The organism is bacterium (assembly GCA_016703265.1).
GTDB lineage: Bacteria > Krumholzibacteriota > Krumholzibacteriia > LZORAL124-64-63 > LZORAL124-64-63 > CAINDZ01.
Window position 1 is genome coordinate 1 of the sequence record JADJCK010000005.1, and the last position, 115,343, is coordinate 115,343.

At 68.4% G+C, this 115,343-nt stretch carries 100 protein-coding genes and 2 pseudogenes (1 of these 102 running past the window's edge); 58 read left to right on the top strand and 44 right to left on the bottom strand.

Annotation, left to right across the window (positions count from 1 at the left end; genetic code table 11):
• Positions 1–200 precede the first annotated feature (200 nt).
• The 3 genes from IPG61_09750 to IPG61_09760 form a co-directional block, all read right to left on the bottom strand.
• The gene (locus IPG61_09750; GenBank protein MBK6734356.1) at positions 201–857 is read right to left on the bottom strand and encodes a hypothetical protein; all 657 of its coding nucleotides are present in this window, start codon (positions 855–857) and stop codon (positions 201–203) included.
• An 874-nt stretch (positions 858–1,731) separates the two neighbouring features.
• Positions 1,732–3,783: a sodium:solute symporter gene (locus IPG61_09755; GenBank protein ID MBK6734357.1), complete on the bottom strand. Its 2,052-nt coding sequence runs from the start codon at positions 3,781–3,783 to the stop codon at positions 1,732–1,734.
• On the bottom strand, positions 3,780–4,343 hold the full coding sequence (locus IPG61_09760) for a methylated-DNA--[protein]-cysteine S-methyltransferase (protein MBK6734358.1): 564 nt from the start codon (positions 4,341–4,343) through the stop codon (positions 3,780–3,782). The genes IPG61_09755 and IPG61_09760 overlap by 4 nt, the downstream gene beginning before the upstream one ends.
• A 325-nt stretch (positions 4,344–4,668) precedes the next feature.
• On the opposite strand from IPG61_09760, the gene IPG61_09765 reads away from it, so the two are divergent.
• From IPG61_09765 to IPG61_09785, 5 genes are all read left to right on the top strand, one after another.
• Positions 4,669–5,136 (top strand): helix-turn-helix domain-containing protein, encoded by a 468-nt coding sequence (locus tag IPG61_09765; protein MBK6734359.1) that lies wholly within the window; start codon positions 4,669–4,671, stop codon positions 5,134–5,136.
• Entirely contained in the window at positions 5,109–5,348 is a 240-nt protein-coding gene (locus IPG61_09770; protein ID MBK6734360.1) for a hypothetical protein, read from the top strand. Before IPG61_09765 ends, IPG61_09770 begins: the two co-directional genes overlap by 28 nt.
• A 214-nt stretch (positions 5,349–5,562) precedes the next feature.
• Positions 5,563–8,313, top strand: coding sequence for an insulinase family protein (locus IPG61_09775; protein MBK6734361.1), 2,751 nt, complete (start codon positions 5,563–5,565; stop codon positions 8,311–8,313).
• A gap of 69 nt (positions 8,314–8,382) precedes the next feature.
• Positions 8,383–9,348 carry a hypothetical protein gene (locus IPG61_09780; GenBank protein ID MBK6734362.1) on the top strand — a complete coding sequence of 322 codons (966 nt, stop codon included), beginning with the start codon at positions 8,383–8,385 and terminating at the stop codon, positions 9,346–9,348.
• 11 nt (positions 9,349–9,359) lie between these two features.
• Positions 9,360–10,013: a thioredoxin family protein gene (locus IPG61_09785; protein ID MBK6734363.1), complete on the top strand. Its 654-nt coding sequence runs from the start codon at positions 9,360–9,362 to the stop codon at positions 10,011–10,013.
• A 104-nt stretch (positions 10,014–10,117) separates the two neighbouring features.
• On the opposite strand, the gene IPG61_09790 is transcribed toward IPG61_09785, so the two are convergent.
• The 4 genes and pseudogenes from IPG61_09790 to IPG61_09805 all read right to left on the bottom strand — a co-directional run bounded on the left by IPG61_09790 (position 10,118) and on the right by IPG61_09805 (position 13,958).
• Entirely contained in the window at positions 10,118–11,197 is a 1,080-nt protein-coding gene (locus tag IPG61_09790; protein MBK6734364.1) for a hypothetical protein, read from the bottom strand.
• 104 nt (positions 11,198–11,301) lie between these two features.
• Positions 11,302–12,507: pseudogene (hybB, locus tag IPG61_09795) on the bottom strand (Ni/Fe-hydrogenase cytochrome b subunit).
• Positions 12,465–13,373 carry a 4Fe-4S dicluster domain-containing protein gene (locus tag IPG61_09800; protein ID MBK6734365.1) on the bottom strand — a complete coding sequence of 303 codons (909 nt, stop codon included), beginning with the start codon at positions 13,371–13,373 and terminating at the stop codon, positions 12,465–12,467. Before IPG61_09800 ends, hybB begins: the two are co-directional and overlap by 43 nt.
• Before the next feature lie 243 nt (positions 13,374–13,616).
• Positions 13,617–13,958, bottom strand: a complete 342-nt coding sequence (locus tag IPG61_09805; GenBank protein ID MBK6734366.1) for an acyl-CoA thioesterase — start codon at positions 13,956–13,958, stop codon at positions 13,617–13,619.
• 255 nt (positions 13,959–14,213) lie between these two features.
• Between IPG61_09805 and IPG61_09810 the strand changes: the two genes are divergently transcribed.
• Together IPG61_09810 and IPG61_09815 are read left to right on the top strand one after the other, a co-directional pair.
• Entirely contained in the window at positions 14,214–14,993 is a 780-nt protein-coding gene (locus tag IPG61_09810) for a c-type cytochrome (GenBank protein MBK6734367.1), read from the top strand.
• An 11-nt stretch (positions 14,994–15,004) separates the two neighbouring features.
• Positions 15,005–15,442, top strand: coding sequence for a heme-binding domain-containing protein (locus IPG61_09815; GenBank protein ID MBK6734368.1), 438 nt, complete (start codon positions 15,005–15,007; stop codon positions 15,440–15,442).
• Positions 15,443–15,488: 46 nt separating this feature from the next.
• On the opposite strand, the gene IPG61_09820 is transcribed toward IPG61_09815, so the two are convergent.
• On the bottom strand, positions 15,489–16,094 hold the full coding sequence (locus IPG61_09820) for a hypothetical protein (GenBank protein MBK6734369.1): 606 nt from the start codon (positions 16,092–16,094) through the stop codon (positions 15,489–15,491).
• Between the two features lie 605 nt (positions 16,095–16,699).
• On the opposite strand from IPG61_09820, the gene galE reads away from it, so the two are divergent.
• Together galE and IPG61_09830 are read left to right on the top strand one after the other, a co-directional pair.
• On the top strand, positions 16,700–17,782 hold the full coding sequence (galE, locus tag IPG61_09825; GenBank protein ID MBK6734370.1) for a UDP-glucose 4-epimerase GalE: 1,083 nt from the start codon (positions 16,700–16,702) through the stop codon (positions 17,780–17,782).
• 96 nt (positions 17,783–17,878) lie between these two features.
• A complete protein-coding gene (locus tag IPG61_09830) occupies positions 17,879–19,429 on the top strand; it encodes a hypothetical protein (protein MBK6734371.1) in 1,551 nt (516 codons plus the stop codon).
• A gap of 13 nt (positions 19,430–19,442) precedes the next feature.
• Here the strand turns inward: IPG61_09830 and IPG61_09835 are convergent, their stop codons facing one another.
• Genes IPG61_09835 through IPG61_09850 form a run of 4 tightly spaced genes read right to left on the bottom strand, consistent with a single transcriptional unit; the run spans position 19,443 to position 26,869 of the window.
• Positions 19,443–21,713, bottom strand: coding sequence for a serine protein kinase PrkA (locus IPG61_09835; GenBank protein ID MBK6734372.1), 2,271 nt, complete (start codon positions 21,711–21,713; stop codon positions 19,443–19,445).
• Between the two features lie 23 nt (positions 21,714–21,736).
• The gene (locus IPG61_09840; protein MBK6734373.1) at positions 21,737–23,389 is read right to left on the bottom strand and encodes a SpoVR family protein; all 1,653 of its coding nucleotides are present in this window, start codon (positions 23,387–23,389) and stop codon (positions 21,737–21,739) included.
• A gap of 10 nt (positions 23,390–23,399) precedes the next feature.
• Entirely contained in the window at positions 23,400–24,803 is a 1,404-nt protein-coding gene (locus IPG61_09845; GenBank protein ID MBK6734374.1) for a DUF444 family protein, read from the bottom strand.
• Between the two features lie 5 nt (positions 24,804–24,808).
• The gene (locus IPG61_09850) at positions 24,809–26,869 is read right to left on the bottom strand and encodes a serine protein kinase PrkA (GenBank protein ID MBK6734375.1); all 2,061 of its coding nucleotides are present in this window, start codon (positions 26,867–26,869) and stop codon (positions 24,809–24,811) included.
• Positions 26,870–27,713: 844 nt separating this feature from the next.
• Here IPG61_09850 and IPG61_09855 point away from each other — a divergent pair.
• On the top strand, positions 27,714–28,715 hold the full coding sequence (locus IPG61_09855) for a hypothetical protein (protein ID MBK6734376.1): 1,002 nt from the start codon (positions 27,714–27,716) through the stop codon (positions 28,713–28,715).
• Positions 28,716–28,979: 264 nt separating this feature from the next.
• On the opposite strand, the gene IPG61_09860 is transcribed toward IPG61_09855, so the two are convergent.
• From IPG61_09860 to IPG61_09870, 3 genes are all read right to left on the bottom strand, one after another.
• Complete coding sequence (locus tag IPG61_09860; GenBank protein MBK6734377.1) at positions 28,980–29,702, bottom strand: hypothetical protein; 723 nt, start codon at positions 29,700–29,702, stop codon at positions 28,980–28,982.
• Positions 29,692–30,408, bottom strand: a complete 717-nt coding sequence (locus IPG61_09865; GenBank protein ID MBK6734378.1) for a sigma-70 family RNA polymerase sigma factor — start codon at positions 30,406–30,408, stop codon at positions 29,692–29,694. Before IPG61_09865 ends, IPG61_09860 begins: the two co-directional genes overlap by 11 nt.
• A gap of 201 nt (positions 30,409–30,609) precedes the next feature.
• Positions 30,610–30,957 carry a cupin domain-containing protein gene (locus tag IPG61_09870; GenBank protein ID MBK6734379.1) on the bottom strand — a complete coding sequence of 116 codons (348 nt, stop codon included), beginning with the start codon at positions 30,955–30,957 and terminating at the stop codon, positions 30,610–30,612.
• 85 nt (positions 30,958–31,042) lie between these two features.
• On the opposite strand from IPG61_09870, the gene arfB reads away from it, so the two are divergent.
• The 4 genes from arfB to IPG61_09890 all read left to right on the top strand — a co-directional run bounded on the left by arfB (position 31,043) and on the right by IPG61_09890 (position 33,645).
• Positions 31,043–31,477, top strand: a complete 435-nt coding sequence (arfB, locus tag IPG61_09875) for an aminoacyl-tRNA hydrolase (GenBank protein MBK6734380.1) — start codon at positions 31,043–31,045, stop codon at positions 31,475–31,477.
• An 82-nt stretch (positions 31,478–31,559) separates the two neighbouring features.
• Complete coding sequence (locus IPG61_09880; protein MBK6734381.1) at positions 31,560–32,072, top strand: DinB family protein; 513 nt, start codon at positions 31,560–31,562, stop codon at positions 32,070–32,072.
• Complete coding sequence (locus tag IPG61_09885; protein MBK6734382.1) at positions 32,069–32,950, top strand: class I SAM-dependent methyltransferase; 882 nt, start codon at positions 32,069–32,071, stop codon at positions 32,948–32,950. Before IPG61_09880 ends, IPG61_09885 begins: the two co-directional genes overlap by 4 nt.
• Positions 32,951–33,063: 113 nt before the next feature.
• Positions 33,064–33,645 (top strand): superoxide dismutase [Fe], encoded by a 582-nt coding sequence (locus tag IPG61_09890; protein ID MBK6734383.1) that lies wholly within the window; start codon positions 33,064–33,066, stop codon positions 33,643–33,645.
• Positions 33,646–33,730: 85 nt separating this feature from the next.
• On the opposite strand, the gene IPG61_09895 is transcribed toward IPG61_09890, so the two are convergent.
• Together IPG61_09895 and IPG61_09900 are read right to left on the bottom strand one after the other, a co-directional pair.
• Positions 33,731–34,762 (bottom strand): hypothetical protein, encoded by a 1,032-nt coding sequence (locus IPG61_09895; protein MBK6734384.1) that lies wholly within the window; start codon positions 34,760–34,762, stop codon positions 33,731–33,733.
• The gene (locus IPG61_09900) at positions 34,759–35,910 is read right to left on the bottom strand and encodes a glycosyltransferase family 2 protein (GenBank protein ID MBK6734385.1); all 1,152 of its coding nucleotides are present in this window, start codon (positions 35,908–35,910) and stop codon (positions 34,759–34,761) included. Before IPG61_09900 ends, IPG61_09895 begins: the two co-directional genes overlap by 4 nt.
• A 271-nt stretch (positions 35,911–36,181) precedes the next feature.
• Between IPG61_09900 and IPG61_09905 the strand changes: the two genes are divergently transcribed.
• Positions 36,182–36,724, top strand: coding sequence for a DinB family protein (locus IPG61_09905; GenBank protein MBK6734386.1), 543 nt, complete (start codon positions 36,182–36,184; stop codon positions 36,722–36,724).
• An 85-nt stretch (positions 36,725–36,809) separates the two neighbouring features.
• On the opposite strand, the gene IPG61_09910 is transcribed toward IPG61_09905, so the two are convergent.
• Positions 36,810–39,059 (bottom strand): NADP-dependent malic enzyme, encoded by a 2,250-nt coding sequence (locus IPG61_09910; GenBank protein MBK6734387.1) that lies wholly within the window; start codon positions 39,057–39,059, stop codon positions 36,810–36,812.
• A gap of 290 nt (positions 39,060–39,349) precedes the next feature.
• Here IPG61_09910 and IPG61_09915 point away from each other — a divergent pair, with 290 nt between their 5' ends.
• Positions 39,350–40,684: a hypothetical protein gene (locus IPG61_09915; protein MBK6734388.1), complete on the top strand. Its 1,335-nt coding sequence runs from the start codon at positions 39,350–39,352 to the stop codon at positions 40,682–40,684.
• Positions 40,685–40,752: 68 nt separating this feature from the next.
• On the opposite strand, the gene IPG61_09920 is transcribed toward IPG61_09915, so the two are convergent.
• From IPG61_09920 to IPG61_09940, 5 genes are all read right to left on the bottom strand, one after another.
• Positions 40,753–41,475: a rhodanese-like domain-containing protein gene (locus tag IPG61_09920; GenBank protein MBK6734389.1), complete on the bottom strand. Its 723-nt coding sequence runs from the start codon at positions 41,473–41,475 to the stop codon at positions 40,753–40,755.
• Between the two features lie 2 nt (positions 41,476–41,477).
• The gene (locus IPG61_09925) at positions 41,478–42,977 is read right to left on the bottom strand and encodes a peptidase M64 (GenBank protein ID MBK6734390.1); all 1,500 of its coding nucleotides are present in this window, start codon (positions 42,975–42,977) and stop codon (positions 41,478–41,480) included.
• Positions 42,978–43,002: 25 nt separating this feature from the next.
• Positions 43,003–44,112 (bottom strand): metalloregulator ArsR/SmtB family transcription factor, encoded by a 1,110-nt coding sequence (locus IPG61_09930; protein MBK6734391.1) that lies wholly within the window; start codon positions 44,110–44,112, stop codon positions 43,003–43,005.
• Between the two features lie 84 nt (positions 44,113–44,196).
• The gene (locus IPG61_09935; GenBank protein ID MBK6734392.1) at positions 44,197–44,901 is read right to left on the bottom strand and encodes an LptF/LptG family permease; all 705 of its coding nucleotides are present in this window, start codon (positions 44,899–44,901) and stop codon (positions 44,197–44,199) included.
• A gap of 89 nt (positions 44,902–44,990) precedes the next feature.
• Positions 44,991–46,217: a spore maturation protein gene (locus IPG61_09940; GenBank protein MBK6734393.1), complete on the bottom strand. Its 1,227-nt coding sequence runs from the start codon at positions 46,215–46,217 to the stop codon at positions 44,991–44,993.
• Positions 46,218–46,336: 119 nt separating this feature from the next.
• Here IPG61_09940 and IPG61_09945 point away from each other — a divergent pair, with 119 nt between their 5' ends.
• The 18 genes from IPG61_09945 (at position 46,337) to IPG61_10030 (ending at position 65,609) form a co-directional block, all read left to right on the top strand.
• The gene (locus IPG61_09945) at positions 46,337–47,236 is read left to right on the top strand and encodes a TrmB family transcriptional regulator (protein MBK6734394.1); all 900 of its coding nucleotides are present in this window, start codon (positions 46,337–46,339) and stop codon (positions 47,234–47,236) included.
• Positions 47,233–49,107: an aspartyl protease family protein gene (locus IPG61_09950; GenBank protein MBK6734395.1), complete on the top strand. Its 1,875-nt coding sequence runs from the start codon at positions 47,233–47,235 to the stop codon at positions 49,105–49,107. The genes IPG61_09945 and IPG61_09950 overlap by 4 nt, the downstream gene beginning before the upstream one ends.
• Before the next feature lie 82 nt (positions 49,108–49,189).
• Positions 49,190–50,074: a DUF2797 domain-containing protein gene (locus tag IPG61_09955; protein MBK6734396.1), complete on the top strand. Its 885-nt coding sequence runs from the start codon at positions 49,190–49,192 to the stop codon at positions 50,072–50,074.
• A 516-nt stretch (positions 50,075–50,590) separates the two neighbouring features.
• Positions 50,591–51,202: a hypothetical protein gene (locus IPG61_09960; GenBank protein MBK6734397.1), complete on the top strand. Its 612-nt coding sequence runs from the start codon at positions 50,591–50,593 to the stop codon at positions 51,200–51,202.
• Positions 51,203–51,274: 72 nt separating this feature from the next.
• A complete protein-coding gene (locus IPG61_09965; protein MBK6734398.1) occupies positions 51,275–52,441 on the top strand; it encodes a L,D-transpeptidase in 1,167 nt (388 codons plus the stop codon).
• Positions 52,438–53,070, top strand: coding sequence for a L,D-transpeptidase (locus IPG61_09970; GenBank protein MBK6734399.1), 633 nt, complete (start codon positions 52,438–52,440; stop codon positions 53,068–53,070). Before IPG61_09965 ends, IPG61_09970 begins: the two co-directional genes overlap by 4 nt.
• An 11-nt stretch (positions 53,071–53,081) precedes the next feature.
• Entirely contained in the window at positions 53,082–53,861 is a 780-nt protein-coding gene (locus IPG61_09975; protein MBK6734400.1) for a hypothetical protein, read from the top strand.
• A gap of 250 nt (positions 53,862–54,111) precedes the next feature.
• The gene (locus IPG61_09980; protein ID MBK6734401.1) at positions 54,112–54,378 is read left to right on the top strand and encodes a hypothetical protein; all 267 of its coding nucleotides are present in this window, start codon (positions 54,112–54,114) and stop codon (positions 54,376–54,378) included.
• Positions 54,375–55,574 carry a hypothetical protein gene (locus IPG61_09985; protein MBK6734402.1) on the top strand — a complete coding sequence of 400 codons (1,200 nt, stop codon included), beginning with the start codon at positions 54,375–54,377 and terminating at the stop codon, positions 55,572–55,574. The genes IPG61_09980 and IPG61_09985 overlap by 4 nt, the downstream gene beginning before the upstream one ends.
• A complete protein-coding gene (locus IPG61_09990; protein MBK6734403.1) occupies positions 55,571–56,806 on the top strand; it encodes a hypothetical protein in 1,236 nt (411 codons plus the stop codon). Before IPG61_09985 ends, IPG61_09990 begins: the two co-directional genes overlap by 4 nt.
• On the top strand, positions 56,754–57,302 hold the full coding sequence (locus tag IPG61_09995) for a Smr/MutS family protein (GenBank protein ID MBK6734404.1): 549 nt from the start codon (positions 56,754–56,756) through the stop codon (positions 57,300–57,302). Before IPG61_09990 ends, IPG61_09995 begins: the two co-directional genes overlap by 53 nt.
• Before the next feature lie 297 nt (positions 57,303–57,599).
• Positions 57,600–58,361: an SDR family oxidoreductase gene (locus IPG61_10000; protein ID MBK6734405.1), complete on the top strand. Its 762-nt coding sequence runs from the start codon at positions 57,600–57,602 to the stop codon at positions 58,359–58,361.
• A gap of 28 nt (positions 58,362–58,389) precedes the next feature.
• Positions 58,390–58,794: a co-chaperone GroES gene (locus IPG61_10005; protein ID MBK6734406.1), complete on the top strand. Its 405-nt coding sequence runs from the start codon at positions 58,390–58,392 to the stop codon at positions 58,792–58,794.
• Between the two features lie 107 nt (positions 58,795–58,901).
• Complete coding sequence (locus IPG61_10010) at positions 58,902–59,780, top strand: YihY/virulence factor BrkB family protein (GenBank protein MBK6734407.1); 879 nt, start codon at positions 58,902–58,904, stop codon at positions 59,778–59,780.
• Positions 59,781–59,829: 49 nt separating this feature from the next.
• Entirely contained in the window at positions 59,830–60,255 is a 426-nt protein-coding gene (locus IPG61_10015) for an OsmC family protein (protein ID MBK6734408.1), read from the top strand.
• A 236-nt stretch (positions 60,256–60,491) separates the two neighbouring features.
• Complete coding sequence (locus tag IPG61_10020) at positions 60,492–63,551, top strand: S8 family serine peptidase (GenBank protein MBK6734409.1); 3,060 nt, start codon at positions 60,492–60,494, stop codon at positions 63,549–63,551.
• A gap of 232 nt (positions 63,552–63,783) precedes the next feature.
• Positions 63,784–64,986: a hypothetical protein gene (locus IPG61_10025; protein MBK6734410.1), complete on the top strand. Its 1,203-nt coding sequence runs from the start codon at positions 63,784–63,786 to the stop codon at positions 64,984–64,986.
• A gap of 107 nt (positions 64,987–65,093) precedes the next feature.
• Positions 65,094–65,609, top strand: coding sequence for a hypothetical protein (locus tag IPG61_10030; protein ID MBK6734411.1), 516 nt, complete (start codon positions 65,094–65,096; stop codon positions 65,607–65,609).
• 251 nt (positions 65,610–65,860) lie between these two features.
• Here the strand turns inward: IPG61_10030 and IPG61_10035 are convergent, their stop codons facing one another.
• The 5 genes from IPG61_10035 to IPG61_10055 all read right to left on the bottom strand — a co-directional run bounded on the left by IPG61_10035 (position 65,861) and on the right by IPG61_10055 (position 70,361).
• Positions 65,861–68,173 (bottom strand): VCBS repeat-containing protein, encoded by a 2,313-nt coding sequence (locus tag IPG61_10035; GenBank protein ID MBK6734412.1) that lies wholly within the window; start codon positions 68,171–68,173, stop codon positions 65,861–65,863.
• A 156-nt stretch (positions 68,174–68,329) separates the two neighbouring features.
• Positions 68,330–68,470 (bottom strand): hypothetical protein, encoded by a 141-nt coding sequence (locus IPG61_10040; GenBank protein MBK6734413.1) that lies wholly within the window; start codon positions 68,468–68,470, stop codon positions 68,330–68,332.
• Between the two features lie 145 nt (positions 68,471–68,615).
• On the bottom strand, positions 68,616–68,894 hold the full coding sequence (locus IPG61_10045; GenBank protein ID MBK6734414.1) for a PqqD family protein: 279 nt from the start codon (positions 68,892–68,894) through the stop codon (positions 68,616–68,618).
• A gap of 9 nt (positions 68,895–68,903) precedes the next feature.
• Positions 68,904–69,866, bottom strand: coding sequence for a hypothetical protein (locus tag IPG61_10050; GenBank protein ID MBK6734415.1), 963 nt, complete (start codon positions 69,864–69,866; stop codon positions 68,904–68,906).
• A 15-nt stretch (positions 69,867–69,881) separates the two neighbouring features.
• Positions 69,882–70,361 (bottom strand): S24/S26 family peptidase, encoded by a 480-nt coding sequence (locus IPG61_10055; GenBank protein ID MBK6734416.1) that lies wholly within the window; start codon positions 70,359–70,361, stop codon positions 69,882–69,884.
• Between the two features lie 167 nt (positions 70,362–70,528).
• On the opposite strand from IPG61_10055, the gene IPG61_10060 reads away from it, so the two are divergent.
• The 11 genes from IPG61_10060 (at position 70,529) to IPG61_10110 (ending at position 78,371) form a co-directional block, all read left to right on the top strand.
• Complete coding sequence (locus IPG61_10060; protein ID MBK6734417.1) at positions 70,529–71,701, top strand: nucleotidyltransferase family protein; 1,173 nt, start codon at positions 70,529–70,531, stop codon at positions 71,699–71,701.
• Between the two features lie 108 nt (positions 71,702–71,809).
• On the top strand, positions 71,810–72,181 hold the full coding sequence (locus IPG61_10065) for a transcriptional regulator (protein MBK6734418.1): 372 nt from the start codon (positions 71,810–71,812) through the stop codon (positions 72,179–72,181).
• 44 nt (positions 72,182–72,225) lie between these two features.
• Complete coding sequence (deoC, locus tag IPG61_10070; protein ID MBK6734419.1) at positions 72,226–73,563, top strand: deoxyribose-phosphate aldolase; 1,338 nt, start codon at positions 72,226–72,228, stop codon at positions 73,561–73,563.
• A gap of 10 nt (positions 73,564–73,573) precedes the next feature.
• Positions 73,574–74,197, top strand: coding sequence for a hypothetical protein (locus tag IPG61_10075; protein ID MBK6734420.1), 624 nt, complete (start codon positions 73,574–73,576; stop codon positions 74,195–74,197).
• Between the two features lie 32 nt (positions 74,198–74,229).
• Positions 74,230–74,526: a BMC domain-containing protein gene (locus IPG61_10080; protein ID MBK6734421.1), complete on the top strand. Its 297-nt coding sequence runs from the start codon at positions 74,230–74,232 to the stop codon at positions 74,524–74,526.
• 6 nt (positions 74,527–74,532) lie between these two features.
• The gene (locus IPG61_10085) at positions 74,533–74,829 is read left to right on the top strand and encodes a EutN/CcmL family microcompartment protein (protein ID MBK6734422.1); all 297 of its coding nucleotides are present in this window, start codon (positions 74,533–74,535) and stop codon (positions 74,827–74,829) included.
• A complete protein-coding gene (locus IPG61_10090) occupies positions 74,829–76,325 on the top strand; it encodes an aldehyde dehydrogenase EutE (protein ID MBK6734423.1) in 1,497 nt (498 codons plus the stop codon). The genes IPG61_10085 and IPG61_10090 overlap by 1 nt, the downstream gene beginning before the upstream one ends.
• Before the next feature lie 13 nt (positions 76,326–76,338).
• Positions 76,339–76,956 carry a BMC domain-containing protein gene (locus IPG61_10095; GenBank protein ID MBK6734424.1) on the top strand — a complete coding sequence of 206 codons (618 nt, stop codon included), beginning with the start codon at positions 76,339–76,341 and terminating at the stop codon, positions 76,954–76,956.
• A gap of 3 nt (positions 76,957–76,959) precedes the next feature.
• Positions 76,960–77,352 (top strand): hypothetical protein, encoded by a 393-nt coding sequence (locus IPG61_10100; protein MBK6734425.1) that lies wholly within the window; start codon positions 76,960–76,962, stop codon positions 77,350–77,352.
• Entirely contained in the window at positions 77,349–77,612 is a 264-nt protein-coding gene (locus tag IPG61_10105; protein MBK6734426.1) for a EutN/CcmL family microcompartment protein, read from the top strand. The genes IPG61_10100 and IPG61_10105 overlap by 4 nt, the downstream gene beginning before the upstream one ends.
• 246 nt (positions 77,613–77,858) lie before the next feature.
• The gene (locus IPG61_10110) at positions 77,859–78,371 is read left to right on the top strand and encodes a mismatch-specific DNA-glycosylase (protein MBK6734427.1); all 513 of its coding nucleotides are present in this window, start codon (positions 77,859–77,861) and stop codon (positions 78,369–78,371) included.
• Positions 78,372–78,378: 7 nt separating this feature from the next.
• On the opposite strand, the gene IPG61_10115 is transcribed toward IPG61_10110, so the two are convergent.
• Positions 78,379–81,618: a T9SS type A sorting domain-containing protein gene (locus IPG61_10115; protein ID MBK6734428.1), complete on the bottom strand. Its 3,240-nt coding sequence runs from the start codon at positions 81,616–81,618 to the stop codon at positions 78,379–78,381.
• Positions 81,619–81,787: 169 nt separating this feature from the next.
• Positions 81,788–83,191 carry an amino acid permease gene (locus tag IPG61_10120; protein ID MBK6734429.1) on the bottom strand — a complete coding sequence of 468 codons (1,404 nt, stop codon included), beginning with the start codon at positions 83,189–83,191 and terminating at the stop codon, positions 81,788–81,790.
• Between the two features lie 154 nt (positions 83,192–83,345).
• On the opposite strand from IPG61_10120, the gene IPG61_10125 reads away from it, so the two are divergent.
• Positions 83,346–84,029, top strand: coding sequence for a hypothetical protein (locus IPG61_10125; protein ID MBK6734430.1), 684 nt, complete (start codon positions 83,346–83,348; stop codon positions 84,027–84,029).
• A gap of 155 nt (positions 84,030–84,184) precedes the next feature.
• On the opposite strand, the gene IPG61_10130 is transcribed toward IPG61_10125, so the two are convergent.
• Positions 84,185–84,973: a TIGR00266 family protein gene (locus IPG61_10130; protein MBK6734431.1), complete on the bottom strand. Its 789-nt coding sequence runs from the start codon at positions 84,971–84,973 to the stop codon at positions 84,185–84,187.
• A gap of 177 nt (positions 84,974–85,150) precedes the next feature.
• Here IPG61_10130 and IPG61_10135 point away from each other — a divergent pair, with 177 nt between their 5' ends.
• Together IPG61_10135 and IPG61_10140 are read left to right on the top strand one after the other, a co-directional pair.
• Positions 85,151–86,899: an Ig-like domain-containing protein gene (locus tag IPG61_10135; GenBank protein MBK6734432.1), complete on the top strand. Its 1,749-nt coding sequence runs from the start codon at positions 85,151–85,153 to the stop codon at positions 86,897–86,899.
• Between the two features lie 177 nt (positions 86,900–87,076).
• Positions 87,077–90,052, top strand: a complete 2,976-nt coding sequence (locus IPG61_10140; GenBank protein ID MBK6734433.1) for a response regulator — start codon at positions 87,077–87,079, stop codon at positions 90,050–90,052.
• 6 nt (positions 90,053–90,058) lie between these two features.
• On the opposite strand, the gene IPG61_10145 is transcribed toward IPG61_10140, so the two are convergent.
• The 6 genes from IPG61_10145 to IPG61_10170 are packed head-to-tail and all read right to left on the bottom strand — an operon-like array spanning position 90,059 to position 95,489.
• Positions 90,059–90,865, bottom strand: coding sequence for a TonB family protein (locus IPG61_10145; protein ID MBK6734434.1), 807 nt, complete (start codon positions 90,863–90,865; stop codon positions 90,059–90,061).
• Positions 90,862–91,356, bottom strand: coding sequence for a biopolymer transporter ExbD (locus IPG61_10150; GenBank protein MBK6734435.1), 495 nt, complete (start codon positions 91,354–91,356; stop codon positions 90,862–90,864). The genes IPG61_10145 and IPG61_10150 overlap by 4 nt, the downstream gene beginning before the upstream one ends.
• A 4-nt stretch (positions 91,357–91,360) precedes the next feature.
• A complete protein-coding gene (locus IPG61_10155; GenBank protein MBK6734436.1) occupies positions 91,361–91,819 on the bottom strand; it encodes a biopolymer transporter ExbD in 459 nt (152 codons plus the stop codon).
• Positions 91,820–91,822: 3 nt separating this feature from the next.
• Positions 91,823–92,545 (bottom strand): MotA/TolQ/ExbB proton channel family protein, encoded by a 723-nt coding sequence (locus IPG61_10160; protein MBK6734437.1) that lies wholly within the window; start codon positions 92,543–92,545, stop codon positions 91,823–91,825.
• Between the two features lie 8 nt (positions 92,546–92,553).
• Entirely contained in the window at positions 92,554–94,464 is a 1,911-nt protein-coding gene (locus IPG61_10165; protein MBK6734438.1) for a tetratricopeptide repeat protein, read from the bottom strand.
• Positions 94,464–95,489, bottom strand: a complete 1,026-nt coding sequence (locus tag IPG61_10170) for a substrate-binding domain-containing protein (GenBank protein ID MBK6734439.1) — start codon at positions 95,487–95,489, stop codon at positions 94,464–94,466. Before IPG61_10170 ends, IPG61_10165 begins: the two co-directional genes overlap by 1 nt.
• A gap of 267 nt (positions 95,490–95,756) precedes the next feature.
• On the opposite strand from IPG61_10170, the gene IPG61_10175 reads away from it, so the two are divergent.
• From IPG61_10175 to IPG61_10200, 6 genes are all read left to right on the top strand, one after another.
• The gene (locus IPG61_10175) at positions 95,757–97,100 is read left to right on the top strand and encodes a Tat pathway signal protein (GenBank protein ID MBK6734440.1); all 1,344 of its coding nucleotides are present in this window, start codon (positions 95,757–95,759) and stop codon (positions 97,098–97,100) included.
• Positions 97,101–97,201: 101 nt separating this feature from the next.
• Complete coding sequence (locus IPG61_10180) at positions 97,202–98,398, top strand: sugar ABC transporter substrate-binding protein (protein MBK6734441.1); 1,197 nt, start codon at positions 97,202–97,204, stop codon at positions 98,396–98,398.
• Complete coding sequence (locus IPG61_10185) at positions 98,395–99,297, top strand: sugar ABC transporter permease (protein MBK6734442.1); 903 nt, start codon at positions 98,395–98,397, stop codon at positions 99,295–99,297. The genes IPG61_10180 and IPG61_10185 overlap by 4 nt, the downstream gene beginning before the upstream one ends.
• Positions 99,298–99,318: 21 nt before the next feature.
• Positions 99,319–99,726, top strand: coding sequence for a hypothetical protein (locus tag IPG61_10190; protein ID MBK6734443.1), 408 nt, complete (start codon positions 99,319–99,321; stop codon positions 99,724–99,726).
• 11 nt (positions 99,727–99,737) lie between these two features.
• Complete coding sequence (locus IPG61_10195) at positions 99,738–100,595, top strand: carbohydrate ABC transporter permease (GenBank protein MBK6734444.1); 858 nt, start codon at positions 99,738–99,740, stop codon at positions 100,593–100,595.
• Between the two features lie 191 nt (positions 100,596–100,786).
• Positions 100,787–103,711: a discoidin domain-containing protein gene (locus tag IPG61_10200; protein MBK6734445.1), complete on the top strand. Its 2,925-nt coding sequence runs from the start codon at positions 100,787–100,789 to the stop codon at positions 103,709–103,711.
• 145 nt (positions 103,712–103,856) lie between these two features.
• On the opposite strand, the gene IPG61_10205 is transcribed toward IPG61_10200, so the two are convergent.
• Complete coding sequence (locus IPG61_10205; GenBank protein ID MBK6734446.1) at positions 103,857–106,250, bottom strand: hypothetical protein; 2,394 nt, start codon at positions 106,248–106,250, stop codon at positions 103,857–103,859.
• A gap of 57 nt (positions 106,251–106,307) precedes the next feature.
• Positions 106,308–106,889, bottom strand: coding sequence for a hypothetical protein (locus IPG61_10210; GenBank protein ID MBK6734447.1), 582 nt, complete (start codon positions 106,887–106,889; stop codon positions 106,308–106,310).
• A 209-nt stretch (positions 106,890–107,098) separates the two neighbouring features.
• Between IPG61_10210 and IPG61_10215 the strand changes: the two genes are divergently transcribed.
• Positions 107,099–108,166 (top strand): HNH endonuclease, encoded by a 1,068-nt coding sequence (locus tag IPG61_10215; GenBank protein ID MBK6734448.1) that lies wholly within the window; start codon positions 107,099–107,101, stop codon positions 108,164–108,166.
• Between the two features lie 192 nt (positions 108,167–108,358).
• Here the strand turns inward: IPG61_10215 and IPG61_10220 are convergent, their stop codons facing one another.
• The 4 genes from IPG61_10220 to IPG61_10235 form a co-directional block, all read right to left on the bottom strand.
• A complete protein-coding gene (locus IPG61_10220; GenBank protein MBK6734449.1) occupies positions 108,359–108,652 on the bottom strand; it encodes a type II toxin-antitoxin system RelE/ParE family toxin in 294 nt (97 codons plus the stop codon).
• A 1-nt stretch (position 108,653) separates the two neighbouring features.
• Entirely contained in the window at positions 108,654–108,911 is a 258-nt protein-coding gene (locus IPG61_10225; GenBank protein MBK6734450.1) for a type II toxin-antitoxin system ParD family antitoxin, read from the bottom strand.
• Between the two features lie 346 nt (positions 108,912–109,257).
• Entirely contained in the window at positions 109,258–109,665 is a 408-nt protein-coding gene (locus IPG61_10230; GenBank protein MBK6734451.1) for a putative toxin-antitoxin system toxin component, PIN family, read from the bottom strand.
• Positions 109,662–109,922, bottom strand: a complete 261-nt coding sequence (locus tag IPG61_10235) for an AbrB/MazE/SpoVT family DNA-binding domain-containing protein (GenBank protein MBK6734452.1) — start codon at positions 109,920–109,922, stop codon at positions 109,662–109,664. The genes IPG61_10230 and IPG61_10235 overlap by 4 nt, the downstream gene beginning before the upstream one ends.
• Before the next feature lie 374 nt (positions 109,923–110,296).
• Between IPG61_10235 and IPG61_10240 the strand changes: the two genes are divergently transcribed.
• The 3 genes from IPG61_10240 (at position 110,297) to IPG61_10250 (ending at position 114,905) form a co-directional block, all read left to right on the top strand.
• Positions 110,297–111,481, top strand: a complete 1,185-nt coding sequence (locus IPG61_10240) for a T9SS type A sorting domain-containing protein (protein ID MBK6734453.1) — start codon at positions 110,297–110,299, stop codon at positions 111,479–111,481.
• Between the two features lie 800 nt (positions 111,482–112,281).
• Positions 112,282–113,601: an ATP-binding protein gene (locus IPG61_10245; protein ID MBK6734454.1), complete on the top strand. Its 1,320-nt coding sequence runs from the start codon at positions 112,282–112,284 to the stop codon at positions 113,599–113,601.
• Positions 113,602–114,551: 950 nt separating this feature from the next.
• Positions 114,552–114,905 (top strand): hypothetical protein, encoded by a 354-nt coding sequence (locus tag IPG61_10250; GenBank protein ID MBK6734455.1) that lies wholly within the window; start codon positions 114,552–114,554, stop codon positions 114,903–114,905.
• An 88-nt stretch (positions 114,906–114,993) separates the two neighbouring features.
• On the opposite strand, the pseudogene IPG61_10255 reads toward IPG61_10250, so the two are convergent.
• Positions 114,994–115,343 (bottom strand): annotated as a pseudogene (locus tag IPG61_10255) (IS3 family transposase); it runs 770 nt beyond the window's last position.

A 115,343-nucleotide genomic window follows, 5' to 3' on the forward strand; every position in this document is an offset into this window, starting at 1 on the left:
TTCCTCGGCCTGCGTCGGCTCGGGGTGCGACTGGCGGACGTTGCCGGCTCACTGCCCGCCACCGGACCCTTCAATTGCGGCCGGTAGGCGTTGTAGGTGCCGCGGGAAAGCTGGCCCTTAGGGTCGGTCGGGGTGTCGCAAGGTCCGCGATGCGGCGCGTCTCGATCTTCTTGCCGGAAGCCCGGCGAATGGCCGCGACATCAAGGCTGCGATTGCCGAAGCGCGAGTTGACACATGGTGTAGTCGGTGACGTTGCGCGTCTCGCCGATCAGGACCACCGCCCGGTGACGCGGCGCCAACCGCCTGATGATCCCGGGCCCGGGCAGGTCGCGGTCCCGGCAGAAGCTCCACCAGTAGTGTTCCACGCCGGGCAGGCGATCCCAGTCGTTGTTGCCCTGCCAGCCCCCGTTGCCCCAGGCGAGTTCCGGAGGCAGCGGCGCCCAACCGACCCAGCCGCCGCCTTCGCGCCAGGCGACCCAGGCGGGAGCCCACTCCCGGCCGGCACCCAGCACCATCCGTCGTACGGATCGTCGTACCAGCGGCCGTATTGATAGGTGGCCCAGCCCCAGTCCTCGTTCGCAGCCCAGGCCCAGCCGTAGTCGGTCCAGACCCATTCGCCGTCGGTGTAGGGGCGCCAGTCGACCAGCTTGTCGTACGGGCTCCACCAGGCCGTAGCGATTCGAACGGATCCAGTCCCCGTAGGGCGCAAGGGCACTGTAGAAGTCGCTCTCGTCGGTTCCGTAGGCAGCCGGGGCGTAGCCGGCGGGTTGCCCCGGATCGTAGGTGCCTGCGCACCCGCCGACGGCGAGTATCGCGAGCAGCGTCGCGAATGCGATCAGCAGGTTCGGCTTCTTCATGGTTGTCTCCTGTCCCGTGTCACGGTGTCATCGCGATGGTCTGCGCCAGCCATTGGTCGCCGACGCCGAGCACGACGTAATAGGTGCCCGCCTTCAGTCTTGCACCGCCCTGGTCACGCCCGTCCCAAACCAGTGTCAACGGCAGCGTGCCGCCGTCTCCGTCGCGAGCCGGCGCACGAAGCTGGCCCGCCTGTCGTAGATGCGAAGTGATGCGCTGCCGCCGAGCGACCCCTTCGATCGTGAGGCGGACGCCTGTTGAAGGGGTTGCGGAGCATCGTCAGGGTCATCGGAACCGCAGCGGGCCCGATGAAGTGACGGACCCGGAGCCGGTCGGTGCCCGCGCTTGCCCACCACCACAGGCGCCCGGCGTGCCGTTGGGAAACATCGGCTCCGCGTAGCCGTCCAGGTCCAGTTGATGATGGCGATGTAGGGCCCGGCGTTCGCACCGGCGACAGTCAGGGCCGCGAAGCCGGGCGGCGCGACGGTGCCGGCGCGCCTGCCGCGAAATGCGCACAGGCAAAGGGAATACCGGAATGCAGATGCCGGCAGTGCTGTCCGCACGCTTTCCCCGAGCCCGGCGCATGGCGGAACCCCAGTCCTGGACGCAGCGCCAACGACAACCGCCCGCGGCTGGGCCTGGTGCGGTCGGCGAGCGTCTGCTTCCTGTCAGGGAAGAGCGCAAGCACCGGGCCGGAAGCCGCGTCAGGGACCTGGAAGAGTGGACCGGTGGCCAAAGGCGGTTGCGGGGGCGACTTTCGGTGGAGAATCACGGCCTGGTCGGGGGTGAAAGCCGCCGGTGCCACAGCGGGGAGCGTTCGCGAGGTGTGTTCGGGGCATCACAATGATCGGCCGCCCCATCAATCCGGGAGATCTTTCAGCCGTCGGTGCCGCGGTCCTCGTGCACGTACCCGTCATCCGAGTCGTCGCGCTTGCGGTCGCGCAGGTCACGCAGCATGCGGCGAACGTCGCGCACGCCGCCGATGGTGAACCAGATCATCACCAGCGACGAGACGACGATCTCGATCCAGAAGCGCGTGTGCCAGAAGCGGAGCCATTGTGTGTCGTAGCCGGACCAGCCGCCGTCCGTCAGGCGGCGGGAAAGGAAGAAGATGGTGCCGATGGCGAAGACCGCCATCCAGGCCAGGTTCCAGCTCCAGGTCATGACGTAGAGGAACTTGTCGCGCCGGCCGAACTCGTCGGTGATGCCGATGGCGCGCCAGCCCCGCGAAACCGCCTGCCCCGTGCCCTCGAACTCGCCCGCCACCGCCCACTTGCCGCGGTGCAGCAGCCGGTCGAGGTCGAACACGCGGCGCTTCACCAGCTGCTGGCCCAGCGAAACCGCCACATAGACCACGGCGCAGACCCACATCGACCAGCCCCAGACCTGCTGGCCGTTGGGCAGGTTCGCGTCGATCCAGGCGGCCCAGGACTCGGCCTGCGCACGGCCCGTGAAATCCAACAGGCCCCAGAACGGCGTGCCGGTCTCGTGCCAGGCGCGCTTGGCCTGCTCCAGCACGAAGCCGGTCATGGTCAGTGTCACGCCGGCGATGCCGGCCGCCCAGGCGCCCGCCGTGGTGCCCCAGCGCGTGTAGAGCCCGCCGATGATGACCGCGCCCGACCAGCCGGCGAAGATCGCCCCGGTCAGCGCGAAGAACAGGAGGATAGCCTGGCTCTGCTTGTAGAACAGGCTGAAGACGAAGGCGAACAGTCCCACGCCGACCACGGCCAGGCGCAGCGTGCGCATGTGGACGGTCGGCGCCAGCGGCGCCCGGCGCAGCGGAATCAGCACGTCCTGCACGAAGATGCTGCTCCACGAGTGCATGTAGGTGGCCAGCGTGCTGATCGAGGCACAGAGCATCAGCGCCGCGAAGGCGCCCAGCAGGCCGGTGGGCAGCAGGGCCGACAGCGTCAGGGGGCCGCGCATCTGCGAACGCAGCGCGTCATTGGGGATGCCGTCGAGCTTCGCCTGCACGCCCCCGGCCAGGCCGCTCCAGTCGGGGTGATGCAGCACCGTATAGATCAGGATCGGCACGAAGGTCATGAACATGCCCTGCCCGATGCCGCGCCACAGTCCCAGCACGTTGCCCATCTTGCCCTCGTGGGCGGAACGGGCCGAGGTGTTGTAGGCCTGCGTGCCCTGCCACGACATGGCCCCGTAGAACAGGCCGATGACGCCGATCAGGAAGTAGGTGACGTTGAAGTCGGCCACGTAGCCCGTATCGAACGGGTTGACCTTCGACAGCCCCGGCGGCGCCTGCCTCATCACCGTCGAGACATCGTCCCAGCCCACCTTCTGCAGCAGCCATGCCGCCAGCACCAGGAACACGACGTACGCGAACACGCCCTGGATGAAGTCGGTGACCAGCACCGAGACGTGCCCGCCCGAGAGCACGAACCACACGGCCGAACCCAGCGTGATGAACATGATCGTGGGGTACAGCGGCAGTGCCAGCGGGCCCAGGTGCCACACCTCGGGCAGGCCCAGGTAGTGGATGAAGAACCGCGCCTCGACGGCCGGGAAGATGCCGAAGTTGATGAGGCCGGCGCCGAAGGCCACGCTGCCGGCGAAGATGCGGAAGCGGCGGCTGTAGCGGCGCTCGAAGAACTCCGAAAGTGTCAGCGCGCGCGTGCGCCGGAAGCGGTAGTTGACCCAGCCCGTCACCGTCACCACGGTCATGAACAGCGACATGCTCAGGCCCCACCAGCCCATGGCGAAGCCCGCCTCGTAGCCCATCTCGAGGTTGGCGACGATGGTGATGCCGCCCACGGCGGCAATGCCGGCCGAGACCGTCAGCAGGTAGCGACCGGCGCTGCGCCCGGCGGCCAGGTAGTCGGCAACACCGCGCATGTGCCGACGCGTGAGCAGCATCGAGCCCATAATGACCGCGTACATGCCGACGATGATGAGCCAGTCGAAGGGTGTCAAAACAGCCGGGGCTCCTCGATGCGGGTTGTGTCACCCCGGGTTGAGTCGCCCAGTGTGTGGCCTTCAAGCCGCAGCAGGCGCGCCTTGGTGTCGATGCCGCCGGCAAAGCCCACCAGCGACCCGCCGCGCCCGACCACGCGGTGGCAGGGAATCAGGATGGGCAGCGGGTTGCGGCCGGCCGCCTGGCCGACTGCGCGCGTGGCGGTCGGCTTGCGCAACGCGCGAGCCACTTCGCCGTAGGTCCGCAGCTTGCCGTAGGGGATCTTCTGCAGTTGCTGCCAGACCCGCCGGTCGAAGTCGGTGCCGCAGGGATCCAGTTCGATGGTGAACTCGCGGCGCTCGCCCACGAAGTACTCGGCCAGTTCGTCCCGCAGCCGGCCGAACGCACTGTCATCTTCCCTCACCGCCACGTCGGGGCCGTACTGGTGCCGCGCCGCGGCATGCGCAAGCGTGTGGTACTCCCAGGCTCGGGGCAGGAACTCCAGCCGGGCCAGCCCGGCCGGACCCGCCACCGCCAGCAGGGGGTCTAAAGCCGTTCGCAGCAGCGTGTAGCACACCATGTGGTGACTGTACCATCGCCATAGGCCCCGCGCACCGTATTAGTTGTGCCGCCGAAATTGTGTCCGGCCCAGTTGATGCCCCGGGCCGGACATGAACACCAACACCAACACTTTCGATCCACCCCACTGTCCCAATTCCAACTGCCCATTCCACAGAGAGTTGCGCCAAGGATGGCGTTTCAAGCGCATTGGCTACCACTGGAGTCACTGCCAGAGAAAGCGTATCCCCAGGTTCCTCTGCCTGTGCTGCCGCCGCTCCTTCAGCTCCCAGACGTTCGCGACTTCCTATTGGCTCAAGCGACCCGACGTCCTTGGGCAGCTCGTCATGAAGACCGTCGGATGCATGGCCAATCGCCAGATCGCCCGTGAACTGCGGGTCGCACCCTCCACCATCGACCGCCAGCTGGCGCGGCTCGGCCGCCATTGTCTGCTGTACCACACGCAGCAGATGCAGGACGCCAAACCGGCGTCCACCGTCGCCATCGACGGCTTCGTGACATTCGAACATTCGCAGTTCTGGCCCTTCCACCACCATCCGGCTGTCGAACCCGAGTCAGATTTCATCGTCTACTTCACCGATAGCGAGGTGCGCCGATCAGGCTCCATGACCGATGCCCAGAAGCGCAAGCGCGAGCGCCTCGAGCAGCAGTACGGACGGCCTGATCCAACCTGGCGGACATGCTGCTGCGGCACAGCAGCGCGAACCACCGGCGCGAGACTATCGCCTGGTCGAAGCGACGGCAGGCGAGCGCCGAGCGGCTGGCGGTGTTCCTGGTGTGGCGCAACTACCTGAAGGGTCGCCGGGAGAAGGTCCGCGGGAGTCCGACGCCGGCCCAGGTGCGGGGGATGCGGGCGAACCGGCTGGAGATTGCGGAGTTGCTGGCAGGACGGTTGTTTGCGAGTCGAATCACCTTGCCGGGGCGTTGGCTGGAGTACTACGGGCGGCGGGTGTGGACACGGGTGCTGGAGCGGCAAAGGGCGCATGAGCTGAAGTACGCATTCTAGACTCCGGAAAGAGAGCCGGCCGCGCCATTGCCTGACGCGGCCGGACACAATCTCGGCGGCACAACCAGGGCGTTGCATCCGGGCTTTCCGGCCCTTAAGCTGAAACCGGCGCCGGGTCCCGTCCGTACCTCCCTTTCGGGCCCCATCCGCGCGCGGGTCCCCGACCCGCCGCGGCCACCCAGCAATCCTCCCGCAGCCGCGAAGGGATCCTGCCGTGAATCTCCGCCGAATCGTGTCCCTGTTCGGGTTGATGGCCGTGCTCGCCGTCGCGCCGACCGTCACCCTGGCCGCCCCGGCCGCCGGGGTCGCCGACCTGCCCGAGTTGAAGTTCGAGAAGTACACCCTGGACAACGGCTTGCAGGTCATCCTGCACGAGGACCACAGCCTGCCGACGGCGGCCGTGAACGTGTGGTACCACGTCGGCTCCAAGAACGAGAAGCCGGGACGGACCGGGTTCGCGCACCTGTTCGAGCACATGATGTTCCAGGGCTCGGAGAACCACGACAAGGACTACTTCCTGCCGCTGCAGAAGGTGGGCGGGCAGGTCAACGGGTCGACCAACAACGACCGCACGAACTACTGGGAGAATGTGCCCTCGGACCAGCTCGAGATGGCGCTGTTCCTCGAGGCCGATCGCATGGGCTGGCTGCTGCCGGCCATGACCCAGGAGAAGCTGGACAACCAGCGCGATGTCGTGAAGAACGAGAAGCGCCAGGGTGAGAACCGGCCCTACGCCAAGAGCCGCGACCTGCTGCTCGGCCTGATGTATCCCGAGGGCCACCCCTACAGCTGGCCGGTGATCGGCAGCATGGAGGACCTGTCGGCGGCCTCGAAGGAGGATGTCTCCGAGTTCTTCCGCCTCTACTACGCGCCGAACAACGCATCGCTGTGCGTGGCCGGCGACTTCGATCCCGCACAGGTGAAGGAGTGGATCGCGAAGTACTTCGGCACCATTCCGCCGGGCAGCCCGGTCGACCGCCTGGAGTCCTGGATCCCGCAGCTGGACGGCGAGCGTCGCGCCCTGGCCGAGGACGCCGTCGAACTGCCGCGCCTGTACATGCAGTGGCATTCGCCGGGCTGGTACCAGGAGGGCGATGCCGAGTTCGACCTGCTGGCCGACATCGTCGCCACCGGCAAGACGTCGCGGCTGTACAAGACGCTTGTCTACGAGAAGCAGATCGCGCAGGACATCTTCGCCACGCAGTCGTCGCGCGAGATGAGCGGCACCTTCGGCATCACCGCCACGGCGGCGCCCGGCCACGACCTGGCTGAACTCGAGGCTGCCATCGACGCCGAACTGAAGGCGCTTCTGGCCAAGGGCGTCACCGACCGCGAAGTCGGCCTGTCCCGCACCCGTTTCCAGGCCGATGCGGTGCGCGAACTGCAGCAGATCGGCGGTTTCGGCGGCAAGGCAGACCGGTTGAACCGCTACAACGTCCTGGTGGGCGATCCCGGCTACCTCAAGGCGGATCTGGCGCGCTACGACGTTGCGAACGCAGCCTCGGTCAATGCCTGGATGCGGCGATTCATCGACCTCGACCGCCGCGGCGTGCTCTGGATCGTGCCGCAGGGCAAGCTGGCCGCCGCCAAGCTGGACGTCGACCGTTCGCAGCTGCCCGCCGGCGGCCGGCCCGCAGCCTTCACGCCGCCCGCAGTGCAGGCGGCGACGCTGCCCAACGGACTGAAGTTGTACCTGGTGGAGAAGCACGAGTTGCCGCTGGTCGAGGCGCGCCTGGTGGTCAACGCCGGCTGGGCCGACGACCCCCTGGACCGCCAGGGCACCGCCGCGCTGACGGCAGACATGCTGGACGAAGGCGTGGTCGGACATGACGCGCTGGCCCTGTCCGAGGCCGTCGAGGCGATGGGCGCGGAGCTGCGCACGGAGAGCAACTTCGACGGCACCCAGGTCTCGCTGAACATGCTGCGCGGGAAGCTCGATGAGGGCCTGGCGCTGCTGGCCGACGTCGCCCTGCGGCCCACGTTCCCCGAAAAGGAATTCGAGCGCCTGCGCGGCAACTACCGCGGCCGCCAGAAGCAGGAAGCGGTGCAGCCGCAGGCGCAGGCGATGAACGAGTTCCAGCGGCGCTGCTTCGGCGCGGCGCATCCCTACGCGCAGCCGGCCTCGGGTGTCGGCACGCGCCAGTCGCTGGACGCGCTCACGCGCCAGGACCTGGTGACGTTCCACGGCTCGTGGTTTGTGCCGGCCAACGCCGCGGTCGTCGTGGTGGGCGACCTGACGCTGGCCGAGGCGACGGTCGCCGTCTCCCGCGTGCTCGGCAACTGGCGGAACGCCTCCACGCCGAAGCGCGTGCCGCTGCCGGAGACCGGTTACCAGGGCCCGCGGCTGGTCGTGATCGACCGTCCCGGCGCCCAGCAGAGCCAGATCATGGGCGGGTACGTCGGCATGCCCCGCGGCGATGCCGATTTCCCCGGCTTCGAAGTGCTGAATTCGGCGTTCGGCGGGCAGTTCGCTTCGCGCATCAACCTGAACCTGCGCGAGGACAAGGGCTACACCTACGGCGTGCGCTCGCAGCTGGCGGCGTATCGCCAGGCGGGCGTGTTCCTGATGAGCGCGCCGGTGCAGACGAACGCCACGGCGGCCTCGATCAGCGAACTGCTGGGCGAGATGCGCCAGGCGCGCGGCGACCGTCCGGTGGCCGGCGACGAGCTCGCCGACAGCAAGGGGCGCCTCGTGCAGGGCTTCCCGCAGCGCTTCGAGACCTTCGGCGGCACGGCCCGCCAGTTGGCCGACCTGCTGGTGGCCGGGCTTCCGGTCGACGACTGGCAGTCCTACGTCGGCCGCATCCAGGCGCTCGGTGAAGCGGACCTGGCCGCCGTCGTGGCGCGGCACCTGGATCCCGAGCGTGTGGTCTGGGTCATCGTCGGGGACTGGTCGGCCATCCAGGACGGCTTGCGTGGCCTGGAACTGGGCGAGATCGAGGTGGTGGGCGCGCCCCGGTCCTAGGGGCCACATCGCAGGCGGTGCAACCCGGACGGGTTGCGGGGTCCGGGGGCCACGGGTATCGTGGCCCCCATGCTTTTACCTGCGCCCAACATCCCCGGTCCCGGGCCCGACCCGCGGCGCCGGACCACGGCGGCGGAGCGCGCCGCAACGGCCGGCGCCCTGTGGTTCTGCCTTCTGCTGTGCGGTTTCGTGGCCGCCTGCGACCGCAAGCCCGTCCCGGAGCCTGTCGCGGAGGCGCAGCCCGCAGCGGCGACCGGCCCCCTGGTGACGTTGGCCGGCGCCGCCGAACCGGCGACGGCCGGCCCCGGCGGCACGGTAACGCTGGTGTGGCGCCTGCGGAGCGCCGAGGGCTGGCATCTTTACGGGAACGGGCGCAACGATTCAGGGTTCGCACCCCGCGTTCAGTTGACCCTGCCGCCGGGCTGGACCGCCGGCCCGCTGCTGTGGCCGGCCCCGGCCCGCCACGTGTCGGCCGGCGAAATCCTCGATCACATCTACGAGGGCGAACTGGTGCTGCTGCAGGACGTGGCGATTCCCGCCGATGCGGCGATCGGGAACAACATCCAGCTGCGCGCCCGCTGGGAGTGGCTGGCGTGCCGCGAGAGCTGCGTGCCGGGTCTCGATTCACTGGTCGTGAACCTTGCCGTGGATCCGGCCGCGCCGGCAACGCCGGCGTCGCCGGCGCTGGCGGCGGCCCGCGAGAAGCTGCCGCAGCCCCTGCCCGACGGCCTGGTGGACCTGAAGTGGGATGGTTCCACGCTGCGATTCGATCGCGTGTCGCCGGCTTCCGGTCGGCTGACCTTCATGCCGGACACGGACTGCGCCGAACTGGTGGACCTGCTTCATGACGGTGTGGGTGAGAGCCTGGCGCTGCGCGTGGCGACAGCCGCCGGCGGTGACCAGGGCCGCGCGGCGTCAGTGCGGGGTGTGCTTCTCGTGGAATCCGCGGGCGGCCCGGCCCGCGCCTATACCATCGATGTGCCGGTAGACAACCGCGCCGGCAGTGATGCCGGCGCACTCCCCAACGGAGGCTGATCATGAGACCCATGCGAGTCCTGACCGTCGCCCTGATTGTCCTGTCCCTGGCTGCCGGCCTGGCGTTCGCCGCCGCGCCGCCGGCGGCCAAGGAGGCTCCCGCGCTGACGCCTGCCGCCGCCGGCGTCGTTCCCGGCGATGTGGCCCCGTCCTTCTCGCTGAAGGACACCAACGGAGTCGAACACACCCTGGCGCAGTACCTGGCCGACGGCAAGATCGTGGTGCTGGAGTGGTTCAACCCCGACTGCCCGTTCATCGTCAAGCACCACCAGCTGAATCGCACCATGAACGAGACCTTCATGGTGCTCCAGCACAAGGGCATGGTCTGGCTGGCCATCAACTCGGGTGCACCGGGCAAGCAGGGCGCCGGCCTCGAGCGCAACCAGAAGGCCCACGCCGACTACGAGATGCCGTTCCCGATCCTGCTGGATGAGAGCGGCACCGTGGGCCGCGCCTACGGGGCCAAGACCACACCGCACATGTTCGTGATCGGCAAGGACGGCAAGGTCGCCTACTCGGGGGCCATCGACAACGATCCGTCGCCGACGAAGCCCGGCGAGCGCAACTACATCGTTTCGGCGCTGCGGGCGCTCATGGACGGGCGCGCGGTACCCGAGCCGGCGACCAAGCCCTACGGCTGCAGCGTCAAGTACGGCGACAAATAGCCTCGCCCGCCCGGATCACCGCGAAGAAACAAGGGCCCGGTCGTCAGACCGGGCCCTTCCCATCCTCACCACCCCACCCGAGACGGCGTCGCCGCCCGCTCAGGTCACCGCCTCGGCACCTTCGTGCCGGGCAGCTTGGCGGGCAGCATGGCCTCGTCATGGCAGTCGGTGCACGACGGCGTCACCGCGAAGTCGAGGTTCAGGTGGCAGCTCGCGCACTCCAGTTCGCGGTGCTCCTCGTTCAGCTTGAGGCCGGTGACGGCATGGTTGAACGAGCCCACTTCCCAGTGGATGTGGCATGAGGTGCAGCGCCGCTCAGGCGTGCGGAAGTCCTGCGGTTCGCCGTGGCACGTGTTGCAGGCCACGCGCTTGTGGTACGGATCCAGGCTCCAGCCCGTCGAGATCTTGTGGTCGAACTCGGGCTTCGAACCCTTGGAGTGGCAGAAGGAGCAGTTGCGCTCGGCGTGACAGGCACCGCAGGTGGTCACGTGGTCGAGCTTCTTCTTCACCTTCGTGCCGTCCTTCGAGTGGCAGCTGGCGCAGCTGTCACCGCGGTGGCAGTCCACGCACTGCAGGCCGAACTTCTCCACGTGATCCCCGTGGTGGAACGTCACGACCGGGCCCGTGGGCTCGGTGGTCTGGTACGTGTAGGTCGGCGTCGCCTTGATCATCGGGTGTCGCGTGCCCACGATGTCGGTGGGGTCATGCGCCGCGGGGGCCTGCTTGGCGCCGGCGGCGTTCTTGTCCGGCGCCTGCACATGGCAGAAGCCGCAGGCGTTCTCGTGGCTCCAGTCCAGGTGGCAGTTGATGCACTGCCGGTGGTAGGCGCCCTTGAGCGCGGGCTGCCGCAGGTCGACCGTCGCGCGCGTGGGCTCATGGCACTGGCGGCACGGCGGCACGGCGCCCGTGGCCGGCGAATAGTGATGGCAGTTCGTGCAGCCGCCGGTCATCGCCGACATGTCGGCGTGCAACTGGTGCGCGAACACGACCGGCCCGTAGAGATTGGCCAGCTGGTCGATGATGACGATCTCCGGCCCCTCGTCCGTGGCATGGGTGCCGCGGAACTGGGCGCCGTGCCGCTTGCACGACTGCAGGCAGGGATTCTCGTGCGTCGGCGTCGGGCAGCCGTGGCACGCCGCGCAATCGGCCGGATGTCGTGGTGTTGCCCGGCTTCTTGGCCGCACCGGGCTTGGCGTGGCCCGGGTCCATCATCTGGGCGGGGCCGGCCACGGCGGCGATGCTGCCCAGGGAAACCAGGCAGAGCAGGGCGACGAATGCCGTCTTGAGGTTACGCATGCGGGGCTCCTTCCTCGTCCGGCAGGATGGGGAACAGGAAGATGAACAGCCGGTAGATCAGGACGAGCAGCGCGATGAAGCCCGCCGTCAGCAGCACTTCTGTCCAGGCCGGGATGTACGGTCCTTCACTGAAGGGCGGTGTGTAGCCGATGACGAAGACGTTGATCCGGTTCAGGGCCACGCCGAACACGACCATGGCGGCGGCGCTGAACAGCCAGGCGGGCCGTGCCGACGCAGCCGGTGGCTGAGCAGGATGGCCATCGGGATGAAGATGCCGACGATGTTTTCCACGCCCCAGCTCACGGTCCGCAGCGAGAACTCCTGGAGGTAGACCCAGGACCCGCGATTGGCCATGTCCACGACCTTCGCGCCGAAGTAGATGGTCAGCAGGAACGGGATCAGGCGCGCAAGGGGACTGAGCACCGACATCTCGGGCTTCCGTTTGAGCGCTCGCGAGGCGAGCATCGATTCGAAGACCACCATCGACAGGCCCACGGCGAAGGCCGACAGCAGGAACTGCAGCGGCAGGATGGCCGTATGCCACAGCGGGTGCAGCTTGCTCGGGGCGATCGCCATCAACGTGCCCAGCGACGACTGGTGCGCGCAGGAAAGCACGACGCCCATGATGATGAAGAAGTTCATCACCCTGCCCAGCGTGTTGTCGATCACGCGCAGGAGGACTTCAAGGGCCCCGTTGAACACGCGCAGCAGGCCCGGCAGGTTCACATGGCCGCGAAAACGCTCGCAGACGATCGGCATGAACTCGCAGTACAGCACCGTCAGATAACAGCAAACGCACATACCGACTTCGAACAATGCCGAATTCCCCTGCCACATGGAGGGCATCAGCACGTGCCAGATGTTGTAGTAGCGTCCGAGATCCACGCAGACGCCAAGGGCCACGAAGGTGTACCCGAGCATGGCCGTCAGCAGTGCCGGGGCGCACCAGGACGTGGTAGCGTTCGTGGTGCAGGACGTGGGCAATGAACGCGGTCGTGAAGCCACCCGCGGCCAGGGCGACACCGGTGGCGACGTCGACGCCGATCCAGATGCCCCAGGGATACTGGTCGTTCAGGTTCGTCACCGCGCCCAGGCCGAAGACGAGCCTGGCGGCCAGCACGGCGAGTCCGGCCGCGGCGAGCGCCGTGATGCCGATCACGCCCGGGGTAAAGAACGGGACCGCCGCGCGCCCGAACAGGGGTGCGGGACGTTCGTGGTGGACTGCCGGACGCTTCGCGGCCCGGCCTGGCCATGGCGCCCCTTCGGCACGCAGCGCTGCACGCCGTCAACCTGCTGGTGGCTAGGCATGCTGGTCCTCCCCGTCCTGGTCGGTCGTTCTTGGTCCTGGTCGGATCCGGCGCCGTTGCGCCGGTCGGTCGACGACTTCATCAGCACGCTCAGCAGGCCGAAGATCATCAACGGGCCGCTGAAGCCGCGGAAGATGCCGTGCTGGATGGTCTCGGTGAGAACGGCCGGGCTCGGGTCGGAGAGCTCGGGAATGCCGCACTCGGTGAGCGGGCGGTCGGCGATCAACAGCCACGAGGTGCCGCCCACTTCGTGTTCGCCATACACCTCGGGATGGTAACGCTCGGGGTGCTGGGCAATGCGCTCGCGCGCCAGCTCCAGCAGCTGCTCACGCTTGCCGAAGAGGATGGCCTCGCGCGGACAGATCTCCGCACAGGCAGGCAGCTTGCCGACCAGCGTGCGCTCGGGGCACATCGTGCACTTCATCACGCGCGGCGTCAGGGCGTTTTCGTACTCGTAGGCGGGGATCTGGTACGGGCAGGCTACCATGCAGTACCGGCAGCCGATGCACTTCCAGGCGTCGTAGGTCACCGGTCCCAGCGGGTTCTTCTCGAGGGCACCGACGATGCAGGCCGATACGCAGGCCGGCTTCTCGCAGTGCATGCACTGCACCTTCACGTCCAACGGCTGTTCACGCCACGCCGGCGCGGGATAGCGGTTGATGACGGTGAAGTGCTCGTTGTCCGGCCGCCGCGCCTTCGGGGCCGCCGTGCCGGCTGCGGCGCCGGTCAGTTTCAGGAAATCCCGTCTGGTGACCATGCCATTCCTCCTGGAGAGATTCCCGTGCGCGGACTGGCCTGGGCGCCCGGGGCGATCACACCCTTCATCTTGGATATGGGGTTTCGGGAAGTCAAAGGAAATGTTAATTAATTGACATATGAAAGCGGTCTGAATTCTTAACGTGAAGTCAAATCATGGCTTAAACAGAAAATCCGACTCAATTTCAGGGATACTCGGGGTACCTGACCCGCCGGGAAAGCTGAGCGTGGGGTCGACGGGACGTCAGGCGTCGGGGGGCAGGGCGATGGGGCGTCCATCGGCATCGATATGGACGTAGGTGACTTCGGCCTCGGTCACGGGGATCACGCCGGCGTTGCCACGCCGCTCGGCCTCGACCATGACGCGAACCGTCACCGAAGTGCGGCCCCGCCGGATGGGCTCGGCATGGAAGGAGACGAGGTCGCCCACGTGCACCGGCTGCTTGAAGATCACCCGGTCCATGGCGACGGTCACGACCCGGATGCATCCGAGGCGCAGCGCGGCCACGGCGCCGGCCTGGTCGATGTGCGAGAGGATGACGCCACCGAAGATGGTGCCGTGGTGGTTGGTGTCGCGCGGCATCATCAGCACGCGGATCGCGGGGCTGTCGTGCGGTGACTTCAGGATGATCTCCCGGCCGGTTGGTGGAGACCCCAGCTTCGCAGGTCCGGCCCGGCCTGTCCACCGTGCGGAGGACCGGGCATGGCCGGATTCCGGATTCGGCCTATCATGTACGGTTTCCGTTCCGCGGTCCCGGAACCGGGGCGGCGCTTCCCGGCGCCTGCCACCTGCAGCAGCCCGTTCACGGAAGCCTGTTCACCTGAACCGGATGGAGAATCCATGTCTGACCGCATCCAGCTTCGCTGCGCCCCGTCCCATCGCACTTTGGGACGCCTGATCGCGGCCGGAGCCCTGTCTGCCGCCCTGTTGGCCGGCAGCGGTGCCGCTTCGGCGGCCGATGACGAACTGAAGAACCTGACCGTGTTCCCGAAGGACATCAGCAAGCGCGAACTGGTCGACACCATGAAGCAGTGGACCCAGGCCCTCGGGGTGCGCTGCGACTTCTGCCATGAGCAGAAGGTGCCCGGCGATTTCCAGAGCATCGACTTCGCCAGCGACAAGGTGGGCCACAAGGAAGTCGCCCGGCGCATGTACACGATGGTGCGCGACCTCAACGGCGGGCCGCTGCCGAAGGCGGCCGGCGAGGACGATGCCGCGGTCAACTGCTTCACCTGCCATCGCGGCCTGCCCAGCCCCACCACCCTCGAGCGCGTGGTGCTGCGGGCCACCCGGGAGAAGGGCGCCGAGGGCGGCGTGCAGAAGTACCGTGAACTACGCGAGCGCTACTACGGGAGCGGGTCGTTCGATTTCAGCCCGGGTACCCTGCAGTCGGTGACCGAGACGCTGGCCGCCGAAACGGCCACGCTCGACGCGGCGCTGGCCATGGCCCGCCTGAACCTGGAGATGAACCCGAAGTTCGCGGACGGCCACGTCGCCGTGGCGCAGATCCTCGAGATGAAGCAGGACAAGGCTGGCGCGTTGACAGCCGTCGAAGAGGCGCTCAAGCTGGACCCGAATCACCGCCATGCGCAGCGGCTGAAGCAGAAGCTGACGAAGTAGGAGGTCGGGTGATGGAGAAGCGGGGTCGTCGCATCGTGACGGGGATTGCCGTCGGGCTTGGCGTTGCCTTGGCGGGAGCGCAGCTGGTGCCCGTGGAGCGGGCCAACCCGCCGGTTCGCAACGACGTCGACGCTCCGGCAGAGGTGGCTGCCGTTCTCCGCGCGGCCTGCTACGACTGCCATTCGCACGAGACGCGCTGGCCGTGGTACAGCCGGGTGGCGCCGTTCTCGTGGTCCATCGCCCGGCATGTGGAGGAAGGCCGCGAGGAACTCAACTTCTCGGACTGGCCGGTGGTCGACTTCACGGCGCAGGACGAACTGCTGCGCGAAGTCGTGCGTGAGCTCGAAAAAGACGGGATGCCCCTGGCCAGCTACCGCTGGGGGCATCCCGAAGCTCGCCTGTCCGCGGCGCAGAGGGACCTCGTGGTCCGCTGGGCGCGCGGCGAATGATTCCTGGTCCAGGCCGGTCCCGCGTCCAGATCGGTCCCAGGTCCGCCTACCGGTACATCCCCTTCAGGTCGCCCCAGGTGGCGCCGTCGATGGCCACGCCGCCGCAGGGGGCTGCATTGTCGCTCAGTTGCACCGTGAACGAGCCGTACATCCCGGCGCCGTAGGTGCTGACCACGACCCAGTATTCGCGACCCGGCACCAGGTGGATGTCGTCCGAGGCGGTGAGGGCGCTGAGCGTACCCATGCCGTCGTCGTCATCATAGGCGACAACGTTCAGCGCGGGGGCCATCGGGTCGAACGGATCGCAGTACAGGGTCAGGACGGTGTCGGAAATGGTCGTCAGCGCCGGGTCGACGATGATCTCGACCGGGCCGCCGTCCGTCACCTCGATGCAGAAGATGTCGAACGCCATGCCGTTGTTCGCCGAATCCAGCATGGGGGCGCCACAGGCCGCATCCATCTCGGTGCCGTAGATGCGGTCGTAGGTCGGGCTTGAGGCGTCGAAGGTGCCGGGCAGCATCTGGAAGCCGGCCGGGCCGGGCTTGATGTTGACATTGTCGAGCTTCTTCTCCTGCGCCAGGGCCGGCAGGGCAAAGCCGATGGTAGTCACGCACACCGCAGTGAACAGACACATCATTTTCAAGGTACGCATGGATCGCCTCCGGCACGGACATCACGGCCCCAGGTCAGTGAGCCTAGGTCAATAGGATGATTCTAGCCCATAGCGCATAAAGTGTCAACAATAAATGCCGATAGGCAATTAATGCGGCATTCGGTGACATATGCCGCAGACAGGTCGCCGCCGGCTCCGGCAAGGTCCTGGCCGCCAACGGATTGGGCGAACCGGAGGGTCTGGAGTGGGTCCTCGGCGATTTTTGAAAAAAGCAGTGGTAACATGCGCGCAAAAGTGAGATCATCTGATCGAACTTCAAGCGTGCCGGAATCCCCCGGGGGTCCGGCGCGCGCTTGCGAGAGATGGCATGAGCCGCTAGACTGGACTGTATACCTGACGGGGGGTCGGGTATGTCTTCCGGTCGGCGAGGGGTCTTCAGCCCCGGTTTCAGCCTGTCCTCCAGACGGCGCGCGTGCGCGTCCGGCGCCCCGGATATTGTGCATGGCTGGGTTTGAGCTTTTCATTCCCGTCACGGTCCTGGTACATCACTTGACACCCATCAGGTCGTTGCCGTGCACAATCTCCGGGGCGTCGCCGCCAGCCGGCGCCGTCCCGCCCGGGGGAACCCACCGATGAGCCCTTCCATGAGCCTTTCCATTCTGGTCACCGGCGGCGCCGGCTATATCGGCAGCCACACGTGCCTGGAACTGCTGAAGGCCGGCCACCGGGTCACCGTCGTCGACAACCTCGACAATTCCAGCGAGGAGAGCCTGCGTCGCGTGCAGGCCCTGGCCGGTCGGGAACTGGCCTTCCACAAGGTCGACATCTGCGATGGCGGCGCCCTGGCCGACGTCTTTGCCGCCGACACCTTCGATGCCGTGGTGCACTTCGCCGGCCTCAAGGCCGTCGGCGAGAGCAGCCGCATCCCGTTGCGCTACTACGACAACAACATTACCGGCACGCTCGAACTGCTGAAGGCGATGGACGCGCACGGCTGCCGAAATCTCGTTTTCAGTTCGTCGGCGACGGTGTACGGCGACCCGGCAAGCGTGCCGATCACCGAGGAGTTCCCGCTCTCGGCCACCAATCCCTACGGGCGCACGAAGCTGTTCATCGAGGAGATCCTGCGCGACCTGTGTGCGGCCGATCTGCGCTGGACCTGCGTGCTGCTGCGGTACTTCAACCCGATCGGTGCGCACGAGAGCGGCCAGCTGGGCGAGGACCCGCGCGGGCTGCCCAACAACCTGATGCCGTATGTGATGCAGGTCGCCATCGGCCGCCTGCCCGAGCTGAGCGTGTACGGCGACGACTACCCGACCAGCGACGGCACCGGTGTGCGTGACTACATCCATGTCGTGGACCTGGCGCTCGGCCACTTGGCCGCGCTCGGAAAATTGGCCGCACCCGGAAAATTGGCGGCGCTCGATCGCCTGGTTCCCGGCAGCGGCACCGCGGCGCTGAAGGGTTGCGTGCCGATCAACCTCGGGACCGGTCGCGGCTATTCGGTGCTGGAGATGGTGGCGGCGGCCGAAAAGGCTTCGGGCCGTCCCGTCAGCTACCGTGTTGTCGCGCGGCGCCCGGGCGATGTGGCCGCCTGCTACGCCGACCCGGCGCGGGCGGCCGAACTGCTGGGCTGGCGCGCGGTCCGCGACATCGACCGGATGTGCGCCGACCACTGGCGCTGGCAATCCGGCAATCCCGACGGGTACCGCGACGCCGGAGCCTGACCGCCCGACCCCGTTCCTGTGCTATCATCAATGCGGGCCTGCCGGCGCCGAACCCGTCCCGGGAGCGCGTCCCGGTCCCGGAATTCGAAGGTGCCGATGCTGTCCACCTGGTTGCGCCCCGCCTGCGCCGCCGGCCTGCTGTTGCTGGCCGGCTGCCAGCGCTGGTCCCCGCTGCAGCCGGCCGAACCGGCGCCGGAGGCGGCGGCGAAGGCCGCCACATCGCCCGCGCCCGCGCCCCCGGGGGCTGTTGCCGGCGGGGCCACGTGGTGCCCGGACCTCGACCGCGACGCGTGGTCGCAGAGCACCGGCTGCACCCTGCGCGACTGCAATGAGACCCTGCATTTCGCCGACCCTGAAGGCGGCTGGTGCGCCCAGGTGCCGGACCTCATCTGCGATCCTGCCAACAATGAGATTGCCGGCGACTTCGCGTTGTGGCGCGAACCCGTTCCGCAGTACCCCGACGGACTGCTTCACGTGTACTACATCAAGGGACCGCTGTGGACCTTCTACCCGGCCACGCACGGCAAGAGCTTCGGGCACGAGGTTTCGGCCGACGGCGTCACCTGGCAGTATCTGGGGGACGCGCTGGCGGTGAACCCGGCCTCCGACTGGGATCGCGACCACGTCTGGGCGCCCTCGATCGTGCTCAACCCGGCCGACGGGCTGTACTGGATGTTCTACGCGGGCGTGATCCGCAATCCGGCCAGCGGCTGGCACGAGGAACGCATCGGCGCCGCCACCAGCAGCGACCTCGTGAACTGGACGCGCGTGGCCGCCGGCGACGGTTGCGGCGGCATCAGCGGCCCCGGCTGCCTCATGGATGCCGATTGGGCCTGGTCCGCGTGGGACGACCCGAACTACTGGGCGCGCCAGTGCCGCGATCCCTACGTGATCAAGGATCCTGATTCCGGGTTCTGGTACATGGCCTACACGGCAGCGCCGGGACCCTTCCACTGGACGCAGGTGGTCGCGCTGGCACGTTCCACCGACCTGGTCCACTGGGAGGACCTGGGCCCGCTCGCGTTCACCGAGGGCCAGAAGGCCGAATCGCCCAACCTGTTCATCCGCGGCGGCAAGCTGCACCTGGTCTGGACGCTGGGTGACGACGGCGGCATCGGCCATGCGACGGCCACCGATTTCGAAACGGGTGACTGGTCCGTGCCGACGGTCATCGCCGGCTCGGGCAGCGGCCTGCAGGTGGCCCCCGAAATGATGGACATGGGCGACTGGATGATGCTCGGCTACGTGATGGAGACGCTGCGCACCATCAACTTCCGCATGTTGAGATTCCACGCGGACGGCACGCTGGAAGAGCAGCCCATCGCCCCGATCGGCTGTCGCTGGGTGGGGGCCGAGAACGTGTTCCCCGGTGCGGCCGAAGTGGCCAACGGGGTGGACGACAACTGCAACGGCCTGGTCGACGAGCCGGCGGGCCCCTGCCCGGACCAGGACGGCGACCTCTTCGGCGCGCCCGGCGGTCCGTTCTGCGCGCGCCTGGCCACGGACTGCGACGACGCCGACCCGGCGGTGTACCCGGGCGCGATCGAGATCTGCGGCAACGGCCGCGATGACGACTGCGACGGCGTGGTGGATGACCCGGGGCAGTGCCGCCCGCGCTGGGGCGGCCCGCTGACGGCGGTCTACTGAGGCCGGGCGGCGGCTACTCGGCGAACTCCGCGGCGATGTCGTTGTCGACGACGTAGATGCACATTTCCCGCGCTCCCATCTCCGTATAGCCGAAGCGGTCGCTCAGGTTCGTGATCAGGAAGGTCACGTCGGCGCGGATGCGCTTGTCGTAGGTGCGGAAGTCCTCGGTGCCGTAGTCCTTCAGGGCGCGCCGGAAGTTGGCGTTCTTCAGGAACGGCTCGAGCACCTTCTCCTTGAGGTGGAACACATAGCGCTTGTGCAGGTCGGCGAAGAGCTGCGTGCCGGTGATGTCGCGCCCCTCGACCATGATCTCCTGCGTCAGCGTGCGCGAGGTGTACTCGCGCTGGGTGGCGTCACGGAATTCGTGGCGCCGGCCTTCGCGCACGTTCACGCCCAGCAACCGGTCCTCGATGCCGGCCAGGAACGTGCCCGTGATCTCCAGCCGCTCGCCCGTGAAGCCGCACACCGCCGTGGTGCCCGTCTCGTAGTTCAGGGCGAACATGTAGTTCATGATGTCGCGGGCGATCTGGTCCTCGTTGTAGTAGTAGAGCGACTCCTTCACTTCCTGCAGGATCTGGTAGTTGTACATGCGGCGCAGCGAATCCAGGAAGCCGCCGGGCAGCTGCTTGGCCAGGTCGGGGCGCGCCTTCACGAAGTACGCCGCCAGCGTGTCCATGGTGATCAGCTGGTCGTCGCGCGCGTGTGTCGCGTAGAGGTCGTGGAAGATGTCGATGGCGTCACGGCCGCTGAAGCCGCGATGGCCCTCGGTCTCGGCCTCGGCGATGATCTTGCGCCGCCGCTTCGCGGTGAAGTTGCGCCGGTCGTCCTCGTCCAGCCAGGAGGGGATGAGGCCCGTGTAGATCGTCATCTTGAGCAGGTGCAGGTTCTCGTCGCAGTACAGCCGGTACTTCTTCGCGTCGCCGATCCACTCCAGCATGGCCGGCGACTTCTCGTTCAGCCGGCTCGAGATGATGACGCGCGCGAAATTCTCCAGCACCCGCGGCAGGAAGCTGTCCTCGATGTGGTTGCCGAAGATGTTCTTGTAGATCTCCACCTCGGTCGCCGAGTCCAGCACGTACGAGATGTTGATGAACTCGATGCGGTCGGTCAGCGACTGGAAGCCGTGCACGTTCTTGTTGTCCTCGGGGTTCATCACGCCCAGGAACAGCGAGTTCACGCGCTCCTCGATCTCGTCGACCTTGTGCACGCCGTCGCTGATGATGTTGTGCAGCTCGAACAGGCGGTCCTTGTTGTGGCCCTTGAGGTCCATCAGCGCGTAGATGCCGTTGTTGGTGCGGGCATAACGCGAGAACAGGTAGCGGACGGCATTGCTGTCCTGGAGCAGGGCGGCGATGCGGCGCTGCAGCAGCGGGTTCGTGATCACCGGCGTGCGCGCCGTGCGGTCGCCCGGGTTGAACACGCTGATGCCTTCGCCCAGCCGCCGGTCCATCTGGTAGGGGCGGGCGTGGATCATGGAGAACACGCGGTCCGGGTCGCCGAGCTTGTGCAGCAGCGACTGGTACAGCGAACTGCAGATGGTGCACGGCACGTCGCGGAAGACCCAGTCGTATTCCTTGTTGTACGACAGGTTCCACTTGAACTCGTCGTTCTCGAACAGCAGGTCGAAGAACGCCGGGCGCTGGTCTTTCGGCACCAGCAGGATCGGGTTGTCGTGGCTGGGGCACGGCACCTCGACGAAGGCCTGCCGCGGCCCGAAACGGTGGGCGTCCGCCACGTCGCGCAGCCCGCCGCCCTCGCCCGGGTGCTCCAGGAGCGCCGCCAGGCGCTCGAGCACCGGCTGCCCTTCCACCTCGAAATGCTCGCCCAGCACCTGGCGGTCGAGTCGCCAGACCACCTCGTAACGCTGGCCGGCCTCGGTTGCCGTGTACTCCTCGAAGCGGCGCAGGAGGTTGTTCAGGAAGATCGACTTGCCGCAGCCCGGGGGGCCGTCGAACATGAAGATCTTGTTCTGCTGCGCGCCGCCCCGGAAGGCGTCGATCATGTTCATCAGCCGGTTGGCGAAGATGCGGTCGGCGAAGAACGGCTGGTCGGTGTTCTCCACGAACAGGCGCCCGAAATCGTAGGCGATGAAGTTGATCGACTCGGGGTCCTCGGGGTACTCGTCGAACCCCTGGCCCACGTAGGCGCTCACCATGTCGTGGAAGACCTGGTGGACGTTGCGGATCAGCCGCTCGGGGTGCGCCCGCAGCAGTTCCAGGAACTGGGCGAACGTGACCGTCTGGGCGTGGTCCAGGCCGCGCTGGCTGGCGTGCAGGGCCGCCATCGCCTGGCTGATGGGATCGCGGCTCACAGCAGGCCCCGGCTGAGCTTGCGGTCCTTCATGGTGTAGCGAACGCGCTGCCATTGCACCTCCGCTTCGCCAGGCGTTTCCACCGTGGGCGCCAGGCCCGGCAGTGTCGGCTGCTTCGAGTCGGGCTTCCTGATCGCCTTGACCTCGGTCGTCTCCAGCTGGACCTTGCCGCCCCACAGGTACTCCAGGCCCAGCATGGTGTTGTGGACGTAGTCCTTCACCAGGGGCTTCCCCTCGAAGGTGTGCTGCAGGCAGAGGTCGCCGTCCGCCGTGCCGGCCACGTCCACCGTCACCAGGGGCGGGTGGTACAGCTGGTCCAGGATCATCTGTTTGTAGTCCACGGCGCTGCGGCTCTTGACGTACCAGCGCCAGACCATGCGCTTCTCGTCAAGAACGCGGTCGGCCACGAACAGGTCGTTCCGGTTGGTGAAGTCCTGCTCGATGAACGTGTTGACGAACAGGAAGTCGTTCAGGTTCTCCCGCACGCGGAAGATGTACTCGCGCCCGCGGGCGGAGCCGGTGTCGAAATGCCGGCGCTGCTCGCTGTCCAGGAGCGAGAGGAAGTCGCGGCTGTAGCGGCCCTTGTCGGCGGCTTCCTCGATGAAGTAGAACAGCCGCATGCCCAGGGCATAGGGATTCAGGCCCACGCGCGGCATGGCGGTCACGGCGGAGTTGACGCGCGCGAAATCGACCTCGTGCCCGGCGATGCGGTCGTCGCGCATGAACAGCGTCTCGTGCCAGTAGCTGGCCCAGCCCTCGTTCATGATCTTGGTGCGGATCTGGGGCTGGAAATAGAGCGAAGTGTTGCGGACGATCTCGACGACCGTCTTCATCCACTTGTTTTCCTCGCGATTCAGGAACTCCGAATGCTCGAGGATGAACCGCACCACATCGCGGCTCCGGCGGTCGCGGGGGCGGTGCGCCTTCTCCAGCATGGCGCGGAACTCGGGGTGCCGGTTCTGGACGCCCTTGAAGAACTCGTCCTCGCCGGCATCGCCCAGCCGCTTGCGGGCCTCGTTGAACCGCTCGATCTCCTTCACGTAGTCGCTGATGCGGACCTTCTTCTCGTCCTGCAGGAAGACGTCGAAGTAGTAGTCCACGCGCAGCGCGAAGTCGGCCACCGGCGGGCGAAGGCGGTCGGCCAGCACGCCGTGGTAGTCGACCAGGTTGTCCAGCGAGCGGGCGAACTCGATCACGTAGTCGACCCAGCGGCCCTTTTCCGAGCGCAGCTTCGCGATGGCGCGCTTGTCGGCCAGGGCCTGGCCGGTGAAGTCGTCGTCCCAGGTGTGCTTGAAGTACAGGTTGTTCTGGAAGAAGTCGATGTGGCCGAGCACGTGATAGAAGATCATCACGTTCAGCCAGTCGGGATTGTTGTCGTTGTAGAAGCTGATCGCCGGACGCGTGTTGATCACGGTCTCGTACGGGTTGTGGGGGTACAGTTCGTAGCGCCCCTTGCCCTGCAGCACCTCGACGTCGTGCACCCAGTAGTCGTACATGGTCGGGATCATGACCTTGGGCGACAGTTCGATCAGGTCGCGGTTGGTCACGACGTACTCGAGCGACTCGTCGTCGAAGCGCAGGCCGGCATCGCGGGCGCGCTCCTTGCAGCCCTCCATGATCGCTTTGGCGTGCTGGTCGATCAGCTGCATCCGGGTCCACCTATTCGCTGATCAGGGACTTGATGCCCTCGATGATGCGTGTTTCCTCGGCGTTCTCCGACATCACGTCCAGGCGCAGTTGCTTGCGCCGGCTCTCGAGCAGGCCGGAGTGCTTCAGGTACTTCTCAACCTCGGTCTGTCCGGGCGACCCGAACGAGCCCTCGGTCACGGTGACGCCTATGCGCGAGGCGTAGGTCATCATCTTCTCCAGTTCGGGCAGGCACTCCTTGCCCTCGCTGTCCCAGTCGTCGCCGTCGGTGCCGTGGAAGACGTAGATGTTGTAGTCCTGGGCCAGGTTCTCCTTCGCCACGATCTCGTTCACCAGCTTGAAGGCCGAGGCCACCTTGGTGCCGCCGGCCACGCGGCTGTTGTAGTACGTGTAGAAGTCGCTGACTTCCTTGGCCTCGGTATCGTGCAGCACGAACCGCGAGGTGACCTGCCCCGAGTACTGGTACAGGATCCAGCTGTAGATCATCACGTGCTGGCTGACCACGACGTCGGTGGGCTTGCCGCTCATGGAGCCGGAGTAGTCGCGCAGGAAGAAGATGACGGCCTGCGACTCGAAATCCTTCTCGCGCGACAGGATCCGGTACACCTTGTCGCTCGGGGCGACCAGGAATCCGGTCGTGTCGGCTTGCTCGCCCGGCTGCAGGCGCCCGAGAGCCACGTTCGTCTCGATGATGCGCTTCAGCGTGGCCTTCTTGTCCAGGAGCTGGCCGAAGCCGCGGTGGCGGTCAGTCAGGTCGTAGCTGTAGCGGGTCAGCGAGCGGCGCTTGCCCTTGTCCTTCAGGTTCGGCAGCTTGAACTGCTCGGTCAGGATGCGCCCGAGGTCGTAGGCGTTCGCTTCCATCTCGTGGTTCGAGCCTTCGCCCTGCCCGGGCCCGGCCCCGCCGCCGTCGCCGTCCTGGGGGCGCACCGGCTGCTCGCCGATGACCTCGCCTTCCTGGCCGGGGCCGCTGCCGCCCTGGGCGCCGCCGTCGCCCTCTTCCTTGAAGCGCGGGTCGTGGACGAGCTTCTCCTCGACCGTGGTGGGAACCACGACGACCTTGTTGCGCCCGCCCTTGCCCGGCTTGACCAGCTTGCCGATGCGGATCTTGCGCGGGAAGCCGTCGGTCTCGCGCTGGTTGTCGCGGGCCATCAGGTCGTCCAGCGAGCCCAGCCTGGCGATCGGCGCCATCGCGAGCGGCGCCAGCGCCTGCAACCGGTCCAGGTCGTTGAACGCATACAGCGAGTCGGGCACCGATTCGAGCGGCGTCAGGCCTGGCGTGTAGTCGGGAACGGCCGGCGCCTCGGGCAGTGAATGGTCGCCCGCCGTTTCCAGTTCAAGGCGCAGCCGGGCCTCGCGCACGGGGGAGAGCCCCGCCGCCCGCAACTGTTCCAGCCATGCCCTGGCGCGCTCGTTCATGGCGTCTAGCTCTCGTCTTCCTGCGTGCAGAAGTACTCGATGGTCTTCTGCGCGCACGTGCGGCAGTACCCCAGCTTGTTCAGCATGGTGTTGATCATGCGGTCGTAGAGCTTCTGGTTCTCCTCGTTGGTGCGGTTGGCCAGCGCGCCGATCAGGCTGCCGGCGCCGGCGATGTCGCTCTTGAGCCGCACATCGGTCACGGCCTTGACCAGTTCGAGGTTGTCCATGAAGTCGTAGTTCGGGTCCAGCGAGATCTTCTGCCCGTAGATCTTGCGGATCGTGGTGCGGAACGTCTCGCGCTGCTCGTCGGTCTTCAGCGTCAGGCGCTCCTCGATGCTCTTGATGAAGCGCTCGTCCACCTTCAGGGCGCGCAGCTCGCCGGTCTGCGGATCCTTGTACTTCCACATCTTGTCCGGGCCCAGGTGCTCGGCGTCGATGCCGATGATCATGTTGACGTAGTTCAGCACGTCCTTGCGGATGGCCTGCGGCTCATCCATGTACGCGTTGAACATCTCGGTCATGATGCGTTCGCGGTACAGGCCGCGCGCGGTCTTCAGGTCCTCGAGGTACTTGGCGCGGTCGTTGTTGTCGTGCACGTAGTCCAGGATGATGCGCTCGATGGTCTTGAAGACGTCGTAGGCGAACATGCATTCGCCCTCGTTCGTCTCCGAGCTCTCCACCATCAGCTGGATGGCCCGGCCCAGGTTGCGCTGGCCCAGGCCCTTCTGGCCGAAGCGGTTGGTGATGTCGGTGTCCTGGCTCAGCGTGTCGATGACCTCGGCCAGGGCCTTGATGCTCTTCTCGCCGGCCACCTCGCCGGCGGCCAGCTTCATCGTCTCGATGGGGGTCAGCTTCTCGCTGCGCGGCAGGCGCGTCAGGATGGCGGCCACCGAGGCGGCGTAGTTCAGGTTCGGATCCTGGTGCAGCACCTCGCGGGTCAGCGTGGTCTTGGTGTCGCCGCCGATGGCGTACTGCGTCAACTGCCCCTGCAGGCGGTAGTTGGTGTTGTGCGAGATGTAGGACACGCGGCAGCGGTCGATGATCGGCGCCTCTTCCTTCTCGGCCAGGAAGCGGTTGAACTCGCTGTTGTTGCTGGTGGCCACGATCAGCATGTCGATCGGCCACTTGAAGCCGTCCATCTCGATGGTGCGGTTCTGGATCACGCCCAGGTACACCTGCACCAGGTCCTTCTTGTTCTTGAACATCTCGTCGGCGAAGTGGATGCCGCCGCCCGCCACGCGCGCCAGGGCGCCGCGCCGCAGGTCGAAGCGGTACGGGTTGTTCGTGTCGGTGATGTGCAGCAGGCGCTGGATGGACTCCTCGCCGAGCAGGTCCACCGCGCTGCTGGTGATCTTGTCCTTCGCCGGGTACTTGCCGGTGACGGTACCGAGGCTCTCGGTCAGCGGCACGGGGAACGTCTCGATGTGCTTGAGCATCTCGACGAGGTTGCCGTCGTGCAGGCGGCGCAGGTCGCTCCACACGTAGCCGCTGCAGGCGCCCAGGGGCCGGTAGTTGGCGTACATGTGCACGAGCTGGTCGTCACTGAAGCCGACCTTGCGCGCCAGGTAGTCGCGGCTCTCCTCGGGGGTCTCGAGGAGGTTCATCGCGAGCACGGCCGGATCCTCGTAGGTCTGGCTCTCGATGGAAGTTATCTTGCCGTATGACCCGATTTTGTCCAGGCCGGTGAACCGGAAGCTGAAGCGCTTGTTCGGCTCTTTGGCCAGGAACTCGCGGTACAGGCGGCTGACGTACTCGACGAAGAACGTCTTGCCGTTGCCCGGCTCACCGACGAGCACATAGGCCATCTCCTGCGACGACCCGCCTTCGGCCGCGTCCTTGACGTATGAGACGAAACTGTTGATTTCGTCATACATCCCGACGATGTGCTTCTTCCCGTGGCGGAAGATCTTGAAGTCGTAGGTCGTCTTGCCGTTGACCACCACCTTCTCGATCTCGCCGTCGAGAATCATGCGGCTGATCGACTGGAAGGCGTTCTCGAACACCTTCTCGCCGTTCTTCAGCGCCAGCAGGTGGTTGTGCAGCGTGTTCTTCCTGGTCTCGATCATGGTGGACCCCCGTCAGGATCCGCCGGCCCGGCGCTGCGGGCGCCGAAGCGGGCGGATGGTAAAGTCGTCCCCGCGACGCGGGTGTCCGCAAACCGCGTGCCGAATCCGTCGCGCCGGGCATGATGGTGGGAAATCGCAAGATGCCGTTCCGCCGGCGTGCCGCCGCACGAGGCCGGGAGCACGCCATGAAAGAACGTTAAACCGCGCCGATCGGCCACTGGTTCCGGCGGGTTGGCCGGGAAGTGCCGGACGGCGCCCGCGGCACCTGCCCGGAATCCGCCTCAGCTTTTCGACAGGGCATTCCGAGCCGCAGGTGTTGCCCGGAAGGCGCGGGAGGACTGCCGAAAGAGCGCCGCCCGCCCGGCGCCGTTCTGCCACACCTTTTCGGCCGACGGCCGCCACTTCGTCTACGACGTGCACACGAACGGCCTGCTCGAGGTCGAGCCGGCGTTGGCAGCCGTGCTGCCGCTCTACGGTCCGTTCACCCGCCGCGAGATCGTTGCGGAACTGGCGGCGCGATTCGACGCCGCCACGGTGCGCGCGGCGTTTGCCGCCATCGAGCAGGGTCGGCGCGAACGGGGCCTGTTCCTGGCGCACCGGCCGCGACTGGTACCGCCGCCGCAGGAGCAGGCGGCGCCCGGTGTCTGCGATCGCGGCCTGCAGCAACTGGTGCTCACGGTGACCGAGCGCTGCAACCTGCGCTGCCGCTACTGCGTGCACGGGGCGCATCTCGACTGGGTCAGGCCGCATGGCCGGGTCTCCATGTCGGTCGCAACGGCGCAGCGGGCGGTGCGCTGGTTCCTGGATCGCGCCGACCCGGGCGAGGCGCCGGTAATCTCCTTCTATGGCGGCGAGGCGTTGCTGGAGCCCGGAACTCATCGCCGCCGTGGTGGCGACGGCGCGCGCGCACCCGCGCGGAGCGGCCGTGCGCTTCGCCATCGACACGAACGGCGTCCTGCTGGACGAACGCGCCATCGACCTGGCCGTTCGCGAACGCATGTACGTGCAGGTCAGCCTGGACGGCCCGGCCCCGGAGCACGATCGCCATCGCGTCGATGTCGGGGGCGCCCCGACCCACGCCCGCATCGAGGCGGGGCTGGATCGCCTGCTGGCGCGTGATCCGACCGTCGCCCAACGTCTGTCGTTCATGGTGACGCTGGCCCCGCCGGTCGACGTGGTGGCAGTCGCCCGCTATTTCGCCGATTTCCCGCCGTTCCGTCGGCACGGCATCCAACGCGCGCCGAGGCTGCGCGTGGGCATGGCCGACCTGCGTGGACACGAGTGGCCCGATGCGGTCCCCGGCCGGAAGGAACTGGCCCAGGCACTGGAGGCGCTGGAATCAAGCTACTTTGCCATGCTCGCGGACGGACGGCGCTCGGAAGCGGGTCCTGTGGCCGCTGCGCTCTGCGAACCCGCGCTCATCCGCTGGCATCACCGCAGCCGCCGGCCGCTCGGACGCACCTGGACGCCCGGCGGCAACTGTCGGCCGGGAAGGCGCAAACTGCACGTCATGCCGGACGGCTCGTTCCATCCGTGCGAGCGTACCGGGCAGGTCATGTCCATTGGTGATGTGGATCGCGGCATCGAGCCGTCCCGGGTGCGCGCGCTCCAGGGTGGGTTCCACCGGGCTGTTGCTGCCGGCTGTGGCGACTGCTGGGCGCTGCGCCGCTGCAGCGTCTGTTTTGCCGTCCAGGCCGCCGAGACGGGCGGCTGCGCCGGGGCATTGCCCGACGGATTCTGCGCGAAGCAGCGTCAGGTGCAGGAACAGCTGCTCATGCAGGTCGCGCGGTCGCTGCTGTTGCCGGCGTCGGCGCGGTCCTGGCTGCACGACACCGTGGTGACGTGATCGCGTCGTTTGCATCCCCGCCGGCATGTCGCCGGTGGCGGCACCGAGGAGGATGTCCATGTTCAAGGAACTCGAAGCCCAAGCGGAAAAGCCGGCACCCGGGGAACCGGGGCCCGAGGGGATCTGCGATTGCCAGTGCAGCGAGCCCGAACCCGCGGACGGGGGAGGCCGCGCCGGCTGGAAATCGGACGCTGGCCTACTCGCAGAAATACTGGGATATCAACGGCTGAGCATGCCGTGCCCCGGGGGTGTGCGCGGCGGCGTTCAGTTGTCCAGCTGCGACCGCACGCCGTCGGCGCGCACCCCGGAGTAGACGACGATCTCCTGGCGTCCGGGCAATCGTATGCGCCAGCCGTTCACGACCCAATGCAGTCCGTTCACGTACATGGGAATGGTCAGGTCCGGCGCCCGGCCCTGGGTGATCCCGACGATTACCGGGATGAGCTCACGATTCTGCCCGCCGAACCACGCCTTTACTGCAGCAGCTGACCTTTCGCCCGAGCCGTCAGCGAGAGCGCCGCTGGTGACGATGCTGCCATCCGAAAGCCGGTATTCGCAACCGAGTGACAGGTGACGCGTCTGTCCCACCTGCCAGCCCTCCAGGATGACCGGGACGGCGTTGGTGGCGCTCTTGGTGATCAGCAGGTCCTCGGCGGTTTCCCGGGACAATCCGGGGTCGGACTCCCGTTCGGTGGTCGTGACTTCAGCCCCGCGCAGACCTTGACGATATGTCGTGAACTTCGTGTCGCCCTTCATGAATGTGCGCACCGAGGTGTCGAAGTCGTCGCTGCCCAGAGGCCCGCTCAGCGCCACGAGCAGCGCGGCCGCGACAAACGCCGTGCGCACGACGCGCACCCGTGCCTGGCGCCGCTCCTGCTGCGCCAGCTTCAGGCCGAGCACGGCGCGTATGGCGCGCCTCGACGGCGCCGGGTCCGTTCGCTCCCCCGCCGCTTCGCGCAGCAGCCTGTCCAGTGGCTCAGTCTTCATCATCATCCCGATCTTGGCGATGGTCCGTATCCCGACCCTGACGATCCGACCGCGGCACCGGGCGCCGCTCCCGCCACGTGGGCACCGCAGTCAATCCGTGTCCCTCTGCCAGCAGCGCCTTCACGCTGCGCCGTTCGGCTTCGGTCAGCGCATGTTCGTGGTGCAACCACTCGGCCAGCTGCCTTCGCCCGCGAGTCAGGTGCGAGCGAACCGTTTCCTCCGGCATCCCCAGGGCCAGCGCGGTGTCGCGCAGCGAGTACTCCATGTAGATGTGCAGCACGATCGCATCACGCCGGTCTGCCGGGAGCCGCTCCACCAGGCCGCGCACGCGCAGTGACAGTTCGTTCCGTTCCAGCTGGTCCGACGGCGACTCGGGAGCCGAGCCATCGACCTGGCTGCCGACGAACTCCTCCTGCGCCCGCCTCCGGTTCGACCGCCAGTAGCGCGGCAGCACCCGGCGTCGCGCGATGTGGAACAGCCAGACCCCGAACGAGCGGCCCTGCCAGCTGAATTTCTCCAGGTGCTCGAGCGCGTAGACGAACACTTCCTGCGTCAGGTCCTGGGCGGTCTCCGGGTCGCCGGTGCACCATTCCAGGTAGGCCAGCAGGTGGTCGTGGTAACGATCGAAGAACACCCAGAACGCGTCGTTGTCGACCCGGACCAGCTGGAGCCATTTCTTCTCCAGTTCGAGGCCCTCGGACGACAACGCCGGCGCGCCACCCTCCTGCCAGGAGGCCGGCTCCGGGCCCCTGTGTCGCCCGGACAACCACTTATAAAGGCCACTCAGAGCCATTTCGGGTGCACCTGTTGCGCATTTTTGTGCGAAAATCTTCTCGCGGTTACCTGCAACCCATTGTAACACATCCAGTGGCCGGTGTGCAGTCGGCGTGCGGACAACGGGTTGCGCCTATTCGTAGGATTTCGGCACGGCGCAGATGAAGACGAACGGTTCGGCGCCCGTATTGCGGAACTGGTGGACGTCGCCCGGCGCCACGAAGGCGAAATCGCCGGCGACAAGGGGATTGAGCCGGCCCTCGACGTCGACCAGGGCGCCCTGGCCGCTGATGACATAGTTGACGTGTTCGACGTCATGCTGGTGGTGCGGCGAGTGCCCGCCGGGCGCCACGGTGAACACGCGGAACGAGAAGGTGGGGGCCCCGTCGGCGCTGCCCACGACCAGTTGTTTGGTGATGTCGCGCACCCCGTCCATGTTGACGGCGGTCTGGGGGACATCGGCCAGCTTGCGGATGATCATGACGGTACCTCCGGATGGCGCGCACGGGGCGCGGGCTTTCCAAGATACTAGGCGCCGCGGCGCCGCGCACGGATGAGGCGGGGAAATGTCGGACGACCTGATCGTCAACCCGCGGGTGACCATTCCCGCGGCCGAACTGGAGTTCACCGCCAGCAGGGCCTCGGGGCCCGGCGGCCAGCATGTGAATACCTCCGACACGCGGGTGCAGCTGCGCTGGAACGTACTTTCGTCCGTGGCCCTTGGCGAGGTGCAGCGGCAGCGCGTGCTGGCGGCGCTCGCCTCGCGGCTGACCACCGGCGGTGACCTGATCCTCGCCTGCGCCACCCATCGCAGCCAGCGCCGCAACCGCGACGAGGTGGCCGACCGGCTGGCCGAACTGGTGCGGCGCGCGCTGGTGCCGCCGCGCCCGCGCAAGCCGACCCGGCCCACGGCCGCCTCGCGCCAGCGGCGCCTGGAGGGCAAGAAGCACCGCAGCGACATCAAGCGCGGGCGGGGCCGCGGCGGCAGCAGCGACGACTAGGCCGCTGCTGGCGTCGCGCGGGGCGCCGACCTATCCGTGGGGGCGTACCCGCACCCCGAGTCTCTTGTAGCCGGAGGCGACGATGGATCCCTTCTCCCTGATCGAGCGGCTGGAAGCCGGCGCCGCCGCGCTGTCCGGCGTCACCGCCGGCATGTCGTCCTCGCAGGCCGCCTGGAGGCCGGCGCCCGACCAGTGGTCGCTGCTGGAGATCGCCTGCCACCTGCTCGACGAGGAGCGCGAGGATTTCCGCGTGCGCCTCGACTTCACGCTGCACCGCCCGGGCGAGGCGTGGCCGACCATCGACCCGACCGGCTGGGTGCGGTCGCACGACTACGCCGGCCGGGAGTTTGCCGCAACCATGGCTGCGTTCGCCGAAGAGCGCGGCCGTTCGCTGGACTGGCTGCGCGCCCTGCGCGATCCCGATTGGGACGCGGCCTACCAGCATCCCAGGCTGGGGGTGATCCGCGCCGGCGACCTGCTGGCGTCGTGGTGCGCGCACGACGTGCTGCACCTGCGGCAGATGGCGCGCTGGCACTGGCGGCGCTTGCAGGACGAGGCCGGTCCGTTCGGCACCGGCTATGCGGGGCAGTGGTGAACGACCTGCGGCCCGACCTGCAGGCCCACTACGGGCGCCAGGGCCTGCTCGAAGAGATCGAGGGGCTGCTGGCGGCCTGCGGCCCGGCCGCCGACGGCGAAGCTGTCCTGGCGCGGGCCGACGAATTCCACCCCGGCGGCAGCGCCGCCACCGGGCAGCTGGCCCGGCTGGCGGCGCCCGCGCCCGGCGAACGGGTGCTGGACCTGGGCTGCGGCATTGGTGGGCCCGCGCGTCGGCTGCGGCGGCTGGTGGGCCCGGCGGGCTCTGTGACCGGCGTCGACGTGGTGGCCGAGTACTGCCGCGCCGCCCGCGCGCTCAACTCCCGTGCGTCCTGTGCCCGCGAAGAGACTGCGGCCGACATCGTCATCCTGCAGGCCGACGCCCTGGCGCTGGACCTGCCCGGGCCGCGCTTCGACCTGGCCTGGTCGCAGCAGGCGCAGATGAACGTGGCCGACAAGGCCGGCTGGCTGGCCTGCGTGCATCGGCACCTGGCGCCGCGCGGACGCTATGCGTTCCACGAAGTGTTCGCCGGTGCGGGTTCGGGAGCGGGCGCCGGCCACGAGCCGCTCTATCCCGTGCCCTGGGCGGTGACGGCTGCCGACAGTCACCTGGTGACGGCCCCGCAGTGGTGCGCCGCGCTGGCGGCCGGCGGGTTCGTCCTGCGGCACTGGGAAGACGTCACCGAACTGACGGTGCGCTGGCTGGACGAGGCGCTCGCGACGCAGAAGGCCCTCGCCGCAGCCGGGGATCCGGCGGCCGCGCTGAGCGTGCGCCTGCTGCTGGGGCCGGAGGCCGGGCGCATGTCGCGCAACCTGCGCGGGAACCTCGCCGAAGGTCGCCTGCAGGCGTTCATGGGCGTGGGTGAACGCGCCGGCTGAGGCGCCGCGCCGTTGCGAGCCACCGGATGCTTCGTTATCCTGCCCGGGTTGAGCCGACAACGGGCCGCGGCTCCGTCCGGAGCGCGCCCGCCACCAGAGCAGGGAGAGGAACCATGGAGCACAAGCTTCCCGAGTTGCCCTACGCGCGCAACGGCCTGGAGCCGCATATCTCGGCCGAGACGCTGGATTTCCACTACGGCAAGCATCACCAGGCCTACGTCACGAACCTGAACAACCTGATCAAGGGCACGGAGTTCGCGGAGGCCTCGCTGGAGGACATCGTGAAGAAGGCCCCGGCCGGCGGCGTCTTCAACAACGCGGCCCAGGTCTGGAACCACACCTTCTACTTCACGGGCATGGGCCCCAAGGGCGGCGGCGAGCCCACCGGCGCGCTCGCGGCGGCCATCAACGCGGCGTTCGGTTCGTTCGCCGAGTTCAAGGTGAAGTTCACGGCCAGCGCGGTCGGCAACTTCGGCTCGGGCTGGACCTGGCTGGTGAAGAACGCGGCCGGCGGCGTCGAGATCGTGAACACGAGCAATGCCGATACGCCGCTGCGCACGGGCATCAAGCCGGTGCTGACGGTCGACGTCTGGGAGCACGCCTACTACGTGGACAAGCGCAATGCGCGTCCCGCGTACGTCGAGGCGTGGTGGAACGTCATCGACTGGAACGTGGCTTCGCAGCGCTTCGCCTAGATCGTACGGGAAGAGCGCCCGGGAAGTGACAGGAAGACGGCGGCCCATCCGGCCGCCGTTTTCGTTGCCGCCGTCCCAATGCGGATCAGTTCCGCAGGCGGAAGTTGTCCAGTTCGTACACGACCGGCGCCGTGGGGCGCGGCAGGTAGACCAGGATCAACTCCATATCCGATGTGTCGAGGGGCCGGCTCTTGTCGCTGAGGTAGGCCTGGGTCAGGTCGAAGCGGATGGTGCGCCAGCGGCGGTCCGCGAAGAAGCCCAGGCGGGCACCCTGGTTGTCGCGCGTGCCCAGGTAGTCGTCCAGGCGCAACGACATCGGCACGCTGTCCGTGGAGGCGATCACCACGCGCACGTCGAACTCCAGCGTCCGGAACTTCGACCAGTCGTGGGAGAAGCGCCGCACCTTGACGCCCGGCCAGTGGTCGGGCGGCCCGCTCGTGGCGCGCAACACGCCCGTGGGTCCGTTGGGGCCGTCGGGCACGTTCACGAACTTCAGCAGCGAGTGGAAGTTCTCGTCCCAGATCCAGTGATCCAGGCCCGATTCGAAGTCGGCGATCATCGGGAACGTGCGCCGCGACTGGTAGCTCGCCGCGACCACGCCCGGCAGGTAGTACAGCTGCGCCGGGACGCTCAACAGGAGCACCGACATGAGCACGAGTCCGCTCCGACGACGGTGTCCCTTCCACAGGATCAGGCCGACGATGATGCCGATGCCGACGATATCGAGCAGGAAGTCCTTCAGGAGCGCCGCGCGCCCGAACAGGGGCTGCACGAACTCGACGAGCGCCCCCGCTGTGATGGCGGCCAAGGTCGCGAACCACAGCCGGCCGCGCAGCGGTCCGCGCCAGTAGAGGAGCAGGGCCACGATCGCCATCAGCACGACATGGAACTGGTCGCCGAGCGGGGAGATGGCCGGGTGCCGGCGCAGCACGACGGGGATCTTCACGAAGAACGGCACCGTCACCAGGGCCATCATCGCCAGCCACACCCATCGGTGCTGCAGGAAGCGCGGCATGGCCAGCGCGGGCACGTGTCGTTCCCAGCGCAGGAGCGCCCTCCAGCCGGTCCCCGCGGGGCCGCGTGGCCGCTGCGCGGGATCTCCGTCCGAAGGATTCATGTGCGCGGCTTCCAGATGACCTGCTTGCGGCCGCGCAGGAACTGCCAGAACGCCTGGGCGCTGGCCAGGTTCAGCACGCACAGGTAGGTGGCCAGGCCGATCACCCGCGGCGCGCTGCGGGCCGCCACGTGCCCGTAGGCCGCCGCGGCGTAGAAGGCGACCTGCGCCACCATGGCCAGGCGCCAGAACGTGGTGCCGGCGCGGTCGGCCAGCAGCCAGGCCGAAACCAGGCAGCCGATCATGAAGAGGAACGCCAGGTAGCGCAGCACCTTGTGCGACCAGAGCTGCCAGGCGAACAGGCCGTAGCGCGAGAAATCGAGCAGGGCGGCCATGTCCTTCAGGGCGTGGAAGGCGCGCAACGCCACGCGCACCCGCATGCGGTACTCGTCGCCGGTGGCGGCCAGCGCGTCCTCGTACAGCAGCGCCTCGGGCTGGTAGACGACACGGTAGCCCTGTTCGCGCACGCGCAGGGGCTGCACGAAGTCGGGCAGCTGGTCGGCGCGCATCGGCTTGTAGAGCGCGCGCCGGATGGCGTCGACGCCCCCGTCCACGCCGACGATGGACCCGAGCTGCGTCTCCCAGGCCCGCAGCTGGTTCTCGTAGCGCATGTAGGCCGAGCAGCCCTCGCCGCTCAGTGAACCGTCGGCCGCCTTGTAGACCATGCGCCCGGTCACGTAGCCCACGTCGCCGTCGGCGAAACTGTCGACCAGGCGCGCGATGGTGTCCGGCGCGTACAGCGAATTGGCGTCCGAGAAGACGATGATCTCGCCCGTGGCGTGGGGCATGGCCAGGTTCAGGCCGCTGGTCTTGCCCGCCCGCGGTTCCTGGCGCACCAGGCGCACGCGCGCATCGCCGATGGCGCGCACGAGTTCGTCGGTGCCGTCGTCCGAGGCGTCCGAGACGACGATCACATCCAGGCGGTCGGCAGGGTAGTCCTGGGCCAGCTTGTTGCGGACCGTGGCCGTGATGTGGCGCGCCTCGTTGAAGGCGGCGATGAGGACCGTCACGCGCGGCTGGTGGGCACCCGGTGGCCCGAACTGGACACGCCGGTTCAGGGCGGAGCCCAGCAGCCACGCCAGCAGGGGATACCCGGCGTACACGTAGACCAGGCCAAGCAGGCTGAGCCAGAAGACGGCGGTCCAGAACAACAGTGCGTTCCCCCAGGATTCGCGGCGCGGCGCCCGGCGCGGGCCCGCCTCCGGGTATCGGCCGACAGGCTTGCCGTCATAATAGCGGTTTTTCCCGAAGTCGTTATCTCCGGGGGGTTAGGATCACCGCGGACCCGTCGCGGCGCAAGCAAATTGCGCGTCAATTTTCGCTTTATTTTCGCCGTCGACTGTGGTATTGTCTCGGCGAATCCCCAGAATGACCACGGTGGCAGCGCCGCCCGCGCCGCCGCCGTTCCAAGGAGAAGACGCCATGAACTGGACCCTGTTGCTGAATGCCTCGGTCGAATCGACGTACAAGGCCACGGACGGCCTGATGGCCATGGTCGGCGACGCCGACCTGGGCTGGAAGCCGGCCTCGGGCCGCAACTGGATGACCACCGGCCAGTTGCTCATGCACCTGACCAACGCCTGCGGCTTCTGCTGCCGCGGCTTCCTGACCGGCGACTGGGGCATGCCCGAGGCCGGCTGCGAAGGCGCGCCGGAAGGCGGCGAGATCCCGATGGAGGCCATGCTGCCGCCCGCCGAGGCCCTGCCGACGGTCGCCAGCGTGGCGGAGGCGCGTCGCCTGCTGGCCGAGGACCGCCTGCTGGCCCTGGCGATGATCAAGGAAGCGGGCGAGGGCAAGCTCGACACCATGCTCGTGGCCGCGCCCTGGTGCCCGAACGACGCGCAGCCGCTGGGCCGCCAGTTCCTGGGCATGATCGGCCACCTCGAGTGCCACAAGAGCCAGCTGTTCTACTACCTCAAGCTGATGGGCCGCGACGTGAACACCATGCATATGTGGGGGATGTAGGTCCGCGGGTTCCTGCCGCAGAAAAAAGGGGCGCCGGTCGTGTGACCGGCGCCCTTTTCCATGCAGGCGGTGCTGAGAGTCGTCGCTATCGGCCGGCCTCGAAGCTGGCCACCGCCGCCATATTGACGATCTCATCCACGGTCGAGCCCAGCGACACCATGTGGATCGGCTGCTTCAAGCCCACCAGCAGCGGCCCGATGACCTCGCGGTTGCCCATGTGGCCGACCAGCTTGTAGGCGATGTTCGCGCTCTGCAGATCCGGGAACACGAACACGTTTGCCGCCTCGGTCAGTGCGCAGTCCGGAATCAGTTTGCCCAACTGGCCCGGCAGCACGGCCGCGTCGGCGCGCATCTCGCCTTCGACCTTCATCTTCGGATGTTCCTTGCGGAGGATGGAGACGGCATCCCGCACGACGCGGGCTTCGGGCCGGTCGTTGTCACCAAACGTCGAGAATGAGAGCATCGCCACGTTGGGATCCAGGTTGAAGTGGCGGGCCACATCGCAGGCCTGCACGGCGATGTCGGCCAATTGACGGGAGTCGGGCTTGAAATTCACCGTGGTGTCGGCGAAAACGTAGGCCCGGCCCTCGATCAGCAGGACGTGAACGCCGACGACGCGTGAGACATCCGGCTTCAATTCGGCCAGCGACAGCACGATCTTCAGCGTCTCGACGTACGAGCGTTGGGCGCCACAGACCATGCCGTCGGCCTCGCCGGCCCTCAACAGCATCACTCCATGGTGAATCGGCAACTGGACCATGCGGCGGGCCCGCTCCAGGTCGTAGCCGTGGCGCGACTTCTCCTTGAACAGCATCTGCGCCATCGCCTCGTGCTGGTCGCCGCAGGACGAGTCGACAATCTTGACGGCCGAGAGGTCGATATTCAACGCAGCGGCGCGGGCCTTGATGATCTCGGGCTGTCCCAGCAGCGTCGGTTTGGCCAGGCCTTCCGACGACACCACGCGGCACGCCTCGAGCACGCGGTCGCTCTCGCCGTCGGCGAAGATGATCCGCTGCGGCGCGCGCTTGGCCGCCGCGCGGATGTTGTGCATCACCAGCAGCGAGCGGTTGGTCATGCTCTCGAGGCGCTCGCGGTAGGCGGCCCAGTCGGTGATGGGCAAGCCGGCCACGCCCTCGTCGCAGGCTGCCTTGGCCACGGCGAACGCCACGCGCGACAGCACGCGGGAGTCGAACGGCTTGGGGATGATGTAGTCGGTGCCGAACTCGAACGTCTGGCCGCCGTAGGCTGCCGAGACGTACGAGGGCACCGGCTCGCGCGCCAGTTCGGCCAGCGCGTGCGACGCGGCCAGCTTCATGCCTTCGGTGATGGCGCTGGCCCGCACGTCCAGCGCGCCGCGGAAGATGAACGGGAAGCCCAGCACGTTGTTGACCTGGTTCGGGTAGTCCGAACGGCCGGTGGCCATGATCAGGTCCTTGCGGGCGGCCATCGCATCGGGGTAGGAGATTTCCGGATCGGGGTTGGCCATGGCGAAGACGATGGGCTTGTCGGCCATCGAACGCACCATGTCCTGGCTGACCAGGCCCTTGACCGAGCAGCCGTAGAACACGTCCGCGCCCTTCATGGCGTCGGCCAGCGTGCGGTTCTTCGTCTCGTGGGCGAAGTACTCCTTGTACTTGTTCATGCCCTCGGTGCGGCCCTTGTAGCAGACACCCTTGCTGTCGACGAGCGAGATGTTCGCCAGGGGCACGCCCAGCAATTCGGCGAACTTCGCGCAGGCGATGGCCGAGGCGCCGGCGCCCGACACGACGACCTTCAGGTCCTTCAGCTTCTTGCCCTGGATGTGCGCGGCATTGATCAGGCCGGCGCCCGAGATGATCGCCGTGCCGTGCTGGTCGTCATGGAAGACGGGGATCTTCATCTCGGCGCGCAGGCGCTCCTCGATGTAGAAGCACTCGGGCGCCTTGATGTCTTCCAGGTTGATGCCGCCGAACGTCGGCTCGAGCATCTTGCAGCACTTGATGATCTCTTCGGGGTCGTGCGAATCGACTTCGATGTCGAAGACGTCGACATGGCCGAAGCGCTTGAACAGGACGCCCTTGCCTTCCATCACCGGCTTGCCGCCCAGGGCACCGATGTCGCCGAGGCCCAGCACCGCGGTGCCGTTCGAGAACACGGCCACCAGGTTGCCCTTGTTCGTGTACTTGTAGGCGTCGGCGGGGTTCTTTTCGATCTCCAGGCAGGGGATCGCGACGCCCGGCGAGTACGCCAGCGACAGGTCGCGAGCCGTCAGGCACGGCTTGGTCGGAACGACCTCGGTCTTGCCGGGACGACCTTGGCTGTGATAGTCGAGTGCATCCTGATCGCGGAACGCCATGACAGGCGACCTCCATGCTGGAAACCGGGCGGCGCCAGGCCGGTGGAATGCCGACGGCGCACAGGTACTTGTCAAACCAGTAACGGGAGCGCGAGAATAGCAAGAATGGCGCGGAGGTCAACGAAGGTCGCACGTTGCCGCTTTCTGATATTGATAATCTCATTCGCAGGACCATGCTGAAATGATGTGGTTTTTGGGACCGGGTGCTTTATGCTCAGCCCAGTACCACTCCCCGGGCCCACACCTTCCGAACGCGTTTCCCGACCGCTTTCAACCGGAGGACCGGCTCGATGCGACGTTCCCAGGCTTTCCCCCGTGTCCTCCGTTTCGCGAGCCGCCCGTGGATCCTGGCGCTTCCCGCGGCCATCCTGCTGCTCGGCGGCTGCGACGACGAGGCACCGCCGCGCCAGGCGCCTGTTGCCGCGGTGCATGACGAAGCCTGGACGGAACCGGCCAGCGGCGCCTTCCACGGCCGCTTCGTCACGCGCGACGGCGCCGACGACTGCCGCACCTGCCATGCCGACGATCTCCAGGGCGACGGCGACGCGCCCGCCTGCTCCTCGTGCCACACCGGCGCCGGCGGCCACCCGGAAGGCTGGGTCGATGCGGCGGCGCACGGCCCGGTCGCGCTGGCCAACGGCAGCGGACTGTGCACGGCCTGCCATGGGCTGGACCTGCGTGGCGGCTGGGCCCGCGTCTCCTGTGCGGGTTGCCACGAGAACCTGGCTTCCAACCACCCGGCCGGCTGGGGTGCGCCCGACGTCCACGGTTCGGCTGTCATCGCTGACGGCGGCAGCGCCTGCGCCTCGTGCCACGGCTTCGATTTCCGCGGCGGCGTTGCCGGCGTTTCCTGCTACGTGTGCCACGATGGCCCGGGCGGTCACCCGCTCGGCTGGGAGGAACAGCTGGCGCACGGTACGGCGGCCCAGGGCGCGGCCGTGGCCGGCTGCGCTGTCTGCCACGGCGCGGATTTCCGCGGCGGCTGGACGAGCGTCTCCTGCTACCAGTGCCACGGCGGCCCGACCGGCCGCCATGGCGACGGCTACGCCGAACCCGGGCAGCACGGCGCTGATGTGCGCGCCAACGGGACTTCCGGGTGCGTGAACTGCCACGGCGCCGACCTGACCGGTGGCCGCAGCGGCGTCTCGTGCAGTCAGTGCCACAACGGCCCCGGCGGCCATCCCGCGAACTGGGCCAACGAGTCGCAGCACGGGAGTGCGGTCGAGGACGGCGGCGCCGCTGCCTGCGCAGCCTGCCACGGTGCCGACTACCGCGGCGGCTGGTCTGCAACTTCCTGCTACGAGTGCCATGACGGCCCGGGTGGTCATCCGGCGGGCTGGTCCCACTACACGGGCCACGGTCGAACGGCGAGCCTCTACGGGCCGGCGGCCTGCGGCACCTGCCACGGCGTCGACTACCAGGGCGGCTGGACGAGCATCACGTGCTACCAGTGCCACGTGGGGCCGTACGCCGTGCATCCATTGGGCTGGGCCGATCCCGACGCCCACGGCAGTGTTGCCGAGGACGGCGGCGCCGCGGCCTGCACCGAATGTCACGGCGCCGATTTCCGCGGCGGCGGCAGCGGTGTTTCGTGCTGGCGCTGCCACGAAGGGCCGAACCCCTAGGGCGGGCCTGACCATGGGAAAGGCCCGGCCTCAGGCCGGGCCCCATCGACGGGACGGGCGCATCCGCGCTATTTCACGACCGGAAGGCCGGCGCCCTTCCATTCGATGATGCCGCGCCGCAGGTTCATCACGTTGGTGAAGCCGGCGTCGATGAGCAGCTTCGCCGCCACCGTGCTGCGGTTGCCGGACTGGCAGTAGATGAACACCGGGTCGTCGCGGTGCGCGGACAGCTCACCGAGCCGAGCCTGCATCTGCTGCACCGGCAACAGCACCGCGCCTTCCAGGTGGCCTCCCGCGAACTCGCCCGCGGTGCGCACGTCGAGCACGAACGGCTTGAGGTTGGCGATCGTCGTGGCCGCCTCGGCCGCTCCCATTTCGCGGTAGGCCGCGGCCTGGTATTCGAGCACCTCGAAGGTGCCGCTGACCGGGCCCGCGTTGAACGCGAAACGGCCCGGGTCCGACATCTTCAGGTAGGGCTTGCCGCCCTCGGGGATCGGCCACGTCCACGACTGTTTCAGCGAGTCGACGGTCACGGTGAAGGGCCCGCCGCCGGCCAGCGCCAGCTGCACGTAGTCGCCGCGGTACACGCGTACCACCGGCGACGGCTCGGCCGCGTCGATGGTCACCAGCCGAAGGCCGCCCTCGAGCCGGCCCGAGACCTCGGGTGCGGCGGCAGCGCCGGCCGCACCGTTGCCCTGCGCCTGCTGTCCGGCCGGCTGGCCCTGGCAGCCGGCGGCCGCCAGGAGGGTGGCAAGCGTCATGGCAATGAGTCGAAAATGGCGCAGGTTCATCGTCACTTCTCCGTCGTCGCAGGGTGGTCGGTCGAAGCCTCGATCACTTCGCGGATACCCGCCCCGCAGGCGGCGCAGAAGTCCTTCAGGCCCTTGCTGAACATGATACAGTCGAGTTGCGAGCGGTAGACGCCGCTCGTGCAGTAGCCCGCGCCTTCGAAGGCGCCCACCTGACCGAACCGGGGCTGCTTCGCGAACCAGGCGTCCAGGCGCTGCTGGTGCTCGCGCGAAAGGTCCTCGCTCTCGAGGATGGCCGCATCGGACTCGGCCTGCGGCGCCCCGCTGGTCATGAGCTTCGCGATGAGGGCGTCGAGTTCGCCGCGCTGCTTCTGGTAGTCCGCGTCCATCGCGTCGTGTTCGGCCTTGGCCCAGGGTGTCGGTACCGGAACACCGGCGCCGACCAGGCCGGCCCACTTCGGCTTGCCGCCCGGAAGGCGCGTGATGTTGCGCTCGACGGGCTCGACGCCGGCGGGATAGAAGTCGGTATAGGCCGTGCTCGACGAATAGTACTCGTCGGCCAGGCCGGCGAAGCCGTGGCCGAACTCGTGCACGAAGACGTATCCGCTCCACTGGTTGTCGCTGGTGAAGGTGTTGAACAGGTTGTAGATGCCGCCGCCGCCGTAGCGCGTGTGGTTGACCATGATCGAAAGCACGTCGTACGGCACGGCGCGGGCGACCTCGCGGATGGCGCGGTTGTCCTCGGTCAGCAGGTAGCGCTCGGAGCCCAGCGAATTGAAGGTGCAGCCGAGGGCCGTCTGCCGGTGCACGCCGCGCGTCGGCTCGTCGCAGCCGCGATCCTGCGACGGCTTGAGCACGCCGCGCACGCTGACGCGGCGCTTCAGCGAGGCGAACGGCTCGCGGCCCAGCAGGGCATCGGCAAACCGGCGCACGTCGGCCTCGAACTTCGCGGTGTCGTCCTTCGTGTAGCCCTCGCCGAGGATCACCACGTCCACGCATGCGGCCGTCCCGCCGCCCACATGGGCCTCGACCGTGACCAGGTCGTCGGCGAGCGGCTCGCGCCGCAGTTCCGGGCTCTGCGGGTCGATGGTCGTCCGGAACACCTCGCGCAGCGTGTTGTCGGCGCCGCGGTGGTCGAGCGCCAGCACCGCTTCGCGCAGCGGCAGCGGGCACCGCACCGATTCGTGGTAGGTGCGGCGCACGCCCTCGCCGGCCGGGCCTGTCGTCTTCCACTCGCCGAAGTAGGAGTCGAAGCCGCGCGACCACAGCAGTTCGCCCGTGGCCGCATCCAGCAGTCGCGCCCGGTACCGGCCCAGTTCCAGCGTGTCGACCAGCTTCACGCGGGGCCCGGCCCACGGGCCGTCCAGGTGCAGCCGGTCGAGCGCGACGATCTCCTCGTCGGCATTGCCGGTGTGGTTCAGGTCGACGCGCAGGGTGGCGTCGGCAAAGTGATCGGCAAACGACGGACCGGCGGCGGCGGTTGCCGGCGGCAACGCCGACAACAGCGCCAGCAGCGCCAGGCTCAGGATGCGACGAAACGACATGCGGACCTCCGGAATCGATGGGTCGTCAGAACTGCCGGACGCGGATCTTCCCGCTCGTATTGTAGCAGCGCTCGCTCGAAGGCGGGTACTCGGCAAGCCATTTCAGTTCCAGCTGCCGCAGGGCCCCGTCGCGTTCCAGCCCGGCCAGGTCGTCGGGCAGCTTGTCGAGGATCTCGAACACGAAGGCGTCCTGGCCAAGCCGGTTCCAGTCGGCCTGCAGTTCGGTGCAGCGGTGGCTGCCCAGCTTCAGTTCGGTGCGATGGCGGTTCAGGGGGCCGTGCAGGTTCACGCTGCTGCCCAGCAGCACGCGGCCCGTGGCCGTGTTGCGCACAGCGTAGATGCCGGCCGCCTTGCGCGCCTGCTTGTAGAGATCCATCCACTCCTTGCGCCGACGCAGGTCCAGGCGCTGGTCCGGACGGGTGTCGCCCATGCCTGCCGCCGCGGTGTCCTGGTTGTCCCCGTCCGTCATGCGATCGGTTCCCTTCATCCGGGTGATGCCCGCTCCTTCATCTGCACTGCGCGAGTCGCCGGCGGCAATCGGCCATGGCAGCGCCGCCACGGGCACCTCGCCCGTGCGGCGGTACTGCAGCAGCTGCCCGGACGTCTTGGCGCGGCTCAGCAGGCGGTCGTCGACCAGTTCACGCCGGATGGTGCAGTAGTCGGCGAACCGCCGCGCGATGATCTCGTTCACCTCGGGTTCGGCGTAGTCGCGGTCGACGGCGAAATCGGCGGCGAACGCCGCGAGCACCACCCGCCGCTTCTTGCGCTGCGCCGGCAGCTGCCGCAGGCGCCCGTTGTCGAAGAACGTCGCGAGCAGCCGTTGCCGGAGCAGGTGCTGCCGCGCCTCTTCGGCCCCCGGCTGGTCGGCCGCCGTGGCCACCAGCTCGCGCAGCGTGCGGGCCAGCGGGCCCGGCCGCGCCTCGCAGACGGTGTAGTACTGCTCGCGCCGCCGGTTCAGCAGCCCGGCCTGGTCCAGCTTGCCCAGGTGGTGCGAGATGGTGGGCGCCGAGAGACCGAGCCGCTCGGCCAGTTCCTCGACGCAGGCCGGCTGTTCCAGCAGGGCCGCCACCAGGCGCAGGCGCGTGGGGTCGGCCAGGGCCTGCAGCAGGCGGGTGGCGTGTTCCTGTTCAGACATCGCGATTCCATTTCGACGAAGGTCGAAACAAAATAGGTCAGATGGGGAGAACGTCAAATCTGATTTGATGATGATCGAAAGAAACTAGGGCGCCCCTCTCCGAGGGATGGGTTCGCGGTCCAATCGCCGCCAGAGAAGGGCGATCACAACCACCAGCACTGACGTACCGCCCCAGCCCGCCGCCAGGGGCGGCAGCTTGCCGTGGCGTCCGAAGGCGAAGGCCGCTGCGGAGGCGACCTGGTGAAGCACGTGGATCCCCAGTGCTGCGCCGAATCCGACGAACGGGTCGCGCCGTTTCATCGTCGCTGCCAGTGGAACGGCCGTCAGGACTGCGAGAAGGCAGCCCAGGATGGCGGCGTGGGCGCCGTACAAGGCCGTCAAGGCTGCCTGGCTGGATTGCCCGGAGTGGGGAGTCATATCGCCTGTGCCGATCAACTTCAGGATTGCCATCGCCCCTGATCCCACCAGCCCGAGTGATATCAGCGGCCGGAAGATCCGCACTGGTGACCAGCCTGCAGCCTGGAGCGCCGTGATCTCGCCATATCGCGCCAGGTCGCCGACCGTGACCAGGGTCGCGATCAGGAACACCAGTGGCAGGACCGTTGGGGCCGCGGCCAGGAGCAGTGTGGCCAAAGCCATCGGCAGGCTGCCCGAGGGAGAACCGGACAGTGACGAGACCTCGCCCGGTCTTGCCACGCCGATACCCAGTGCGACCGGCGCCAGCACAAGGAACACGATCGCGAAGTTGCGCGTGAACGTGACCAGGAGCTGTCGATGGAACGGATTCATGAAGGACGGACACCGACCTTGGCGAAAGCGCCTGACTGCACACCGACCTGCCGCTGCCACTTGCGCCGGCGCAAGCGTGCCGCGTCACGCTAACCCCAGAACAGGTACACCATCCCGATCGCCGCCACGAACCCGGCCACGTCGGCGATCAGGCCGCACGCGATCGCGTGGCGCGACTTGCGGATGCCCACCGAGCCGAAGTACACGGCCAGCACGTAGAACGTGGTTTCACTGCTGCCCTGGATCGTGGAGGCCAGCCGGCCGGCGAACGAGTCGGCGCCGCTGTTCTTCATCGTCTCGATCATCATGCCGCGTGCGCCGCTGCCGCTGAGCGGCTTCATCAGCATGGTGGGCAGGCCCTCGACCCAGCGGGTGTCGCCGCCGACCGCCTCGACCAGCGAGCGCACGCCGCCGAGGATCAGCTCGAGGGCGCCGCTGGCGCGGAACACGCCGATGCCCACGAGCATCGCCACCAGGTAGGGCACGATGCCGATGGCCACCTGGAAGCCCTCCTTGCCGCCCTCGACGAAGCTGCTGAAGAGGTCGACGCGCCGCCGCATGCCGGCCGCGAGGAAGGCGAGGATCAGCCCGAAGACCAGCACGTTGGCCAGGAGCGACGATTGGGATTCGAGGGCCGCCTTGTCCAGCTGCGCGAAATAGGCGACCAGGCCGCCGACGATCGCCGTGAGGCCGCCGAGGTAGGCCAGCACGACCTTGTCCCACAGACGCAGGCGCTGGATGAGGCCCGTGGCCAGCAGGCCAGCCATCGTCGAGCAGAAGGTGGCGACGAGGATCGGCAGGAAGACGTCGGTCGGGTCGGCGGCGCCCATCTGCGCGCGGAAGGTCATGATGGTCGTCGGCACGATCGTCACGGAAGAGGCGTTGATCACCAGGAACAGGATCTGGTCGTTGCTGGCGGTGTCCTTCTGCGGGTTCAGCTCCTGCAGCTGGCCCATCGCCTTGAGGCCCAGCGGCGTGGCCGCGTTGTCGAGGCCCAGCATGTTGGCGGCCATGTTCATGACGATGCTGCCGTGCGCGGGGTGCCCGGCCGGGATGCCCGGGAACAGGCGCCGGCCGAGGGGGCCGAAGACGCGGGCCAGGAACTCGACGGCCCCGCCGCGCTCGCCGATGCGCATGATGCCCAGCCACAGGCACATGACGCCGGTCAGGCCCAGGGCGATCTCGAAGCCGGTCTTGGCCATGTCGAAGGTGGCGCCGACCATTTCGCGCCAGACCTCGCTGTGGCCGGCCAGCGTGCGGCCGACGGCGGCTACGAAGCCGCCGATGAAGAAGAAGGTCCAGATCCGGTTGAGCATCCGTTCTCCTGGCCGGGTGTGCGGGTGGCGGGCCGCAGCATACCGGCCGCCGGGCCGCCTGTCACCCGTGCGCGGGGGCGGGCTTGACGTCCCGGGCGGATTCGAGTAAAGTAGTAGTTATGACTACTACTGAAAACGCGACCCGCGCCCTGCAGGACCTGGGCTTCACCGCCCTGGAGGCGCAGGTCTACGCCTACCTGCTGCGCCATGCTGCGGCCACCGGCTACCGGATCAGCCACGCCATCGGCAAACCCACGGCCAACACCTACAAGGCGCTGGCCGCGCTGGCCGACCAGGGCGCGGTGCTGGTGGACGAAGGCGGCGGCGGCGCCGTGCGCGCGGTGCCGCCGGCGGAACTGCTCGCCGGGCTGGAACGAAGGTCTCGCGAACGCCGGGCCGCCGCCTCGGCCGCCCTCGCGGAACTGGCGCCCGAGTGCGGGGACGACCGGGTCTACGCCCTGCGCGACCGCGACCAGGTGTTCGAGCGCGCGCGGGCGATGCTCGGACGCACCCGGCAAATCGTGCTGGCCGACCTGTTCCCGGCCGTCCTGGACGAACTGCAGGCCGACCTGGCGGCCTGCGCCGCGCGTGGGGTCGGCGTGACGATACGTGCCTATGCGCAAGCGACGGCGGGCGCCGCGCGGGTCGTGAACTGCGGGGGCAAGGGAGCGCCGGGACGCTGGCCCGGCCAGCAACTCTCGCTCGTCGTCGACGGCGATGAGCACCTGCTGGCCCTGCTTTCGCCGGACCTGCAGCAGGTGCACCAGGCGGTGTGGAGCGGGAGCGCGTTCCTGTCGTGCCTGCATCACAATCACCTGGCGATGGAACTGCTCGTGGCGGCCACCGGCAGCGCCAACGATCGCGAAGAAGTCCGCCTCGACGGCGAGGCGGCCGTGCAACTGGACGGCATCACCGTCCTGGCGGCCGATCCGCCGGGCCTGCGTCGCCTGCGCGCGCAGGTGGCCGGCAATGCGCCGCCCTCCGAGGACCCCGACAATGACCGGAAAGGCGAGTCATGAACCGATACCCGTTTCCCGGCGCGCACACCTCGCGCGCGTTGCTGTCCGTAGCCGCGGTGTTGTGGGTGGGCCTCGCGATGCCTGCGCGCGGCGCGATCGCTCCGGAGGCGGCACCTCTCGTCGAGCGCCACATCAGCTGGCTCGGTGGTCGCCAGGCGCTGGAGGCGCTGCACGATCTGACGCTCGAAGGCACCGTCGAGGTGGCCGGGCTCAGCGGGCCGCTCTCGGTGCACGTGCGTCGTGACGGCCGGCAGTTGATGAGTGTCGACCTGAAGGTGTTCCGCACCACCGAAGCGATCGACGGCGACGACGCCTGGGAGCGCAACGCCAGCGGCCAGGTGGAGCCCATGGGAGCGGCCAAGGCTGCGGGCCTGCGCCGCGCCCTGGAGCGCACGTTCAGCCGCCATCTCGACGGACACGGCGTCGAGGTCACGCGCCTGCCCGACGAGACGAAGGACGATCGCACCTGGGCCGTGCTCCGCTTCGCCTATCCGGACGGCGATGCCTACGACCTGCTGCTCGATGCGGACAGCGGGGAGTCCCTGTGGTCGCGCGAGATCCGCGACGGCCGCGCGCAGTGGATCCACACGCTGGACCTGCGCGAGGAGGCTGGCCTGCGCCTGCCGTACCGCCAGGAGACGCTGGACGAAAATCCGCTGCAGAACCAGACCGTGACCTGGACGACGCTGGCGGCGAACCGCGGCCTGGCGGACGATTTGTTTGCGCGCCCGGGGGCGCAGGCTTCGCCACGGCTGTTCCGCCTGGCCGGCGGGGCGGCCGCCACCGACTGGATTCCGGTCGAACTCTACATGGAACGCTGGATCTTCCTGGAGGGGCGCGTCAACGGCGTCACGACCTCCATCGTGCTTGATTCCGGAGCCGGCATCACCGTGCTGGACAGCGCCGTGAGCGACCGCCTGGGCCTCAGGTCCACCGGCGCCGTGCCGGCGCAGGGCGTGGGCGGGACGACGACCGCCGGCATCGTCGAGGGCGTCACGCTCGAGATCGGCGGCCTGGTGCTCGGGCCGGTCACGGCGGCGACCATCGACCTTTCGGATATCGCCCGCCAGCTGGGACGCGAGATGCCGGTCATCCTCGGCAAGGAAGTGTTCCACGCCCTGACCGTGGACGTCGACTACCCGGGCGCCCGCATCCGCTTCCACGATCCCGAACATTTCCAGTACGCGGGGAAGGGCCATCGGCTCGAGGTGCTGCCCGGCGTCGACGGTCATCGGCACGTGAAGATGTCGGTCGAGGGGCTGCCTGAGGCCGTCTTTGCGCTGGACACCGGGCAGGGCGGCGCCCTGACCGTGTTCCGCCGCTACACGGACGACAACCGACTGCTCGAAGGCCGGCGCACGTCGCGCGCGCAGGGCGGCGGCGTGGGCGGCAACATCGAGACGACGACCGGCACGCTGCGCTCGGTGGCGCTTGCGGGCTACGAACTGCACGACGTACCGACGGCGTTCCATCGCGACGACGTCGGCGGCGCGTTCGACACCGCGAAGCTGGCGGGCAACCTCGGCGCCGGCATCCTCAACCGGTTCCGCGTCACGTTCGACTATGCGCACGACTGCCTGTGGCTGGAGCCGGGCGCGAACTTCGGGGAGCCGTTGCTGCGCGACCGGCTCGGACTCGATGTGTGGCGTGACGGAGACGCCCTGGTCGTGGCATTCGTCGCCCCGGGCAGTCCGGCCGCGGCCGCGGGCTGGCAGGCTGAGGAACGCATCACCGCGCTCGACGGCGCACCGGTCACCGCCGACTGGTGGCTGAGCTGGGCTGCCTGGTCGCGGGCCGGCGACGGCAAGGACGTGCGTCTGACGATGTCCGACGGCCGCGAACGCACGCTGCGCACGGCGGCCTATTACTAGCCGGCGTGGCGCTCGTCGCCCGCGTCCGCTAACCTGGAAGCGCCGCGGGCACCCGGCCCGCGGCGTTTCACGTGGAGGCGCCATGTCCGCCGTCAACGAGTCCGCCGCGAACGAGGTGCCCATCGTCTGGACGGGCATCCTGCGCAAGATGCGCGTCGAGGCCGGCGATCCCGTCGCCTATCACCTGAAGGACGCGACCATCGGTTCCATTCCGGTGGCCGACCATGCGCTGACCCCGCATGTGGGCGGCGAGGTGCACCTCCGTTTCCTCGGCGAGATCCGCTGTACGCTGTGCGGCCGCGCCACGAAGAAGACCTTCGGTGACGGCTTCTGCTTCCCCTGCTCACAGTCGCGGCCCGAAGCCGACATCTGCATCGTCAAGCCCGAGCTGTGCCATCACGGGCAGGCCGACCATCCCTGCCGCGACGAGGCCTTCGCGCAATCGCAGTGCTTCCAGCCGCACATACTCTACGTGTCGCTGACCAGCGGCGTGAAGGTGGGCATCACCAGGCGCGTGAACCTGCCCTCGCGCTGGATCGACCAGGGGGCGGTGGCGGCGGTGCCGTTGGCGCTGCTGCCCGACAGGCGCGGCGTGGGCCTTCTCGAGAAGCGACTCAGCGACGAGGGCTACGCCGACAAGACGCACTGGACGCGCATGCTCAAGGGCGATCCCGACGTGGCCGCACTGGAACCGTTCGCGCACGAGGTGGCGGCACGCCTCGAGGCCTGGGGCGCGCCGTTGCTGCCGGCCTCCGAGCGCGCCATCGCGACGTTCCACTATCCGGTGCGCAGCTGGCCGGAAAAGGTCACCAGCTTCAACCTCGACAAATCCCCCGCGGCAGGCGGGGTGCTCCAGGGCATCAAGGGGCAGTACCTGCTCTTCGAAGGCGGGGTCATCAACCTGCGCAAGTACTCCGGATACCGGGTCGAGGTCCGGGCAGGGAAACCGGACATTCAAAGTCATTGATGGGGCCGCCGGAGCCCAGCGGCGGGGCAGTCCGGAGCTTGGTGGACAGGCTTGGCGGCCCGGAATCTAAAAAAATAACTTGTATACCGGTCAACGGTTCATATTATGAGCGCCAGCTAAAACGTGCGAGGGCCGCGGTCCGTCGCACGGGTGTTCGCCTGCCGCAGGCGGCGCCGGAGGTCCGTAAACCCTATGCCGGCCAAACGGACCAGGCCGGGACCGAATCCTAACGCCAACAAGACGTCATTTCGGTCGGTTCTCCGGGGCCCTGTGTCGGCGCGTCATTGACACGTCTGCCGTCGGACGGCAAGGTGCGATGGCGCGATGGGCGTCAGACGGTTTTGATCGAGTACGATGCCGACCGGCAAGAACGCCGGTTCGGATCTGAGGTGTAACGGGCGCACCGTGCCGAGGTTACCCGGGCAACGTTCCGGGTCCTTGCGGAGGCGCGACCGTGAGTGGGCGACGGGAGGATGTTCTCCCGCCGCAAGTCGCGTGGAAAAGAAGGAGACGACAATGCGCTTCGTTCGTAATGCTGCCATTCCGGTGATCCTGATCGCCGCCATCGCTCTGCTGGCCGGCTGCTCCAAGGAGCCGACCCTGGCGATCCAGGATGCCGAGGCTTCCCTGGGCAAGCTGCAGGCTGCCGGTGCCGCCGAGTACGCTCCCCAGGCCCTGAGCGATGCTCAGAACGCCATGGCCCAGCTGAAGGCCGAGGTCGAGGCCCAGAAGGCCAAGTTCGCCCTGTTCCGCTCGTTCAAGAATGCCGAGGCGATGGCCCTGACGGCGAAGCAGACGGCGGAAGCCGGCGTGCAGACGACCGAGGCCAACAAGGCCGCCGCGAAGGCCGAGGCTGAGAACGCCCTGGCCGCCGCCCGTGCCGCCCTGGTCGAGGCCCAGCGCCTGGTGGCCGAGGCCCCGGTGGGCAAGGGCTCCGAGCTGGACATCAAGATGCTGCAGAGCGACCTGATGGGCGTCGAGCAGTCGCTGGCCGATGCTGACGGCACCCTGGCCGCCGGCCGCTACAAGGAAGCCCTGTCGAAGGCCCAGGCTTCGATGAACTCCGCCAACACCATCGCTGCTGACGTGAACAACGCCATCGCGCTGCGTGCGGCGAAGAAGAAGTAAGTCGATCTTAAGCCGGGTAACAGGCGCGACACGGATGTCGCGCAGACGGTTCGCAGACGGACACCTGGAGTCATGATGGAGCTTCGCCGACCATCCCGGCGTCTGATCGTGGCGGCGGCCGTGACCTTTTCGGTCATGGCCGCCGCGATCGCTTGGACGTGGCCCTGGCTGCAGGGCTGGCATCATCCCCCCCTGACGGCGCGCAGTGAAGCCGAGTCGGCCCTCCAGGTCGCGGTCGGCAGTGACGGCGTGCTTCCCGAAGAAATCGCGCTGTTGCGGCAGCACATGGACCGTTCGTTCGCCGAAGACAGGCGTCAGTCGGCGGCGTTCGCGTGGCGTCGCGACTTCCGCCAGGCAGCCTCGGAGTACCGGCTCACGTCGGCGACCGTGGCTTCCGTGCTGGAATCGGCGGGACGGCGCGTGGCCGAGGCCAGGCAGGCGGCCGAGGCGGCCGTCGGCCGTTCGAACACCGTGGTCGGCGACGCCGTGCGTCTGGCCGACAACCTGCCCTTCCCGCCGCATGAACGCGCCCGGCTGCAGCGTGCACGCTCGCTGGCCGAGGAAGCACGCCTGGCGATGAAGAAGGGCGACTACGAATCAGCCGTGAAGGCCGCCTCGCGCGCCACGCAGGAGGCCCAGGCCGCCCGCGTGGGCGCCATGCCCAACGCGGCGCGCTTTGCCGATCCCGGCCTGATCGCCAAGTGGCGCGGCTGGGTCAACGAGACCATCAACCGCACCAAGGGCGGCGGCTCGGCGGTCATCGTCTACAAGGAGCGCAACGAGGTCGCGCTCTACCAGAACGGCGTGCGGACGCGCACCTATAACGCCGACCTGGGCAAGAACCGCCTGCAGCCCAAGCGCGTGTCCGGCGACGGCGCCACCCCCGAGGGCCGCTATCGCATCACGAGCAAGCGGGCGAAGGGCGCTACGAAGTATTATAAAGCCCTGATGCTGGACTACCCGAACGCCGAAGACCGCCGCGAGTTCGACGCGGCCAAGCGGGCCGGGCGCATCGCCCGCAACGCGCGGATCGGCCACCTGATCGAGATCCACGGCAACGGCGGCCGGGACGAGGACTGGACCCAGGGTTGCGTGGCCCTGTCGGACCGCGATATCGACGACCTGTTCTCCCGAGTGTCGGTGGGCACGCCGGTGACGATCGTTGGCGGCGACGGCAACGGCGGCGCCTATTCCGATGTCTGGCGTGCCCACGCCAGCAGCCTGCAGGGAGCCCGATGAAGCGTCGCATCCTGATCGGCACCGGTATCCTGCTGGCGATCGTCGTGATCGTCGGTGCCACCGGTCTGCTCATGATCGACCGTTCCGGCTACCGCTACCGCGACCCGGACTTCAGCCTGGCCTCGAAGGGCAAGACCGATCGCCTGAAGCTCGAGAAGAACTTCACGAAGCCGCCGGCGAAGGTCTACATCGTCATCGATCGCACGCACAACCGGCTCGAGGTGCGCAAGGGCACCACGACCACGCTGTCGGCGGTGTGTTCGGCCGGTTCGGGCTATCGGCTGATCGAGCGCGACAGCAGCAAGCGTAAGGGTCGCCAGTGGGTGTTCGACACGCCGCGCGGCATCCATCGCGTGAGGAACAAGCGCACCGATCCCACCTGGACGCGTCCTGACTGGGACTACATCGAGAAGGGCGAGGCGCTGCCGCGACGGAATAGTGACCGTGTCGAGACGGGCATGCTCGGCGACTACGCGCTGGACCTCGGCGACGGCTACATGATCCACGGCACCCTGTACGAGCGCCTGCTCGGCCGCGGCGTCACGCACGGCTGCGTGCGCCTGGGCAAGAACGACCTGGCGATGGTCTACAAAGAGTGTCCCATCGGGACGCCCATCTACATCTACTGAGGCGGCCCCGGATGAAGACGTTGCGCACGCTGATCGTCGGGATGGGGCTGCTGGCGCTGATGGCGACGGCAGCCACGGGCGACGCGCGCGCGGAGACGCCGAAGACGAAGCCTGAAGCGGCCAAATCCACTGCCAAATCCACGTCCAAGGACAAGGCCGCCGACGCGAAGGCTGACGGCAAGACAGCCGAGCCCGTGCGCGCCCCCGCAGTCTTCCCGGCGAATCCTGCGCTGAAGGACTGGCTGTCCAAGGCCGGCACCGATTCGTTCTTCCTGGTGCTCGACGAGTCCGCGAAGAAGCTGCAGCTGGTCCTGGGCGGCGTCGTGATCCGCAATTTCGACGTGGCCGAGGTGAAGGTCGCCACGCCCCGGCGCCTGGGCGGGGCGGCTCCGCTGCCGCGCGACTGGCACGAGCGCGTGTGGACCGGCGCCAAGCTGGACCCGCCGCACCCGGGCGCGCGCACCGAGATCGTCGGGCCCGAAGTCGGCACCGGTACCGGCGAGGTGATGGTGCCGCCCACGCCCGAGGAAGCCATCCCGGTGCCGTCGCTGTATCGCATCCGCTTTGCCGAGGGGCTGGCCCTCGAGGTGACCGGCGGCGTTGCCGAGCAGAAGGGCGAGCTGCCCCCGAACGAACTGGCGACCGGGTTCCGCGAGAAGATCCGCATGTTGCGCGAAGGCGCGCCCGACCTGCTGCGCGTGCGCATCCAGCTGACGCCCGAGGCCTATTCCGAGATGTACCGCAGCCTGCCGCCCGGCACCGACTTCGTGGTCATGCACGCCGACGAGTAGATTCCCGCCTCCCTGCCTGATGCAACTGCCGCCCGCATCCCGCGGGCGCGCTGCGTTGTGCTGACGCCCCGGGCCGACATGACGCACGCGGCCGTCACCGCCGGTTGCCGCCGCCGCCGCCCCGAATGCGGCGACCGCCCCCGCAAGTTCCTGTCCGGCATTCGCTTGCCTCCGCGCCGTCAGCGGGGCGCCCTCCTTGCCATGGGATCGTCGTCCACCGCTCACGATTCACATTCCAAGGAGGGACCACGTGAACGAATCTCAGAACCCCGTCTTCACCGACGCCGAGCTCGAAGCCAGCCTGCAGGGACTGGGCGCGGCGGAACTCGAACAGCGGCTGGAGTTCGCGCCGCTGCTGGCCGGCAGCCTCGACGGCGCCGAGGGAACCGATGTCTCGGTCTGCTGCAGCTGCAAGATCCCGCCCGACACGGTCTTCGGTACGCCGACGGTGGCCGAAGACCCGACGCCCGGCGGCGACTTCTGGGGCACCGGCCCGACCAGCGGCGGCGGCTTTTGAGCCGTCTCCCGCAGCCGGGTGACCTGCGTTCCGGCCGCCCGCCGCGGCCTGCCGCTCCGGGGAGCGGCGGGCCCGGCCGGCGGCCGGCAGCTCCCGCCGGCAAGGCCGCCCACGCGGCGGCATGGGATCTCTGGAACTTCCGGGCCCTGTTCCCGGACGCCGGGCCGGCCGAGCTGGCGGCGGTCAAGCGTGAACAGGCGGCGATCCTGGCGAGGGAACGGGAGGCTCTCGCCAGGTTGTGGTCCGGGGACACGGACCTCCTGTCCCCGGGCCGCACCTTCTTTGCGGCCCGTCCCGGCCTGGTGTCGGGCATCACCGTGTCGCTGCACACGGGGCCGTACCAGCTGCTGGCCGAACCCTGGCTCGCGGCCGGGCTGCAGCCGCTGATCCTGCTCAACGGCAGCGCACTGCCGCGCTTCCGCGAGGCGGCCATCACGCTGCAGCGCAACCTGCGCCACCGTGATGCTGCGCGGTGGGCGGCCGTCGGCGAACCGGGCTTCATGCGGGCCGTGGTCACGGCGGTGCGCGAGGGGCACCCGGTGCTCGCCTACCTGGACGGCAACAGCGGTGACGACGGCGTCGCCGGCACGCGCGAGCACGGGCTGCGCTACGCACTGCCCGGACGCGACATCCTGGTGCGGACCGGCCTGGCCCGCCTCGCCTTCCGGCTGGCCTGCCCGCTGCATCGCGTGGCCCTGCGCTGGGACGAAGGCCGGGTGGTGTGGGAAGGCGCACCGACGCTGCAGCTCGGGCACGACGACGACCCGGCTGTCGTGACACGCGAACTCTTCGACTGGGCCTTCGGCGTGATCCGCGCGCGTCCGGCGCAGTGGCAGTACTGGCCCATGCTGCGCGACAGCAGCGCCTGCTTCGCGGCATCGCGCCTGCACGAGGCGCCGTTGCCCGAGGCGATGCGCGGCGAAAGCCGGCAGGCTTTCACGTCGTGTTGCGCCCACGCCGCGGCGACCGCGCGGCTGGTCCTCGAACACGAGGTCGAGGTCTGGCCCGGCGACGTTCTGGCCGACCTCACCTGCGATCGCTTCTACCCGGCGGCCGGCCTGCATGACGAGGACCTGGACCCGCTCCGCACCGGCCGGCCGACGCTGGGCGAGCTGCGCGACCACCACGGTGAAGCGTGGCTGCGCTTCCACGGCCTGCGCCTGGTGTTGCTGGGCATGGCGCGGGTGGGCGCGTGAGCGGGCACTGGCGCACGCGTGGCCGCAAACCGGCCCGGCTGGAGGTGCAGTCGCATCCGCGCGGTGTCTGGCTCGTGCGCGTGGAGCGGCGCGTGCTGGCCGTGCCGCCCGGTCTCGGGCGCGCGCTGGAGCCGCTCCACGGGCAGCCCGTCGACTGCGAGACGCTGGCCCATCGGCTGCGAACCGCTGCCGACTTCCCGACGGCCGGGGGCGCCGCCGGGGCAGGCAGGTTCGCGGCCGACGACCCGGAGAGGGCGGCGGCGGCGATCGTGGTGGCGGCCTGGCTGGTCGCGGGGGCCGAGCCCGGCGGCGGCTTCGGGCGTGCGGCCCGCGCATGGCCGCTGCGCTGCCCGCTGGTTGTGGCCGGTGCGGTCCGACGCGCCGCCGCGCTGGCCGCTCCGCTGGCCTCCACGGGTGGCCTGGCGTTCGTGGCCGCGGCGGGGCTCACGGCCGCGGCCTGCCTGCGGCCGTGGGAAGGGCCGTCCCGGCTTTCGCCGGCAGCCCTGGGGCTGTTCGCCGCCGGCGCCCTGTGGCATGAGCTCGGCCATGCGGCCGCGCTGCAGCGCGAAGGCTACGCGCCGGGCGGCATCGGCATCGGTCTGTTCGTGTGCGTGCCCGTGCTCTATGCCGATGTCAGCGCCGTGCGCCTGCTCCCCCGCGGCGGCCGCCTGCGCGTGGACCTGGCGGGGCTGGCCTTCCAGGCCGGGGCCGCCGGCGCGCTGGCGGTGGCCGGCGCTGCCGCAGGCGTCCCGGTCGCAGTCACCGCTGCCGCGCGCGCGGCCGCCGTCGCGACTCTGCTGGCCCTGGGCTGGGCGCTGTTGCCGTTCCCGCGCAGCGACGGTTCCTGGGCCCTGCGCGACTTTCTCGAGACCGGCGAACACGGGTCGACCGACGATGAACCGGGCGCGAACGGCCCGCTGTTCCGAGGCCTGGGCGCCGGTCTGTCCGTCGTTCAGCACCTGCTGGCGGCCGCCGCGTGCTGGTTCCTGCCGGTGCGGCTGGTCGGCCTGGCCGCATGGGGCCTGGCCCGGATGGGCTGGCATCTGCCGGTGCCGGCGCAGAGGGCGGCGACCGTGGCGCTCACGCTGCTGGCCGCGACCTGGTGGACAATCGGCGTTCTGCGCGCGTGGCATTCGCGGCGGCGATCACGGCTGGGCCCGGGGCCCGGGCCGCGCTATCATGCGTGCAGGCCCCCGGCAGAAGAGGACACGGGCGGTGAGCAGTGCGGCTGACAGCGATGACGATGGTGCCGGTCCGGCCGGCATTGACGACAGGGCCGGGCAACCGGTAGAGGCGGAGCCTGTGCCGCTGGCCCTGGACGGGGTGCTGGACCTGCACATGTTCCCCCCGGGCCAGGCGCGTGCGCTGGTCGACGACTGGCTCGACGCCAGCCGCGCCGCGGGACTGCGCGACCTGCGCATCATCCACGGCAAGGGCATCGGCGCCATGCGCACGCTTGTGCACGCCGCCCTCGAGGCGCGTGACGACGTCGATGCGTACTCCCTGGCCGCCGACGCGTCCTCGTGGGGGCGCCACCGTCATCCGGATGAAGTCCTGAGATGTCGCCCCGACGCAAACGGCGCGACGAAGGCGCCGAGGCGCCGCGCCGTGGGCTGCGCCGTTCCATCCGTCATGGGGCCATCGAGACTTCCACCGACGACGACGAGCGCGGGCCGGACCCGCGCCGCGAGCCGGGGCGTCCCCCGGAGATCCTGCTGCGCAAGCTGAAGCTGGTCGAGGCCCTGGAGCGGCTCGAGTTTCAGCTGCGGTCCCATGCCTCGCGCGGGCAGGCCGAGGTGCTGGTCATCCATGGCAAGGGGCAGAACTCGGCCGGCGGGGTCTCGGTGCTGGGCCCGGAAGTGCGGCAATGGTGCGATGCGCATCCTTCACTGGTGATGTCCTGGAGCGAAGCGCCGCTGCGCTGGGGCGGGGCCGGTGCTATCGTGGTGCGGTTGCGCCCGCAATGAGGCGGCGCCGGGACCAGCGACTGCCCGAGACGGCGGCGCGGGGGATGGTGGGAAGGGCATGGCGCGAGAGACGCGGAAATTCCTCGAAGGACGCACGGCCCTGGTGACCGGCGGCGGTCGCCGCATCGGGCGCTCGCTGGTCTCGGCGCTGGCCCGCGCCGGCGCCACCGTCGTCGTGCACCACCATACGTCGCGTGACGATGCCCAGGCGACCGTCGCGGGCGTCGAGGTGCTGGGCGGCCGCGCCTTTCTGGTCGACGGCGACCTGGCGGACGCGCGTGTGGCTTCGGCCCTCTGCGGTCGTGCCGCCGAGCGCTGCGCGGCGCCGCTCGACATCCTGGTCAACAACGCCTCCCTGTTCGCGGCCGGCTCGCCGATGACCACCAGCGCCCAGGAGTGGGACGCGCAGCAGGCGGTGAACCTGCGCGCGCCGTTCCTGCTGGCGCAGGCCTTTGCCCGCCAGCTGGTCGGCGACGGCCCGGCCGACATCGTGAACCTGAACGACGGCCGCGCGCTGCGCCCGGGGGCCGATCACTTCGCCTACACGATCAGCAAGGTCGGCCTGCACGGGCTCACGCGCAGCCTGGCGGTGGCGCTGGGGCCGCGTGTGCGCGTCAACGAACTGGCGCTCGGCGCCGTGCTGCCGCCCGAGGCGCAGCCCGGCGGCTACCAGCGCACGCCGCGCGAAGCGATCCCGCTGCGTCGCTACCCGACACCCGAAGACGTGGCCGACGCGCTGCTGTACCTCCTGGCCGCGCCCGCGCTGACCGGGCAGACCCTGAGCGTTGACGGCGGCCAGCACCTCGGGCCTTGGACTTGACGGGGATCCTGGAGTTGAAAGGGACATGATGGCGCGTCTGAAGAAGAAGCTGATCGTGGTGGGCGACCGCCTGCTCGTGCGCCCCGAGGAAGGCGACGAGCGCACCAATGCCGGACTGTACCTGCCGCAGACGGCGATCGCCTCGCGCCAGGCCGCCGGCGGCTGGGTCGTCTCGGTGGGGCCGGGGGTGCCCATCGTCAACCCGCTCGATATGTCCGAGGACTCGTGGACCGAAGGCGGCGAGGCCGCGCGCGCGCACTACCTGCCCATGCAGGCGCAGGAAGGCGACTACGTGCTGTTCATGCGCAAGGCCGCGGTCGAGATCACCTTCGAGAAGCGCGCCTACCTCATCGTGCCCAACGGCGCGGTGCTCGTGCTGGTGCGCGAGGGCTTCGAGGCCGAGGCGCCGGGGTGGACGCCCGACGAAGCCTGACGGGAACCCGGGCAAACGAATGCGCGTAACAGGGGGGATCGGCCGCGGCCGGTTCCCCAAACCATTTGGTTGCACTCGTTCGTCTCCTGCCGCATCGTAGTTGCCCTATGCTGACGCAGTACCGACGCCTCAAACGCCCCTGGCTGTTCCTCGTGCGCCTGCAGCGCGAGTTCGGCTATGACGACTGCATGGGCATGGCCGCGCAGATCGCCTTCTACAACCTGCTCGGCCTGTTCCCGCTGATGATCTTCCTGCTCAACATCATCGGGCTGTTCCCCGTGGGGAAGGCCCTGCAGTCCGAGCTGGTGAAGGAACTGGGCGCGCAGATGCCGCCCGAGGCCGCGAGCTACGTCGCGGACACCGTGCTGGGCCTGCTGCCGGCCGGCAACGAGGGGCTGTTCGGGCTGGGCCTGCTGGCTTCGCTGTGGGGCGCCTCGATGGCCACCGGCGCGCTGATCACGACCATCAACCGCGCCTACAACATCCGGCCGCGGCGGAACCTGCTCAAGCAGAAGGTGCTCTCGATCTGGCTGACGCTGGTGCTGGCCGTCCTGTGGATGCTGGCATTCGTCATCGTGCTTGTGGGTCCGCGGGTGACGCAGGGCGTCTTCGAGATGCTGCACATCGCCAGCGAGACCAACACGTTCTGGACCAGCGTGCGCCTGCCCATGGCGTTCGGGCGGACGCTGGTGTCGCTGTCGATCCTCTACTACATCGCGCCCGAGGCGAAGCAGCGCTTCCGCTGGATCCTGCCGGGCGCCGTCACCGCCACCTTCCTGTGGATGGGCGCCTCGTCGGGATTTCGCGTGTTCCTGCGCAACTTCAACAGCTACGACCTGACGTACGGGCCCATCGCCGGCCTGATCATCCTGATGGTCTGGTTCTGGCTCTCGGGCCTGGTCTTCCTGCTGGGCGCCGAGATCAATTCGCTGATGAAACGCATGGACGAGGAAGAGCGCCCGGAGCGGTTCCGGCCGCTGCGGTGACCGTATTCCCGTTGCCCCGGCCGGCGCCGGGAGAAGAGGTGTCCCGGGCATGGCGACGACTCCTGCGACCATCACGTCGACCTGGACCGGCGGCCGGCAGTTCGTCCACCGCTCGGCCACCGGCCACGCGCTGGTGACCGACACGCCGGCCGACTCCGGCGGCGGCAACACCGCGCCCACGCCCATGGAGCTGGTGATCATGGGGCTGGCCGGGTGCACCGGCGTGGACATCGCCAGCATCCTGGAGGGGATGCGCCAGCCGTTGCGCGCCCTCAAGGTCACGGCCGAGTACGAACGCGCGGACGACCATCCGCGGGTGTTCACCCGCATCGCACTGCGCTATGTGCTGCAGGGCGACCTGGATCCGGCCCGGGTGGCCCGTGCCGTAGCCCTGTCGATGGACAAATACTGCTCCGTCTCGGCGATGCTGGCCGGAAGCGCCACGATCACCCACGAGGTGGAGATCCTGCCCTGAATGGTCCTCTTTTCGGGGGCGACGGCGAACCCGCGCGCTTCCGCGCGGCCCTTCAGCGTCGCAATTGCAATTTCGACAGGTTTTGATAGACTCACCCGGAAGCTGCGTTCGCCCGCAGCGCCTGGTCTTGATCCCGACTGTTAATTCCAGGTTTCCAGGGACCCGAAATCGACGCCGGGAACCCGTCCCCGCCGCTCTGGGGGAGCGCTGGCGGTTCCGTGCGGAGGAAGGCCAAGATGTCTCGTAAGTCCTTGCTGTCATTTGCCCTGACGTTGGCGTTGGTCGCCATCGCGGGCGCCGTGCCCAGTTTCGCCATGAAGATCGATCCGGGGCTGGCCGCCGCCCTGGCCGGCAAGGACCCCAACGCGCGGGTCCAGGTGCTTGTGATCTATGGCAACGACAACCGCCTTTCTGCCGATGTGCTGTCCGGGTTGAACCAGGCCTCGCCGGACAAGCGGCGCCAGCAGACCATTGCGGCGCTGAAGAAGCGCATGCGGGCGAACGCGAACGGCGCCATCGCCGTGCTGTCGAACCCGGCCTTCAGTGGCCAGGTCGGCAACCTGCGCGAGCTGTACCTGGCCGGCGCCCTGTCGTTCGAGGCCACGAGCGGGGTGGTCAATGCCCTGCACGCACTGCCGGACGACGCGACCATGTACCACGACAACCTGGAAGCCTCGCATGACGCTTCGCAGGCCCCGGCGCCCGACGGCGGCAAGCTGCTGCCCGCGGCCGTCGATACGGCCTGGGGCGTGAAGTGGGTCAATGCGCACAAGGTGTGGAGCCAGCTCGGCTTCGACGGGACGGGCGTTGTCGTCGGTCATATCGATACCGGCGTCTGGCTGGCGCACCCCGACCTGGCCGGCGGTATCTTCATCAATCCCGGCGAGATCGCCGGCAACGGCATCGATGACGACGGCAACGGCTTCATCGACGACTACCGCGGCTGGGATTTCGGCGACAACGACAACAACCCGGACGACACCTCGCCCACCGGCGGCCACGGCACGCATACGGCCGGCACGGTCATCGGCGACGGCACGGGCACCGTGCTGACCGGTGTGGCCCCCGGGGCCAAGCTCATCCCCATCAAGGTCTGGAACGCGGCCGGCAGCGGCGGCACACTGGGCATGGTCTGGGCGGCTGAGCAGTACTGCGTCGAGATGGGCGCACGGGTCATCACGATGTCGCTCGGCTTTGCCGGTGCCATCTCGCCGGCGTTCATGCGCGCCGAGCGCGACAACTGCGCGAACCTCCGCGATGCCGGCGTGCTGCTGTGCAACTCGGCGGGCAACGACCACGCCACCTACGAGCCCCCGATCGAACTGGGCCTGACCGCGCGCGTGCCCGCGCCGTGGAACCCGCTGGCGGTGCCCTACTCGAGCACCGGCGGCGTGCTGTCGATCGGCGGCACGAGCTACAAGACCAATGGCGTCTATGCGAGCTCCTCCTGGGGCCCGGCCAAGTGGAACGATGTCGACCCCTACAACGATTGGCCCTACTCGCCCGGCGTGGGCCTGACCAAGCCCGACATCGCCGCGCCCGGCGTGGGCGTCAATTCGACTGTCGTCGGCGGCGGCTACAGCGGTGACACCTGGAGCGGCACCTCGATGTCGTGCCCGCACGTGGCGGGTGTGGCGGCGCTGATGCTGCAGAAGAACCCCTCGCTGTCGCCGGCCGGCCTCGACTCGCTGATGGAACAGACCGCGCTGGGCCTGGGCGTCGCGGGCAAGGACAACGTCTTCGGTTCGGGCCTGGTCAACGCCCTGGCGGCCGTGCAGGCCGTTCCGGTCGACCAGCGGCCGGACATCAGCTGGAACGCGGTGCTGCCCGACCCGGCCGGCGACCATGTGCTGGACCCGGGCCAGGTCAGCCCCATCGCCTTCGAGCTGCGCAATGCAAGCCATGTCGTGACCGGCACCACGGTGACCGCGGGCCTGGCTGTCGTGGCAAACCCGTGGGTGACCGTCGTCGACGGTACCGCGACGTTCCCCTCGCTGGCCGTGAACGACGGCCTGGGCGACAACCTGGCCGACGCGTTCAGCCTGGATGTGGCTGCCGGCGCCCCCCAGGGCTACGTGTTCACGATGCTGCTGACGGTGACGGCGGACGGCGGCTTCCAGCGCACGTTCGACATCGAGTGGTACGTGGGCCTGCCTGCGTTCCGTACGCATGACCTGGGCGGCATCGCGCTCACGGTGACCGACCAGGGCATCATCGGCTACATGTCCGACGCGGGCGTCGAGGGTGAAGGCATGAGCTACCAGGGCGGCGCCGGCGGGCTGTTCCTGGGTTCCTTCTGGGCGGGCACCGACGCCACCTACGTGTGTGCGCGCGACTTCAGCGGCACCACGCCCGAGACGTTCGAGTGGGTCGTGTCGTCGGCGCCGAACGGTCGCGTGAAGGACCTGGGCACCACCGGTTCGGACCAGACGTTCCAGTCGGTGTTCAGCGACGCCGGCCATGCCGCTCCGAAGCCGCTCAAGGTGGAACAGACGAGCATGACCTTCGCGATGCCGAACAACGACCGCTTCGTCGTCCTCGAATACCGGATGACGAACAACGGCGCGACGGCGTTGCCGGCCCTGTACAACGCCGTGTTCTGCGACTTCGACATCAACGATTCCGCCGCCAACTTCGGCAATACCGATGTGGCGCGGAAGCTGACCTACATGTACAGCACCGGGGGCCCGTACTTCGGCATCGCGCTGCTCGGCAGCACGCCGACGACGAGCACGCGGCTGATCAGCAACACGACCTACGTGTACCCGCTCAGCACCATCGACAACGGCAACCGGAACCGCCTCATGCGCGGCACGCTGGGCGTCACTTCGGCGCTCACGGCCGGTGACTGGTCGGCGGTCACGGCAAGTGTGGCGAACCTGCCCGCCAACGGCGGCCAGGCGATCGTGGCCTACGCCCTGGTCTACGGTGCCACGCTGGCCGAACTGGAGCAGGCTGTCGATGCGGCGAACGCGCTGTACTCGCCGGTCGCGCCGGTGACGGGCGACGTGCCGGTGAAGGTGCTGCACCTGGCGCAGAACCACCCGAACCCGTTCAACCCGAGCACGACCATCGAGTACATGGTGGCGCGCGACGGGCACGTGCAGCTCGAGGTCTTCGACATGGCCGGTCACCGCGTCCGTACGCTGGTGAACGAGTCGCTGTCGTCCGGCTCGCACCATGTGACCTGGGACGGCCTGGACGACGCGGGCAACCAGGCGGCATCGGGGACCTACTTCTGCCGCATGACGGCGGCGGGAGAGACGTCTTCGCGCAAGATGACGCTGGTGAAGTAGGACGAGTGTGACATTGCCGCCGGCATCGGCGGCGGTGGATGACAAAGTGGCGGGCTGACCTCGCGCCTTGAGCGCTGCGGCAGCCCGCCACTCGACTTCCGGGTGCCATCGCCCTCCCCGTGGTGCTGCGGTCTTTACCGCGCCAAAGCTGCTGCCTATACTCGCGCCGCTGCGGCCCACCACACCTGGGGGGGCAGCGATGGATCGACGACCCCTCATTCGAGGTACCCGCTTGCCAGTCCTGCCGCGGCAACGCCTCCTGACGACACTGCTCGTGCTGTGGGCCTTTGCCTTCACCAGCTGGCGCGCGCTGCGCGGGCCCAACGATTTCGCCCTGGCCCACTGGCTGCTCGACTACCGCCTGGGCTTCATCAAGCGCGGCCTGCTCGGCTCGTTCACTTCAGCGGCCACCGCCGGCCGGCCCACCGAGTCCGGTCTCGTCATCGCCTCGTTCGTGTTGTTCATGATCTCGAGCGCAGCCCTGCTCTACGCATTGCTGCAGCTGGCGGCCCGGGGCCGAAGCGCGGGGGCAACGCTCCTGGCGCTGGTGCTGGCCGGTTCGCCGCTGGTGGTCATGCATGCGCACCTGGTCGGCTACCTGGACGGTGTCGTGATCGCCATGACCGTCGGCGCCGTCGCGCTGGCCCTGCGCGGCCGCACGGCGGCGGGCGCCGTCATCATGGCGGTGTCGGTGCTGGTGCACGAGACGACGCTGGTGGTGGGCCTGCCGGCATTCCTGTTTGCTGCGCACCGCCGCGGCGGCAACCTGCGCCGCGCCCTGGCGCCCTCGCTCGGAGTGTTCGCCCTCGTGGCCGCCGCGCAGGCCCTGCAGTCGGCAACCGTCGTGCGCGAGGCCATCACGCTGCGGCTGGCGCCGGTGCCCTGGCTCGACGCGGTCATCCGTGAGTCGCTTCCTGTCTGGCTGACCGATTCGTTCCTCGAGAACCTGCGCCAATGCGCCGACGGCCTGTGGTCGCGCGCGCTGTGGGCCGTGGCGCCGGTGCTGGTGGCGCCCACGGCGCTGGCTGCTTTCGGGCAGGCCTGGCCGGCCCTGGGTTCGCGCCGCGATGCTGCCTTCTTCGCAGCCGTCTGCGCTGTGCCGCAGGTGACCCACCTGTTCGCCTGGGACGGCCCGCGCCTGTGGACGTGGTCGCTGTTCGCGGCGCTGCTGGCCGCCTGGGTGGTCGCGGCGACGGCGGCCGCGCCGGTGCGCGGCGACGAGGCTGCCGCCAGCCGGTGGGGCCGCCCGCTGGGCCTGGCCTTCCTGGCGGTGCTGCTGCTGAATCTCTGGTTCACCATCCCGCTCATGGACGGCCAGTTCGACCATCTGGCGCGGTCGCAGCGCCTGCTGCTGCACCTGCCGGTGCTGGCCTATGCCTCGTTCCGGGCCTGGCGGCGGCCCTCTGGCGCCGTCGCTGAAATCCGAGTATTTTGATCGGGCATACCGCCGGCGCGCCTGGCCCCGCATCATGACCCGACCCTGCCGACGCGCCCGCTGACGGGATTCCACGTGACTCTTTTCCGGTACAGGAGACGAACGCCATGAAGAAGACGCTCGTGCTGATGGCCATGGTGCTGCTCGCCATGCCCGCGCTGGCCGCCGACCACCCGCTGAAGACGCCGTCGGGCTGGTTCGACATGTCGAACTGCGTGTTCTGCAAGAACCTCATCGCCGACCCCGAGCTGCTCCACCACGCCCAGTGGGAGACGCTGCCCACCGCGACCGGCATGGTCATGGTGATGGCGGTGGAGCCGGAGTGGGCGGCCAAGATGGACAAGGCCAACGCCGCCATGGAAGCGACCGGCGCCAAGCTGCACAGCGGCGAGATGAAGATGGCCGATGCGAAGATGTGCGGCTTCTGCACCGCCTACGGCGAGCTGATGATGGGCGGCGTCAAGTTCGAGACCATCAAGGGCGATGTGGCCGACCTCACGCTGGCCAGCTCGAGCGACGCGAAGATGGTGGAGAAGATGCACATGATCGCCAAGCGGAACACGGACGAGATGGCGATCATGGTGGGCGGGGCCGCGGATCCGCATGCGGGGCATAAACATTAGGCGCGTTGGTTCGACGCCGGGTTGAAACGAAGTCCAGCGGGCTGTCCTCGCGCCTTTGGCGCTGCGGATTGCCCGCTGGACTTCGTTTCAACCCGGCGTCGGACAATGCGATGGTTTTCGGAGAAGAGAATTGCGCCGGCGCAAGTGGGGCAGACCCGAGGGCCCGTGGGGGAAAGAACGGCGGGCTGTCTTCGCGCTTGGGGCGCGAAGGACAGCCCGCCGTTTTCTTTCTGCCGTCGTGCTGGCAGCGCCTACTTGACCAGGGTCATACGGCCCGAACGGTCGAAGCCGTCCGCCGCACGCAAACGGTACAGGTACGTGCCCGAGGCCACCGGGCGGCCATCGTTGCCGGTGCCGTCCCAGTGCGCTGTTTGCGGACCGGCCGGCAATGAGCCGTCGAGCAGCGTGCGCACGAGGCGGCCATCGACGGTGTAGACCGCCAGCGTTGCGCGCTGCGGGCTCGACATCGTGAAGGCGATGGTCGTCGACGGGTTGAACGGGTTCGGGCGCGCCGCACCCAGCACCGTGGCCACGGCGGGCACCACCGGTTCGACAGCGCTGACCACCGGCACCTGGCCCTCGGTCACCTTCAGGGTGATGTCGGCCGGCTTCGGCGTGATCACCTGGTGCAGGCCACTCGGCCAGTAGATGTCGACCTGGTCGACCGTCGTGGCTGCGCCCAGTCCGAAATGCTGTTCCAGCGAGGCGGGCGAGCCGCTGCCCGTGGTCACCAGGCGCGACTGGCTGGTGCCGCCGGAGGTGAGCACCACGCGCGCGCCGACAGCGGCGCGGTTGGGTGCGCTGCCGTTCAGCTGCACCTTGAACCAGCGGTTGCCGGCGCCGAGGCCGTTCTTCATCACCACGTTGGGCAGGCCCACGCGCGGCACGAAGATGTCCACGCGCCCGTCGCCGTCGAGGTCGCCGGCGGCTGTGCCATAGCTGCCGGCTTCGGACTCGACCACGCCGGGCATGACCCGGGTGAACGCGCCGTTGCCGTCACCGAGCAGGATCAGGTCGGGCTGGCCGTTGCGCGCCACGTACAGGTCCAGGTGCGTGTCGTTGTCGAGGTCGGCCCAGGTGGCGCCCCGCGCCGGGCCGGTGTCGCCCAGGTTGGCGCCGCTGACCAGTTCGTAGTGGAACGGCGTCGAGGCGCGGAAGAGCTTGTCGGCGCCGCCGTCGCTGGCCAGGTAGAGGTCGAAGTCGCCGTCGTTGTCGAAATCGCCCCAGGCGGCAGCCGTTTCGTTGCCCGAATCGGACAGGCCGCTGCCCGGCGTGGCGTCGTTGAAGCCGATGGTCAGGTTCTGGAACATCTGGTTGGCGCCGTAGCGCTTGATCACGAACGGATCGAGCCGGCCGTCGAGATCGCCGTCGGTCCAGGCCACGGTGCCGCAGTTGCCGGACGCGGACAGGTTGCCGGTCTGCCCGGTGAACAACCAGGCGCCGCCGCCGATGTCGCCGAAGTTGAGCAGCAGCAGGTTCGTCGTCGACACCGTGTTGTTCTGGAACAGGTAGATGTCCAGCTTCCCGTCGAGGTTGAAGTCGACGAAGTTGGCACCTTCGGCCGGTCCCACGTTGGCGGCGCCGTAGGCCGTCATGGCGGTGAAGGCGCCCGTGCCGTCGCCGCGCAGCAGCAGGTTGGCCTGGTTCGCGCGCGTCACGTAGGCGTCCAGGTGGCCGTCGCCCGTCAGGTCGGCCCAGGCCGCGCCCGTGCCCGCGCCCGCGTCGGCGATGGCGCCGGCGGCAATGTCGGTGAAGCCCAGCGCGCCGTCGTTGCGCAGCAGCAGGTCGACCTCGTTGTTGCGCACCACATGGATGTCCAGGTCGCCGTCCTCGTCCACGTCGACCAGCGTGCCCGCGCGGCTCTGGCCCGCGGTGCCGATGGCGCCGGCGGTCACGGCTGCGAACGGGCCGTCGGTGTACGTGCCCTCGAAGGTGATCGCGCCACCCACGGCAACGGTCTGCACCTGCGGGCCGGCCGGACCGGTCCAGTAGGGCGAGGCGGCCCAGGTGACCGTGTACTGGCCGGCGTCGAAGAGGTTGAACGACGCGTCGCCGCTGCCGCTGATGTCGCCGTAGGGGCCGCTCAGTACCCAGCCCGACTGCAGGCCATCGGGCTCGCAGTCCAGCGTCACGTTGGCTTCGTAGGCGGGCACGGCCCGTGCCGCCTGCAGCACCACGCGCGTGGTGGAGTTCTGCACCATCATGATGACGTTCAGCAGGCTGCGGTCCCAGGCCGGGTCGAGCGTGAACGTGCGCTCCACATGCTGCGACTGGCCGATGGCCGTGGGCGTGAACGTCTCGGAGGCGAGCGTCGCCACGACGAAGTTCGGGTGGTAGTGGAAGTCGTCGAGGCAGACCAGGAAGTGTACCGAGTTGCTGCCGGTCACCGCGGCGGTGAGGTCGGTGTCGAGCACCACCGTGACTTCGTCGCCCCGGATTTTGTAGGTGGCGTTCATCGTCACCGGGCTGCTCGTGCCCAGCTTCGAGGCCACGGTCGGCTGGTAGGTGGGGAACATGGAACCGGACGCCTGGCCGCCGACGTAGCTCGCGGTGCCGTCGAACATCACCGACGGGGTGCCGCTGAAGCCGTAGGTGCTGAAGCGCGTATCGCCGAACGATGTGCGCCAGGGGCTGGTCAGGTAGTAGGTGACGCCAAGGAACCTGTCGCCGTACGTGGTGTGCAGAGTCTCGAATCCCGCGACCGCGGAAGGGCAGTAGGGTCAGCCATCGGCCGACCAGAGCTCCCCGATGACGGTGCGGTCGGCGGCGTACACGAAATTGGTGGTAGCCAGGCACAGCAGCATGGCCAGGGTCGCGAGCAGGCCGGCGATCCTCGCGCGGCGATCAGCGTGAGCCTTCATGGGTCGCGTCTCCTGTCGGAATCCGTTACAAGGCACAGGGAGGCAGTCTGTCTTTGATTATAGCGGATCAGCGCGCAGGATTCATGTCGAAAATGCACATTCAATAACAATCGATCAGGGCGGCTGGACCGCGGCCGGCGGCCGATCAGGCCTGCCGCACCAGGTCCGCCTCGACGAGCTGCTCCAGGAACGCCTGCACATCGCCGGCCGCCTGGCCCGGCTCCACCTCGTACTCGGCGACCAGCGCCTCGACCACCTGGGCCAGCGTGCGGCACCCGTCGCACTGGCGCCAGATGAAGGCGCCGACCTCGTCCAGCGAATGGGTGGCCGTGCCGGCGGGAGCCATGATGACCAGGCCGGTGCCCACCTCGCGCACGGGGCAGTTCTCGTTCGGGACGAGGATGGCGGAAAGGGCGATCGTCATCGCGGCACCTCAGGGAGTCGGGTCCGTGGGCAAGGTCGGGTTCAAAGACAAGGTCGGGTCCAGGGGCAAACCAGCCAACCCGAACCGGGCGGCCAGCAGGGGCCAGAACCCGGAATCGGGAGTAAACCGCATCACCTTGAGCGTTGTCTCGGCGGCCACCGCGCCGGCCGCATCGATCATCTCCGGCAGCGTCTGCGGCCCGGGCACCTGGTCCAGGCCCACGAAGGGGACGATCTCCCCGCCCAGAATCGTCACCGCTTCGGCCGCCAGCACCTCGGCCAGTTCATGGGTGGAACCGTGCTCGAGCAGCAACACGGCCCGCAGCGGCGCCCGCCCGGGCTTCCGCGCACGGAATAGGCCGTTGAACGGCGTGCCGATGAGGTCCCAGCCGCCGCCGGCGCGCGGCGCCAGCAGGTTCATCTCGTCGCCCAGCACATGCAGGTGCGAGCTCAGCTTCGCCACCGTCGACTTGCCTGCCTCCGAGGGTCCCACGAACAAAAAGCCCTGCCCGTCGGCGATGACTGCCGAGGAATGCACGAGCCATGCCGTTTGTTCCAGGCGCCGGCGGGCCGACGCATGGGCCTGATACAGCAACTGTTCGAAGATGCGCGTGTAGCGACCGTCGAGCAGCGCCGCCTTCACGTGCACGGCGCCGCGACCGTCGCCCGCGTTATACCAGCCGGTGATGAGCCCGTTGGCGATGTCGAAGCCGGTGCCTTCCGCACCGGGCATATCGGCAGCGGGCAGCAGGCGCTTGGTGGTCAACAGGGACCGGGGAAACGAAGGGCTGTCGTCGTGCGCGACCAGCGTCAGCTCCAGCGACACCGGCGCCGGCACCGACGGGTCGGCCGACGGCACGCCGAACCACGTCGCCAGCCCTTCGGCCAGGCCGGGCTGCGGGCAGCGCAGCGCGATGGCGCTGCCGCCGACGTCGAGGCGGAATTCGGGCACCGTGCGTTCGTCAGCAGTCATGCGGTCGCATCACTTTCAGTTCGCGTCCTCGTCGCCGGCCACGCCGAGCAGCGCCCCGCGCCAATGCCGCAGCAGGTTGCGCCACGCGCGCCGCCGCGAACCGGGGTCCGGCAGCGCGCTGCCATCGACGTCGATGGCGCCGACCACGCGGCCCACGATCTCCGCGGCCGGGCGCCAGGCGGCGCGGCGGTTCGCATCGCCCATCTCCAGTACGCGCGCGCCCATGCGCAGCAGTACGCGGTGCGCCACCAGGCGTCCGTCATGTGCCAGCACGGCCACCTGCCCGCTGGCCGCCGCTCCGCCGCCGGCCAGCGGCTCGATCACCAGCGTGCAGCCTCGCGGCAGGATCGGGTGCATGCTGCCGCTGAGCATGGGCAGGCGCACGTTGCCGCCAGCCGCCTGGGCCTGGCCGGTCAGTGCCAGCCAAGCGTCGAACTGCGCGGCCAGCGCGTCGGGGCCTTCTTTATCGACGTTGTTCGCGGATCCGGTGTCCATGGCCCTGTGCTTGCAAACTTCGGGACCTGTGAGTGTGTCCCGGCCCCCGGGGCGCCGGCGGGCGAACGCGTAATCCCCCTTCGCGCGCGCCGATGTTATCATAACCGGCGGCGAAGACATCCTCTTTGACGTCGGGTGGGGAAGCAGGGGAAGTCGAGGTCGTTCCGATGTCGCGCACGCCGGTCCAGCAGTACCTGATCAACCTGACCACGGCCTGGGCAAAAGGTGCCACCTTGCCGGTGACGCCGCCGCCCGGCCTGGACGCTGACGCCCTGCGTGCGGCACTGCTGGCCCACAATGTCGAGGTGCCGCTCGGGGCGCTGCTGCCCGCGGAACTGCGCGACGAGGCGTTCGACGCCCAGGTCGCCGCGGCGCGCCTGCGTTCGGCCGACCTGCTGCTCGAGTGCGAACGCATCCTGCCGCTGGTCAGCCGCCACGCCGAACGGCCGGTGCTGCTGAAGGGCGCCGCCCTGGCCCTGCGCGACTACCCCGACCCGGCGCACCGCTGGTTCCTGGACCTGGACCTGCTGGTGCCGCGCCCGGCGGTGGGCCCGGTCTGCCGCGAACTGGAGCAGGCCGGTTACCGTCCCCTGGCCGGGGGCCGCGACCAGCGCTTCTACGAGAAGTACCACCTGCACCGCATCCTGCTGGGCCCGGCCGGCGCCTGCGTGGAGGTGCACTGGGACCTGACCCTGCCCGGGTCGGTCTACCACCTGTCGTCTTCGGGGGTCACCGCCCGCGCCCGCCCTGACCGACTGGGGCGCCTGCCCCTGTGGCGCCCGACCCCGGTCGACCAGATCCTGCACGGCACCTACCAGAACATCGCCGACGGCTACCTCGACCTGCGGCGGGTGCTGGACCTGGCCCTGCTGGCGCCGCGCCTGAGCCGGGCCGAAACCGCCATGCTGGTGGACCTGGCGCACCGTTCGGGCCTCTCCCGCGGCCTGGCCCTGTCACTTCATCTCATGAAGTATGTGGCGGGGGTCGACGTGGATTGGGCGGACACCCTGGATCGCGAAGTGGGCGCCACCGGCTGGCGGGTGGTGGGGGGCCTGGACCTGGTCGGGGGCTGCCTGGACCGCCGGGCCCGGTCCGTCGAGGGCTACACCGCCCTGCTGCACCTGCTGACCACCCCGCGCGGCGGGCAACGCCTGCGCGAGACCATGCGCCTGCTTTGGGTGGGCGAGGAGCGCCTGCTGGACATGGGGCACCGCGCCGGCTCGCTGCCCGGGCTGTGGGGGCGCACCCGCGTGGGATTGCACCAGGTGCTCGTATTGGCGCGCATGGGGGCCATGGCGGCCCGGGCGCTGCTGGCGCCGCAGCGGGTGGCTTTGCGTTAGGTATTTCGCATAGGCTTCATCGCATGAAGTAAAAATGCAGTGATGTGCATTTAATGCTTGATTTATGTTCCAATCTGACGAACACTTCACGACATGAAGGCAAGCGACGTGGACGATCATCTGGGCATCCCGGCCCGGCTGGCCATCGTGGCCACGCTGGCGCTGGGCCAACGGCTGACGTTCACCGGCCTGCGCGAGCAGACCGGGCTGGCCGACGGCAACCTCCATGTCCAGACCCGGCGGCTGCTGGGCGCGGGCTACCTGGTGGGCGAACGCGTCCGGCAGGGGGGGCGGTCGGTGACCCGGTTCGAGCTGACGGAGCGCGGCCGGCTGGCCTTCCTCGAATTGATCCGGCGCCTGCGCGAGGCCGCTGAAGGACCGTTCGGCTCCGGCCGGGCGGGGACGGCGGTGGGGGCCGGATCAGGGGGTGCGGCGACAGGGACGTCGCCGCGCCCCCGTGAACGTTCGCGGGTCTGGTAGGGCGGCGGCGGGCCACCGTGCCTGCGCCATGAAGAAGGTTGCGCATGAAGATCGCCATCGGGGCCGACCATGGCGGGTACGAGCTGAAGCAGAAGCTGGTCGAGCACCTGCGCGGCAAGGGGCACGACGTGCGCGACGTGGGCACCGACTCGACCACGGCGGTCGACTACCCGGTGTTCGCGCGGCGCGTGGCCGAGGCCGTGGCCGGCGGCCAGGCCGAGCGCGGCATCATGATCGACGGGGCCGGCATCGGCTCGTCGATGGTGGCGAACAAGGTGCCGGGCGTGCGCGCCGCGATGGCCTACGACGTGAGCAGCGCGCGCAACGGCCGCGAACACAACGACGCCAACCTGCTGACGCTCGGCGCCGGCCTGATCGGGGCGGCGCTGGCCGCGCAGATCGTCGACGTCTTCCTGACCACCGATTGCACCGAGGCCCGGCACCAGCGCCGGGTGGCGATGATCAACGACACGGCTTCGGCGGCGGCGGCCGGCGGCGCCTCGCTGTCGGGGCTTTCCGATACGGACATGGCGCGCGTGCTGCAGAAGCTGGAGTCGCTGGTGGGCGGTTCGGCTGCCGGCGGTCCGCTGAACCACGGCGGCTACCACGGGGGGCCCTGCGTGGGCACCTGCCCGGACACGGCGCGGAAGTTCATCGAACTGGGGGCGCGCCGCTTCACGGCCGGGCCCGACAGTCCCGGCCGCATCCCCGACGAACTGGCCCGCTACATCGACCACACCATCCTGAAGCCCGACGCCACGGTGCAGATGATCGACAAGGTCATCGCCGAGGCGCGCGAGTTCAGCTTCCGCTCCGTCTGCGTGAACCCCTGCTGGGTCAAGCGCGTGGCCGACGGCCTGCGCGGCACGCGGGTGCTCACGTGCTCGGTGGTCGGGTTCCCGCTGGGCACCAACACGCCCGACATCAAGGGCATGGAGACGCGCAAGGCGATCCGCGACGGCGCGAAGGAAATCGACATGGTCATCAACGTCGGTCGCCTGAAGGCCGGCGACGACGAGTACGTGCTGAAGGACATCCTGGCGGTGACCGAGGCCTGCCGCGACGGCGCGGCGGTCAGCAAGGTGATCCTGGAGACCGCGCTGCTGACCAACGAGGAGAAGGTGCGCGCCTGCGAGCTGTCGAAGAAGGCGCGCGCGAATTTCGTGAAGACCTCGACCGGTTTCGCCTCGGGCGGCGCCACGGCCGAGGACGTGGCGCTGATGGCGTCGGTCGTGCGCGGGGCGGGCATGGAGGTCAAGGCCTCGGGCGGTATCCGCTCGTTCGACGACGCGCGCCGCATGATCGAGGCGGGGGCCACGCGGCTGGGCGCCAGTGCCAGCATCGCCATCGTGCAGGAAGCGCAGAAGACGGCGAAGAACTGAGGAGAACGAGATGGTCGATTTGAGGGCCTATTGCGTGATCGACAGCCTGCAGCCGCAGTTCGCCTCGTTCCAGGCGACGGTGGCGCAGGGCTTCCTGCCCAAGGTGGGGCAGGCCAGCCTGTTCGTCGAGATCGCGCCGGGCATCGAGATCAACCGCGTGACCGACATCGCGCTGAAGTCGACGAGCGTGACGCCGGGCATGCAGATCGTCGAGCGCAACTTCGGCATGCTCGAGGTGCACTCCGACAGCCAGGCCGACGTGCGGCAGGCCGGTGCGGCCATCCTCGCGGCGCTGGAGCTGACGGAGGACCAGCGGCTGAAGCCGCGCATCATCTCCGACCAGGTGGTGCGTCACCTTGACGATCACCAGTGCATGCTCATCAACCGCATGCGGCACGGCAACCTGATCCTGTCGGGCCAGACCCTGTTCGTGCTCGAGTGCGAACCGGCGGCCTACGCGGCGCTGGCGGCGAACGAGGCGGAGAAGGCCGCGAACATCAACATCCTGGAGGTGCGCGCGTTCGGCGCCTTCGGTCGCGTGTACATCGGTGGGGAAGAGAAGGATATCGAGGTGGCCAGGCCGGCGGCGGTCGCGGCCCTGGAATCGTTGACGGGACGGACGGCCAGCCGGTAGCCCACGGGCATCGGCAATGAGGAGGAACGGCAATGGCAGACGCTCTGGGAATGATCGAGTGCAGGAGCTTCGCGGCGACGGTCGAGGCGGCCGACGCGATGGTCAAGGCCGCCCGCGTGGAGCTGGTCGGCTACGAGAAGACCGGTGGCGGCTACACCACGGCCATCGTGCGCGGCGACGTGGCGGCCGTGAAGGCGGCCTGCGACGCGGGGCAGAACGCAGCCACGCGCGTGGGTGAAGTGGTGGCGGTGCACATCATCGCGCGGCCGCACGCGAACGTCGACGCGGTCATCCCCCTGGGTCGCACCGGCAACCAAAGCGACGGGTAGGCCCCGATGAACCTCGCGAAGGTCCTCGGCCGCGTGGTGGCCACGCGCAAGGAAGCGAGCCTGGACGGGCTCACGCTGCTGATCCTCGGTGTGGCCGGACCCGACGGCAAGCTCTCGGGCGGCAGCGTGGTGGCGGTCGACGCCGTGGGTGCGGGTGAGGGCGAATACGTGCTCTACGCCTCGGGCTCGTCGGCACGCCAGACCGCGGTCACCGACAAGCGCCCGGTCGACGCCGTGGTGATGGCCATCGTCGACAGCTGGGACATCGAGGGTGACGAGAAGTACCGGAAGGGCGACGGCTGATGACGCGGCTGACGGACCAGCAGGTCGAGTTGCTTGCCCGCGAGCTGGCGGGACGACTGGGGAGAGGGACCTCGCCCGTGTCACCCGCCGGCTCGCCTTTCAGCGGCGGTGGGGGCGGTTACGACCCGGCTCCGCTGCCCGTGCACCCGGTCACGTCGCTGCCCGTGGGCGGCGACGGCGTCTTCGAGACGCTGGACCTGTGCGTGGCCGCGGCGCGGCGGGCGTTCAACGAGCTGCAGGGCATGACCCTGGGCAAGCGCGAGGAGATCATCGCCGCCTTCCGCGCGGCGATGCGGCAGCAGGGGGCGGACCTGGCGCGGCAGGCCTGGCAGGAAACGGGCCTCGGGCGCTGCGAAGACAAGGTCATCAAGAACCGGCTGGTCACGGACAAGACACCGGGCACGGAAGCCCTGAAGCCGGACGCCACTTCGGGAGATCACGGACTGACGCTCACGGAGTGGGCCCCCTTCGGCGTGATCGGCGCCATCACGCCGACCACCAATCCCACGTCGACCATCATCTGCAACACCATCGGCATGGTCGCGGCGGGCAATGCGGTGGTGTTCAACGCGCATCCCTCGGCGCGGCGCTGCTCGCTGGCCACGGTGCGGGCGCTGAACGCCGCGGCGGTGGCCGTCGGCGGGCCGCCCAACCTGGTGACGGCGGTGGGGCTGCCCACCATCGAGACGGCCACGGCGCTGATGCACCACAAGGGCATCAATTTGCTGGTAGTGACCGGCGGCCCGGGCGTGGTGAAGGCGGCCATGCAGTCGGGCAAGCGCGCCGTGTGCGCGGGGCCGGGCAACCCGCCGGCGGTGGTGGACGAGACGGCTGACCTCGGGAAGGCCGGGCGCGACATCGTCACCGGCGCGGGGTTCGACAACAACGTCATCTGCGTGGACGAGAAGCAGTGCTTCGTGACGGCGCCTGCCGGCGAAAAGCTGCTGGAGGCCATGCGCGCGGCCGGCGCCTACATCGCCTCGCAGACCGAGATGCGGCGGCTGGAGAAGCACATCTTCAGCGAGATCCGCGGGCCGCGCACGCACGGCACCATCAACAAGGACTTCGTGGGCAAGAACCCAGAGGTGATCCTGGCCACCATCGGCGTGAAGGTGGGGCCCGAGGTGCGGCTGGTGGTGGCCGATGTGCAGGAGGACCACCCGCTGGTGTGGAGCGAACAGTTGATGCCGGTGCTGCCGGTGGTGCGCGTGGCCGACGTGCGGCGCGCCATCGACCTGGCCAAGGAGAGCGAGCACGGGTTCGGCCACTCGGCCAGCATGCACTCGCGCGACATCGATGCTTTGAGCCGCATGGCGCGCGTGATCAACACCAGCATCTTCGTCAAGAACGCGCCTATCGTCGCCGGCCTCGGCGCCGGGGGCGAGGGCTTCACCAGCTTCACCATCGCCAGTCCCACCGGCGAGGGGCTGACGACCGCGCGCAGTTTCTCGCGCCAGCGGCGGTGCGTGATGGTCGACCACTTCCGGATCGTCTAGGTCCAAGGAGCCCATGCAGCAGGCCCTGGCATTGCTCGAATTCAGCGGCGCGGCGGCCGGGATCCTGGCCGTCGATCGCCTGCTGAAGATGTCGCCGGTGGCGCTGCTGCGCTGCGGCACCGTGCATCCGGGGCGCTACCTGGCGCTGGTCGGGGGTTCGGTGGCGGCTGTGCAGGAAGCCCACGCGGTGGCGCGCGCCGTGGGCTGCGAACTGGGCGCGCTGCTCGACGAGGTCTGCCTGGCCGACCCGCACGAGCAACTGGCGGCCGCCGTCGGCGGCGCGCGGCGCGACTGCGCGGGCGAAGCGCTGTGCGTGATCGAGGTGGGCACCTCACCCGGGCTGCTGCGCGCGCTGGACGTCGTGCTCAAGGCCGTGCCGGTGGAACTGGTCGAGGCGCGCCTGGCCGACGACCTGGGCGGCCGCGCCCTGGCCGTGCTGGGCGGCCGCCTGCACGACGTACAGGAAGCACTGGAGATGGCGCGCGCCACCCGCGGCGCCGCCGTCGAATGGTTGGGCGGAACGCTGCTGCCGCGCCTGGACGACACGTTGCGCGACGTGTTGAACGACGGCACGGCGTTCGGCGCCTGCCGGACCTTCGAGCCGGCAGGCGCCGAGAAAGTCGAGGGCTAGGCCGTGTTCCTGGGCCGTGTCATCGGACGCCTGGTCGCCGCGGTCGTGACGCCGGGCATGGAGGGCATTCCCCTGCTGTGGGTGCAGCCGCTCGACAAGCACTCGCGGCCGTCGGGCGCCGCGTTCGTCTGCGCCGACGGCACGCGCATGGCCGGGCCGGGGGAACTGGTCTACTGGGAGGCTTCGCGTGAGGCGGCTCTCACGTTGGAGCCTTCGTTCGTGCCGGTGGACCACGCGGTGGTGGGGCTGGTCAACGACGTGCAGCTTGATGAGGAGCCGGCCGACAGGTGGCCTGCCGCATCCGCCGCTGAGCGCGCCGCCACGCCTGCAGCATTGCGGGCTTCCGCACCCGCAGCCGCACCCGCCTCCGCGCCGCGCCGCCGGAGGAAGCCATGATCCTCGCGCGCGTGGCCGGCCGCGTCACCTCGACCATCCACCACCCTTCGATGGACGGCCGCACGCTGCTGGTGCTCGACAAGCTGGGGCCCGACGGGGCGTTCGCCGGCGGCTATCTCATCGCCGTCGATTCGGCCGGTGCCGGGCCGGGCCAGGTCGTGCTCGTGCTCGACGAGGGCAACGGGGCGCGGCAGATCCTTGGCGGCGTGGACCTGCCGATCCGCTCGGTGGTGGTGGGGATCGTCGACGATATCGGGTGAGGGGCGGAGTTGCGCCGGCGCAAGTGGGGTGGGCGGGCGGCCTCTCTCCACACCGTTGCGATTTTCGCGATGGTTGATCTATCAACGAATTTGGGGCGGGCAATCGCGCCATTGCCGGGGTCTGGGACTGTTGACAGGTCAACCATCGGCGGGGAACACCAGTGTGAACAGGCCGTCGATGCCCGATGCAGTTAGCGCCTGGCGCGCGCCCACCCGCCTGGCGGCAGTCTCCCGGAACGGCGAATCATGCACCACGACGACATCCTTGAAGACGTCCTGGCCCCAGGCCTGCGCCTGGTCATCTGCGGCATGGCTCCCGGGGCCGCTTCGGCAGCCGCCGGTGCCTACTACGCCGGGCCCGGCAACCGCTTCTGGCCGACGCTGCACGAAACGGGTCTCACGCCACGGCGCCTGCAGCCGCACGAGTTTCGCCAATTGTTGGAATTCGGCATCGGGCTGACCGATGTGGCCAAGGACCAGTCGGGTGCCGATGCCGATCTGGACCTCAGTCGCATCGACCCCGAGCGGTTGCGCGCCAAGCTCCTGCGCTTCGAGCCGGCGATCGTTGCCTTCAACGGCAAGGGCGCGGCGAAGGCGTTCCTGGGCGCGCGGCGGCTCGAGACGGGGCTGCAGCGCGAAACCGTGGGCAGGTCGCGACTGTTCGTTGCGCCCTCGACCAGCGGGCTGGCCGTGCGCTATTGGCGGTTCGACGTCTGGCAGGAGCTGGCGCGCCTGGTTCAGGCCGGGTCGCGCGCCTGAACGAAGCCTACCGCAGCAACGTCATCTTCCGCGTGAGTTCATGCCCCTCGGCGCGCAGGCGGCAGAAGTAGGTGCCGGAGGCCGCGGCAGCGCCGTGGTCGTCGTCGCCCTGCCAGGTGGCGTCGTGCGTGCCTGCCGCGAGCGTGCCCGACAACAGGTGCCGCACCAGTCGCCCTTCCAGGTCATACACGCACAGCTCGACCGGGCCGGGCGCCGCCAGCGTGAAGCGGATGGTGGTGCGCGGGTTGAACGGGTTGGGGCGGTTCTGCGCGAGCGCGGTGGCGGCCGGCGGCAGCGGCGAAGCCGAGAGCCCCTCGGGCCGGTTGACGAGCGACGTGAAGAGCACGGCGCGCCCGGCCTGCAGCGGGGCAGCGCCCGGCGCGGCCAGGTTCCAGTAGGAGTAGAGCACGCCGTCATTGCGTTCGTGGTTCTGGATGCCGGCGGTGGCGTAGCCGTTCAGCGCGTCGACCTGGTTGACGGTGTGGTACTGCAGGAGGATGTCGCCGTCGCCGGTCTCGCCGGCGCGCCAGGCCGGGTCGTAGAGCACGGCCTGGAACGTCTCGGGCGTGATGACGGGCAGTTCGGTATACGCGTTGCGCAGGCGGCTCCATTCCACCACGAAGCGGTGGTTCGGGGCGTCGTACCAGGTGAAGACGCCGCCCTCGCCGGGCGTCAGTTGCAGTTCGTCCCAGAACACGGCGACCATGTCGTCGGCGGCGCCGGGCGTGGGCACCTTCCAGTTGCGGTAATAGACCACGGGCGTGGCGCCGAACGAGAGCCAGCCGTTGGAGCATACGCTGATCTTCGTGAAATCGCGTCCGTAGTAACGGAACGCGAACGGCAGGTCGATGACCGCCAGGTCGTCGGCGTACAACGCGGTGTCGGCCAGGGCCAGGGCCGTGCCGGCGCCGCCGAGGGCGGGGTCGATCTCGATCCAGTTGTAGGTCGGGGCCAGCGGATAGCCGGTGTCGAGGTTGTCGAAGGCGTAGTAGCCGCGCGCATCGGGCCCTGTCGGGTCGGTGGGCGCGGCGGCGCCGCAGGTGACGGGCACCTCGAGCACGGAGGTGCCGCCCTCGGCGAACGTCACGTCGAGTTCGAGCACGGCCAGGTGGCCGGCCGGGCAACCGGGGGCCACCGCCAGCGCGAAGGCGCCGGCGCCGGTCGTGGTGGCGGCGCCTGACGCGGCGCCGGGGAACGAGGCCTGCGCGTCGGTGATCGAGACCCAGCGGTCGCTGCTGCGCAGCGAGGCGGCCAGGCCCAGCGAGGCGCGGTCGCCGTAGTTGGTGAGGGAGAGGCCGAGTGTGGCGGCTGTGCCCGGCGCGGCGGTGCCGCCGACGTCCACGGCAGCCAGTGCAACGGCCGGTCCGGAGACCGGCAGCTCGACGACGCCGGCAAACGAGCCCGACCAGCTGCTGATGTCCATCGTGAACCGCTCCACCGTGCCGGCGGTCGCCGAGGCATCCACCTTCACGACGAAACGCGACGTGCCATCGACGGTCTGGCCGGCGCCGATCGTCGGGTAGAAGGCGCTCGCAACGAACATGAGCACGCCCGCCTCATCGCTGCGGCGCAGGATGCCACGCACGCCCTGGACCGCTGTCGTGCCGTCGTTACGCAGGGGAATCGTCAACTCGACCGTCTCGCCCGGTTCGGCCGTGCCGTCACCGTCGCCGAGGCTCTGGCCGAGGTTGTCGTCGTCGACAACCGCCGCCAGCGGCCGCAGCGCCGCCGCCTGTGCGCCCACGCTCACGTTGCCCAGCCAGGGCCGCAGGTTCGGGCCCGTGACGGTCAGCTGCAGCGTGCCGGCAGCGAGACCGGCCAGCGGCAGCACGACACGACCATCGTCACCCGTCACGCCGACGGCCAGCGGGTCGCCGGTCGCGCGCGCGGCGACCACGGCTCCAGCCACCGGGACGCCGCCCGACATCACGCTGACGGACAGCGCATCGGCGGCGGGATCGAGTGCCGTTGGCGCCGTCACCGTCAACTGGCGGGGAACCGCGGTCCACAGCGCGGTGGCCGGGTCGCCCATCAGGTTGTTCCACACCGACCAGATCGCGACGGCATCGGGCTCGTCGGCCTGGTAGTTGGCGTACATGTGCAGCTTGCCGCGCGAAAGCGCCGGGCCCAGCCGCGGGTCGCCCGACATCAGCACGTGGTCGATGATGCCCTGGAACATGCTGTCGTTGTAGCGCGTGTTCGTGCCGGTGGTCGCGGTGCCGATGCTGGCGATGCCGCCGCCGTTCGCGGCGCGCAGGAAGGCCTCGCTGCGGCAGGTGGGATCGGTCCAGAAGCTGCCGGTGTCGCAGGTCAGCGTGACCACGAACGGCAGCTTGCGCTGGTTGCTGAGCAGGGCGATGTGCCCGGTGGACAGGCCGCTCATCTGCCAGTGGCCGCGATAGGTGTACAGCGACTTGCCGGCGTTGAGCGACGCCATCTGCTGCACCAGGTAGTTGCCGTCGAAGATGGTGTCGATGGCCGTATAGTTGAGCTCGAGCAGGTGCTGTTTTACCCAGCGGCTGGAATAGATGGTACTCCAACCGGACTCCGACACGTCGGCCACCAGGCCCGCCCGCGTGAACCAGGTGGTGTCGTCGGTCAGCCAGGGATCGCTTTCGTAGGCGACGATCTTGTTCACCACCGTAACCAGCTGCGCCGTGCTCGTCACCGACAGGCGGCCCAGGTGCACATCGCCCAGCACGTCGTCGCCGTCGAGCTGCGTGTAGAAATGGTCGCCCTCGCCGAACAGCCCCGAGAGATCCTCGCGCCAGGTGTCGACGGCGACGGCGCCGTCGGCATCGCCCACCAGGCAGACCATCTCCAGCGGCACCTCGAGCGTGTCGTACAGCTGCTGCAGCCAGGCCTTGATCGCGATGCCGTCGTTGCCGCCGACCTGGTCGGTGGTGGCGGCGATCACGTGGTAGCCCTGCCGCCGGCGCCATTCGATGAGCGGCGCCAGCGCGGCCTCGATCGCGGCCCCGGGGGGGCTCAGGCACACCCAGGTGCCGAGCGGTACGGTGGCGGTCGCCGACTTGTCGGTGCCCGGAAACTCGGTGGTCAGGAGCGTGGCGATGGAGGCGGGAACGGGCTGCTGGCAGGGTGCACCGGACCCGGCGGCGACAGCGCCCGCGGGAGTCAGGCGATGGCCATGAAGGCTCGCCGCCGGCGTCGTGGCGGCCGCAGTCGCCAGAGACGAGCCGGCGCACACGGCGAGAACGGCCGCCAGGATTGCGTGGCATTTCGACATGGAACCGCCTGCCGGAAAGGACTCGCCGCGTTCCCCCGAACGCAGGGAAATCTTGATCTATTATAGCTGAATTTGTCGAGCGGACGCCAGTAAGAATTTGGTAAAGATACAATCCGAAACATCTTACGGCGATCAGGTGCCGGCTGGCTGCCGGTAACCTGTTGAAAGATCAAATCATTGCCCGCCCCCGGCCCCACCGGTACCAGACCAGCCCCGACGCCGTCAGGGCGATCCCCAACAGCGACGGCAGGGGCGCCGTCACCAGCGTGACGATCATGAACGCCACCTGGATGACCAGCACCACGACCAGCGTCACCGGCCAGCCGGGCACGCGGAAGGGCCGCGCCAGGTGCGGCAGCTTGCGGCGCAGCACCCAGACGGCGACGAAGGTCGAGAGGTTGAAGATCGCCGACGTGAAGGCGAAGAAGTCGATGACCGTCTCGTAGGCGCGGCCGGCCAGCCCGGCGGCCACCAGCAGCACCGTGGCCCACAGGGCCTGTCCGATGAGCGCGCCGATCGGGGTATGTCGCGTGCCGTCGACGACGCCGAGCCGCTGCGGGAACAATCCGTCGCGCGCCATCGCGTGCCACGTGCGGGCCTTGACCATCACCTGGGCATTGATGTTGCCGGCCGTGCTCAGCACCACCGCCAGCGCGATGAGCACCGCGCCGCCGCTGCCCAGCGCCGCGCGCATCGCATCGGCCGCGACCTGCTTCGAACCGGCCATGCCCGCCGGCCCGAGCTGCTTGAGGTAGGCCAGGTTCACCAGCAGGTAGATGCCGAGCACCACGCCGATGCCCCACAGGATGCTGCGCGGCAGGTTCTTCTCGGGATCGCGCACTTCCTCCGCCACATAGGTGGCGCCTTCCCAGCCGCTGAAGGCGAAGAAGGCGTAGCGCATCGCGGCGCCCACGGCGAGCACCGTGGCCCATATGCCCATGGCGGGAGCGGTGGCGGCTGCGGTTGCTGTCGATGCTGCCGCCGCCGCGCCGCCGTCAGTGAGCCCTGCACCGCGCGCCAGCGCCAGGCCCGCGCCGGCCACCGCCACCAGGCCGCCCAGCTTGAGCACGGTCAGCACGTTTTGCACGCGCCCGCCGGCCTGCACGCCGCGCGCATTCACCCAGGTGAACAGCCAGACGCCGGCCACCGCGAGCGAGGTCTCCAGCCCGCGCGGCCACTTGCTGCCGCCGGATGCACTCCAGAGCACCGCCGTGTACTGCGCGAACACGAGCGCTACCGCCGCGATCGACGCGGTCTCCGAGACGAAGAACATCGCCCAGCCGCGCAGGAAGGCCCACCACGGCGGATAGGCCTCCTTCAGGTAGGCGTAGGGGCCACCCGACTTCGGCAGCATCGCCACCAGTTCGGCATAGCACAGCGCGCTGAGCATGGTCATGGCGCCGGCCAGCAGCCAGACGGCGAAGAAGGGGCCGGGGCTCAGCACCAGCGCCATGATGGGGCCGGGCGTGCGGAAGATGCCCGAGCCGATGATGCGGCCGACGACCAGGGACAGGGCTTCGCGCGGGCCGAGGGCGCGCGTGAGGGTCGTCGCGGGCGGGATGGGAGCGTTCAAGGTGCACCGGGCGGGTCGAAGTCCAGTTGTCCTGCCGGGGACCGCGCCGGCCGAGGCGACATACCATACCACGGTGCCCGCGCCGCGTGCTACCATTGTGCCCGGGACCCCTGGGTCTCCAGACCCTGCGCAACCCCGATCGGGAGAGAGCGCCATGATCAGCCGCCTTGCCTGCCTGTTCCTTGCGACCGTGATCGTCGCCTTCTGCGCCGCCGCCGCCGGGCCGGCCCGCGCCCAGGACTATTCGTTTCTGGACGACACCGAGTACCTGGCGAGGGGCGAGGGCCTCCGCGTCTACTTTGACGCGACCGTCGAAGTGGCGTTCGGGGGCATCATCTCGAGTCCGATGTACCAGGCCGTGTCGACGAACACCACGCCCAGCGTCTGGCTCGTGCTCGTCCTCCCGGGCGCCGCGACGATGAACGGCTGGCAGGCGCAGTTCCGCATCACGGGCGAGGGATCGGTCACGTCGGCGACCGTGCTGGGCGACGGCGCCGGCAATGCGGGCTCCGGCGACGACTACCTGGTGACCTACGCCACGCCGCGGCCGACAACCGACGTGCATGTGCCGCTGCTGCGCCTGGACCTGCTCGTGCAGGCGGGCGGCACCGGCGGCTTCCCGTTCGGCGAGATGTTCATGTACACGGCGCCGGCGGCCGGCGGCCAGGCGATGCCCGGCTGGACCACGGGCTCGGGCGCCTTCCGGCCCACACACTCGCTGACCAGCGCGTACCACGGCTGGACGTACCCGTGCATGACGCTCAACAGCTTCTTCGGCGTCACGGCGGTGGAACCGCAGACCTGGGGCGGGGTGAAGGCGCTGTTCCGGTCCCGCTGACGGCGAGTGCCGGTGCGCTCAGGGGCGCACCTGACGCTTGTGAAGCAGGTGCGGGAGCAGGTTTGAGGTTGTCCAATAAAGGGCCCATCCGAACGGCCCTTTATTGGACATTGTCGTTTCGACCTCAAGAGTGGATCGCACTCGAGGCCTGAGTTCTAGTCCCCGTCCAGGATCCGCCCCAGCCCGCCCAGCACCGAGCCCTCGCCCTGCGAGCGGCCGCCCATCCGCGGCGACGAGGCGATGATGCGGTCGGCCAGGCGCGAGAACGGCAGCGACTGCAGGTAGACCGTGCCGTGCCCGCGCAGCGTGACCAGGAACAGGCCCTCGCCGCCGAAGATCATGCTCTTCAGGTTGCCGGCGCGCTCGATGTCGTAGTCGATGCCCTCGGTAAAGCCGACCAGGCAGCCGGTGTCCACGCGCAACGTCTGGCCACGCAGTTCCTTCTTCACCACGGTGCCGCCGGCGTGGGCGAAGGCCATGCCGTCGCCCTCGAGCTTCTGCAGGATGAAGCCCTCGCCGCCGAAGAAGCCGGTGCCCAGGCGCCGCTGCAGCGTGATCGTGATGCTCGTGCCCAGGGCCGCGCACAGGAACGCGTCCTTCTGGCAGATGAAGCGGCCGCCGAGCTCGGCCATGTTCAGGGGGATGATCTTGCCGGGGTAGGGGGCGGCGAACGCCACGCGCGCCTTGCCCGTGCCCTGATTCGAGAAGTGCGTCAGGAAGATGGACTCGCCGGTGAGCACGCGCTTGCCGACGTTGAGCAGCGCGTCGAAGATCCCGCCCTTGGCCTGGGAACCGTCGCCCATGCGGGTTTCGAACGTGATGCCGTCCTCCATGTAGTTCATGGCACCGGCTTCGGCGACAACGACCTCGCGGGGATCGAGTTCAACCTCGACGATCTGCATGTCGTCGCCCAGGATCTGATAATCCAATTCGTGGCAGCGCATCGGAAAGCCTCCTCAGGCGGTTCACGGGGGTTGGACCGGTCGGCGAATACCCGGACCAAAGTAGTATTGTTCAGTCAAGATTGCACTTGGGTGCGGCGGTGCCGGGCCGATAATCGATTCTAGTGTTTCATTTCCGGCGCCGCAAGGGGCCGCCATTTCCTGAAGGAGCAAGAGGCCATGACGTCACGCAAGAACCTGTTTCTGATCGCGTGGCTGGCCGTCATCGCGCTGGCGCTCGGCGCCTGCAGCGACAGCAGCACGACACCCGAAGACAATGACACCGACACGACGGCGCCACTGGTGCAGAGCACCATCCCGAGTTCCAGCCAGGTCGGGGTTGCGACCAACGCGCTCATCACGGTCACCTTCAACGAGGCGATGAACCAGGCCAGCGCCACCGGTCAGGTCACGTTGTCTTCGGGCGGCGCACCGACCATCACCTGGGTCAGCGATCGTGTGTTCACCGTCAGCCACGCCACGGCGTGGGCCGAGGGTGTGCAGGTGACCGCCACGCTCGGGACCGGGCTGACCGACGTGGCCGGCAATGCGCTGGCCGCCGCGCACCAGTTCTCGTTCTTCACCGAGACGTCGCAGCTGCTGGTGGTCGCTGCGGAGCCGGTGAACGGCGCCACCGGCGTCAATCGCAGCGCCAGCCTGCGCGTGCAGTTCTCGTTGCCGGTCGACGAGGCGTCGTTGGCGGCCGGTATCGTCATCTCCGACAATCTGGCCAAGACGACGTACCCGTTCACCGTCAGCTACGGCAACAACAACTGGTACACCATCGATCCCACCGGCAACCTGCCGGCCGGAACACTGATCACGGTGCAGGTGGCGGGCACGGTCCACGTGCTGCAGTCGCCGCTCAACACGCTGGGTACGGCGCACCAGTTCTCGTTTACCACGGGCGTGGACGTGGACACGACGCCGCCCACGATCGTCTCGTTCAGTCCGGCCACGGGATCCACGAGCCTTTCACCCGACATCGGCAGCTTCGTGATCACGTTCAGCGAGCCGATCGACCTCAACACGCTGGAACCCGTGTCCTGGAACATGGAGTTCGCGGCGTATCTCATGGGCGGCACGGAGCCGGCCTGGAGCGAGGGCAACACGGTCCTGACCGTGGCGCTGCCGACGCTGCCGGCAGGCCTGGAGATGGCGATCGTGTTCAGCGGGTTCGCCGACCTCAGCGGCAACGTGCAGAGCAGCTTTACCACATGGGAAGGCCGTGTTGCGGGCAACCCCGTCATCTACCCGATGACCGACGGTCTCCGGCAGGATTGGGCGGTCAGCTGGTCGCGTGGCCCCGACGGCAGCACCACGCCGACGGAGTCGGGCGGCAGTACCGTGTATCGCCAGGTCGAGGTCCAGGGCAACGGTGACGTGCACGTGGTCGACTACGACAACGACACGTACACGACGCCGCGCCGCTGGGACATGTACGACCGCCTGGCGTCGTCCATCGAGTGGCTGGGCTTCGGCGACAGCGGCGGTGAAGGCGGTACCCCGAACGAGATCCTCTTCAGCGCGTCGCTGAAGTTCCTGCCGCTGCCGATGGTGGCCGGGACCTGGAACGACAACGCCACCGTCACCGTGCCCGGCGAAGGCACCTACACGGCGACGTTCAGTGGGCAGGTGATCGGACGCGAGGACCTGGACCTGCCCATCGGCAAGTCCGCCGTCGACAAGTCCGCAGCGCGCGTGCTGCGCCCCATCTACTACAAGGGTGCCTGGAAGGTGGCACGCTCCATGGAAGTGCACCTGGACGGCGTCTGGTTCATCACCATGGCCGACACCACCTGGTATTCCCCGACGCTGGGTCCCGTGCGCGAGATCACGCGCGAGGACAGCGCCGCCCGGGGCGACGAGCCGGCCAGCTGGTACCGGACCGAGGGCTGGTCGATGCTGGGGATCAGCAACGGAAAGTAACAGCTTTGGAGACAACAGGTTGTCCGGGCAGGCGGGAGGCCGGGTCTCCCGTCTGCCCTTTTACGGGATGGCCTGGATTCGTATACGGGAAATCCCTAAAAGACACGGGGTCAGGCGCCGATAACGTCTTGTGATATTCAAAGCCGGGTCCCAACCACAAGGCCGTGCCGTTTCACCATGAAGCTGCGCCTGAAATCGAAATGGCTGGCCCTGCTGCTGAGTGTGGCGGCGCTCGGCTTCCTGGGCTCGGTCACGGCCGAACAGCGCGCGCGGCAACTCGACATCGAGATGCGCGACGACCTGCTGCGGCAGATGAACGGCCTGTCCCGCGCGATCAGCCCCGAACTGTCGGCACAACTCGCGTTCACGGCCGACGACGTACGCACTCCCGCCTACCAGCAGTTGCGCGACCAGCTCACGGCCTACGGCAGCGTGATCCCCAACCGCGGCATCTACACCATAGCGCGACGCGGTGACCAGTACCGGTTCGGGCCCGAGAACTACCCCGCGATGGATCCGCTGGCGAGTGCCCCGGGCAGTGTCTACGAAGAGGCGCCTGCCGAGCTGGAGAACGTGTTCCAGACGCGCACCGCGCAGACGATCGGTCCCTACACCGATGAGTTCGGGACGTTCGTCTCGGCGCTGGCCCCGGTACTGGACCCGCACACGGGCGACGTCGTAATGGTGGTGGCGCTGGACATGCTGGCCGACTCGTGGGCCGAAACCATCAAGCGCGCGCGTCACGGGCCGTGGCTGGCCGTGGGCATCACCGCGCTGCTGGCGGCGCTGGGAACGGTCTTGATCGATCGACGGGAGCGGCGTGCCTGTGCCGGCTCGCCGTGGTGCCAGCATCTGGATGCCTGTGTGGTGGGCATCCTGGCCCTGACCTTGACCACCGAAGCTGCGCTGTGGATGCGGGAACTGGAGGGCCGCGAGCGCCGCGAGGCCTTCGCGCGTGCGGCCGACGCCCAGGCCGCGAACGTCCGCCGCACGCTGCACACGCTCCACCGCGACCAGGTGCTGCTGGCCAAGTTCTTCGAGAGCAGCAGCGTCGTGGACGGGCAGGAGTTCGCCCACTTCTCCGCGCCGCTGACGCGGTTCTCGCCGTCACGCGCCACGTACTGGGTGCCGCTGGTGGACGCCGGGGATGGCCCTGTCGTTGTCCCGGGAACCGACGCCCGCAGCCCGATCGCAATCTGGGAACGCGACGAAAATGGCCAGCCGCGCACCGTGACGGAGCGGCCGTGGTACTGTCCCGTGAAGTTCCACGACGGCCACGACGGCCAGAATGCCGCGATCGGCTTCGACCTGGCCTCCGACGAGGTCATCCGCTCCGCGCTGCAGAAGATCCGGCGTACCGGACTCCCCACCGCCAGCGACCTGGTGCCGGCGGCGGTCGATCCCAACGGGTCGAAAGTCGTGAACACGTTCATGCCGGTGACCAAGCCGGGGCCCGGCGGCGAAGCGCTGGTGCAGGGCTACGTGGTCAACGTCCTGCAACTGCAGGATTTCCTCGACAACTCGCTGGTCGGCGGCCTGGCCCGGCAGGACGAGTTGCGTGTGGAGCTGCTGGACCTGGACGGACGGGACCCGCGCCGACCGCTGGCCGTTTCACCGCGGTACGCCGAAGAGGCGCCGCTGTCACCCGCACAGGTCGTCCCGACGCCCACGGTCTGCGAGCATCCGGCCGGGCTGCATGCCGTCCAGCCGGTCTTCGCCTATGATCGCGCCTACGCCGTGCACGTCGCCCCAACGCCGGCGTTCATGGCGCGGCACACGCAGCGGCAGGCGATGATCGTGGCCGTGGGGGGCGGCGCGCTCAGCGTGCTGCTCGTGATGTTCGTGGCCTTCCTGCGGGGCCGGCAGGTGGAGACGGAACGGCAGGTGCGGCAGCGCACGGCCGACCTTCTCGAGAGCAACCGCCAACTCGAGCAGACCACGGTCCATGCCCGCGAACTGGCCGTGCGTGCCGAGCAGGCCAGCACCGCCAAGAGCGAATTCCTGGCCAACATGTCGCACGAGATCCGCACGCCCATGAACGGCGTGATCGGCATGACCAGCCTGCTGCTCGATACCGAGCTGACGGTCGAGCAGCGACAGTACCTCGACATCTGCCGCACCAGCGGCGAGTCGCTGCTGAACCTGATCAACGACATCCTCGACTTCTCGAAGATCGAGGCCGGCAAGCTGAGCCTGGAGAGCACCGTCTACGACCCGCGCGCCCTGGTGGAGGAGACGGTCGCGATGCTGCGGATGCGGGCGGCCACGTCGGGCCTGGTCTTCCTGTCCGAGATCGACCCTTCGGTGCCGGCGCGCGTGCTGGGCGACCCGCACCGGCTGCGCCAGGTCATCAACAACCTGGCGGGCAACGCCATCAAGTTCACGCAACGGGGCGCGGTCAGCCTGACCGTGCGCGCCGAGGCCCCCGGCACCGGGGAAGTCGACTTGTGCTTCGAGGTGCGCGATACCGGCATCGGCATCGCGGCCGAGACGCTGCAGAAGCTGTTCCGGCCGTTCATCCAGGCGGACGGCGCCACGAACCGCAAGTACGGCGGCACCGGGCTGGGACTGGTCATCTCGCGGCAGTTGGTGACGTTGATGGGCGGCCAGGTCGATGTGACGAGCGAGCCCGGCCGCGGCTCGACGTTCTCGTTCACCGTGCGGTGCGGCGCGGTTGCGGCCAACGTCGTGAGCGAGACGGGGCAGGCAGCGCACGGCGACGCGCCGGAGCCCGAGGCCATGGCCGGCCGTGTGCTGCTGGTGGAGGACAACCCCACCAACCAGCTGGTCGCCACGAAGATGCTGCAGAAGCTGGGCCTGACGGTCGACGTGGCCGACGACGGCGCCGCTGCCGTGCGGAAACTCTCGCTGCACGCCTACGAACTGGTGCTGATGGACTGCCAGATGCCCGGCATGGACGGGTTCGAGGCCACGGGGCGCATCCGCGGGGGCGAGGCGGGGCACGACCGGGCCAGCGTGGCCATCGTCGCCATGACCGCCAATGCGCTGGTGGGGGATCGCGAGCGGTGCCTGGATGCGGGCATGGACGACTACCTCGCCAAGCCCGTCAAGCGCAGTGATCTCGAGCGGAAGGTGCGGCACTGGCTGCGGCGGGCGCACCTGGATCAGGTTGCGCCCGCCGTCCGCAGCTGATCCGGGCTAGCCTCGCAGCCGGAACGTCACCGGCATGTTCACCCACACCTCGAGCGGCTTGTTGTCGATCAGCGCCGGGCGCCAGACCGACGACCGTGCGGCGACCAGCGCCGCTTCCTTGAGCGCTTCCTTTCCGTCGATGTAGATCACATCCTTGGCGCGCCCGTTCTTGCCCACCAGCACCCGCACCAGCACCGTGCCCTCGACGCCGGCCGCGCGCGCCACATCGGGATAAACCGGCAGGTCCATGCTGACACGCACCGGCTCCTGGTCCACGACGATGAAGTCGTCGGGCGCAGGCGACGTGTCGATGTCGGTCTCGACCACCAGCGAGTCGCCATCGCCGCTGCCGCTGCCGGCGCCGTCGAAGGTGATGGGGGCCAGCGCCTCGGCCATCTCGGTGACGGTGGCGATGGTCTGCGTGGTGGCCTTCTCGTCGGCCACCGGTTCGGGAATGGCGATGGTCGGCGGCGGCGCCGCGATCTTCGCCACGGCCTGCGCCACGTTGATCTGGGGCACGGCGGGCTTGGCGATGGACGGCGGCACCCCGAGGTCGGTGTAGCGCACGATCTTCACCGAGCGCGCCACCGGCGGCGCCGCCGGCGCGCGGTGCGACCACCAGAACCAGGCCGCGAACACCACCACCACCAGCAGCAACGCGCCGCCCGTGGCCCAGACCAGCCAGCGGGCCCCTTCGCGGCGCAGCGGGTGGCGCTCGCCGACCAAAGGCAGGCTGGGAGCGGCGTCCAGGCCGAAGGCCCAGGGGATGTGGCGCACCTCGCCGCCGCGGTTGTCGTTTGCGGTCGCGTTCATCGCGCGGCCTCCACGGCGGCCACGTCCGCCTCCTGCATCGGGATGAGGCTGAAGCGCTGCATCTTGGCGTCCTCGAGGGTGTCCATCATGTCGACCATGGGTTCGTAGCGGGCGTCACGGTGGATCTTCACGAGGATGATCAGGTTCGGGTTCGCGGCGGTGCCCGCCTCGAACCGCGAACGCAGGTCGGTCCAGGCGATGGGCTGCAACGGGTCGCGGCCCTGGCGCGCGAAGAGCTTCTCGTCCTTGGCCACGTACACGGTCAGCACGTTCGACTCGGGCACTTCCACGCGCGCATCGGCCTCGGGCATGTTCACTTCCATGGCCAGCGGACGGCGGAACACCGTCGTAACCATGAAGAAGATGAGCAGCAGGAAGGCGATGTCGACCATGGGCGTCATGTCGACGCGCACGCCGACGCGCCCCTTCTTGACGCGCCCGAACACGCCTGGCTTTTTCCCGCCCGCTTCGGCAACGGCAACGTCGGACATCGGGCTACCTCCCGCCTGCGGCGCCGCCGTCGGGCCCGGGCTGGTCATCGGCCTTGCGCAGGTCGGTCATCAGGTTGAATCGAAGCGTCTTCGCCTTGGCCAGCGTGTCCATCAGGTCGGCCATGGCGCCGAACGAGGCGTCCTTGTCGCCCTTGACGACGACAACGGCGCCCGGATTGCGCTCACGCCACTGCACGATGGCGGCCAACGCGTTGTCCGGCGCCATCTCCTGTGCGTCGGCCACGTTCTCGCTCGAGATGAACATCTGCCCGGTGCGGTTGACCGTCAGGATGATGGTCCCCGTCTCGGGCACATGGATCTCGGAGCGCGACAGCGGAAGCTCGACGGCCACCGACTCGGGCGCCTTGAACTGCGTCGTGGTCATGAAGAAGATCAGGAGCAGGAACGCCACGTCCACCATGGGTGTCATGTCGATCCGCACGGAACTGCGACGGGTTGCCACGTCCTACGACTCCTTGCCGGTCTCCAGCAGCTTCAGGACTTCGTACGAGGTTTCGTCGACGCGGTTGTTGAACGCGTCCACCCTCGTCGTGAAGAAGTTGTAGAGGAAACTGGCCAGAATGGCCGTGGTCAGGCCCATCGCCGTGTTGATCAGCGCCTCGCTGATGCCGAGCGCCAGGGCAGTGGCGTCCGGGGCCCCGGCCCTGGACATGGCCTGGAACGAGCGGATCATGCCGATGGTGGTGCCGAGCAGTCCGAGCATCGTCGCCAGCGACGCGATGGTCGACAGCCAGGTGAGGTTGCGCTCGAGGTTCGGGCTCTCCAGCGCGCTGGCTTCCTGCAGCGCCCGCCGCGTCTCGTCGAGCACTTCCTTCGAGGCGCCGCCCGGCTTGCCGCCGGTCTGCGCCCGGTAGCTCTCGATGCCGGCGCCGACGACGTTCGCCAGGCTGCCACCCTGCTTCTTGCACGCATCGACGGCAGCCGCAAGGTCGCCACCGACGAGCGAGCGCTTGATGTTGGCGATGAAGCCGGCAACGTTGCCGCGGCCGCCGGCGCGCCACAGCACGAACGAGCGCTCGATCGCGAAGACCAGCATCATCAGGAAGGCCCAGATGCCGAAGATCAGCACGAGTCCTGCCTGCTGTATGAACTCGGGCAGCATGGTCCTGATGACAGCGGAGATCGCCAACAGTACGACTGCGATCAGGAGTAAGGCGTAGTTCTTCATCGTGACGACTAGTCCTTTCCGGCGTTGCGGGCTTGGTTCAACAGTTCGGATCCGGTCTTGAGCATGGCGTTGTTCGGGTCGATGGCGCGGGCCTTGTTGAATGCGGCGCCCGCTGCGTCGAACCGGCTCTGGCCCAGCCGGGCGCTGCCCAGCCCGGCCCAGCCGTCGGCGTTGTCGGGTTCCGTCTGCGTGGACGATTCGTAGGCCTCTGCGGCCGCAGTATAGTCGCCGGCGCGCAGGCGGCAGAAGCCGATCCCGCGCTGGGCCTTGGCGTTGCCGGCCTCGCGCACGAGCACCTCGCGGTACTCGGCCTCGGCACTCTTCAGCGAGTCGACCGCGGCCAGCGCCTGGGCCAGCAGCAGCCGCGCGGTCACCTGGTCGCCGTTGATGGCGACGGCGCGACGGAAGTCGCCGATGGCCGCGCGCGGGTTGCCGCCCTGGTAGCGGGCGATGCCCAGGTTCAGATGCGCGGCGGCCTGGTTCGGGTCGCGCGCGATGGCGTTCGCGAAATGCGCGGCGGCCTCGGCCGTGCGCCCGGCCTTCATCTCGAGCAGGCCCATCTGGAACGGCACCGAGGAAGAGGTGGTGTCCATCTGCGCGGCGCGCTGCAGCGTGACCAGCGCGTCCTGCTCGCGCTTCTGCGACTGCTGCCACTCGGCCAGCGCGAACTGGTCGTCGAGCAGCCAGCCGTCCGGCGTGCCGGCGGCCGTGGCCAGCTCGGCCGCAGCGCCCGCGCGGTCGCGCAGCGCCTGGTCGCGCGCGCGCAGCCCTGCCTGAAGGTAGGTCAGCGTGGCGACCGAGTGGCCGGGCTTCAGTTCGAGCGCCTTCGCGGCGGCCGCGGCGGCGTCATCGTTGCGCCCGAGCTCCTTCATTGCCGAAGCCAGGCCCAGGTGGCCCTCGATGTCCTGCGGCGCGACCTGCGCATAGCGCAGCCAGGTGCGCGCCGCGAGTTCGGGCTTCTTCGCGCGCCGGTACAGCTCGGCCAGCTCGCGCAGCGCCGGCGTGAACGTGGAATCGGCGGCCCCGGCTTCCTCGAACTTCTGCCGCGCGTCGTTGGGGCGGCCCACCTTCGCGTAGAGGCGGCCCAGCTCGAGCAGCGTATCGGCGCGCGGCGTCACGCCGGGCATGGCGAGCATCTGCTCCCAGGCATTGACGGCCAGTTCGTCGTGTCCCTGCTCCTGGTACACGCGGGCCACCAGCGCGGTGTAGCGCGGGTCGACCGGGTCGAGATTCTGTGCGCGCAACGCCTCGATCTCGGCCTGCGCGATGGCCCCGTTGGCCAGGAACATGAGCGCTTTGGCGTGATGGTAGCGGTCCTCGCCCTTGAGCACGCCCTTGCGGTCCTTCGCCTTCTCGAGCAGGTCGCGACCCTTCTCCCAGTCGCCGGCCTGCAGCAACAGCAGCGCCTGCCCGTAGCGCGCGGCCCAGCACTTCGGGTCGGCCGCGGCCGCCTCGTCGAAGGCGTCGGCAGCCTGCGTCGTCTCGCCCCGGCGCAGCAGCAGCAGGCCCAGCTCGGCGCGCGGCTCGGCCCAGGCGCCGCCGCGGGCCTTCAGCGCGTCCTGGAAATGCTCCTCGGCGTCCTCGTAGCGCCCCTGCCGCAGTGCCGTGAGGCCCAGGCCGAAATGCGCCTCGTCGAGCCGGTAGGCGGCCTCGATGGCGGCCTTGAACTGGGCGGCTGCCGCGTCCCACTCGCCGGCTTCGAGCTGGCGGTTGCCCAGGCGGATGGGGTCGTTGTCGAGCGTGTAGGAAGGCGTGGGGGCGGCCTGCGCCTGCGGCGCGAGTGACGCGGTCATGGGCGCCATGGAAGCGGTGATGGGCGCCAGGAAAAAGGCGAGCGTCAGCAGCTGCGATAAGCCCGGCTTTACCGTGCCCGCGCCGCGCCGCCGGTTGGCGATTCCCGTGCCGAGGACGTTCATCATCAATCTCCCTGCTGGGCGCCGCTGCCGATCGGGTCGCGGGTCAGCTGGATCGTGCGGGCCATCATCCGCGCCGGGACCACGCCGCCGCGCTCGACCTGCCTGAGTCCGCGCGCGGTGGCCAGGTGTGTCAGGAACTTGCCGCCCTCGAGGCTGCCGGCGCCGCGGCAGGCCACGTACAGGAAATGGTGCAGCGGGTAGTCGCCGGCGGCGATGCTGGTCGCGTTGGGCGACATCGGCAATTTCCCCTCCGCGGCCACCACCCCGACGTAACGCGTTCCGGCCGGGGGGCCCGCAGCGGCGTCGAACCCGCCATCCAATGTACTGACCATTCCCCACGAACGCGGGTCGTTCGCGACGGCCGCCACGACGGAAGCCGGGTCGGCCAGGAAGATAATCCGGCCTCCCGCTGCCGGCGCAACGCCGGATTTGTCGTCGCCCGCGGCGGCAAGGCCGAGCCCGGCGCGGAAGGCGTCCCACGAGCCCTCGTTGGGATCGCAGGCGTAAAGCCGCTCACAGAAAGGCGCCAGGCCGCCCGGAAGTTCCGCCCCGGCGCCCGCCGGGAGGGCCAGCGCCGCGGCAAGGGCCGCCATGGTGACCGGGCCGGTGCCCGCCTCGCTGCCCGCCAGCAGCACCAGCCCGCCCACGCCCACGGAAAGCACGACGGCCGTGTCGCCGTCGGCGGCGCGGAACAGCTCCTGCTCGGCAGCGGTGGGCAGCCGGTAGGTGAAGGCCACGTCGGCCTCGCGGGACAGCAGTGCCTCGAGCGCCTGGTTGGTGCCCCCGGGCAGCAGGTTGAACGTGAGGGCGGGATAGTCGTGCTGGTACTCGACCGCCAGGCGCTCGAGCAGGGTCGGGGCCAGGTCGCGCCCGGCCACGGTCAGCGTCGGGTGCTCGTTGCCGGCGCCCTCGAGCGCGGTCTTGAACTGCTTCCAGGGGATGCCGCCGCGATAGAGGATCAGCCCCACGATCACCGAGAGGTAGATCGCAACGCGCACCAGCAGCCAGATCCTGCGACGCGGGGCCATGGGAAGGGCTTCTTCCACCAGACCGTGCCCTGCCGGCAGGCAGCCAGGGGGCCACCCGCGCGAGGCGCGGACCGTTTTTTGTTGCGCCATTCCGGTGGGCGCGGGCATAATCGCCGCATGAACCACCAGAAGTCTCTCGGCGCCGGCCTCCCGTGCCGCGCCTTTGCGCTCGTGATCGCCGTCGTGCTCGTGGCAGCGGCAGGTTGCAGCAGTGCCGGCCCGTCCCGCCAGGGAGCCGCCGCCATCCCTGGCGCGTCGGCTTTTTCAATGTCCCCCGATGAAACCGCTTTCATCGACGATTTGCAACACCGGACTTTCCGATTCTTCAACGAACTGGACCACCCGGTCTCCGGGCTGACCCCGGACCGGGCCCCCAGCGAATCGTTCGCCAGCATCGCCGCAACCGGCTTTGGCTTAACGAGTTACCCCATCGGCGTGGAGCGCGGCTGGATCGCCCGCGAGAAGGCCGCCCGCAGGGTCCTGACCACCCTGGCCTTCTTCCGCGACGCCCGCCAGGACACAACTGCTGCCGGCGCAGCCGGTTACCGCGGCTTCTACTACCATTTCGTCGACATGGAGACCGGCCACCGCTTCCGCGACGTGGAGCTGTCCACCGTCGACACCGCCCTGCTGCTGGCCGGCGCCCTGTTCTGCCAGTCGTACTTCGACGGCCCCTCGGCCCTGGAGGACAGCCTCCGCGCCACGGCCGAACGGCTGTACGACGCCGCCGACTGGACCTGGGCCAGCCCGCGCCCGCCCCTGATCGGCCACGGCTGGTCGCCCGAAGAAGGCCACCTGCCCTACGACTGGGGCGGCTACAACGAGGCGGCCATCCTCTATATCATCGCCCTGGGCTCGGACAAGCACCCGGTCGACCCGGCCGCCTGGGACGCCTTCCGCAAGGGCTACAAGTGGGGCACCTACTACGGTCAGGACCACCTCGGCTTCTCGCCGCTGTTCGGCCACCAGTACTCGCACGTGTGGATCGACTTCCGCGGGCTGTCCGACGCCTTCGTGAAGGAACACGGCATCGACTACCACGAGAACTCGCGCCGCGCCACGCTGGCCCAGCACGCCTACGCCCTGGAAAATCCGGGGGGATGGCGCGGCTACGGCCCGCGCCTGTGGGGCCTGACCGCCTGCGACGGCCCCGTCGGCGGCTCGTTCACCATCGACGGCCGCGAGCGCCACTTCGAGACCTACTGGGCGCGCGGCGCCTCGTTCACCTATGTGAACGACGACGGCACCATCTGCCCCTCGGCCGCCGGCGGCTCCATCGCCTTTGCGCCCGAACTGGTGGTGCCCACCCTGCTGGCAATGCGCCAGGACCACGGCGCGCGCCTCTACGGCGAATACGGCTTCTTCGACGCGCTGAACCCCACCTTCCGCCGCACCGACGTGGTCGTGCAGCACGGCTGGGTCGACCCCGAGCACGGCTGGTACGACGACGACTACCTGGGCATCGACCAGGGCCCCATCGTGACGATGATCGAGAACTGGCGCACCGGCCTGGTGTGGGACGTGATGAAGAAGAACCCGCACATCGTGCGCGGGTTGCGGCGCGCGGGATTCAGCGGCGGCTGGCTCGATGCAGCGCCGGTCACGCCGTGAGGCGCGCGGCCCTCGCCTCCGCCCTGTGCGCCATCCTCGCCCTGTCCGGCTGCACCCGCGGCGGCGACAGCGCCGGCGAAACCGAGCTCACCTTCTGGGGCATGGGCCGCGAGGGCGAGGTGGTGGGCGAGCTGATCGCCGCCTGGGATGCGCAGCACGACGATGTGAAAGTGAATGTGCAGCAGATCCCCTGGAGCGCGGCGCACGAGAAGCTGCTCACGGCGCATGTGGGGCGGGCGACGCCCGACCTGGCGCAGCTGGGCAACACGTGGGTGCCCGAGTTCGCGGCGCTGAGGGCGCTGGCGCCGCTTGATGAATGGGTGGAGCGGTCGCAGGTCGTGGCGCGCGACGATCATTTTCCCGGGATCTGGGACACGAACGTGATCGACGGGACGTTGTACGGCGTGCCGTGGTACGTGGACACGCGGGTGATCTTCTATCGCACCGACCTGCTGGCGGCGGCCGGGCATGACAGCATGCCGACCACGTGGACGGCGTGGCGCAATGCGCTGGCGGATATCGCGCGGCTGGGCGGGGCCGGGAAGTACGGCGTGCTGCTGCCGCTGAACGAGTGGACGCAGCCGGTGATCCTGGGGCTGCAGGCGGGGTCACCGCTGCTGGGCGACAGCGATACGCGCGCGGCGTTCGGCGAGCCGGCGTTTGCGGGGGCGTTCGACTACTACCTGGGATTGTACAAGGACGGCTTGGCGCCGCCGGTGGCCAACAACGAGGTGGCCAACCTGTACCAGGAGTTCGCGCGCGGGACGTTCGCGATGTACATCAGCGGGCCGTGGAACCTGGGTGAGTTCAAGCGGCGGCTGCCGGAAGAGCTGCAGGACAAGTGGGGCACGGCGCCGTTGCCGGGGCCCGACAGCGGGGCGCCGGGCGTGTCGCTGGCGGGCGGGGCCAGCCTGGTGGTGTTTGCCGGCTCGAAGCACCAGCAGAAGGCGTGGGAGCTGGTCGAGTACCTGAGCGCGCCGGCGCAGCAGCAGAAGTTCTTCGAGTTGACCGGTGACCTGCCGGCGCATCGCGCGGTGTGGGCCGATCCGCGGCTGAGTGGCGATGAGCGCACAAGAGCGTTCGCCACGCAGCTCGAGCGGGTGGTGGCCACGCCGAAGATCCCGGAGTGGGAGCAGATCGCCAACCGGGTGTGGGTGGCGGCCGAGCAGGCGGTGCGAGGGTCGCACACGCCGGCCGAGGCGCTCGCGGCGCTGGACAAGGACGTGGACCGGATGCTGGTGAAACGTCGGTGGCTGCGCGAGAGAGGCCAGTTGGGCAACGGGGGAGATAAGCGATGACGCGTCGCGCCCTTTCCCTCGAGCGCCGGAAGGCGCGGGCCGCGTGGTGGTTCCTGGCCCCGGCGCTGGTGCTGCTGCTGCTGTTCTTCGTCATCCCGGTGGGGGCCGGGCTGCTGCTGAGCCTGACCGACTTCGATGTGTACGCGATCGGCAGCCCCGAGACGGCGCGGTTCGTGGGGCTGAAGAACTACGGGCACCTGCTGCAGGACCCGACGTTCTGGCAGGCGGCGCGCAACACGCTGATGTTCGTGTTGATCGGCGGGCCGCTCAGCGTGGCCACTTCGCTGGGGGCGGCGCTGCTGCTGAATGCGAAGGCGATCCGGCTGCGCGGGCTGTTCCGCACCATCTACTTCGCGCCGGTGGTGACCACGCTGGTGAGCGTGGCCATCGTGTGGCGCTACCTGTACCACCCGAAGTACGGGTTGCTGAATTTCCTGCTGGGCGGGCTGGGCATCGGGCCGGTGGACTGGCTGGGCGATCCGCACTACGCCATGCCGGCGATCATCTTCCTCGCGGTGTGGAAGAACTTCGGCTACAACATGCTGATTTTCGTGGCGGGCCTGCAGGTGATTCCGCAGGACCTGTACGAGGCGGCGAGCCTCGACGGCGCGAACGGCCTGAAGCGGTTCCGTCACGTGACGCTGCCCGGGCTGGCGCCCACGTTCCTGTTCATCAGCGTGACGACGATGATCGGCTTCTTCCAGGTGTTCGCCGAGCCGTACGTGATGACGCAGGGCGGGCCGCTCGGCGCCACGCGCACGCTGGTGCTCTACATGTACGAAGAGGGTTTCCGCTGGTGGCGGATGGGTGTGTCGTCGGCGGTGGCGGTGCTGCTGCTGCTGATCACGCTGGCCGGCACGTTGCTGCAGATGCGCGCGGCGAAGCGCAGCGAGGCCTGAGCGGGTGAGGGGGCGGGCGTCGTGAATCCGTTGCGATTCCTGCGCGCGGCCGGCGCGCTGATGGTGCTGGTGGGGCTGGCGCGCGGCGCCGGCGGCGTGGCGCTGCTGGCGCGCGGCGGTGCGGCCGACCCGGCGATCAAGGCGGGCGGCGCGGCGGTGGTGGCGGCGGCGATGTCGCTGCTGCTGCTCGGGGCGCTGCTGGTGGCGGCGGGTGTGGGCGTGCTGCGGCGCCGGCGCGCGGCGTGGGTGATCGGGGCGGTGGGCACCGTGGCCTTCGTGCTGGGCGGGGCCGTGAACGGCACCGTGCTGTACGGGCGGCCGGGCGGCGGCGGCACGGCCATCAATGTGCTGGCGGCGGCGGCCATCATCGGCGGGCTGCTGGCGGGGCGCAGTGCGCTGGCTGATCCGGACGCGGACCGGGAAAATTGAAAGGGCAGGCGATGGCAACGGCAGCAAGGTCGGGGCAGGGGCAGGCGCGACGCCGGTTGGCGGGTCACGTGCTGCTGCATGCGATCCTGATCGTGGGCGCCCTGGCCACGCTGGTGCCGCTGGGCTGGATGGTGGCGGCCAGCTTCATGACCGCAGGCGAGGCGAATTCGCTGCCGCCGCGGCTGCTGCCGCAGCATCCCACGCTGCAGAACTACGTGACCATGTTCACGCGGCTCGACCTGCTGAAGCACTTCATCAACAGCGCCATCGTGACACTGCTGGCCACGGTGCTCAGCGTGCTGGTCAATTCCCTGGCCGGCTATGCGTTCGCGAAGCTGCCGTTCCCGGGGCGTGAGCGGCTGTTCAAGTCGCTGGCCGGGGCGCTGGTGGTGCCGGCGCAGGTGGGCATGCTGCCGTTGTTCCTGCTGCTGCGCCAGCTGGGCCTGGTCAACACGTACGCGGGCGTGCTGGTGCCGTACCTGGCGAGCATCTTCGGCATCTTCATGATCCGCCAGTACGCGCTGAGCGTGCCCGATGACCTCCTGGATGCCGCGCGCGTGGAAGGCGCCAACGAGTGGGCCGTGTTCCGGCTGGTGGCGCTGCCGGTGATCAAGCCCATCCTGGTGACGCTGGCGGCGTTCACCTTCCTGAGCGCCTGGAACGACTTCATGTGGCCGCTGATCATCCTGGCCGACAGCGACATGTACACGCTGCCGGTGGCGCTGGCCAACCTGGTGGGCGAGCATGTGCAGGACACCGAGCTGATGATGGCCGGCAGCGTGGTCACCATCATGCCGGCGCTGGCGGTGTTCCTGGTGTTCCAGCGGACCTATGTGCACGGGATCATGAGCGGGGGAGTCAAGGGATGAGCTTCAAGCGGATCCGGAAGGCAGGCGTCGCGGCGTTTCTGCGACGGTGGCTGGTCGTCCTGGTGTGCCCGGGCTGGTTGGCCATCGGTGCGGCAGAGGCGGTTATTGCGGGTGTTTTTTCCGAGCCGGTTGACGTATCAACCAACTTGGTCGCCTCAGCGACCCCGTTCGTGGGCGTTCTGGCGGCAGAAATGGTTGATACGTCAACCATCGGCCAGAAACGAACTCTCGCAACAGAGGAGCCCACGCCACAGGCCCCCACGCCGCAGGCCCCTGCCATCTGGGACGCCGACCAGGGAAATGCGCTGATCGACGACTTCAGCTCGATCGCCGCCTGGACGCCGGCGCCCGCCGACGGCGTGAAGCTGGACCTGGTGGCCGACGAGGGTGCGCTGCGCATGGACTTCGCGTTCAGCGGCGGCGGCTGGGCCATTGCGCGGCGCGATGTGGACCTGCCCCTGACCGAGAACTACGCGATCACCTACCGCCTGCGCGGCCAGAGCGGGCCGCAGCACCTGGAACTGAAGCTGATCGACGAGACGGGCCAGAACGTGTACTGGCACGTGCGCCGCGACATGCAGTTCCCCGCCGAATGGACCGACCTGCGCACGAAGAAGCGCCAGGTGAGCTTCGCCTGGGGGCCCGACGGCGGCGACAAGCCGCTGCGGCGCATCAAGACGATCGAGATCGCGGTGACGGCCGGCAGCGGCGGCGCCGGCAGTGTGTGGCTCGACGACCTGCGGCTGGTGGCATTGCCGGTCAGCAGCGGGCCGGTGCCCATGCCCGTGGCCGAGGCCAGCTCGCAGGTGGACGACAAGTCGCCCGATCTTGCATTGGACGGCGACGCGAACACGTGGTGGCTGGCGGGCCACGAGGAGACGGCGACCACGTTCACGCTCGACTTCGGCGGCGAGCAGGAGTTCGGCGGCCTGACCGTCGACTGGTTGTCCGGTGCGTGCCCGCGCGAGTACCTGGTCGAACTGGACAGCGGCGACGGCCACTGGCGCCCCGCTCTGCACGTGCCCGGCAGCAACGGCGGTCGCGACCAGCTCTACATGCCCGAGTCGGAGGCGACACGGCTGCGGCTCGTCGCGCTGGTGCCGGGCGAACTGCCGCCGGCGATCAGCGAGCTGAAGGTGCAGCCGCTGGCGTGGTCGCAGACGAAGGAAGCGTTCATGTCGAACCTGGCGCAGGAGGCGCGGCGCGGCCTGTACCCGCGCGGCTTCCTGGGCGAGCCCACGGCGTGGACCGTGGTGGGCCGGGACTTCGACACGCGTGAAGGGCTCATCGGCACCGACGGGGCGCTGGAAGCCGGCCCGGGCATGTTCTCGGTGGAGCCGTTCCTCTGGAGCGACGGCAAGCTGGTGACGTGGAACGACGTGAAGGCCACGCAGACGCTGGAGGGCGGGTTCCTGCCCATCCCGCGGGTGACCTGGAACCATCGCAACGAGAGCGGCGCCAACTGGCAGGTGACGCTGACCGCGGCGGGCGCGGGGCCGGCCGAGGCGTCGTACATCCTGGCGCGCTACCGCGTGCAGAACCTGGGCGACCGACCCGACACGCTGCGCCTGTACCTGGCGCTGCGGCCCATGCAGGTGAATCCGCCGGTGCAGTTCCTGAACATCCGCGGCGGCACGGCGAAGGTGCGGCAGCTGGAGCGCGAAGGCGATGTGCTGCTCGTGGACGGCCGGCCCGCCGTGCAGCTGCTGACCACGCCCGACGGCTGGGGCGCGAGTGCCTTCTTCGGCGGCGACATCGTGGCCGACTGGCTGGAGCAGGGCCGCATGCCGCCGACGCAGGCGGTGGGCGACCCGATGGACGCCGCCTCGGGCGCCGCCTGGTGGGACGTGGTGGTGGACTCGGGCAAGTCGCGCGACATCGCGGTGGCGCTGCCGCTGCACAACGCGCCGGCGCCCGCGAAGCTGGACGTGAACAAGGAACTGAAGGACATCACCAAGGCCTGGCATCGCAAGCTGGACAAGCTGCCCCTGAAGATGCCGAAGGGCCTGTCGAACGAACGCAAGGCCCTGGCCGAGGAAGCGATCGCCACCGCCAAGGCGCAGGTGGGCTGGATCCTGGTCAATCGCGCCGGGCCGGCCATCCAGCCGGGCACGCGCAGCTACGCCCGCAGCTGGATCCGCGACGGCGCGCTGACCGGCGAAGCACTGCTGCGCATGGGCCTGGTGCCGGAGGCGCGCGAGTTCCTGGAGTGGTTCGCGCCGCACCAGTACGAGAACGGGAAGATCCCCTGCGTGGTCGACCAGCGCGGGCCCGACCCCGTGCCCGAGCACGACTCGACCGGCGAGTTCATCTACCTGGTGGCCCAGGTGTGGCGCCATACGCACGACCGCGAACTGCTGGCCGCGATGTGGCCGCGCGTGCAGCACGGCGTGGCCTACCTCGACTCGCTGCTGGACACGCGGCGCACACCCGAGTACATGACGCCGGAAATGCGCCATTTCTACGGCATCTTGCCGCCGTCGATCAGCCACGAGGGCTACTCGGCCAAGCCGATGCATTCGTACTGGGACGATTTCTTCTGCCTGCGCGGCCTGAAGGATGCCGCCTGGCTGGCCGGCGAGGCCGCCGCTGCGGGCCTGGATGTTCCTGCTGGCGAGGCAGCGCGCCTGGCCGCCGTGCGCGACCGCTTCGCGACCGACTTCGCGGCCTCGATCGCCGCGTCGATGAAGGTGCACGGCGTCTCGTACGTGCCGGGCTGCGCCGACCTGGGCGACTTCGACGCCACCTCGACGACCATCGCGCTGGATCCCTGCGAAGCGGCCGACCTGCTGCCGCCCGGCGCCCTCGAGGCGACCTTCGAGAAGTACTGGACGTTCTTCGCCGACCGCCGCGGCGGCGCCCCCTGGGACGCGTTCACGCCCTACGAAGTGCGCTGCATCGGCGCGGTGGCTTCGCTGGGCTGGAACGACCGGGCCTGGGAGATGGTGGACTGGTTCCTCTCGCAGCGGGCCGTGCCGGGCTGGAAGGTCTGGGGCGAGGTGGTGGGGAGCGATCCTCATGCTGCGCGGTTCATCGGGGACATGCCGCATGGCTGGGTGGGGTCGGATTTCGTGCGGGCGCTCTCTGTTTGCATGCGCACGCCGCCGAAACGTTGACCTGTCAACCATTCGGGTGATGGCGACATCGTGAAAAGGCCCGCAGAACCGGTTTCTGCGGGCCTTTTTCATGGGTGATGGTTGACAGGTCAACCATCCGCGAAAAAAGAACACTCACAACAGAGCCGCCACTGCGACAACGCGCTCAGCGCACCAGGCTCATCCGCACCGTCTCACCCGAAATGGCGCCATCCACATGCAGCCGCCCGAAGTACGAGCCGCTCGGCACCGAGCGCCCGTGGCTGTCAGTGCCGTCCCACTCCAGGCGCTGCGGCCCCGCGCCGAGCGACGAGCCGCCACCCACCACGCGCACCAGCTCGCCGCGCAGCGAGTAGATCCGTACCTCGGCGGTGGCAGCCCGTGAAAGGGTGAACGAGAGCGTCGCCCGCGGGTTGAACGGGTTCGGCGAGACCGACAGGTGGCCATCAGCCGACGAGGGCAGGTCGCCGACGCCGGAAGCAGAGTCGGGGGTGCGCACGACCACGGTGAGCGGGCCGCTGCTGTCGAGGGTGATGTCCGCGCTGGAAGCGGCGCGCAGCGAGCGCAGCAGGACGCGGTTCTCGGCCGGCAGGTAGAGCTCGAGGTCGAGATCGGCCGGCCAGGGCGTCGTGTCCCAGCGCAGGGTGGCCGGGCCGGCGGCGGGGCTGGCGAGGGTCAGCGACCAGGACAGGGGGCTGGTCGGGCCGACGATGTCGCGCGTGAAGCGGGCGCCGGCGGCCAGGTGCCAGTCGGGGTGCAGCAGGCAGAATTCGGGGCCCGGGACGGGCGCCGCCGGAGGCTGCGGGCGGTCGAGCTGCGGGTCGAAGCCGGCGGTGCCGGCGGGGTCGACGCCGAGGGTGACGATGCGCTCGCTGCCGGCGGCGTCGGTCAGGGTGAAGTCGGTGCGCCAGGCATCGTCCGTGCTGTCGAGCGCCGGGTCGGCCTTGTCGGTGGCCGGGGCCATGGCGGCCGCGTAGAGCATGCTGCGCCAGTAGATGATCAGTTTGACGTCCGGGGCCAGCACGTTGACCCAGTAGGCCTGGTACGGGTAGAGCGTGGTGATGTCGACATACTGGCCGGTGTACGCGGAATAGCCCTGCAGGTCGGGCGAGACCAGGCCGGCCTGCACGGCTGCCGTCCAGCCCATGGGATCACCGTCGTGCACGACGACGATGCCGTCGTCCCGGCCCGCTATCCAGCACGGATAACCGATCAGGTTCCAGCCCGGGGTCGTGGCGAGGACGGCGCCGTCGATCTGCATGGTTCCCTGGGCGACCATCTGGTAGGCGCTGGTGGTGCCCACCCAGTAGCCCTGGCCCATGACGACGGGCTGGTTGGCCAGGGCGGGCACGTAGCCGGTGGCCGGGTCGTGGGTGTAGGCGAAGGCATAGCCGGGCGCGTTGCCCAGCAGGGCGGTGCCCACGGTGCCCGAGCCGGCGGGCGGCACGAGCGGCAGGCTGACCAGCGACCAGCCGGGTATGATCGAGCGCGCGGTCGGGTAGATGGGGGGGATGTCGTTATCGCCGACGCGCAATGAGAGTCGCCGCGCCGTGGGCAGCCCATGGTTGCGGTAGGTGTAGGTCAGGTGCGGAAACAGGGGTACATACACGCGGCGGTCGGAGTCATACAGGTCCAGGCGAATGCCATCGTCGGCCGTGAAGTTCGGCGCGAAGGTGACGGTGACCAGGTCGTTGCGATCGGTCTCGACCACCAGCGGCCAGTACTCCGTCCCGACCGCGGGGTCGAACGGGGCGCGGATGTCGTTGTCGAAGCGCGGCCCGAGCGGCCAGTCGGGGTGCCAGTAACTGGCGCAGACATAGTTGCCGGGGGGCAGGGCGGGCTCGGGACGTTCCCACGCCAGGTCGAACTCGTCGGTGGCCGAGCCGGAGCTGCCGGCGCGGGCCAGGGGATCCTGCACGCCGCCGGCCGCCGCCGACACGTCGATGCGGAACTCGGGCAACTCGGGACCGCCGTCGCAGTAGTTCAGCTGCGTGGTGGGGAACAACCGCGCCAGCGGCTGTGCGAAATCGCCCGACACCGGTGTCATCGCGTGCAGGAACGAGGAGCCATCCTGGGTCACGTTGTAGGCAATCCGGCCGTCGATCGCGGGTGCCCAGGTCTCCTGCACGAAGAAGTCCTGGTTGGGCGTCGAGGTCAGGCACATGAGCTCGAACGTCACCAGTTCGATGCGGTCATTGACGGCGGGCCGCGGCACCGAAAGGCCGACGACGAACTCGCGGTACGTGGCGTCGGAGGTGCCGATATTGAGCGCGTTGGGCGGCAGGATCGCCTGCAGCACAAAGAGCTGGCTGGCAAGCGGCGGCAGGTTGAGCCGGAACTCGAACGCGTCGATGGGCTGCCCCGTCGGGTTGATGAGGACCGCGTGCATGCCGAACGGCTCGCCCACCGTGGGCGTGTGGTTGATGTAGCCGTTGTCGAAGACCAGCGCGAACTGGTCAGGCTCGCTGCACGACAGCTGGGCCCGCGCCGGCGCCGCCGTCACCATGGCGAGCACGAGGCCCAGGCAGCAAAGGGCGGGACGTCCGGCGAAGCGCTTCATCGTGGTCTCCTTACCTGCGGGGCGCCGCCGCAGCCGGCACCGTGGACGTGGCGGCGCCTAGCGCCGGAACAGGGCCTTGACCGAACCCCAACCCGTCATCTCCACCGGCACCGGGCTGCCGGAGCGCATCTCGAGCCAGAGCGAAACCGGGAACGTGGCGAGGGGAAACTCGTACGCGCCGCCCATCGACATGTCCAGGGAGTTGCCGAAGGGCGGGATCAGGTAGAGATCGTCGCCGTACGTCGGCATCCCGACGGGCTGGATCTCGATGCGGCACGTCGTCCCCAGGTTGGACGAGGCCACGACGAACTCCCACACATCGATCGTCTCGATGGAGCCGCCCTGCAGGGGCCGATAATCGCCGAGCCAACGGTTGGGCAGGCCCGCGGGCGAGTCGGGCATGACCAGCCACGCGTCGAAGCCCTGGTTGGGCGGCGGCGGCGGCGATGGGAGGTCGAAGGCATCGAGGCCGGACAGCGCTTCGGGGTGCAGGCCGAAGGTGTGCCATTGGGTGGCGGACTCTGAGATGACGGCGCGGATCTGGTAGATGGCAGCGGGAGTGGCGGTGGGGGCTGTCATCAGGGCCGCGGCCGCAGCGAACGGCACGAGCACGGAGCGGAATCGCCGGATGGCTTGCATGGCATCTATCCCGGGGTCGGGAAATGGTGTTGGGGATGGCGCGCCCCAGTAGACCATTCTGACGATGTGGAGTCAAGACATTGGCGTCCCAGCCGCCACCATGATAAACATGTTATCGCGCGTAACTTATTTTACCACTTGCGTTTAGCGATTTTCCGAAGTATATTCCCACCCTCCTCCCGAACACCCAAAAGCGAAAGGCGCCCGCGATGCACCACACCATCGTCCTACCCGCCTTTACCCCGGACCAGCCCGCAACTCGGGTCGATGCCGCCCTGCGCGAAGCCCTGACAGCCTGCGATCGCGCCCAGGAATGCGCCGTACTGTGGTTCGCCGAAGTGCAGCGCCGGAACCTGTATCGGGAATTCGGCCACGCCACACTCGAGCTCTACGCCACGCAGTCGCTGGGCTTCACGCAGAACCGCTACTGGCAGTTCAAGCGCCTGGCCGACGACCTCGAGCGATTGCCCGTGTTGCGCGAGGCCGTGGCGAGCGGCGAGCTCGGCTGGACCAAGGCCCAGCAGGTGGCGCGTGTCGCCACGCCCGAGACGCAGCACGCCTGGGTGGCCAAGGCCGCCACGACCGGTCGCCGCGAACTCGCCCGCGAAGTCCAGGCCGCGCGCGATGTGGCGCGGCTCGACGCGCGACGCGCGGTGGCCCTCGAAGTGCCGCCTGCCGCGTCCATGCCGATCGAGGCCTCGTTCACCCTGCGCGGCGATGTCCTGCAGGTGGCCCGCCTCGAAGCGCTGCTGGAGAAGGCCCGCAAACAGCGGCGCGGCCCGGCCGGCGCGACGCGGCTGGACCTGGTGCTGGAGGCGTTGGCGGCGTTGGTGGATGGCCCGGCGGACGATGCCGGCGACAGCGCCGCAGCCGGGCGCCCCGGCGTGCACGTGGTGGTGCAGCAGTGCCCCGACTGCAAAGCCGCGACGGTCGCCACCGCCCGCGGCGATCTGGCACTTGCGCCGGCGCAAGTCGAGGCGGTGACGTGCGACGCGATCGTCAGGGGGGAGAAGAACCACTCGGTGATCCCGCCGCGGACGCGCGCGGCTGTGCTGGCACGTGATCGACACCGGTGCGCGACGCCGGGGCGCCGGGCCACGCGGTTCCTGGAGGTGCATCATGTGGTGCCGCGGAGCAAAGGAGGGGGCAACGGCGAGGCGAACCTGGTGACGTTGTGCAGTCGGTGTCATGGGTTTGTGCATGAGAGGGGCGAGGCCGCGGCGTTTTCGATGGAACCGCGCCAAGGCGACGCATTGGGGGTGCCTTCAGTTTTGTGACTACCTCTGACGGTATGTCGAGGCCAAGTACATGGAGGTCGAGAAGGCGCGGCGGCTGCGGTACCAGGACGACCGTGCCACGCGATGGCCCCACGGGGAGGGTGTTGAGACGTCAGCGCAGTTGCGCCGGCGCAAGTGGCCAACAGGCGCGCAGTACCCATGTTGCCGGCGCTCTTCCGGGGTGCCCCGCTGCTATTGCAGTATCGCCCCAACGTCCTGGGCGCCGCCGAGTACGCGGACAATTTCGATGGGGCGCGCATTGGCGGAGTAGACCACCAGGTAGGAATAGACAGGGAAGAACCGCACGGGGCGTGAGGTCAGGTCGTCCCGGAAGTGCCCGGCGTCAGGATTCGCCGCAAGGAGTTCGAAGATCTCGAGGAAGCGGTCGTGGACGCGCAGCGCGGCATCGACGCTGTCGCCGGCAATGTATTGCAGTATTTCCGTCAGGTCCTTGCGCGCCTCAGGCACGAGGAAATAGCGCGGCATGCTACGGCTTTCGTCTCTTGATCAACTCCCGCAGCTCGGCCATGACCTGCGGCCCGTCCAGCAACTGGCCGGCGTCGGCCTGGTCGATTCCCTTCTGGATGTCCCCGCGCAGCGCCTGCAGGCGGGCCTCGAGGATCAGGTCTTTTTCCCTGAGAAGGCGCAGGCCGTCTCGCACGACTTCACTGACCGACGCATAGTCGCCGCTGGCGACCTTACGCTTGGCGAATTCCTCGAATTCCTTGCCGACTGACACGTTCATCCCCGTACCTCCAGCGATTGCCAAGTCCTGAAGGCATCTTAGATGTGATGTCAAATATTGTCAATAATTGCTATCGGACGTAAAGTGCCGGGAGTGTGAGTCGATGACAAGCGCAATATTTTCAACAAGATACCTCTTTGTTAACAAGAACCCTCCACCTCGCATCCTTCGCCGCCCCGACGCCCGGCCGGTCGTCCCACGGGGGGAGTTGGGACGTCAGTGCAGTTGCGCCGGCGCAAGTCGTCGGCCATCGGTGGGCCATCAGGGCGGCTGGCGTCGCCCAGGGGGCGTGAAGTCGCGGCGATCCAACTGAAGACGATGATCGACGGGAATGTCCTGGCTGTTCCTAATTCGACAAGTACTGCGCCACGAAATCACCAGGCCTGACGACGTCGACTCCCCCATAGCCGCTGACCTTGTGCAAATGGCGGTCGCCACTCACGATGATCCTGCAGCCCGATGCCAAAGCGCAGGCAATGAACTTGTCGTCCGTGGGGTCGTCGCACACGGCCTCGACCAGTGGAGGAGCGAACACGCATTCCGCATGTATCGCGAGCAGCGCCAGCATTGGTCCAATATCCACGCCCGGGAACTCTGCTGCGAGCCGATGTCCGACTCGCTGATACTCGTCGAGAATTTCAGCCGACAAGACGAGCGAAATCCGCCCATGCCGCCAAGCACTCAAGATTTCATACGGCGGCCCACCGAAGAACACTCCCGACACCAATACGTTCGTGTCGAGTACCGTTCTCAATCCTTGCCCTTGATGGCTTTGACCGCCTTCCGAACGTCGGTCTTTGTCATTCCAGCTCGCTTGGCCTGGCGGCGAGCCTCGCCAATGAGGCCATCAAAATCGCTGAGAGCCGGCGCAGCCAGCGCCTTCAGAATGACAACGTCGCGGTCGCCCACGACCACGAACTGGGTGCCAGGTTCAAGGCCGAGCTGGTTTCGGATTTCCTCTGGAATGACCACTTGGCCTTTCGAGGACATTCTGGTGGTGGATAGTTTCAAGATCCTCGCCTCCCGCGGTTGCCGTCTTACTGGTAAGACTAGCGCCGCGGGGTGCGCATGTCAATCCACTTGCCCATTTCAAGCCAGTTGCGCCGGCGCAAGTCCGCCTCACCCGGGAGCGGGTAACGCCCTCAGAAGCAGGCAGCCAAATCGGCGAAGTCGCGCGCGTCCCCGCAACGGCCCAATTCCGCCCAATTACCGGACTTGTCGCCTGCGGTCGCCGGCAAACCGGGATCCAGACAACGGGTGGCGACGCCGGGATGCCGGGCCACGCGGTTCCTGGAGGTGCATTGGTTGTTGAATTGCCCCCGCGATCCGGTGCAAAATCAGACAAATGCTGTAGGGATTGACCGCCAACCGGAACGGTGGACGCCATGAATTTCGTCTCACGAGGGGCCGCGGCCCTGTTCGCCGTCGCCGCGATCACGCTGGGATCCACGGCTTCGGCCCAGATCACGGTCACCAACGCCGTCTTTCCCGTGGCCGGCGACACGCTGCGGATGGCCGTCGACTACGCGCCGGCCGACGGCACGGTGGTGCTGGGGCCGCCGGGCTTCGGCGTGAACTGGGACTTCAGCGGGCTGCAGGTCGACGCGACGCAGAGCACCATCTACCGCGCCACCGGCGCGGTGCCGGGAGCCGAGCTGGTGGCCACCACGACGCTGAACATGCCGCCGGCGACGATCATCTGGCACGGCTCCGGGTCCCACGACGAGTACTACGACGTCACCGGCGGCGAATTCAGGCTGCAGGCCGTGTACGGGCACAACTTCGACCTGGTCGGCAACACGCTTTTCAGCCTGTACCCGCAGCTCAACCTGCGCCGCGCGCCGCTGAATTTCTTCGATATCCACCAATACACGGCAAATCTCGTTGAACTCTTCGACCAGCAAGCGCTCTCGCCCGTCCTGGCGGCCGTCCAACCCTTCAGTATGGCAGACTCCCTCCGCTACTACATCTACTGGTCCGTCACGGCCTCGGTGGATGCCTTCGGCACCCTGACCATCCCGGGCGGCACCTACGAGGTGCTGCGCGAAAAGCGCTCCCAGTACCGCGAAGCCCTCCTGTACTGCAAGATCAACCCCCTGGGCTGGCTCGACCTGACGACCGAAGCGATGGCGGCCGGCGCCCAGGGCCTGGGCGCCACCACCACCATCTACTACTCCTTCTACAACGACACCGTGAAAGAGCCCATCGCCGTGGTGAACACGGGCGACGACGGCCTGCTGCCGCTGGAGGTCTCGTTCAAGCACACCCCGCCGGGCGCACCGGCCGGCGTGGCGGCCCTGCCGATCGCACCGGCGCGGCTGGAGCAGAACCACCCCAACCCCTTCAACCCGACCACGACGATCGCCTGGGAACTCGAGCGCGCCGGCCATGTGCGGTGCGCGGTGTACGATATGCAGGGGCGGTTGGTGGCGACGTTGGCGGAGGGGGAGATGGCGGCCGGGATGCACAGCGTTGAGTGGGACGGCGTGGCCGCGCCCAGCGGGGTGTATTTGTACCGGTTGCAGGGGGAGGGGTGGGCGGTGGAGAGGAAGATGGTGTTGGCGAAGTGAGGGGGTGACGCTGTTGGCTGGGGGATTGCGCATCCGCACGGCCCGGCCTCAGGGGGGGGGAACGGGGTGGAGAATCTGGTGACGTCTTGTTCTCGGTGTCATGAGTATGTGCATGAGGCGCGGGAGCAGGTCACCTGCGACTCGTCCGCCAGTAGGGCGACTGGCGCTGCGGCGCCTTGATTGAAGACGCGAACGGACGCCGGCTGACTCCGGCGCCATTGTGATTGTCCCCGCGGTCCGATACACTCAGGCCTCGCGGGCCCAGTCTCCGACCACCTCGGGATTGGGGCTGGTGCACCGGGACACGATCGAGGCCCGGATCGGCGAGGTCGGATTTCGTGCGGGCCATGTGGGACCTGGTGGGGGACCATGGAGCGCAGCAGCGTCGAGCGGATCCTGCGGGAGTCGATGGCGGCGCGGCTGGTGCTGCGGACTTTGTACCGGTCCGGGAGTGCGGAGGCCACGGAGCGCGATATCGATGTAAGGGATATCCAAGGGGGGTTATGCCGGGCCTGGTGTCATTTGAGGCATGAGATGCGGACGTTTCGTGTGGATCGGATTGAAGAGGCGAGGATGTTGGCGAATGGGCTTTTTGCCGGATGGGCAAGAAGATGTGGTGGTAACTTGCTGGCTCATTGAGACAGAAGAGTAAGCTGCAGACTAAGTGACTGCGCGGCCTTGCTAGGCCGAACAGTTCGAAAACGGTAGCCGCTAGAGCTACTCAACTCGGGGCGATTCGCGTACGTTCAGGAATCCGCAAAACAGGGGAGAGGGGCAGATGATAGAGTTCGTTTCGGTGGATGGATTCAAGTCTCTCAATCATTTCCAGCCTGCATCCCCAGCCTGGCCTCAATGTTCTGATAGGACCAAACGGATCTGGGAAGACGAACATCATATCGTTCTTTGAGTTCCTCGGAACACTGATGGAGCGAAGCGTCTCTAGCGCAGTTAGTGCAGCCGGCGGTGCGGGTGCCGTGTTTTCCAAGGTCGGTGCGGAGCAATACGCCGACCGAATTGCCGCGACCATTCGTGGCAACATCAGGCTTCGCAAGAACAAGTTTATGTACTACGAGTACCGATTTGCCATTTGCATGCGCGACGCGGAACGCACGATCGCATTCGAGTCGCAGAGTTTGAAAGTAAAAATTCGCACCGTTCGGACAACGAATTTGCATTCACCACCTACGTTGGCATTTGATCTGGATATTGAGCAGTCGACATCGGAAAGTACTTCCGCTGTCGTTCATGCCTTTGATGTCTCAAAACTTGGATCTCATGTCTATTCGCGAGTAACAACCGCACGGGGGAAGACAATTGCCGCCAAGGAGATGCTCTCCGCGATAATGGCTCATCCCCCGGTGCATGAACATTCACTCGTTCCCCGCTTGCGGTTCATTTTGGATGAATGGGAGGGAGTACTCTCCGACCTTCGAGGAGGTCAGGTGTTCAATATCTCGCCGAGTCAGGCGCGCGAGCCGGAAGACAGTGCAACTGATCCTGGCATCAAGCGAGATGGGTCAGGACTGTACGCCACCCTTTACGCATTGAGTCGTCGCCAAGTGGTGCGTCCGAGACGCGGTGCGATCGGATTCGGCCCTCCGCGGGCGCGTGCGCCGAGGGTCTCCATTGAGGATGTCCTGAAGTATCTCCGACTAGCAAACGAATCGATTCAGGATCTGCGCGTAATCAATGATCCATTTGACAACAAGTTGCAGGTGAAGGTAACTATTGGTGCCGGCGGCGAGCAGGGTGCCGTATTGCCACTGGCCGCTATGTCGGACGGCACAGTCAAGTGGATAGCTTTGGTGACGGCGATCCTGACCAACAATTCGTTTGTTTCGATCGAAGAACCAGAGAACTACTTGCACCCATGGATGCAAGCAGAGACGATCTCATTAATGCGTGCATCACTGGACCCGGAACAGTTTATCCTGATGTCCACTCACAGTGAGACCATTCTCAACAATCTAGTACCCGAAGAAGTAGTGGTGGTTTCCTATCGGGACGGCGCTAGTTTCGGCCGTCGCGTGACCAATGTCGCAGAACTGATGTCGGAAATACAAGCGACAGGATTTGGACTGGGGCACTACTACCTTGCTGGGAGCCTGGAAGATGCATGAGGTCGCTTTTCTTGTGGATGGGCACATGGAGCAGAGAGCCCTTCAGCGAATATGTCCAGGTGCTGTAGTGCGGATTGCGAACATGAACGGAAAGAATGTGTCAGTAGACGCCATAGTAAAGAGAGCGGCAACTCAGTGTCGACTGCTGCAAAAGCGATGTCGCTACATAGTCATGCTTACCGATCGCGAGGATCGTGAAATTTCTGCCGTCAAAATGCGGGATGCAATATGCGCCGGACTTCAGGCTGAGGGTGTACATGACGACATTATCGTTGGTGTCGCCGACAGATGTACGGAGAACTGGATACTTGCGGATCGCGACACAGTCTGTCGATATGTCGGACGAATGTGCGAGCTGCCCGGAGCATCATGATGGGCGCCTATGGGAAATCAGTGCTCAAGGGTGTCCTCGACAATTATCATGAAACGACTGATGGGGTGGAGCTTCTGGCTCGTTGCCATGCGTCGCGAATGGCCGCCAGTCCATCGTTCGCTTGTTTACTCGAGCGGTTGGGGGTCATCGATTGTTGGTGGCTGCAGCGCTAGCGTCGCGTATGTTTGTGGGGGTGTGCAGCGGGCCAGGACGCGCACGTGGGCGCCTGGGGGCTGTGCGGCAGGTGGGATACGGCTCCTGATGGAGGCACAATGTCGAAAGTGATTTTTCGCGACATCCTGCGAGATAGTAGCAAGAGGATGCGCGCAATCTCTGATCTATCTGGGCACTACAATCACCCCAGCGGTGTAGGCGACGCACGCGAGGGCGCCTTGATTGATGCTCTTAGGGAACTACTTCCGGATCGATATGCAGTGAACAAGGCGCATATTCGATTCAAATGGAACGATTTCTAACGAAATTGACGTCGTCATCTATGACAGAGTGCTGCCTTTACTGCAATGATGGCGGCGGGCCGGCGTGTGATACCGATCGAGCGGTGTATGGAGTACTAGAGGTGAAGTCGCGCCTCAATCGCCAAACCTACCGTGAAGCCGTTGACGGCATCAATAGCATAGCCGCCTTGCAGCGCTTTTACAAAGAGATGATCCCTGGCTTGCTGCGTACCCAGCGGCAAGTGGGCCGCGAATTGGTCTTCAGGCGTGTCCACCCGTCAGGGTACCTGGGCATCGGTCTTGGGGACGACTCCATCGGCCTCATGCTGTGGTGGCTACTTGAACTATTGACAATGAGCCAACGCCAAGCACTGTACCGTCCGAACTACTCGAAGTACCGTGAAGCGCTTGTCGACTCGTTTGACGGCGAGATTGATGAGTGGTTTGTGAACTTGGAGCGAACTCCTGACGCATAGCATTGGCCCGTGCCTTCTGGACCTCGCAGTGTCGGTGGGGCGCTGCGTCATTCAGATTGGCGTGCATGCCTAACCGTAAGCTCCCCCGTCAAGTAGACAGTTCGAAGGTAGAGTTTTCGGCTTCCATTCTCTGCCTGTAGACCGACGGCGGCACCTTGCCAAGGCTGTCGTGCGGTCGCTCCTCGTTGTAGTCGAGCATCCAGTTCCAGGCCAGCTCCCGCACCTGGTCAAGGTCGTCGAACAGGTACGCGCTAAGCAGCTCGTCACGGAACGTCTTGTTGAACCGCTCGATGTAGGCGTTCTGGTTCGGCTTCCCTGGCTGGATGTACGGATCTCGACGCCGTTCTGTTCGCACCAGGCCACAAACACCTCGCTCAGCAACTCCGGCCCGTTGTCGCAGCGAATCGCCTCCCGGCAAGCCGCGCCAGCTCTCTTGAT

Excerpts from the sequence above, each read along its gene's own strand:
- IPG61_10160 (MBK6734437.1), bottom strand. The coding sequence starts at position 92,545 with ATGAAGAACTACGCCTTACTCCTGATCGCAGTCGTACTGTTGGCGATC.
- IPG61_09805 (MBK6734366.1), bottom strand. The coding sequence starts at position 13,958 with ATGATGCCGCGCGACACCAACCACCACGGCACCATCTTCGGTGGCGTC.
- arfB (MBK6734380.1), top strand. The coding sequence starts at position 31,043 with ATGTCGGACGACCTGATCGTCAACCCGCGGGTGACCATTCCCGCGGCC.
- IPG61_10050 (MBK6734415.1), bottom strand. The coding sequence starts at position 69,866 with ATGACTGCTGACGAACGCACGGTGCCCGAATTCCGCCTCGACGTCGGC.
- IPG61_10055 (MBK6734416.1), bottom strand. The coding sequence starts at position 70,361 with ATGGACACCGGATCCGCGAACAACGTCGATAAAGAAGGCCCCGACGCG.
- IPG61_09915 (MBK6734388.1), top strand. The coding sequence starts at position 39,350 with ATGCGACGTTCCCAGGCTTTCCCCCGTGTCCTCCGTTTCGCGAGCCGC.
- IPG61_10210 (MBK6734447.1), bottom strand. The coding sequence starts at position 106,889 with ATGCAAGCCATCCGGCGATTCCGCTCCGTGCTCGTGCCGTTCGCTGCG.
- IPG61_10150 (MBK6734435.1), bottom strand. The coding sequence starts at position 91,356 with ATGTCCGACGTTGCCGTTGCCGAAGCGGGCGGGAAAAAGCCAGGCGTG.
- IPG61_09815 (MBK6734368.1), top strand. The coding sequence starts at position 15,005 with ATGGAGAAGCGGGGTCGTCGCATCGTGACGGGGATTGCCGTCGGGCTT.
- IPG61_10220 (MBK6734449.1), bottom strand. The coding sequence starts at position 108,652 with ATGCCGCGCTATTTCCTCGTGCCTGAGGCGCGCAAGGACCTGACGGAA.
- IPG61_09910 (MBK6734387.1), bottom strand. The coding sequence starts at position 39,059 with ATGGCGTTCCGCGATCAGGATGCACTCGACTATCACAGCCAAGGTCGT.
- IPG61_09905 (MBK6734386.1), top strand. The coding sequence starts at position 36,182 with ATGAACTGGACCCTGTTGCTGAATGCCTCGGTCGAATCGACGTACAAG.
- IPG61_09995 (MBK6734404.1), top strand. The coding sequence starts at position 56,754 with ATGCGTGCAGGCCCCCGGCAGAAGAGGACACGGGCGGTGAGCAGTGCG.
- IPG61_10015 (MBK6734408.1), top strand. The coding sequence starts at position 59,830 with ATGGCGACGACTCCTGCGACCATCACGTCGACCTGGACCGGCGGCCGG.
- IPG61_10000 (MBK6734405.1), top strand. The coding sequence starts at position 57,600 with ATGGCGCGAGAGACGCGGAAATTCCTCGAAGGACGCACGGCCCTGGTG.
- IPG61_10170 (MBK6734439.1), bottom strand. The coding sequence starts at position 95,489 with ATGGCCCCGCGTCGCAGGATCTGGCTGCTGGTGCGCGTTGCGATCTAC.
- IPG61_10215 (MBK6734448.1), top strand. The coding sequence starts at position 107,099 with ATGCACCACACCATCGTCCTACCCGCCTTTACCCCGGACCAGCCCGCA.
- IPG61_09830 (MBK6734371.1), top strand. The coding sequence starts at position 17,879 with ATGCTGTCCACCTGGTTGCGCCCCGCCTGCGCCGCCGGCCTGCTGTTG.
- IPG61_10205 (MBK6734446.1), bottom strand. The coding sequence starts at position 106,250 with ATGAAGCGCTTCGCCGGACGTCCCGCCCTTTGCTGCCTGGGCCTCGTG.
- IPG61_10035 (MBK6734412.1), bottom strand. The coding sequence starts at position 68,173 with ATGTTCGACGGCACCGCGAGCTACGTCGGCGGCCAGGCGTCCGGTTCC.
- IPG61_09920 (MBK6734389.1), bottom strand. The coding sequence starts at position 41,475 with ATGAACCTGCGCCATTTTCGACTCATTGCCATGACGCTTGCCACCCTC.
- IPG61_09780 (MBK6734362.1), top strand. The coding sequence starts at position 8,383 with ATGCTTTTACCTGCGCCCAACATCCCCGGTCCCGGGCCCGACCCGCGG.
- IPG61_10185 (MBK6734442.1), top strand. The coding sequence starts at position 98,395 with ATGACGCGTCGCGCCCTTTCCCTCGAGCGCCGGAAGGCGCGGGCCGCG.
- IPG61_09870 (MBK6734379.1), bottom strand. The coding sequence starts at position 30,957 with ATGATCATCCGCAAGCTGGCCGATGTCCCCCAGACCGCCGTCAACATG.
- IPG61_10090 (MBK6734423.1), top strand. The coding sequence starts at position 74,829 with ATGACGCGGCTGACGGACCAGCAGGTCGAGTTGCTTGCCCGCGAGCTG.
- IPG61_10180 (MBK6734441.1), top strand. The coding sequence starts at position 97,202 with ATGGGCCGCGAGGGCGAGGTGGTGGGCGAGCTGATCGCCGCCTGGGAT.
- IPG61_10020 (MBK6734409.1), top strand. The coding sequence starts at position 60,492 with ATGTCTCGTAAGTCCTTGCTGTCATTTGCCCTGACGTTGGCGTTGGTC.
- IPG61_09975 (MBK6734400.1), top strand. The coding sequence starts at position 53,082 with ATGAAGACGTTGCGCACGCTGATCGTCGGGATGGGGCTGCTGGCGCTG.
- IPG61_10135 (MBK6734432.1), top strand. The coding sequence starts at position 85,151 with ATGACGTCACGCAAGAACCTGTTTCTGATCGCGTGGCTGGCCGTCATC.
- IPG61_09810 (MBK6734367.1), top strand. The coding sequence starts at position 14,214 with ATGTCTGACCGCATCCAGCTTCGCTGCGCCCCGTCCCATCGCACTTTG.
- IPG61_10240 (MBK6734453.1), top strand. The coding sequence starts at position 110,297 with ATGAATTTCGTCTCACGAGGGGCCGCGGCCCTGTTCGCCGTCGCCGCG.
- galE (MBK6734370.1), top strand. The coding sequence starts at position 16,700 with ATGAGCCTTTCCATTCTGGTCACCGGCGGCGCCGGCTATATCGGCAGC.
- IPG61_10175 (MBK6734440.1), top strand. The coding sequence starts at position 95,757 with ATGTCCCCCGATGAAACCGCTTTCATCGACGATTTGCAACACCGGACT.
- IPG61_10125 (MBK6734430.1), top strand. The coding sequence starts at position 83,346 with ATGATCAGCCGCCTTGCCTGCCTGTTCCTTGCGACCGTGATCGTCGCC.
- IPG61_09930 (MBK6734391.1), bottom strand. The coding sequence starts at position 44,112 with ATGTCTGAACAGGAACACGCCACCCGCCTGCTGCAGGCCCTGGCCGAC.
- IPG61_09750 (MBK6734356.1), bottom strand. The coding sequence starts at position 857 with ATGAAGAAGCCGAACCTGCTGATCGCATTCGCGACGCTGCTCGCGATA.
- IPG61_10195 (MBK6734444.1), top strand. The coding sequence starts at position 99,738 with ATGGCAACGGCAGCAAGGTCGGGGCAGGGGCAGGCGCGACGCCGGTTG.
- IPG61_09945 (MBK6734394.1), top strand. The coding sequence starts at position 46,337 with ATGACTACTACTGAAAACGCGACCCGCGCCCTGCAGGACCTGGGCTTC.
- IPG61_09760 (MBK6734358.1), bottom strand. The coding sequence starts at position 4,343 with ATGGTGTGCTACACGCTGCTGCGAACGGCTTTAGACCCCCTGCTGGCG.
- IPG61_10045 (MBK6734414.1), bottom strand. The coding sequence starts at position 68,894 with ATGACGATCGCCCTTTCCGCCATCCTCGTCCCGAACGAGAACTGCCCC.
- IPG61_10225 (MBK6734450.1), bottom strand. The coding sequence starts at position 108,911 with ATGAACGTGTCAGTCGGCAAGGAATTCGAGGAATTCGCCAAGCGTAAG.
- IPG61_09925 (MBK6734390.1), bottom strand. The coding sequence starts at position 42,977 with ATGTCGTTTCGTCGCATCCTGAGCCTGGCGCTGCTGGCGCTGTTGTCG.
- deoC (MBK6734419.1), top strand. The coding sequence starts at position 72,226 with ATGAAGATCGCCATCGGGGCCGACCATGGCGGGTACGAGCTGAAGCAG.
- IPG61_10080 (MBK6734421.1), top strand. The coding sequence starts at position 74,230 with ATGGCAGACGCTCTGGGAATGATCGAGTGCAGGAGCTTCGCGGCGACG.
- IPG61_10010 (MBK6734407.1), top strand. The coding sequence starts at position 58,902 with ATGCTGACGCAGTACCGACGCCTCAAACGCCCCTGGCTGTTCCTCGTG.
- IPG61_09935 (MBK6734392.1), bottom strand. The coding sequence starts at position 44,901 with ATGAATCCGTTCCATCGACAGCTCCTGGTCACGTTCACGCGCAACTTC.
- IPG61_09855 (MBK6734376.1), top strand. The coding sequence starts at position 27,714 with ATGGCGGCGAGGCGTTGCTGGAGCCCGGAACTCATCGCCGCCGTGGTG.
- IPG61_10030 (MBK6734411.1), top strand. The coding sequence starts at position 65,094 with ATGAAGAAGACGCTCGTGCTGATGGCCATGGTGCTGCTCGCCATGCCC.
- IPG61_09960 (MBK6734397.1), top strand. The coding sequence starts at position 50,591 with ATGCGCTTCGTTCGTAATGCTGCCATTCCGGTGATCCTGATCGCCGCC.
- IPG61_09965 (MBK6734398.1), top strand. The coding sequence starts at position 51,275 with ATGATGGAGCTTCGCCGACCATCCCGGCGTCTGATCGTGGCGGCGGCC.
- IPG61_10095 (MBK6734424.1), top strand. The coding sequence starts at position 76,339 with ATGCAGCAGGCCCTGGCATTGCTCGAATTCAGCGGCGCGGCGGCCGGG.
- IPG61_10110 (MBK6734427.1), top strand. The coding sequence starts at position 77,859 with ATGCACCACGACGACATCCTTGAAGACGTCCTGGCCCCAGGCCTGCGC.
- IPG61_09890 (MBK6734383.1), top strand. The coding sequence starts at position 33,064 with ATGGAGCACAAGCTTCCCGAGTTGCCCTACGCGCGCAACGGCCTGGAG.
- IPG61_10200 (MBK6734445.1), top strand. The coding sequence starts at position 100,787 with ATGGTTGATACGTCAACCATCGGCCAGAAACGAACTCTCGCAACAGAG.
- IPG61_09970 (MBK6734399.1), top strand. The coding sequence starts at position 52,438 with ATGAAGCGTCGCATCCTGATCGGCACCGGTATCCTGCTGGCGATCGTC.
- IPG61_09835 (MBK6734372.1), bottom strand. The coding sequence starts at position 21,713 with ATGGCGGCCCTGCACGCCAGCCAGCGCGGCCTGGACCACGCCCAGACG.
- IPG61_09820 (MBK6734369.1), bottom strand. The coding sequence starts at position 16,094 with ATGCGTACCTTGAAAATGATGTGTCTGTTCACTGCGGTGTGCGTGACT.
- IPG61_10115 (MBK6734428.1), bottom strand. The coding sequence starts at position 81,618 with ATGTCGAAATGCCACGCAATCCTGGCGGCCGTTCTCGCCGTGTGCGCC.
- IPG61_09950 (MBK6734395.1), top strand. The coding sequence starts at position 47,233 with ATGAACCGATACCCGTTTCCCGGCGCGCACACCTCGCGCGCGTTGCTG.
- IPG61_09845 (MBK6734374.1), bottom strand. The coding sequence starts at position 24,803 with ATGAACGAGCGCGCCAGGGCATGGCTGGAACAGTTGCGGGCGGCGGGG.
- IPG61_09800 (MBK6734365.1), bottom strand. The coding sequence starts at position 13,373 with ATGGTCACCAGACGGGATTTCCTGAAACTGACCGGCGCCGCAGCCGGC.
- IPG61_10075 (MBK6734420.1), top strand. The coding sequence starts at position 73,574 with ATGGTCGATTTGAGGGCCTATTGCGTGATCGACAGCCTGCAGCCGCAG.
- IPG61_09850 (MBK6734375.1), bottom strand. The coding sequence starts at position 26,869 with ATGATCGAGACCAGGAAGAACACGCTGCACAACCACCTGCTGGCGCTG.
- IPG61_09940 (MBK6734393.1), bottom strand. The coding sequence starts at position 46,217 with ATGCTCAACCGGATCTGGACCTTCTTCTTCATCGGCGGCTTCGTAGCC.
- IPG61_10140 (MBK6734433.1), top strand. The coding sequence starts at position 87,077 with ATGAAGCTGCGCCTGAAATCGAAATGGCTGGCCCTGCTGCTGAGTGTG.
- IPG61_09895 (MBK6734384.1), bottom strand. The coding sequence starts at position 34,762 with ATGAATCCTTCGGACGGAGATCCCGCGCAGCGGCCACGCGGCCCCGCG.
- IPG61_09955 (MBK6734396.1), top strand. The coding sequence starts at position 49,190 with ATGTCCGCCGTCAACGAGTCCGCCGCGAACGAGGTGCCCATCGTCTGG.
- IPG61_10060 (MBK6734417.1), top strand. The coding sequence starts at position 70,529 with ATGTCGCGCACGCCGGTCCAGCAGTACCTGATCAACCTGACCACGGCC.
- IPG61_10040 (MBK6734413.1), bottom strand. The coding sequence starts at position 68,470 with ATGAAGGCTCACGCTGATCGCCGCGCGAGGATCGCCGGCCTGCTCGCG.
- IPG61_10005 (MBK6734406.1), top strand. The coding sequence starts at position 58,390 with ATGGCGCGTCTGAAGAAGAAGCTGATCGTGGTGGGCGACCGCCTGCTC.
- IPG61_10105 (MBK6734426.1), top strand. The coding sequence starts at position 77,349 with ATGATCCTCGCGCGCGTGGCCGGCCGCGTCACCTCGACCATCCACCAC.
- IPG61_10130 (MBK6734431.1), bottom strand. The coding sequence starts at position 84,973 with ATGCGCTGCCACGAATTGGATTATCAGATCCTGGGCGACGACATGCAG.
- IPG61_09860 (MBK6734377.1), bottom strand. The coding sequence starts at position 29,702 with ATGAAGACTGAGCCACTGGACAGGCTGCTGCGCGAAGCGGCGGGGGAG.
- IPG61_10145 (MBK6734434.1), bottom strand. The coding sequence starts at position 90,865 with ATGAACGCGACCGCAAACGACAACCGCGGCGGCGAGGTGCGCCACATC.
- IPG61_10165 (MBK6734438.1), bottom strand. The coding sequence starts at position 94,464 with ATGATGAACGTCCTCGGCACGGGAATCGCCAACCGGCGGCGCGGCGCG.
- IPG61_09785 (MBK6734363.1), top strand. The coding sequence starts at position 9,360 with ATGCGAGTCCTGACCGTCGCCCTGATTGTCCTGTCCCTGGCTGCCGGC.
- IPG61_09880 (MBK6734381.1), top strand. The coding sequence starts at position 31,560 with ATGGATCCCTTCTCCCTGATCGAGCGGCTGGAAGCCGGCGCCGCCGCG.
- IPG61_10085 (MBK6734422.1), top strand. The coding sequence starts at position 74,533 with ATGAACCTCGCGAAGGTCCTCGGCCGCGTGGTGGCCACGCGCAAGGAA.
- IPG61_09765 (MBK6734359.1), top strand. The coding sequence starts at position 4,669 with ATGAAGACCGTCGGATGCATGGCCAATCGCCAGATCGCCCGTGAACTG.
- IPG61_10245 (MBK6734454.1), top strand. The coding sequence starts at position 112,282 with ATGGATTCAAGTCTCTCAATCATTTCCAGCCTGCATCCCCAGCCTGGC.
- IPG61_09840 (MBK6734373.1), bottom strand. The coding sequence starts at position 23,389 with ATGCAGCTGATCGACCAGCACGCCAAAGCGATCATGGAGGGCTGCAAG.